The following is a 115343-nucleotide window of genomic DNA, read 5'->3' as shown; positions in this document are numbered from 1 at the left end:
GCATCGTACATGGCGGACATGCGGATATGGCGGCCGTGCCGGGCGGCGTAGCCAATGCCCGCAAAGGTAATCAGAATGATCAGAATCCGGTTGATTTCACCGGAGAAAAACAGGCCCTCGCTGAACACGAAACGGGCAATAACATTGGCGCAGGTGTTTACCGCCATCAGAATCACGCCAGCGGCGAGCATGACGGCTTCGATTTTTGAAATCCAGACGTCAATCGTGCCCAGAAAGCCAGGCAAGCCGGACTCATAGTGACCGGTATCGTCTTCGATCTCCGGGGAATTCTCGGACATGGATTCTGCTCCAGAACATGTCGCTCCCGGCGGGAAGAATCCCCGGCGGGGCGGGGTTAAAGCTGGGTTGCCACCCGCCGGAGCGGGGGCAACCGTTTGGCGAGGTTCAGTCGTTCTGAACTTCTTTCAGATCTTCCTTGAACTGCTCCAGCAGCTCTTTACCACGCTCACCGGTCATTTCGATGAACTTCTCTTCCACCTGTGGCGCGCGGGCCTTGAAGGCTTCAATCTGTTCGTCAGTCAGACGGGTCACGGTAACTTCGTCGCTGTTGGACTGGATCTTTTCCAGGGCCTCGTCCGCCAGACCATCAATGTGCACGATGATTTCCTCGAAGGCGTAATCAGCGGCATCCTGAACCAGCTTCTTGTCCTCATCAGACAGGCCTTCGTAGAAGTTCTGGTTCGCCATCATGGCGGTGGTGAACCAGCCGTGGCCGGTGAATACCAGGTTCGGGGAAACCTCATACAGACCACCTGACTCAATCCAGAAAATCGGGTTCTCCTGACCCTGGATCATGTTGGTCTGCAACGCACCGTATACTTCACCCCATGGCAGCGGGGTTGGGGTAGCACCAAACGCAGAGTAGGTCTCGGACAGAAGCGGGTTGGTCATTACCCGGATCTTCTTGTTGTTGAAGTCTTCCGGAGAGGTCACCGGCTCATCAACGGTCACTACCATTTCCCCTTCCGGGTACATCTTCAGCAGCTCAAGACCTTTTTCAGAATACAGCTCCGGGAAGTCCTCATTGATGGCCTCGCTCTCGCGGAAGAACTCGATCACGGTATCCATGTCGGTGGGCATGAGGTACGGGATAAAGAAGATCTGCGCTTCCGGGATCAGAGAGCCGGTAAAGCCAGGAGACTGGTTTACAAAGTTCAGGATACCGGCCTGGGTTTGTTCCATGATGTCGTCAGACTCACCCAGCTCACCGAACCGGTAAATCTGCAGGGTGTGGTCGGAATTCTCTTCAATGTATTCCTTGAACTTGTACGCGAATACGTCCTGAACGTCGCCTTCGTATTCTTCATGGGCGTAGCGCCAGTTGGCGGCATTCACGGCATTTGCCGCGGTCAGGCCGGCAAATGCCAGCGCTGAAATACCAGCCAGTTTCCTGAATTTACTTGTGCTGCTCATCGGGTTGTCTCCGCTCGTTATTTTACGTTAATCCATTGTTACATTATTAAAGACTGGCAAATCAAAGCGGTTTTCGCAAGGAAACGGGGGAAATAAGCTGCACGCAAATAGCCGATTAAGCCAAATTGCAAGTGCATGAATTCAGGATGGATTCGGGTTTTCAACACACAGGAACAGGAACCTTCTGAACTCCTCTGCCACCCGCTGGACACTGTTTTCCAGCCGATGTCCGTCGGGTAGGACCAGGGCTTCAATCTGCTGCCTCCGGGCCAGCTCCAGAACCGGCATTACCGGTACCACATCGTCGTTCCAGCCGTGGATAATGCGAGCGTGGTGGGCGCCAATCACCGGGTTGGACTCCGGATAATCCGGTAGCGCCAGTGCCGGTGCCAGCATAAAGCAGCCCCTGACCGGAGCCTGTTCGCTGGTCCGGGCGCAGACCCAGCCGCCCATGCTCGAGCCTGCCAGGATGGTCTGTTCGGGCCTTGCACCGGCAGCTGCCATGGCGTGGCGCATCTGCTCCAGGCGTTCGGCAGGGTCTTTAGTGCTGCGATGATCCACCGCCTCGGCATAAACGCCTGAAAACGTTTCAGCCACCGTTTTCAGGGCCTGGATCTTGGTACTGCCGGGGCCACTTTCCAGACCGTGGGAGAGAAAAACATGGAATGCCGGTTGAGCCATGATCAGGTTCTGCCTAGTTGATGGTTGCGTCGGAGTCGGTTTGCGGGGAACGGGTTTCGGCCAGGATATCCAGGGCCTGTCGGCGTTTGTCCGGGTCGTGGATATCAATGGTGAACATCAGTTCGTCCACCTGAATGTCGGTCAGCAGGTCGTCGAGTTGCCGGCGCAGGTCTTCACTGTTGCCCATGATCTGCAGTTTCAGGAAGTCCCGCACACCGGCCTCCTCGGCCGGATTCCAGAGTCCGTCCATGGATTCTACCGGCGGTCGCATCCACAGGGGCTGCCCGCGAAACAGGGCCAGAATGCGCTGGTAGCTGGTGGTGGCCAGATGCCGCGCTTCGTCCTTTGAGGCCGCCGGGATAGCGGGAATGGCCAGCATGGCATAGGGCTGTCGCAGCTGTTCTGAGGGCTCGAAGTTCTCGCGATAGACCTTCAGGGCTTCCCGGTAGAGACGCGGTGCGAAGTGGCCGGCGAAGGCATAAGGAAGGCCCCGCATCGCCGCCAGTTGCGCGCTGTAAAGGCTGGAGCCCAGCAGCCAGATGGGAACATTGGTGCCAGCACCGGGAATGGCTTTCACCGGCTGGCCCGGTTGCAGCGGCCCCAGCAGGTTCTGCAGACGGGCTACGTCTTCCGGGAATTGCTCGGCGCCCAGACCATCCCGTCGCAGTGCCCGGGCGGTGACCGGATCGGTACCCGGTGCGCGGCCAAGGCCGAGATCGATTCGGCCCGGATAGAGACATTCCAGGGTACCGAATTGCTCGGCAATCACCAGCGGTGGATGGTTCGGCAGCATGACACCGCCGGAGCCCACCCGGATACTCCCGGTTTTACCAGCGATGTGCCCCACCAATACCGAGGTGGCGGAACTGGAAATCCCTTCCATATTGTGGTGCTCGGCCAGCCAGAAACGCTTGAAGCCAAGTGCCTCCGCATGCTGGGCATAACGCACGCTGTTGGCCAGTGTCGTCGCCACGGAGTCGCCCTCGCGCACAGAGGCCAGTTCGAGCAGGGAGTAATCGGGTGTTCTGGACATGGGGTTCCGGTACCTGTGAAGAAACAACGGTGTTCAGCGTTTCACAATGACGCCAGCGGACGGTTTCTTCAAGGGTAATGACAGGAGGGGCAGGAGCATCCGTTAGTGCCGGATGCTCCTGCAAGCACTCTTTACGGTGCTGGCGTGTACATCTGAGTGGAGTACTCGCCCTGGACGGGCTTGCTGAGGGTGACCTCTTCCTTGACGTAATCGACGAAGGATTGGGCATAGTCCAGAAAGGTATCCGTGGCTCGGCCATCCTCGCTGACGGTTCCGAAGGTCAGGTAGCCGTCACGGCCAGCCGCGGTGAAGCTGTTGGTGACGACGTTCAGGGTTTCACCGTCGGTCAGAGCGCGCCAGGTGGTTTCACTCCGGGGCCGAACTTCGATGTCGTAAAGGCGTTCGCCAGCAGGCCTGGTCATGTCGACGGTCCAGCGCAGACCGGCGGCATAGGGGTAGGCACCCGTGGAGCCGCCTTCAACGTGGGCGAAATCCACTGCTTCATTCAGCACCTGTCTGATTTCTGCTCCGGTCATGGTCAGATCGGTAAGGGTATTGGCAAACGGCAGCAGGTTGTAGGCATCACCAATGGTGATATCGCCGGCCAGAATGTCGGTGCGAACGCCGCCGGCGTTCTGGATCGAAACATCGGCATTCTTGCTCTGGAACAGGAAGGCCTGAGCCACCAGGTTCGGGATATCCCCCCCCCGGTTCGGGTCTTCGTTGGCGCAGGTGTCATCGCCGTATGGCCGGCCGGGAATTCGGGCCAGGCACAGGTCCTCGGATGCCGTACCGATGACCTGATTGCGGAAGCTGTCCAACTGGTTGGCGTACGTGGCCAGGGTTTGAGCGCCGGTCGGGTCGTCCGTCACAAGGCTGAGTTGCGGGTCCGCCTCGATGGCTGCCCGAATGGCGGCCAGTTCCTCGCCTTGGGGTTGGTAGCCATCGTCGGTGCCGTCATCACGGATGATGGGGTTGCCCAGGAGCAGGTGTGGCGTTCCGGAGCAGGAGGAAACAGTGCCATTGTTCTCCCAGGTCACGCTGAGTTCACCCAGCACACGCGAATACTGCCAGGCCTGGGCCACGCACACTTTGTCGCCGTCGGCATTGGTCACTTCGGTGGGGTAGGGACCTGAGGCGCTCAGGCCGTAGGCGTCAAAGGTGCCAAGCAGGGTGTGGGAATCTCCGCCGATAATGACATCCACTCCAGACAGGCGCTCGGCCAGCGCCAGATCGTTGGCATACTGGTAGTGGGTCAGCAGGATGATCTTGTCGATGCCCTGGTCGTTCAGCTCATCAATCATGGCCTGGGCGGTTTCGGTTTCGTCCAGAAACTCAGTGCTTGCCATTGGGCTTGAGCTGTTGCGGGTTTTGTTGGCGATGTCGATGCCGATGATGGCCAACTGCTGGCCATCAATGTTCTTGATGGTGTATGGCTGAATGTAATCGTCCTGGGCCACCGGTGCCAATGGGGTGCCGATGGCCGGTTTGACGTTGGCCGCGAGAACCGCCGTGTTACAGCTGCCTGCCGCCAGGTAGTCGAGGAATTTCACCAGCCCTTCGTCACCACGATCAAACTCGTGATTGCCCAGTGCAAAGGCATCAAAACAAACCTGGTTCATCAGCTCGGCATCGGCCTCACCTTCGAAGGAGGTGAAGTACAGGGTGCCGGTCATGGCATCTCCGGCATGCAGTTTCAGCACGTTGTCCAGTTCGGCGGTTCGTTCGTTGATCTTGGCGATCACCCGGGGGAAGCCGCCGGCGCTGAATTCGGTTTCTTCACCAGCGATATCCAGGGACTGTGAGCCCGCTTCCAGATGGGAGTGGTGGTCGTTGATATGCAAGATGTTAACGGTAAAGCGCTCGGTTTCCGTGGCGGGCGCGTCGTCGTTATCACTGTTACAGCCGGTCAGGGCAATCAGCGGGATTGCCAGCCAGAGTCCTTGTCGAATCATTACTCTATCTCCGTTGTGGGGGTTAGCGGCTGGTCAGCACGCGAATCAGGGCGATCAGGTCGTAATGGTTAATGCGCCCGTCACCGTCAATGTCGTAAGCCGGAGCTGTGGCTTTGCCGAACAGCATCGCCAGCACCAGGCGGGACAGGTCCCGGCCGTTAACGCGGCCATCGCCGTTCAGGTCGGCGCGGTCTGCGGGGGTTCTGGTATCGAGATTCAGGGCAACGATCACAGGGTCATGGTCAGAGGCCCGGTAAGCGTCCGGTGCGTAGAAGCTGGCCTGCTGCTCCGGGGTCTTGAACTCGGTGTTGTAGTCCAGGGCGCGGGGCTCGTCGGCATTGATCGGCCAGACGGTGGTGTCGGCAATTTTGCCGGCCAGGGCGGTATTGGCCAGAGCGTGGTCCAGATAGCCGGCCTGGCCATAGAACACGTAGGAATACGCCTGCTCGCCAACGTAGGTCGCCAGCAGATCGGTATAGCCGGCACTGGCCAGAGCGCGAATGGGGTCTTCTTGCGCGTAGGCGTTGAGGTCACCGATGACTAACACATCTGGTTCGCCGGTTCCGGTGGCATCGCCTGCCAGCCAGGATGCCAGCGCCTGGGCGGCCTGGGTCCGTACCGGATTCCAGCAGCCCTGACCATCGTTCTGGTCAGCGTTGCTGCCTTCGGTACTGCCGCAGCCTTTGGACTTGAAGTGGTTGACGGCAATGGTGACGCCATCGTCTGAATCCTTCAGTCGAAAGGTCTGTGCCAGGGGCTGGCGGTTCAACTGATCGAAAGGAGCCGCGCTCAGAGTGGCGGCGGTGCCAACGATCTCGACACGGTCGGCGCGGTACAGCAGGCCAACGGCAATGTCATCATTACCCAGTTGTGCCAGGCCGGGATCGACCCACTGCCATTCGGAACCCAGGGCCCCGGCAAGTTCGGCAATGGCACTGGTCTGGCCGTAGCCGTCATTCTCGATTTCCATCAGGCCGATGATGTCGGCATCAAGGGCGACCAGGGCACTGACCAGCTTCTCGGTCTGGCGGGCCAGTTCTTCCGGGTTGTCTGCGCCCCGCGCCGTCGGGAATCCGCCACCCATGCCGTCACCGTTGAAGAAGTTCAGCACGTTGAAAGAAGCCACCACCAGGTTACCGCGATCCTCAAGGCCGGGCTCGGTTACACGTGCATTTGCCTGGCTGAAGGACGGGCTCGCGGTCGGCTGCAGACGCCATTCCGAAAAACGGTAGTCGAGAACGCCGGCAAGATCCTGAACGGTGTCGCCAGCGCGCACGGTCTGGCTGGCGCTCAGTTGCGGTGTCGGGTAGGGCACGATGGCCGGGTTCTGGCGGTTACTGGCGTCGTCCAGGATAATCCGGTCCAGCGCATTCAGATCAGCCACCAGTGCGGCATCCGCTCCGGGCTCAGCGATACTGGTGGGGATAAAGTGGCGACCGCTCCCGAGGGTCAGGCTGCCGTAACGGCCCAGGTCGTAGTTGTCGTTCACCACAAGAGGCGCGCTGAATTGTACCCGCATGGCTTCAAAGGCTTCCGGAGCAGTGGCATCGGCCCAGGGCAGGGAGATCTGCGCCGCCGGTGGAAGCTCCGCATTACCACAGTTTTTGGTACCGCTCAGGTTGGTCAATTCGGTCAGGCCGTCGTATTCGGTCACTTCACCGGCAAGCCGCAGGCGCTGGCCGGGCTCGGCGTTCAGAGTTGGCGCATAGACAAACAGGCCTTCGGAGGTGGCAGGGTTGTCGTCGCGGTCTGAGGCTTCTTCCTCCACAAAGACGCCGCCAAGGCCATCGTTGGTGTTGAAGGCGGCCGTAACTACGGCTTCGATCACCACGTGCTGGCCGGCAACCGGGCTGATATCGCCTTCGCCCTGAATGTCCGAAATGCGGGTGGCGGGAGCACCACAGGTCAGATCCGGCGCAGTCGGTGGCAGGTCCGGGTTATCGTCATCGTTGCCGGCGACGCCGAGATCGTCGAAGCTGTTCTGGGGAAAGCCGTCAAAGACTGTGGCCGGGTCGTAATCATCGTAGGCATCGGTATCGGCCAGGGTGCCTGCACGGCGGCGCAGAGTGCGATCCTGAGTGCGGGTATCCCCGGACCCCCAGTAGCTGCCGGGGTCTGTGCCGACCTGGCCGATACTGTCGGCAACCGTGCCGCCATTCAGGAGCAGGACAGCGTCATCACCGTTGAACAGCCCGGCTCCGGTGGTTTGATCCGCCACAGCGAGAATGGCCGGGTCAGCAGCGCTATGCGCGAAAACGAAGTTGCTGCCCGGAGCAATCGAACCTTCCAGGTTGAAGGTTTGCCCGGGGGTGGCGCTGCCGTTGAAGAAAACCTGCAGCTCCCAGGGGGCAAGATCCACCACGGCGTCGCCGGTGTTGAGCAGTTCAATGGCTTTGTTGTTGCTGGAGCCTTCGACATACTCGCTGATGACCAGCGATGCCTGTGTTGTCGATGCCAGAAGGCCGCCGATGGCGGCTGCCAGCAGCGTTGGTTTCATCGTCATGGCACTGTCCTTGTTTCGGTTATGTTGTGTGTTTTGACACCACAATCTGACCGTCCTGTGTGACGATGACATGAGAGTTTTGTGAAGGATGCTTTGCCGGTTTGTGTCAATGTGGACAACGCTCCTGAGCAGTTTGGTAATCCAGTGCGTATACAGGGGATGTATCGACAGGAGGGCCGATGATGCGTTGGACAGTCTTGAAGTGTGTGAGTGTGCTTTTACTGTTAGGGTTGACGGTGCCTGCCGTTGCCCGGGATTGCCCGGATTTCCTGAACCACGAGCAGCGCAAGCTGCACTCCCGGGATTCGGTGAATCTGTGCGAGGTGGCTGCTGGCAAGCCGATGCTGGTGGTGAACACAGCCAGCCGTTGTGGTTATACCGGTCAGTTTGAAGGCCTGGAGGCCCTGCACCAGCGGTACAAGGATCGGGGGCTGATGGTCGTGGGATTTGCCAGTGATGACTTCCGGCAAGAGGCGGATTCCGAAGAAGAGGCCGCGAAGGTCTGTTTTGTGAACTTTGGCGTGAGTTTTACCATGATCGCGCCGAGCGCAGTGACCGGTGAGCAGGCCAATCCGGTGTTTCAGGAAATCAATCGCCAGAGCCAGCCGCCACGCTGGAACTTCACCAAGTATGTGATCGATGGTGACGGTAAGGTGACGGCCCGTTTCCCGAGCCAGGTGCGCCCCGAGGATGCCCGGTTGATTCAGGCCCTGGAATCGGTTCTGTAATCCCCGGCCGGTTTGCGGATAGCAGTCTATTCTGAAGGCAAAGGTTGTTCACCGCTCCGGGTGTAGTATGCAGTGTTTGGAAAAGGATGCCCTATGGCAGAAGCCCTGTTTGAATCCGTACGAAGCCAGATAGCACAGAATCTCTCGGCTACCCTGGACGCTCTCGCGGGCGGACAGACCGATTGGGTGGCCCTGGCCGGGCATGTTCTCAGTCAACTGCTGATTTCGGTGATCTACCTCGGCATTCTGTTGCTGGTCTATGGCATTCTGATCAGCCTGATACGCCTTGTCGTTGGCAGTCGACGCAGCTCGAAGCCCTGGTTTAGTCAGTTGCGCACTGGCATCCGTTATCTGTTCGGGCTGGGCGGATTGCTGGTGATTATGGCGCAATTCGAGGCCTCGCCGGAGCTGTTGAAGGGCATGGCCAGGGCGGGCCTGATGGCGTTGGGCTTTTTTGTGGGCTGGCTGGCGATTGGTCGTCTGCTGCGGGAGACGATGAATCGCTACCGTCTGGAACCCTCCATCCGCCAATTGGTCGAGAATCTGTTCTCGGTGCTCACCGTTACCTTCGCGGCCGTTACGGTGCTGTCCCAGTTCGGTTTCGATGTGGTCTCCATCGTCGCGGGTCTGGGGATCGTAGGGATTGCCGTCGGGTTTGCGGCGCAGTCCACGCTGTCGAACTTTATTGCGGGTATTACGTTGCTGATTGAGCGCCCCTTCCGGATTGGCGATTGGGTCACCATCAACGGCCAGGATGGTAAGGTGGTGAAGATCGCCCTGCGGACCACCTGGCTGCGTACCCGGGACAATATCTTTACCATGATCCCGAACGATAACGTGGCGTCCTCGGAGATCATCAATTACAGCGCCGAAGGGGCGACGCGCCTGAACATTCCGGTTGGCATTGCCTATAAGGAGTCTGCCAAGGCAGCCCGGGACGTGATTATGCCGGTGCTGCTGGCGCACTCTGAAGTCTTGCAGGGGCCGGGTATGGAGCCGCGAGTGGTGGTCAAGACCCTGGGCAACTCTTCAGTCGATCTGGAGGTCAAGATCTGGATTACACCGGACAATCTGGAGGTTCAGCCCAGAATTATGGCTGATGTGCTTGAGAAGATTAAAGAGGCCCTGGACGAAGCGGACATTGAAATACCTTTCCCGCACCTGCAACTGTTCATAGATGATGCCAAAGGGCTTGCGCCGTTGGTACAACCGTTTTACCCAAGGTCGACGGAACAAGGGAAAGGCCTGTCGGCGCCAGGAGACAATCATGAATGAGCCGTCCGGCTACTACGAAAGCAACACCACCTTGGCCCAGTATCTGGAGTTTCACTTCGGTGAAAGCTGGCATGGTGAAGCCAACTTCGCGAAAGAACTGGCCGATGCCGCGCTTGGAGCGCTGGATGGCCGCGCCACCTGCCGGGCGTTGGATATCGGTTGTGCGGTAGGACGTACCTCGCTGGAGCTGGCCTGCCAGTTTGACCATGTCGATGGGGTCGATTATTCCGAAACCTTTATCGGCAAATGCCGTGAGGTGGTGCGGGAGGGGGTTGCGCGGTATGCGCGGCCCGAAGAGGGCGAGCTGGTCAGCTACCAGGAGCGGTCACTGGCAGCCCTGGGTCTGACTGAGGCTGCCCGCCGCGTGGCGTTCCATCAGGGCGATGCCTGCAATCTCGGCGCTGATTACCGGGACTACGATCTGGTGCTGGCCGGCAACCTGATTGACCGTCTCTACAACCCATGCCTGTTTCTGGAACAGATCCATGAGCGTATCAATGCGCTGGGGCTGCTGGTGATTGCTTCACCCTATACCTGGCTGGAGGAGTACACGCCCAGGCAGGACTGGCTCGGTGGTTTCCTGAAAGACGGTGAGCCATTCACCACCCTGGATGGGCTCAAGGCGCCGTTATCCCCCCGTTTCCGCTTGCTGGCAGAGCCCCGGAGCCTGCCCTTCGTGATCCGGGAGACCCGCAACAAGTTCCAGCACAGTTTTTCGGAGCTCACAATCTGGGAGAAGTTGCCGGATTAGCGTGCCCTGTCACACAAGCGTCATCTCTTCCGGTTAGTGTGAAGGCTCATCAGGACGACATGCATTGTGTTGATGCATCGTGTGATTGCTTATGCCGGGGCTTGCCCCGGCTTTTTTATGGAGCCCGGTGTTCGCCGCTCCCTTCCCTTCTCAACGCCCGTTCACGCCGTCGCGCGGTTTCGCTGCGTTCCGATATGGTTTGCTGCACAAACTGTATGTGTTCCCCGGCGATGGCCCTGGCGTCTTCTTCCCGGCCTTCAACGATGGCGTTATACAGCTTCTGGTGCTGGTCCATCAGGCCCTGGCGGGTCTGAACCTCGCGGGAGTACATGCCACCGATGTTGGTGACAATGTTGTTCTTGAGCATGCTGAACAGGTTGCGCATGGTGTGCAGTAGCACCACGTTGTGACTGGCTTCAGCAATAGCCATGTGGAAGCGGGCATCGGCAGCCCCTTCTTCTTCCAGATTGTGGGCAGTGGAATTCTGGTAGCAGGCGTGGAGCTCTTCCCAGGCTTTGCCCAGCCGTGTCAGATCCACTTCCGTGGCGCGCAGGGCCGCGTAATAGGCACAGTCGCCCTCCAGTGTGCGACGGAACTCGAGCAAATCCCGGTGTGCTTCCGGGTGCTTTTCCAGCAGCGGGATGAGTGGGTCGCTGAAGCTGCTTCCCAGATTCTCCGCCACATAATTGCCCCCGCCCTGGCGGCTTTTCAGCAGGCCTTTGGCCGCCAGGCGTTGCACGGCCTCTCTGAGAGACGGGCGGGATACGCCGAATTGCTCCGCCAGCACCCGTTCCGGCGGCAGGCGCTGTCCCGGTTCCAGGGTTCCTTCCAGAATCATGGTCTCCAGTTGCTCGACAATGGTGTCGGCCAGCCGTCTGGGAGCAATCTGATTGATGGGCATGCTGTCTCGCTTGTATGTTTAAAAATTGGTCTTACCAATAAATCTTACCCCTGTCCATGCTTGTTTTTACAACAAAACTTCAACGCAATACTACCAATGTATGAGTGGGCGGTTTTGACACCATAAGGCCAGCTCAAATAACGTACTCGGCACAGGTTTGTAAATTGGTAATACCAATTATCCAAGAATAGAATCCAACAACAAGACCCTGGAGAACATGATGTCGTCCGGATTGCTCGCCCTGTTGGCGTTTACGCCCATTCTTCTTGCCGGAGTGCTGCTGATTGGCATGCGTTGGCCCGCCCGTCGTGCCATGCCCGTGGTATTTCTGGTTACCGCGCTGATTGGCTATAGCGCCTGGGATATGACCCTGAACCGTATCCTCGCCTCAACCCTGCAAGGGCTGGTAATCACCATCGGCCTGCTGTGGATTATCTTTGGCGCGATATTGCTGCTGAACACGCTGAAGCACTCCGGAGCCATCACCACGATTCGGGCCGGCTTTACCAACATCACCCCGGATCGCCGCATTCAGGCCATCATCATTGTCTGGCTGTTCGGCAGCTTTATCGAAGGTGCCTCTGGCTTTGGTACACCGGCCGCCATCGCCGCGCCCCTGCTGGTTGCGGTCGGTTTTCCGGCCATGGCTGCCGTCATGCTGGGCATGATGGTACAGAGCACGCCGGTATCCTTTGGTGCTGTAGGTACGCCGATTGTGGTGGGAGTGACAACGGGTCTGGATCGGGCCAGCATTACCGAGCGACTGGAAGCCCTGGGCTCCAACTGGGATACCTACCTGCAGCTGATCACCTCGGAAGTGGCCATCACCCACGCCATTGTCGGTGTCGTTATGCCGGTACTGATGGTGACGATGATGACCCGCTTCTTCGGCAAGAATAAAAGCTGGAAAGAGGGGCTGGAGGTCCTGCCATTTGCGTTGTTTGCCGGCATCGCGTTTGTCGTGCCCTACGCCCTGACCGGGGTGATTCTGGGGCCGGAGTTCCCGTCTCTGCTGGGTGGCCTGATTGGTCTGGCGATTGTGACCACTGCCGCCAAAAAAGGCTTCCTGATTCCGAAGCGGACCTGGGATTTTGCCGACAGCAAAGACTGGCCCAGTGAGTGGCTGGGCAGCATTGAGATGAAACTGGAAGACATCGCCGCCAAACCGATGAGCGGTTTCCGGGCGTGGGTACCCTACGTGCTGGTCGGCGTGGTACTGGTGCTCAGCCGCACCGTTGAGCCGATCAAGCAAGCCTTCACCAGCGTTGGTGTGTCGTTCTCCAACATCCTGGGAGAAGCAGGTATTAATGCAGGGATCCAGCCACTTTACCTGCCGGGCGGTATTCTGGTGATGGTAGTGCTGGCAACTTTCTTCATCCACCGGATGAACCTGAAAGCGCTGAATTCGGCGGTGAAAGAATCCGGTGGCGTGCTGCTGAGTGCCGGTTTCGTGCTGCTGTTCACCGTGCCTATGGTGCGGATACTGATCAACTCCGGCGTTAACCTGTCGGACCTGCCGAGCATGCCGCTGGCCATGGCCACCTGGGCTGCCGATGCGGTTGGCGGCATTTACCCGTTGCTGGCCCCCACGGTGGGTGCGCTCGGTGCGTTCCTGGCCGGTTCCAATACGGTCTCCAACATGATGTTCAGCCAGTTCCAGTTTGGCGTTGCCGAGAGCCTTGGTTTGTCCACCGCACTGATGGTGGCGGTGCAGGCCGTGGGTGCTGCGGCAGGCAATATGGTGGCCATCCATAACGTGGTGGCAGCATCTGCTACGGTCGGGTTGCTGGGCCGTGAAGGTCAGACACTGCGCAAGACGGTGTGGCCGACCCTATACTACCTGGTGATGACCGGTTCGATTGCGCTGCTGGCCGCCTACGGCCTGGGGCTGACGGACCCGTTACTGAACTGAAAACACTGGGATAACCACAACGGGTGGCCGGCTGCTGGCCGGACCGCCCGGAGGCAATGACTGATGAGTGAGCTGTTTTACGACGCCGCCCCCAATGCCACCCGCGTGGCTCCTGAGCGCCCCAGGCCACGAACGTATCCGGCCAAGCCGGCCGAGGTCACTTTGTTCGGCACCTGCGTGGTGGATTTGTTCTTTCCCGAGGCCGGGCTGGATGCTATCCGCCTGCTAGAACGGGAAGGCATTCGCGTGCATTTTCCAGACGAACAATCCTGCTGCGGTCAGCCGGCCTGGACCTCCGGCTACGTGAACGAGGCCCGGGAGGTGGCGCGGGCACAGCTCAATTTACTCGACAACGGCTTGCCGGTGGTGGTGCCGTCCGGATCCTGTGCCGGTATGTTCCGACAGCATTACCGGGAAGTCTTTGCAGAAGAACCAGATACCCTTAAACGTGTGGAAGATCTGGCTGAACGAACGTTCGAGCTGACCGAGTTTCTGCTGCATGTATGCAAGGTGGACTGGCAGGATCTCGGCCAGCCCACACAGATTGCCTTGCACACCTCCTGTTCCGCCCGCAGGGAAATGAACACCCACCTGTACGCGCGGGAGTTGCTGGGCAAGCTGGCGAATGTCGAGCGGCTGGACCACGATCATGAAAGCGAATGCTGCGGCTTTGGTGGCACCTTCTCTGTGCGCATGCCCGAAGTGTCCGGGGCCATGGTGCTCGACAAAACCCGTTCGTTGCGGGAATCCGGTGCAGCGGAAATGGTAACCGCTGATGGCGGCTGCCTGCTCAACATCAACGGCTCCCTGGAAAAACAGAAACAGACGTTCCGGGGCCGGCATCTGGCCAGCTTTCTTTGGGAGCGGGTGAGTGGAGAGGTGAAATCATGAGCCAGCGTATACCGGTAAAAGAACTCACCGACAGCTTCCGTGGCCGCGCGGTGGGCGCCCTGGCCGACGACCAGCTGCGCACCAACTTCCGCGTCGCCATGGATTCGCTGATGAAGAAGCGGGCCGATGCCTTTCCGGACGAGGAAGAGCGTGAGGGCCTGCGGGAACTCGGCAACCACATCAAGGCCCGGGCGCTGTCCCGGTTGCCGGATTTGCTTGAACAACTGGAAACCAGGCTGACCGCAAACGGTGTCAAGGTCCACTGGGCGGAGACTACCGAAGAGGCCAACCGGATTGTGCACTCCATCATTGAGGCGAAGCAGGGTTCTCAGGTGGTGAAGGGTAAATCCATGGTCAGCGAAGAAATGGAAATGAACGACTACCTGGCCGAACGCCACATCGAGTGCCTGGAGTCGGACATGGGCGAGTATATCGTCCAACTGGATGGTGAAAAGCCCTCCCACATCATCATGCCCGCGATTCACAAGAACCGCTTTCAGGTCTCCAGACTGTTCCACGACAAACTGGGCGTGGATGAGACCGAGAATGTGAACGAACTGATCCAGATTGGTCGCCGCACCCTGCGCCAGAAATTCCTTGAAGCGGATGTCGGGGTCTCCGGCGTGAACTTCGCCATTGCCGAAACCGGTACCTTGCTGCTGGTGGAAAACGAAGGCAATGGCCGCATGAGTACCACGGCGCCACCGGTGCACATTGCTGTTACCGGTATTGAAAAAGTGGTGGAGAACCTGAGGGACGTGGTGCCTCTGTTGTCGCTGCTCACCCGCTCCGCATTGGGCCAGCCGATCACCACTTACGTGAACATGATTTCCGGCCCGCGCAAGGCGGATGAGCTGGATGGTCCGGAAGAAGTGCATCTGGTGCTGCTGGACAATGGCCGCAGCGGTGCTTTCGCCGATGCCCAGCTGCGCCAGACGTTGAACTGTATCCGCTGCGGTGCGTGCATGAACCACTGCCCGGTCTATACCCGTGTGGGTGGCCACACCTATGGTGAAGTGTATCCGGGGCCGATCGGCAAGATTATTACGCCGCATATGGTTGGCCTGCACAAGGTACCGGATCATCCCAGCGCGTCCTCATTGTGTGGCGCCTGTGGCGAAGTGTGTCCGGTGAAGATTCCGATCCCGGAAATGCTGCAGCGCTTGCGTCAGGAAAACGTGAAAAGCCCCGCCGAACAGCCGAAAGTGAAAGATGGCGGCGCCAAGTATTCCCGCAAGGAGCGGGCAATCTGGCGCTTCTGGGCCAGCCTGAATACGTCGCCGTTGTTTTACCGCCTGTTCCTGTGGGGCGCGACCCGTTTTGGCAAACTGGCACCGAAAAACGTCGGTCCCTGGACCGAGAACCACTCGGCGCCGGTACCGGCCCGGCGGTCTTTGCATGATCTGGCCAAAGCCCATTTGAATCAGGGAGACCGGTGATGAGTGCCCGCAGCAATATTCTCAACAAGCTCCGTGCCGGTCTGGCCGGCACTACGCCCCGGCCGGACGATTTCGATGAGGCTCTGGTGACCCGCCCCTGGCAGTATGCGCCGGAGGACCGGATTACCCGACTGCGCTCCCTGATGGAAGCGGTGCACACCGAAATCCACCAGTTGACGACCGAGCAATGGCCCTCAAAGGTTCAGGAATTGCTGGAGAGCCGCGGCCTGAAGAATGTGCTTTATGCCCCGGGTACCGAGCACGGCAAGCAGCTGGCGGAGCACTGGCAGCGTGCGGAGCCCAGACCGGAGCTGTTGGTCTATGACCGCCCCATTGAGGAATGGAAAGAGGAACTGTTCTGGCAGGTGGATGCCAGCGTGACGGGCACAGTGGGCGGGATTGCTGCCACCGGTTCACTGGTACTGTGGCCGGATCGTCACGAACCGCGGCTGATGAGTCTTCTGCCGCCGTTGCATATCGCGTTGCTCAAGGCGAGTGAGGTGGAAGACAACCTGTATGGGATGATGCAGAAGCACGACTGGTCCGCGGGTCTGCCCACGAACCTGTTGCTGGTCTCTGGTCCGTCCAAGACGGCGGACATCGAGCAGGTGCTTGCCTATGGGGCCCATGGCCCCAAGGAGCTGGTGGTCCTCATCCTTGAGGACGGCTGATCAGAGTTCCTTGATCGCGCTGGTGGTGGCTTGCAGGACTTCCTTGGCGTCGCCCTTCACCATCAGGCTGTTGTCGCGAATGAACAGACCGTTGGGAATGCCGGCGAAGCCAGCGGACAGGCTGCGCTTGACCACCACCACCGTTTTCGCCTTGTGCACGTCCAGTATGGGCATGCCGAAGATGGGCGAGTTCGGGTCTTCGGCGGCGGCCGGGTTCACCACGTCATTGGCGCCGAGCACGATGGCCACATCCGCCTGCGGCAGTTCCGGGTTGATGGCGTCCATGTCTTTCAACTGGTCATAAGGGATTTCAGCTTCGGCCAGCAGCACGTTCATGTGCCCTGGCATCCGGCCTGCCACCGGGTGAATCGCGTAACTGACCTTGGCACCACGGCCCTCAAGCTGGTTGGCGAGTTCTTTCACCGCATGCTGTGCCTGAGCCACCGCCAGGCCGTATCCGGGCACCATGACCACTTTACGGGCACCATCGAGCAGCAGAGCCAGGTCGTCAGGGGTGGCGTATTTCACCTTGCCATCGTAAAACTCCCCTTCATCCTGCTGGCTCGCCTGACTATCCGAGCCGCCCAGTACGCCGCCAAACAGAACGTTAGGCAGTGACCGGTTCATGGCCTTGCACATGATGGCGGTCAGAATCAGCCCGGAAGCACCCACCAGGGAACCGGTAATGATCAACCCCTGGTTGCCCAGCACGAATCCGGTGGCCGCGCCCGCCAGGCCGGAATAGGCGTTAAGCAGGGCGACGACGACCGGCATGTCGGCACCACCGATAGGCTGGACCAGACCAATGCCAAGCAGCAGGCAGAGCCCTACGAGGGCCGCGAGGGCCAGCGGGCTGGTGCTGCCGCTGGTGGCAAACAGAACGGCCCCGGCCACGGCGGCAATCAGAGTAACCAGCGTGACACTGTGCCACAGGCGATTGTTCCGGCTGTCGCCAATATTCCCCTTGAGTTTCAGAACGGCTACCACCGACCCGGTCAGGGTGACCGAGCCGATGACGATGGAGGCCAGAATCGCGGCGGTCCAGCCGGAACTGCCGGCACCGGTGGCATTTACCGCGTGCATCCAGGTGCTGGCGGCCACCGCAACGGAGGCGCCCCCGCCTATGCCGTTCAGGCTCGCCACCAGTTCCGGCATTTCCGTCGTTGCGGTCCGTTTTGCGAGCCAGACGCCGATCGCGCCGCCCAGCAGCATGCCGGCGATGATGGCCGCGTAGCTGATGATTTCCTGGTGCAACAGGGCGGCGACTACCGCAATCAGCATCCCGATGGCGGCCAGCTGGTTGCCACGTACGGCCGTTTTCGGGCGGGTCATGCCCTTGATGCCGAGAATGAAGCAGACGGCAGCTGCAAGGTAAGACAGATTGATCAATGCAAACATGGTTATCCCTTCCGCTTGAACATATTCAGCATGCGATCCGTCACCAGAAAACCGGCCACGATATTGATGCTGGCCAGGGTGACAGCGATAAAGCCCAGCACGCCGGCGACATTAGGCGACAGCTCTGTGCTACCCGCGCTGATGATGGCGCCGACAATCACGATGCCGGAGATGGCATTGGTGCCGCTCATCAACGGGGTATGAAGCGTGGGCGGAACCTTGTTGATCAGTTCCACCCCGACGAACAGCGCCAGAATGAAAATGGTGAAGCTGAGTGCAAACAGTTCCATCAGTCCGTGTCCTTCTGGGTTGAGGTTTCCGGGTTTTCTCGTGTCTCGGTGTTGTGCCGGACACTGCCGTGCTGGACCACCAAGGTTGCCGCAACAATCTCGTCGTCCAGCTTGGGTACCACACGACCGTCTTCGGTCATGTTGAGCAGAAAGGCGGTAATGTTGCGAGTGAGCAGTTGGGAGGCATGCACCGGTACGCGGGAGGGGTGGTTGGCATGGCCCACCAGGGTAACGCCGTCTACGTCCACCTTCTGGTTCAGAACGGTGCCGTCCACGTTACCGCCTTTGTCCGCCGCCAGATCCACGATCACCGAGCCGCTCTTCATGCGGTGGATCATTTCCTGGTCAATCAGTTTGGGAGCCGGTTTTCCGGGCACCGCCGCCGTGGTGATCACCAGGTCGGCGCGGGCGACGCAGTCTGCCAGTTGCTGTCGTTGGGCGGTGTAGAACGCCTCGCTCTGCGCCTTGGCATAACCGCTGTCTCCGGTGGTATCGGATTCAGGCACTTCGATTTCAATGAAATCGGCACCCAGGCTCTCCACCTGCTCTTTCACCTCAGGGCGAAGGTCGTAGGCCTCGACCACTGCGCCCAGGCGGCGGGCGGTGGCAATGGCCATCAGACCTGCAACACCGGCGCCAATGACCAGTACCCGGGCCGGGTGAATGGTGCCGGCGGCGGTCATCAGCATGGGGAAGTAACGGGGCAGGGCCATGGCGCCGCTGAGGACGGCGCGGTACCCGCTGATGCCCGCCATGGCACTCAACACGTCCATGGACTGGGCGCGGGTGGTTCTGGGCACCAGGTCCAGGGCAAATGCCTGCACGTTTTGCCCGGCCAGCTGTTCCAGCAGCGGCTGGTTGAACCAGGGATCGAGCAGGCAGATCAGGGTGGCGTCTTGCTGAATCAGTCGCGCTTCCTCTGATGAGGGAGCCCGAACTTTGAGGATGACTGTGGCCTGACGATACAGGGCGTCGGCATCGTCGGCGATGATGGCCCCGGCGTGGCGATAGTCGTCATCGGTGAAATGGGCGGCACTGCCAGCGCCACTCTCGACCACCACCTCGTAGCCGGCCTCCAGCAGGGTGGAAACTCCGGATGGGATAATGGCCACACGGTTTTCACCGTCTTGTCGTTCTCTGGGAATCCCTATCATCATGCGTACAGGCTCCGTTCAGTTTGAGTTTGTTCTGCCCCGGTGTTCAGTCCCAGGGTGTTAAGGGTGTAGCGGCGGACATCGGCCAGCAGTTGGCGGTTGGCCTGAAGCGATTGACCGTAGCTCGGAATCAGCGATTGCAGGGTTTGCAGCGGTTGGCCCTGAATCAGCTCCGGGAAACAACGTTCTATAACCTCCAGCATTGCGGAGACGCAGGTGGAGGCGCCCGGTGAAGCGCCCAGCAGGGCTGCCAGGGATCGGTCCTCAGTGCTCAAAACCTCGGTGCCGAATTCCAGACTGCCCCGGCCCGAGGCCGTTGGCTTGACAACCTGCACACGCTGCCCGGCCTGCACCAGTTGCCACTGAACCGGGTCCGGGTCCGCAATAAAGCGCGCCAGTTCGCCGAGGCGGGCCGATTTGGGGCTGAGGGCTTCTTTGATCAGATATCGGGTCAGCGGCCAGTTGTGCATACCAACGTCGATCAGCGGCCGCAGGTTGTGGCTGCGAACTGAGCGGATCAGGTCCGAGCGATCGCCGCTTTTGAGGAAGCGGGTGGTAAAGCCGGCGAAGGGACCAAAGAGCAGGGCCGCCTTGCCATTGATAAATCGGGTGTCCAGGTGGGGCACCGACATGGGTGGGGCGCCAACCGGTGCCTGGCTATAGACCTTGGCGTTGTGTGACAGGGCCATGTCTTCGTTATCGCAGGCCAGCCACAGGCCGGATACCGGGAACCCCCCGTAGCCGCGAATTTCCGGAATACCGGTCTTCTGCAACAATGACAGGGCCGCTCCGCCCGCGCCAATGAACAGAAAACGGCTGGTAATGCTGCGTTTCTCGCCGCTGCCCAGGTGATGCAGGCTCACGCGCCAGCCGCCGGCTTCGCGCTTGATATCGGTTACCTGGCACTGGAGCTGAATATCACAGGCTTTGTGCTGGGCCAGGGAGCGCCCCAGCAGGCGCGTCAGTGCGCCAAAATTGACGTCACTGCCGTGGGCGACGCGGGTAGCTGCGACCGGCTCAAAGGCTTGCCGGGTACCGTGGATCAGCGGGAGCCAGCGAGCGAGGGTGTCTGGCTGATCGCTGAACTCCATCTCCTGAAACAGAGGTTGGCCCTCGAGGGCTCTGTGGCGGGTTTTCAGAAATTCACAGGCCCTGGCACCCTGAACCCAGCTCAGATGTGGCACCCGGCGAATGAAGTTGGCCGGTGCGGGCAGGAGCCCCTTCTCAACCAGGCTGCTCCAGTACTGAAGTGAGAGCTCGAAGCGCTCGTTGATGGCGAGCGCCCGCTCTACGGAAACGCTGCCATCGGGGTTGGCGGGGGTGTAGTTGAGTTCGCAATAACCGGCGTGACCGGTGCCGGCGTTGTTCCAGGCGTCCGAGCTTTCGCCGGCCAGCTGTTGTCCCTGTTCGACCAGGGTGATCGACCGGGAGCTGTCCAGTTGCTGAATCAGAGAGGCCAGCGTGACGCTCATAACGCCGCCGCCAATCAGAAGAATATCGGTATCAAAGCCCGCCATGGGTATGCCCCTTTCAGTAGCAAACGAACAAAGGGGGCATACTTTAGTCTAAGGCGGTTGCCGCAAGAATCGTATTTACTGAGGCAAATGCATCGAAAAAATCGATCTATTTGGTACCGAAACCGCGACCGTTGAGGAATGGTTTTATGTGCGGGCGCAGTTTTGAGGTAAACAGCGGCTTCAGCTGTTCGGACCAGGTAGTGTCCTTATTGCTGCTGCTTCTGGCCTGGTAATACTGATTCATGGTCTGGTCGAAACGGGTCACCAGTGCGGTGTCATCGGCATCAGTGTAGGCGTCTTCTTTCAGAATCGCGGAAAGTGGCAGCCGGGGCTTAACTTCCGGGTTCTGATCGGGGTAGCCGAGGCACATGCCAAATACCGGGTAGACATGTTCCGGCAGTTTCAGAATCTCGCTCACGTCCTGCGGGTTGTTACGAATACCTCCGATGTAACACAGTCCCAGCCCCTCGGATTCCGCGGCAATGGCGACATTCTGTGCCATCAGGGCGGTGTCGATGGTGGCAACCAGCAGTTGCTCGGTCATACCTCGTATCACCTCGGCACCGGCCCGCTCTGCGGCTTCGGTCGCCCGTTTCATATCGGCACAGAACACCAGGAAGTCGGAACTGTTGGCGACATAGGGTTGGCCGCCGGCCAGTTCGGCGATCTTACGGCGGTTCTCCGGGTTGACCACATGGATGATGGAATAGGCCTGAACGTGATTGGAGGTGGCGGCACTCTGGCCGGCACGAATCAGCTCTTCGAACAGTTCCCGTGGGATCTGCTGGTCCTTGAACTTGCGGATAGAGCGGTGGGATTTCAGAAGTTCAATGGTCGGATTCATAGCCTCTAGCCTGTCTTTAAGAAAGAAAACAGACGATAGCTTGCTCATCAGCAACCGCACAAGCGGACAAAGGTGGGTAGTTGTCCGGATAGTATGACCAACCTCAACAAAAAAGGCGCGCCGGGAAAGCGCGCCTTCGAGGGTGAATGCAGAGCCCGTGACTTACGGGATCATGTCCACCGGCTTGGGCGTATTGGCGGTGCTTGGTGGCAGTACCGGATAGGTTACTTCCGGAACATTGCCGGTCAGCGTCTTGAGGAAGGCGACGATGGATTTCACTTCATCGTCGTTCAGCTCGGTGCCCAGCTGGGCCGTACCCATCACCGCAACGGCTTCTTCCAGGCTCCAGACGGCGCCAGAGTGGAAATAGGGCGCGGTCAGCTCGATGTTACGCAGCGGAGAGGCGCGGAACACATACTCGTCAGACGCGGTTTCGGTGACAGAGAAGCGGCCTTTATCGCCCTCTGGCAGGATCTCTGCACCCGGCTTGGCAACCAGCCCGAATGGATGGTAGCTCTGACCGCCGAGGTTCACACCGCTGTGGCAGGCGGTACAGCCGCGGTCCATGAACAGCGCCAGACCTTCTTTCTCACTCTCGTTCAGCGCGGAGGTGTCGCCGCGCAGATATTTGTCGAAAGGTGCTTCCGGGGTGATCAGTGTTGCTTCATAGGCTTCAATGGCAACAGCCATATTGTCGAAGGTGACTGGATTTTCCTGGCCCGGGAATGCGTCCTCAAAGCGCTCGATGTACTCCGGCATACTCTTCAGGGTAGCCACCACCCGGTCCGGCGTACTGCTCATCTCGACACCCGCCTGTACAGGCCCTTTGGCCTGTTCGGCCAGGTCGGCGGCACGGCCATCCCAGAACTGGGCTGCGTTAAATACGGCGTTGAACACAGTCGGCGAGTTCCGTGGACCCTTCTGCCAGCCATGGCCGATAGAGGTAGGCAGCTCGTCATCACCGCCCAGCCCGACGTTGTGGCAGGTGTTGCAGCTGATCAGATGGCTGGAAGACAGGCGCGGTTCAAAGAACAGCATCTTGCCCAGTTCAACCTTGGCCTGAGTGAGTTCATTGCCATCAATCACCGGTGGGTATTTGGGAATGGGCTCGAACATGCTGTTGGCCCGCTCCATCAGGTTGTCCGCCATGGCGGAGCCTGCTGCCACGCCCAGACTGAGGGTGAGTGCTTTTGCCAGTGGATGCTTGATCATGTCGCTTTCTCCTTTGAGAACAACTTGGTATCCATCTGGTTCCAACGTAACAGAGTGGCAGCGTGGTTCATCGCAAAAATGCGAGAGTTGGTTCTGAACTTGACGTTCATCAAGTTTGATTCCGGTCTGCAATTTCTGGATCTTTCCGCGGCATTTCGTCGCGCAGAAAAACCGTGTTCTCCCGTTTTCATTTAGGTTATAAAGTTATACTCAGAAGAAATTTAAAAGTAGGCAGGAGTACGCGTTATGAAACCGATTGTTGTGTCTGTGCTTTTCTTTTTGACGGTTGCCATGTCAGCCCAAGCGGAAGAGGCACTGTCTGTGACTCCGGAGCAGACCTGGGACGCGGTTCAGGAGCAAGGTGACCATCTGCTGTTCATTGATGTCCGGGATCCGGTGGAAATCATGTTCATCGGCTTTACCGATGCGGTGGACCGAAACATTCCGTTCCAGCTGGTGGATCGTACCCGCTGGAACGATGAGAAAGGTGTCTTCGCCATGGATATCAACGAGGATTTTGTTGCCCAGGTTGATGCCGCGCTGAAGGAAAAGGGACTGACGCGGGATTCCCTGATCATCACCATGTGCCGCTCCGGTTCCGCCCGCGGCAAGCCCAGTGCTGATTACCTCCTGGAACGTGGCTTTACCAACGTGAAGTACATCGACAACGGCTTCCAGGGCAGTACTGTGAAGGAAGGCGAAAAGAAAGGATTCCGTGTGCAAAACGGCTGGCAGAATTCCGGCCTGCCCTGGTCGACCAAGGCCAACCCCGAGAAAATCTATCGCCCGTGATGGCAATGACGCCTGCCTGTGTCGGGCGGGCGTCACTGTCTGGTTTCACTCCTCTATACAGATTTCCCACCGTTGCACCGCAACTGCGGTTCTGATCACCAGCCCGGTAATCAGCAGGCAAAGCACGACCAGCAAGATCAGCCCCAACCATTTCAGGAAGACCAGCCCCAGGCTTTGATGCATTAGCAGCGTGGCAATGGTGATTGCCGCCATGGGGAATGAATATGCCCACCAGGACAGGGCGAACGGTACCTTGATGAAGCGGGACGCCTGGGTAAACAGCATCAGGGTAAGGAACAGTGCGCTGTAGTAGAGAATTCGCGCAAAGGCGTCCACCTCTTCTCCGTTCAGCTGTAACCAGGACACCATTCCGACGCCGGGTGGTGCTATCAGGATAAACAGCGTAGGCAGCAGCTTTCCCGGTAGCGGTTGATGGAAGAACATTCGGTTAAAAATGATGGTCAGCAGCACCAGCCAGAACACCAGCCCGATGCTGAAAAAGAACCAGGAGATTTCCACCGACGCGTGATGCACTCCGGCGATGGGCACCAGGATGTTGCCCACAATCGGGATGAACCAGGCCGGGTTCATATGGTTGATCTCGAAATGGGTGTGATGGATCCAGATCGACAGTACATACAGCGTGAAGCCGAAATGCAGCACAGTGCCGGCGGTCCAGACAATCTGTGACAAGCCCGGATAATGAGGCAGAAGGGCAATGCTGATCAGTATCAGGCCGATCGAAATGGTCGGAAAAAAGTTGAGTTTGACCGGATGGCTCAGTTCAGCTTTGACACTGGCGGGGTGTCTGGCCAGTTTTAACAGGTAGAGGCCCGCGAGCGTGGCGAACACGGCCACGGTCAATGCCAGAAGTGCAGGGCTTGGGTGAATGCTCCACCCGAGTATCGCCTCTGCCCGGTGCAGGGCAATGGTCAAACCGGCAAGCCCCATGACTGTGGCAAACCAGGAAACCGGGAAGTTCTGTAGCCGTGAAACGTCGCTATGCGCCATCGGATACCTCGTTGTTTGCTTGTAACCAAAAGCGCCAGCCCGATAGAGGCTGGCGCATGAAAAACACCGGAACTATGTCCGGCCTCAGAAAGTGAAGGTGCGCATCTTGCGATCCAGCATCTGGCCGGCCATGGCCGGCGGGGTCGCAACGCCGACACCGTCAAGCAGATCGTCTTTGCTGTACTCGCTGTTGGGTAGATACAGCGCACAAACATTCACCGCACCACCGGCTTTCATAAGCCCGCGCAACATCTGCCCCGGAGTGACGTTTTTCGGCGCCAGGGGCTCGGCTTTATAGGCTTTCAGAGCCAGGTCGCCGGCTTCGTCGCAAAGCAGCACATTCACCTTGGCACCCTTCTGGGCCATAGTGTTGGACAGCACCATCGCCATACCCTGGGTTTGCAGGGAGTCGCTGGAGAGAATCACCAGAACCTCTTCCACGGTGTTTCCTCTATTGCCGTCTTTCGCTTTTTGATTCTCCGCCATTGCAGTCAGTGGGGCCGCGAACAACAGCGCCAGTGCAAAGGTCTTGATGGCATTCGTCATGGGGTAACTCCTGAGTTTTGATGGTTTACATGCCAATCGTAGAACCAGGGCTATTGAGGCTTCAGTGACAATGTCACTGTTCTGCACGCCACAGAGCGATAGGTTGATTTTGCTCAATGCTTTTACACGTCGCCGGGAAATCCCGCTCTGTGTAACTAGACTCAATTCAGATGCTCATCTGAGTGGATGGTGCCGATATGAACAACAAGAGAGCCCTGCGAATGCTTTTTTCGCTCAAATGGTTGGTGCTCGTTGCCAGCCTGGTATTTGCCGCGAATGGGTCCGCCTCGATAGCGCCTGTAAACGGGAAATCGACCACCACGGCAGATCACAGCAAGTTCAAGGCATTGCAGGGCCCCTTTGACCGCGCGGAAGACGTGACGGCGGCCTGCCTGACCTGCCATACCGAGGCCGGTGAACAGATTCGCCAGACTACTCACTGGACCTGGCTCTACGAGCATGACGAAACCGGGCAGACCCTGGGCAAAAGCAAGGTCATCAACAGCTTTTGCGGGATGACCATTACCAACGAGCCCCGGTGTACGTCGTGCCATGTGGGTTACGGCTGGAACGATATGCGTGAGCCACCGCCGCAGGCCGAGAATGCGGTTGATTGCCTGGTGTGCCACGACACCACAGGCGAGTATTGGAAATTCCCGACGCTGGCGGGCCACCCCACCTATATTCCCCGGGAATGGCCCAAGGGCAGCGGCAAAATGGTCCAGCCGCCGGACCTGGAGCGCATTGCCCGGAATGTGGGCGCCAGTGGCCGGGCCAATTGCGGTAGCTGCCACTTCCATGGAGGCGGCGCCGACGGCGTGAAGCACGGTGATCTGGATACGTCTCTGATTAATCCACCAAAATCACTGGATGTGCACATGTCGCCGGAGGGCCTGAATTTCGGCTGTTCTGACTGCCACACCACCATGGGGCATGCGGTATCCGGCAGCCGGTACCAGGCCAATGCCCGGGATACCCTGGGCATTGATGTGCCGGGCCATACGGATTTCTCCCGGGCCAGTTGCGAGTCCTGCCATGGCCTTGCGCCCCACGACAAGCCAAAACTGAACGACCACGTAGACAAACTCGCCTGCCAGACCTGCCACATCCCGGCTTTTGCCCGGGGCGGGGTGCCCACCAAGACCTGGTGGGACTGGTCCACCGCCGGTCGGCTGGATGAAAACGGACAGCCAATAAAACAGCTGGACGACCATGGCCACCCGAGCTACCTCAGTGAAAAAGGGGATTTCCGCCATGGCGAGAATGTGGTGCCGGAGTACGCCTGGTTTGATGGCACAGTGAAATATACCCTGGCCGGGGATCCGCTGGATATCGAGAATCCGCCGGTGGCCATTAACCGGGTGGAAGGCAGCCCTGATAATGGTGAATCCCGCATCTGGCCGTTCAAGGTGATGCGTGGAAAGCAGCCGTTTGATACCGAGAGACAGACCTTGCTGGCCACCCATGTGTTCGGTGCCGATGATACCTCTTTGTGGAGCAATTTCAGTTGGGAGAAAGCCCTGCAAGCCGCCAGTGATCTGTCTGGCATGCCCTACAGTGGTGAGTTCAGCTTTATCGAAACCACCATGCACTGGCCGATCACCCACATGGTGGCACCCGCTGAACAGGCGGTGAAGTGCGGCAGTTGCCACAAGGCTGAAAGCCGTCTGGCGGGGCTGGGTGGTATTTATATGCCAGGCCACAACGGTAGTGTCTGGCTGGACCGGATTGGCTGGTTGCTGGTGGCAGCCACCCTGTTTGGTGTTCTGGTGCACGCCATGGCAAGGGTCGTGTTCAGTGGGAGGAAAGACCAATGAGCCGGGTACTGATGTTCAAACGTTTTGAGCGCTTCTGGCACTGGACTCAGGCGCTGCTGATTTTTGTCTTGCTGTTCACCGGCTTTGCCATTCATGGTAGCTACGACGTCATGCGCTTCAGTACGGCCGTGCAGGTGCATGCGCTGGCCGCCTGGGCACTGATTGTGCTGTGGATATTTGCCATTTTCTGGCATTTCACCACCGGCGAGTGGCGCCAGTATATTCCCACCCGGGATGGCCTGTTTGCGGTTATGCATTATTATCTGGTGGGTACTTTTACCGGCGCCGCCCATCCCTACAAAAAGACCTCAAGGGCCAAGCACAACCCGCTGCAGCGTCTGGCCTACCTGTTCTTCAAACTGATAATTTCACCGATTATCTGGGCTTCTGGTCTGTTGTATCTGTTCTATAACGACTGGCCCGCAACGCTGGCCGGCGCGCTGCAGCTGGAAACGGTCGCGCTGGTTCACACCGGTGCCGCGTTCGCCATGCTGGTGTTTGTGATTGCCCACGTTTATATGGCCACCATGGGTAAAACCCTGACCAGTTATATCAAACCGATGATTACCGGTTATGAGGATCTGGACAGTCACTGAGCCGCAGTCAGGTAAACGCCTCTCGTTTGCCTGACCGCCCCCGTCCCGACAGCCATCCCGGCCGTGTAAAGGCCACTCCCACCGCTCTATATTCCCGCCTTGTGCGCTATGAACCGCGAAGGACCTTGTGCATCGCTATATTTCATATCGATATAACGATATATCCTAAACGGTGTTAGGATTTGATATACATCAAGATGAAATGCCGTGCGAACAAACACAAGAGGGTAGAGGCATGAACAGCAGAACAGAACCGGCGGGGGCAGACAGGCACCACACCATTGTTATCGTTGGTGGCGGCGCTGCCGGTATCTCGGTGGCGTCCAGCCTGCACAAACGGGACCGCCGTCTGGATATCGCGATCCTGGAACCATCCGCGACCCATCACTATCAACCAGGCTGGACCATGGTCGGTGGCGGCGTTTTTCAGCCGGAGGTTACCTCCCGCCCCATGTCACAGGTGATGCCGGGTTTTGTCTCCTGGTATCAGCAGGCGGTTGCGGGCGTAATGCCGGAGCAGAATCAGGTAAGGCTGGCGGACGGTTCGAGCATCTCCTATCAGGCACTGGTGCTGGCGCCGGGGCTGGAGCTGAACTGGTCTGCGATTGATGGTCTGGAATCCGCGCTTGGGGACAATGGTGTGACGTCCAACTACCGTCAGGGTATGGCGCAATACACCTGGCAAACGGTACAGGCCCTGAAAAAGGGAAGGGCCCTGTTCAGCCAGCCACCCATGCCTATCAAATGTGCCGGGGCGCCGCAGAAAGCGATGTATCTGTCTTCCGACCATTGGCGCAGAAACGGAGTTCTTGGCCAACTCGATATTCAGTTTCATAATGCCGGAGCGGTTCTGTTCGGTGTGCCGGCTTATGTCCCGGCACTTCAGGAATACATTGATAAATACGGTATTCAGGTCAACTTTCAGAGCAATCTGGTAGCTGTAAACGGCCCCGCCCGGAAAGCCACGTTCCGGCTTACGGACGCTGAAGGTAACAGCCAGGATCGGGAACTGGATTTCGATATGTTGCACGCGGTGCCGCCCCAACGGGCGCCCGGTTTCATCCGCGAGTCCGTTCTGGCCAATGACGGTGGCTGGTTGAATCTGGCGGACGATACGCTCCAACACAAAACCTTTGCCAATATATTCGGACTTGGCGACGTGAGCGGCACCGGTAATGCCAAAACCGCCGCAGCCGTTCGAAAGCAGGCGCCGGTCGTGGCGGAAAACCTCATTGCAAGTTTACGGAATCAGCCCCTGCCTGCGGCTTACCTCGGGTACGGTTCCTGCCCGTTGACGGTAGAGAACGGCCGCATCGTGCTGGCCGAATTTGGCTATAACGGTGTGCTTCAGCCCAGTTTCCCGCAGTGGGTAAACGATGGCACCAAAGCCACCCGCGCTGCCTGGTGGCTCAAGGCCAAGCAACTGCCCACCTTATACTGGCACGGTATGCTCAAAGGTCGGGAATGGCTGGCCAGCCCTGCCGTCCGCGAGCACCACTGAGACAACGTTCAGAAAAACGGCGCCCGGACAGGGCGCCCCCTCCTGCGATTCAGTCCTCCGCCCTTCATCCATAGCGAATTAATTAAAGCTTTTGATATGTGATTTACAGGAGCTATCGCCTATATCAAAGTTAATATGCGTTATGGGTATATGGTTATATCTAAAAGTATGGTCTACTGACGGTGTGAGTTAACGATACCCATGCCCGAGGAGGACACGACGATGCAAACGTCATCAGTCACTCACTTCTTCGACGAAGCGACCAACACCTTCAGCTACGTCGTTCAGGATCCCGACAGCCAGGCCTGTGCCATCATCGACTCGGTACTGGATTTTGATTACGCCGCCGGCAGGATCGACGTGCGTTCCGCCGATCAGATCATCTCGTTTATTCGGGACAACAATCTTCAGGTGGAGTGGATTCTCGAAACCCACGTGCATGCCGACCACCTCTCCGCTGCGCCCTACCTGCACGACCACCTGGGTGGCAAGACCGGCATAGGCGCGAAGATTGTGGATGTTCAGGAAATCTTCGGAAAAGCCTTCAACGCCGGCACCGAATTTGCCCGGGACGGTAGCCAGTTTGACCAGTTGTTTGAGGAGGGCGACACCTTCCGGGTTGGCAATCTGGAGGGACAGGTCCTTCACACGCCTGGTCACACGCCGGCATGCCTGACCTACGTTATCGGCGATGCGGCCTTTGTTGGCGACACCCTGTTCGCGCCGGATTCCGGTACCGCCCGCTGCGATTTCCCCGGCGGTGACGCCCAGACCCTGTACCAGTCTGTGCAGAAGGTACTGGCTCTGCCCGGCGAGACGCGGATCTTCCTGTGCCATGACTACAAGGCGCCGGGGCGGGATGAATACCAGCATGAAACCACGGTAGCCGAACAGCGCGAACGTAACATCCATGTTCGCGAGGGCATGAACGAATCCGAGTTTGTGCGGATGCGAACCGAGCGCGATGCCACGCTCGCCATGCCGAGGCTAATTGTACCGTCGGTGCAGGTGAACATGCGTGCCGGGGCCATGCCGCCGGCGGAAGACAACGGACAGGTTTACCTGAAAGTCCCGGTAAACGGCTTCTGAGCTGGAGATTAACGATGAAGATTCATTTTCTGGAACCAGGATTCGCCGTGGCAGATGCGGTCGCTCCTGAGGACTTTGAGGACATTCGCCGCCAGGGCTTCCGAACCGTGATCTGTAATCGCCGCGCGGGCGAGGACGGCTACGAGGGTGAAGAAGCTTTCCGGGAAGCAGCCGCCAGCCAGGGCCTGCAGTGGTTCTGCGTGCCGGTCGCCTCCGGTGAATACACCGAACAGGATGTGGATGCCTTTGCACAGGCACTTGATGCGGCCCCTGCGCCCATTCTCGGATTCTGCCGCACAGGCCGGCGGGCGGTGCACATGTGGGCCCAGTCCCGGGCCCGGAACCCGCAATGCAATATCCCGATGTTGCTCAAAGCGGCCCATGACGCAGGCCATGAAACCCAACCCATTGAAGCTTTGTTAACCAATGCCACAAACGTGGAAACCCCGACAGGAGAAATGAAATGACGATTCGTCTTGGACAAATTGCCCCTGATTTCAACGTAGACACCACCAAAGGCCCCATGAGCTTTCACGAGTGGGCCGGCGATTCCTGGGTGTTCTTCTTCAGCCATCCGGCTGACTTCACCCCGGTATGCACCACAGAAATGGGCCGCACGGCACAGCTGGCGCAGGAGTTTGCTGCCCGCAATGTGAAGCCTCTCGGTTTGTCGACTGACTCAGTCGAAGAACATCTGAAGTGGATTGATGATGTAAACGACACTCAGAGCTGTGATCTGCAGTTCCCGATCGTTGCCGATGAGGACCACAAGATCGCTGAGCTGTATGAAATGATCCATCCGGGTGAGAGCGAAACCGCCGCTGTGCGCAGTGTGTTCATTATCGATCCGGACAAGAAAGTACGTCTGACCATGACCTACCCGATGGCGGTGGGCCGTAACTTCGACGAGATCCTGCGTGCCATCGATGCGCTGCAGACGGCCGATGCCAATAGCTGTGCATTGCCGGCGGACTGGAAAAAAGGTGGCGAGGTGATCATTCCGCCGTCCATCTCCAACGAGAAGGCCAAGGACATGTTCCCGCAGGGCTGGAACGAATTGCGTCCTTACCTGCGCCTGACCAGAATCTGATTTCTGGTACTGACAAAAGCGCCCCGACAGGGGCGCTTCCTCATAACACCCAGCTAAAAGACAGCGTACCAAAGCTGAAGTTATCCTGGTTACGCTGTTCTTCCCCCGTCGTGGCCCGCAAAATCAGCGCCGCTTGCAGGTTGTCCCACTGCCAGGTGCCGCCCAGGCCTATCTGGCCGAGCAGGGGGCCTTCACTGAACCGGTAGGGCCCGGAATTGTCCTCCAGATAGGAATAGGCAATGTATTCCGCCCCCAGGCCTATGAATACTGACCAGGCGCTTTTCGCGCCACTGAAAGATCCGGGTAGCGCGATGGCAGAGGAGCTGCCGGCGTAATCCGGTATAAAATTGGCCGGAAGGTTTCTGCCCATCCGCCAGATCACGCCAACGGTCGCGGAGGTTCGAAAACTGGACAGCAGGCCGGAGCCTACCGCTGAAAACTGTTGTTCAAGGTCGCCGCGTTGCCCCGCTTGCAACAGTTTGCGCCCGTGGGCCGCCTGAAATCCGCCAACCACGTCGGTCCCTAGCTGGTTGTCCCATCCTTTGGGGCGTTCGCTCCCGGTGATTTTGTGTACCCATTTCTGGCTGGCTTCGGCGCCGCTTTCAGGACCAACCACGCCAATGTGAGCGCCGTACCCCGTAATACTGTCAGCACTCCAGCTCCAGAGGGTGCTGCTCAGGGAGAGATGACCGGCGTAGGGGATATCATTGAATTGAGGCTCTTCCTGGCTAATGTCTGCCGGTGTCACCATGAGTTGACGCAGACTGACACTCATTGCATGGTTGTTGTCGGCGTCGCCGACGCCGGGCAGAAATGACAGACCATCTCTGCCCGCCCTTGCAAGTCGGGCTGAGCCTCCGCCGGAGTCTTCGGCTGTATTGGTAAGGTAAGACAGGCGCACGCCATTGGTGTAGCCCCGGTCGCTGCCAGTGAATAGATCGTTGTCCCAGGCAAGGTTGAACTGTTCCGCATTGGCGGAAGCGGGGGCTAGCACGAGTAAGAGGCTAATGCGGGCAAAAAGAGCTCGGATGGGCACTGGGAATGGACTCCGTGAGGGTAGGATGCAAAGTATCTTAGCAGAATCCTGCTACGGTTTTATGGCGCAAACAGATCCATACCCGCGCTAATCAGGAGTCAATATGCACGTTAAAACCAATACCACGGGCTATGCCGATGCGCTGATCTGCGAAGCTGAGGGTCTGGAATCTCTTCGGGACGGGTTGCAGCAGGCAGGAGTTGAGGCACTCCGTATTCCGGAAGTTATGGGGGTGAACCAGCACCGACTTACCCTCAGGCGGATTGACTCAGCACCGCCCGACGACAAGTGCCTCACTGCGTTGGGGGAGGGGCTGGCGCAGTTGCACCTGCTGGCTCGGGATCAATATGGCTGGCGCCGCGACAACTTCATTGGTCTGGCACCTCAACCCAATACGCTGACAGATTCCTGGGGCCGGTTTTTCCTGGAGCAGCGGCTGAAGTATCAGGTCAGCCGGATCTCAGATGCCGGGATGCGAGCCAGGTTTGAGCGCACTCTGGAAGCCTGTGGTGCCAGCCTGGCCAACTGGCTGGATCGGCATTGCGAACATCCGAGCCTGTTGCATGGCGACCTGTGGAACGGCAACGTGATGTTTGACCGTAATGGCCCCTGGCTGATTGACCCGGCGGTGTATCAGGGCGACCGGGAGGCGGACCTTGCCATGACCGAGATGTTTGGCGGTTTCGGCGCGGCGTTCTATCGTGCCTACGATCGCGTATACCCGCGCACTGAGATCTACGCCACCAAGCGAGAAATCTATAACCTGTACCACTACCTCAACCACTACAACCTGTTCGGTGGTGGCTATCTGGGTGGTTGCGAGCGTGGCCTGTCGGCCTTGGTGGCGCTACCAGCCTCGTAAGCAGAAGCTGGTAACGCCGGCATCACACTCAGCTCCTGGCGGGTTTGCGTTCCCACACGGTCACTTCAGACAGCGTGTGCTGGAACTTGTGCTCGGTCTCGCGGATCACGAAGGGCACTTTCCGGGGCTCGCCCACCATCCTGAAGTGCTCTCCCAGGCACTCTCGAATGCCGTCTAGCGTTCGGTGATTTTCGCCATCCTTCTTGAAACCGCCAAGCCATTCCTCTTTCGGGGTGTGTTCTTCAAGCCAGGTATACGGGGAGGCAATAATCAGCAGCCCGCCTTCGTTAATGCGATCGTGGATGCACTCCAGGAAACGACGTGGCCGGTACAGGCGGTCGATCAGATTGGCGGCCAATACCAAGTCATAACCGGAATACTGAGGCTTCAGGTTGCAGGCATCGCCCTGATAGAACGCCACCTTGGCGGCGGTATCTTCGAGATCCAGTTCTTTCAGGGTGCGGGTATGGTAGCTGACCAGTTCGCCTTCTTCGGTCAGTGAATACCGGATGGCGCCCTGCTCGGCCATCTCCACCCCCAGACGTATGAAGTTGGCAGAGAAATCGACACCTTCAACCTCGTCAAACTGGCGCGCCAGCTCAAAACTTGCCCGGCCACAGGCACAGCCCAGATCCAGCGCTTTCCCGGTCTTTTTGCCGGCCATAGCGTCCAGGGCCAGTTCCGCCATGGTTTTCGGGAAATTGGCGACGCCAAACCAACGGTCGCCGTAATGGAACTCGGCGTATTCAGTGAGTAGCCGGTCGCTCTCGTAGTAGGCGTTGGGTTGAACAGCCTGGGCCTCGGAGGTGATGTAGCGGAAGCCTGCATGCTGGAAGAAATGCCGACGGAAGGCATAACGGGAGGCCAGCCTTGCTTCGTTGCCACAGGAAATCCAGGAGCCGCCTTTGATCAGATTGTGCTGGCCGTCGAACGTGGGTGTGGTGAAGTCGTCGTACAGTGGATGCACCTTGAAGTTGTCGAACGGATAGGTGGGCGTTTCGGTCCACTGCCAGACGTTGCCAACCACATCGAACCACTGGCCGTGGCGAAAGCGCGTTACCGGACACGACGAGGCACCATGGTCCAGGTGGAGGTTGGCGTTGGCCGGGGATTCACCCACTTCCCGGACGCCGGATTCGTCACAGAGGCGATACCACTCGTCTTCCGTGGGCAGGCGGATGGGTTTGCCGGTTTGCTCACGTTTCCACTCACAGAACGCCTTGGCCTCGTGATAGTTGACCTCGACCGGCCAGTCCCAGGGCATCTCCACCTCTTCAGTCATCAGGCGCAGCTGCCAGCCATTTTGCCAGCGCCAGAACGTGGGGTGTTTGGCTTCGGCAAAGGTTCGCCAGGCCAGGCCCTCCTCGCTCCAGTATTCGTCCTGCTGATAGCCGCCGGCCTCGACAAATTCCAGAAATTCCTGGTTGCTCACCAGGTACTGGCTGGCCTTGAACTCGGCGACGTCGGCCTGGTGCTCGCCGTACTCATTGTCCCAGCCGTAAAAGGCATCGTCGTAGGGCTTACCGATGTGTACTTTGCCAGCGGGAACGGTGAGCAACTCGTTTTCCGGTGCCTCGCCGGTTTCCCGGATGGGCGCCCATTCCGGTTGCGGTTGAACGCGTTCCAACGCGTGCTGGCGGATGAGCACCGAGGACGTCTCAAGGTGAATTCGCTCATGTTCGATGCCCATCACGATGGGCCACCAGTCACTGTCCCAGTCAATCGGCAGCGACAGCGGCATGGTTTCGATCAACTCCAGCACGGTCTGGCGCACCTGTGCCCGGTAGTCCAGTACTTCCTGGACAGCGGGCCAGTCGTAGTGATCGTCGTTCAGGTCGTCCCAGCTCATTTCATCCACACCCACCGCGAAGATGGATTCCATGTTGGGGTTGATGCGTTCTTTCAGGATCTTGGCCAGTACCAGTTTGTTCACAAAGAAGGTGGCGGTGTGGCCAAGGTAGAAAATGAGCGGATGCCGGAGCGGGATGGACTTCTGGTAATAGCCGGAGTCATCAGCCAGGCAATCGAACAGGCGTGTGTAGGTGTCGAAGGTGTCCGTGAAATAACGCGCGATTTCCTGGCGCTTGGTGTCCGGGGTTCCCTCGGCCAGATTGGGCGTGCGGGTTAAACCGATGGCATGTTGGCGTTCGAGAGTTGCAGTCGGGTTGGAGAACTCCATGGCTGAACCGATCCTTCCAGTGAATGATGTCCTACAGGATTACGTTCAACCATAGGTAACCGGTTCAGCGACTGGCAAGTAAAGGCCGGAATTAATCCGGGGGACTCAGGCGCGGTTCAGCTCATAAACCGCCATATTGACCGCGGAGGCCAGGTTCAGCGACTCGATAGCGGCCGCACCGGGGATGGTGTAGGCGTGGGCACTAAGTTCAGTCAGGGCTTGCTTTGGCACGCCGCGGGCCTCATTGCCAAACAGGTAGCAGTCCTGGGCCTGGAATTCGGGCTTGGTGATAGAATCGCCGCCGATGTCCAGGCAGGCGATGCGGGCGTATCGCTGCCCCAGCGTGTCCAGGGCAACCTCGGTCTCCAGCGGTACATGGAATATGGCGCCCATGCTGGCGCGCACCACTTTCGGATTGAACGGATCCACGCTGCCGGGGCTAAGGAGGCACCGGAAGCCACCGAACCAGGCCAGCGTGCGCAGGATGGTGCCCAGATTGCCGGGATCCTGCACCTCGTGAAGGTAAAGCGCTTTTTCCCGGGAGGCGTTTTCTCCGCGGGCAGCCGGTGGCAGTGGCACCAACGCCAGGATGCCCTGAGGCGTTCTGGTATCGGAAAGCTGGGCCATCTGCCGGTCACTGATGACGTGCTTGGGCCAGAGGCTGGGCCAGTGCTCGTAGGCGCCGGTCACATACAGTTGGGCGTTGCGCCAGTGGGGCACCTGCTTCGCCGCTTTTTCCAGCTCCAGTACCAGATGCTCGCCTTCCACCAGAAACTGTCCGAACGACTGGCGGTATTTCTTTTGATGCAGCTTTTTGATGTCGTCCAGTTTCACGGTCTGCTTTCCATGGTGCCTGGCACGGCCGGGGCCGGGCGATGACGGTTTGAATGAGGCATGTGATCAGGCGCTATTGTACGGGGGCTTGGCTGGCTTGTCAGGAAGTGGCTGGTTTTTGCGGCGTCACTGACGCCGGCGTACAATGCCGGTTTTCCCGCAGTGAACAGAAGGCAGGCGATGGCACGCTCGAAAAGCAGTAACCGGTGGCTCGAAGAGCACGTAAACGACCCCTTTGTAAAACAGGCGCAACAGGATGGCTATCGTTCCCGTGCCAGTTACAAACTGCTGGAAATCAATAACAAGGATCGGCTGATCAAGCCCACGGACCTGGTCGTCGACCTGGGCTCGGCCCCGGGCGGCTGGTCTCAGGTGGCGGCGAAACTGGTGGGCCACAAGGGCCGTGTGGTGGCGTCTGACATTTTGCCGATGGATCCGATTGCCGGCGTCGAATTCATCCAGGGCGACTTCACCGAACAGGAGGTCTTCGACCAGATCATGGCGATACTGGACGGGGCCCGTGCCGACGTCGTGATCTCGGATATGGCCCCCAACATCAGTGGCGTAAACGCCGCAGACCAGGCAGCCTCCATGTATCTGGTGGAACTGGCCCTGGATATGGCCTGCCAGGTGCTCAAACCCAAAGGCAGTTTTGTTGCCAAGGTGTTCCATGGTGAAGGCTATGATGAGTATGTGAAAACCGTGCGCGAGTCCTTCGATAAGGTGGTGATTCGCAAGCCGGATTCGTCCCGGGCCAGGTCCCGGGAGGTGTATCTGGTGGCCAAGGGTTTCCGCGTAGCCTGATTTTAGGGTCGAGCTGCGACGCTCTGCGGCCAAACTGCTTTTTTTGGTGCGAGTGGCTACATATTTTTTACTGCTGTCGAGCAGAATTTCCGAAATCGTCTATTCTTTAACCTGTGAGGAAAGGGACTGTTCTCGCAGGCTGCCTGATATTGCCACCTCCCTGAATATCCTTTTCTTTGAAACCACACCACGATCAAAAGGTATGGAGAGCCTGAGAGAGGCCTCTGGATTTGCTTGTTAGTCTGAATCACAAAAAAATTCTTTCTTATTTGTGATTTGGCGTTAACGCTCAACGCCCTCTGGGGCTTGTGGCTGTTCGTTACAAAACAAACTGGTACTGGGCAACGGGACAGCGATAATCGCCGCCCCACCGACAACAACCGGCCAGGCTGAAAAGGACGAACCTCGTGCGAAAGAATCTACCCATAACCGGGAACGAAAGAACGTTTCCGGAATCGCAAAAACTGATTTCCTCAACGGATCTGCGGGGAAAGATCTTGCACTGTAACGACGCTTTCGTGGCGGTCAGCGGTTTTTCCCGGGATGAGTTGATTGGTCAACCGCACAATATCGTTCGTCATCCGGATATGCCTCCGAAAGCCTATGAGAACATGTGGTCTCACCTCAAGGCCGGCCGACCGTGGATGGGCCTGGTGAAAAACCGCTGCAAGAACGGCGACTTCTATTGGGTCAGCGCCTACGTCACACCGGTGACCGCAAATGGCGAGGTTGTCGGTTATGAATCCGTTCGCTCTTGCCCGGGTCGGGAGGATGTGGCCAGGGCTGAGAAACTCTACAAGTCGATTCGGGAAGGGAAAACCGGGATTCCGTTCTGGCAGCGGGTGGCGCCGAGCACTTGGTGCCTTTTGGGATTGTTGATGGCAGCCGGAGGATTATTCCTCTCAGGCCAACAAGTGTTGTCGGAGCTTTTGCTGTCGGTGGGTGTGCTCGCCTATGCGATCTGGATGAATATAGCGAGGCACCGGTTAATTCAGTCGGTTACCGATATGATGGGTAATACCTTTACTGACAACCTGGCAGCGCGAAGCTACACCGATGATGACCTGCAGTTGGGGCGCATCAAAGTGGCGGTCAGAGCGCAACAAGCCCACCTTGACGCCGTGTTGACCCGGATTGAAGATTCTGCCGCCGGCGTAAAGACTGCCGCAGTCAGAGGTCTGGAATACTCCTCTCAGGCCCAGGACACCATGCGGAAACAGCAGGCCGAGACCGAGCAGGTGGCCGCGGCAGTTCATGAAATGTCGCAGACCATCGGCGAAGTCTCCGAAAACGTGCAGCGAACCGCCGACAAAGCCGATGGGGCCAGGGTATTGGCGGAACAGGGCAGCCAGGTTGTCGCCTCGACCAGGCAGTCTATTGAAGAACTGAAAACCACCGTTCATGGCATCAGTCGCTCCGTCGGTGAGTTGGCGACGGAGAGTGAAAAGATTGCAGACGTGGCGAAGATCATTGAAGACATCGCCGAGCAGACCAACCTGCTGGCTCTGAACGCCGCGATTGAAGCTGCCAGAGCCGGGGAACACGGGCGTGGCTTCGCGGTGGTGGCGGATGAGGTCCGGAACCTGGCCCAGCGTACCCAGGATTCCACTCGGGAGATTCACGGGATCATCGACAAGCTTCTCTCAAGGTCGTCCGAATCGGTGAGGGTCGCCGAACAGGGTAATCTGGCTTCAGACAGTGGGCTGGACCGTATGCTGGATGCGGAAAAGACCCTGAACCAGATTGCAGACTCAGTGAATACCATTGCAGAAATGGCGATTCAGATGGCCACCGCTGTGGAGGAACAGGCGCAGGTTTCCGACCAGATTAACGAGCAGGTCGAGAGCATTTCCTCGCTCGCGTCGGTGAACTTTGAGAAAGGGGCGCAGTCGGCCGCCAGTGTCGAGAAGATGGAGAAAATTGCGGCTGAGTTGCATGAGCTGGTGGTGCGGTTCAAATAAGCCAGATTCGCCGCTTTTGAAAACGCTCGAAACACTTTGGGCAAAGACAAACAAAAAAGGCCTGCGTTCTCACGCAAGCCTTTGGAAATAATGGCGCGCCGATGGGATTTGAATCTGTGGCCCTCTTCCAAAGAGCAATCTTGCACCCCCCTTTTTAGTACTGAGTCTTATGCGCGTAACGTAATGCTTGGGCACAGTGATACCCGGTTTAGCGGGGGCAACTACAGCACCGTAATTCCTTACTTCGTCCAGTGGTTAGACAGGGCTTCCGCCTGCTCCATGATCAGTTCAATCGCTGCCGGCGCCTTATCCGGCGGATACTTGTAGCGCTGCAACGTCCGCCGCACCAGAATCCGCAACTTCGCCCGCACGCTCTCCCGCACCTGCCAGTCCACGGTGGTGGATTTGCGCAGCTTGTCGGTGATCTCCACGGCGATTTTCTTCAGGGTCTCGTCGCCCAGCTCCCGCACCGCGCTTTCGTTGCTGGCCAGGGCATCGTAGAAGGCTACTTCGTCCGGATTTAGACCGATGGCGGCATCCCGCTCTATTTCGGCCTGGAACTGCTTGGCCATGGCGATTAGTTCTTCGATCACCTGCGCCGTCTCGATGCCCCGGTTGTTGTACTTGCGCAGCGTCTCCTGCAGGCGGTCGGCGTATTTCTTTTCCTGCACCACGTTGTTGCGGGTCTTGGCCTTGATGTCGTCCTTGAGCAGTTTCTCCAGCAGCTCCACGGCGAAGTTCTTGTAGGGCATCTGCCGAACGTCTTCCAGGAACTCGTCTGAGAGCAGGCCGATGTTGGGCTTGTCCAGACCGCATAGTGCAAACACATCGGTTACCCCTTCGGCCACCAGCGCGTTGTCCAGGATCTGCTTCAGGGCGGTGTTCTTCTCTTCCTCGGTCAGTTTTTTGTCCACGCTGGTGAACTTGGTGATGGCGGTCTTCACCTGTGACAGGAACGCTACTTCTTTCTGCAGCGCCTGGGCTTCGTCCAGGGTGGCGCATAGTGAGAAGGCCTTGTTCATGGCCAGCACGGTATCCAGGAAGCGCTTCTTGCCGTCTTCCAGGCTGAGCACATAGTTGGCGGTGGGCACCAGAAACTTGTGGGGCTCGGTTTCAAAACCGCTATAGCTGAAGCCCTTGCCTTTAGGGCCGGGGGCAAACATGCCGTGGATGATGTCCAGCTTCTCCAGCAGGATGGCATAGGCTTCTTCCGCGCTGTGGGTGGGGGAGCCCTTGCCCTTGGCGTCGGTGTAGGTTTTCAGGGCCTGTTTAAGCTCGTTGGCGATGCCGATGTAATCCACCACCAGCCCGCCGGGCTTGTCCTTGAACACGCGGTTTACCCGGGCAATGGCCTGCATCAGGTTGTGGCCCTTCATGGGCTTGTCCACATACATGGTGTGGCAGCAGGGCGCATCGAAGCCGGTCAGCCACATATCCCTCACGATCACCAGCTTGAGCGGGTCGTTGATGTCCTTGAAGCGCTTCTCGAACCGCTTCTTGGTCTGCTTGTTGTGAATGTGCGGTTGCAGCAGCGCACGGTCAGAGGCGGAGCCCGTCATCACCACCTTAATGGCGCCTTTCTCCGGGTCGTCGTCGTGCCATCCCGGGCGCAGGGCGACAATCTCGTTATACAGGTGAACCGCAATCTCCCGGCTCATGGCCACAATCATAGCCTTGCCGGTGATGTTGCTGGAGCGGGTTTCAAAGTGGTTTACCAGATCTTCCGCCACCTGCTTCAGGCGCGGGCCAGCACCGACCAGCTTCTCCAGTCGGCTCCATTCGCCCTTGGTTTTCTCGCGGCTGCCCACGTCTTCGTCGTCTTCAACCACTTCCTCCACCTGCTCAGACAGCTCCTCGATCTGCTCGCGGTTGATGTCCAGCTTGGCCAGGCGGGATTCGTAGAAGATGGGCACGGTCGCGCCGTCGTCCACGGCATCCTGGATGTCGTAGATGGACACGTAATCACCGAACACGGCGCGGGTGTCTTTGTCTTCGCTCTCGATGGGAGTGCCGGTAAAGCCGATGAACGAGGCATTGGGCAGGGCATCGCGCATGTGGCGGGCGTAGCCGAACTTGTAGGTGCCGTCTTTCTTGAGAGTGGCTTTCAGGCCGTACTGGCTGCGGTGGGCTTCATCCGAGATCACCACAATGTTGTGGCGGTCGTTTAGAATCGGGTGGCCGGATTCGTCGTTCAGCAGGGCGAACTTCTGCACCGTGGTGAAGATAATGCCGCCGGATTCCCGCTCCGAGAGCAGTTGGCGCAGGGTGTCCCGGTCGTCGGCTTGCACCGGTTCCTGCTTCAGTAATTCCCGGGCAGCGCTGAAAGTGGCGAACAGCTGGCCGTCCAGATCGTTGCGGTCGGTGACCACAATCAGGGTCGGGTTGTTCATCTCCGGCTGTTGCAGCAGCTTGCCGGCGTAGCAGCACATGGAAATGCTCTTGCCGGAACCCTGCGTATGCCACACCACCCCGGCTTTCTTGCTGCCGGGTAGAACCTCGTCGCCGTAGGTGGCGCGCTTCTCGCTGATACCGGGGCCGCTTATATCCTGCGCGGCAATCACAGTGGCCTTCACCGCCTCACGCACCGCATGGAACTGGTGATAACCGGCAATCTTCTTGATCAGCTTGTCGGAATCCGTCTCGAAGATCACAAAGTAACGGAGGTAATCTAGAAATAGCTCCCGGTCGAAGAAGCCCCGCACCATAGTTTCCAGCTGCCACTCTAACAGCGGCTTGTCGTCCTCATGTTTGAGGGTGCGCCAGGGCATGTAGCGCTCTTGGTTCGCAGTCAACGAACCAACACGGGCGTTGTAACCATCGCTGATGACAGATGCCTCGTTGTAGACGAACAAGTCCGAGACTTCACTCTTGTAGGTCTGGATCTGGTTGTAGGCATCCCAGATATCCACATTCTCGGCATTGGGGCTCTTAAGCTCCAATACGGCCAGCGGAAGACCGTTGATGAAACAGATAATGTCCGGGCGACGCAGCTGTTTACTGCCGGAAAGTGTGAATTGATTGATTGCCCGAAAGCGGTTCGCCTCCAGCGATCCAAAATCGACCAACAGTGCTTTGTCGTGGAAGATCCGGTCATCTTTTTTGTATTCAACCGGCACCCCTTCGATCAACAAGCGATGAAGCGCCCGGTTGCTTAATACCACATCCAGACTGTTGGGTTTTCTCACAATACCTACCGCCTGCTGCACGGCGCTCTCCGGTAAGTGCGGGTTCAATCGGCGAATCGCTACCTCCAGATCGCCCAGTAGGAGTGGTTCGCGATAGTCTGCCCGTTCCGGGGTATCTCCCTCCGGGGCAAGGTCCGGACCATGGGCAATCTCCCAGCCGCCCTCAGCAAACCATTGAAGACAGAGCACCTCCAGCTCGTCTTCATTCATCATCAGAGGCATCATCCCCCCTTAAGTAGGCTTGTTTGGGATGGTTGGGTTTGGTTGGGTATTGCAGTCGTAATTTTCGGCTCTTAACCATCGGAATCAGATAGCGTTTACGAAGAAACTCTGCAGACCGGTTGAGCAATGCTTCCAACTCTTCGAGGCGAAGCGGCGTCACTTCGCACAGAGCAAGGATGGCCGCCTCGACGTCTCCCTTCGGTGCCTTGCTCCGTTCGGCAATGGGTTCCGCAATGGCTTTTAAATCCGCCAAAGGTCCGGAGCTCTCCGTCAAAGGTCCGGAGCTAAGGTCCGGACCTTTGCGATCCTCAGACTCGCCATCCCGGCTTTCAGTCAGTAAGTCCACCGCTCGCGCTCCGGGCAGGAAATACACCGTGCCACGGCCGGAGCCATCACGCTCAAGCAAGCCCTTATCCACCAGTCCGGACAACAGCTGTGAGAGATCCCGGGGGTGGATATCCAGCATGGACATCATGCGGCTGTGGTCCACGGTGGTTTCAATCTTGGATGTCACCAGCACCAGCCGCTCGTTATCCGTCAGCTGGGCAAACACCTTGTCCCCCAAAGTTTCCTTCAGGCTGTGAAGCACTTTCTCCGGCACCAGGCTGAGCATGTGTAGCTCCAGCAAGGTCTGGTCGCTGGGCTCACCACGCTCGCGCAGAACGGGCTGCCGCCAATGCTGCCTCGCCCAGCCCTGGAAGATTTTCGGCAGGCCCGAGCCGGCATTCTCACCCAGCCCAATGTAGCGGAACATGTCCTGCAACAGCCGGTTGCGGCAATCGCTGCTTCCTCCTTGCAGAGCCATATCCACGGGCACACGCATCAAGCCGGGGTTTCGGAATCCGAACATGTCAGGGCGCTTGACCACCAGAATGGAGGCTCGCCCGGAATAATCGGCATGAACCAGTGTATTGACGAGGGCCTCACGCAGGGCCTTGTGGACTGAGGTGTCGTCCTGGCGCTGATCGCCTTCAAGGACAAAGGGGATTTTCAGGTCGGTGGTTAACTTGCGGATTACCCGCCGGTAAAAATCGAACACATTGCCGGACCAGGAACCGTCCAGCGTCAGTCGATCCACCCATCGTAGCTCTGCCTTGGGCTCAGGCCGTTCCTGATAATCCAGCATGAAATGGGGGAACGCTTCCTTGATGGCGGTCAGGTGCCCAAACATCAGCAGTCCGGCACGGGTCAGCCCCGCTCGCCCTGTCTCCCGGTCTTTGCGCCAACCGCCAATCCGATACAAAAACTCCTGGGCATCCAGCTGATTCCAGGGGTGGTCAGGCTGGCGGTTAATGTACATCTGCCGGTACTGGTTGAAACTGTCAATCTCCAGGTCGCCCAGCCCATAGCCAGCCAGGATTTCGCCATCGCGGGTATCTTCCACCTGCTCGGCCAGCATCCGGCGGACCGTTTCTTCGCCCTGGCGCAGGTCAGCACTGTTGAAGCGCGCGTAGGTGCCCGTCAGCGGATTGCCATTCAGGTAAACCGGGCGCTGTTTACGGGTGGCCTGTGGTACATGGATATGAACAATCGACTGCCCGTCTATCGAGACAACCCGGACCCAACGCTCACGCAGTACACAGTGGCTGGCCTTTTGCGGGTTGTTCACACCGGTCCAGAGTTCATCGATGATCTTCTGTGGGTCTGCTATACCTGCAAGTTCAAACTGTCCCTCGGCACGCTCACGGATACCCAGAAAAACATCACCGCCATGGGTATTGGCAAAAGCGCTGTAGGTTTCCCAGAAATCTTTGGGCAACTTGCCTTTGCCATCCCGGCCCTGCGCCAGCTTGCATTCCACATCGACGCTTTCTTTCAGCGCGGCGATATCTTCCAGACTGCTTATTTCATACATGGGCGCCCCACATCCCTGTCTCCATTCCGTTAACGACCGGCCATCGAAACCGCGCCAAAGTCATCGCGGCGCACCTGATTGCGAACCACTTTCAACGGCTCGCCCAAGGCCTTTTCCAACTTGATCATATGTTCCACCAGCCAGGCAACCATCTCTGGCCAGTGATCCTTGTTATAGCCATCCACCGCTTTGGCATACTGGATACGGCAGGCTTTCTTGTTCGGCAGTGGCAGCCAGGCAAGAGTGTCACCGAATGCGGCCTCAATCTCGCTTTTCTTTGCCTGCAACCGCTCAAAGACAAAGGAGTTTCTTTCAGGCTCCCGGTGCTGCATGGAGAACTCGACCCGGATTTCATTCTTGCCGAAAATCAGGTTGTACGGCATGGCACTCAGTCCAGAACCCGCACTTAACCAATGGTCCTTGCCAGGGCTGATGTTGTTATAGAGTGTACAGTCGCTCTGGTTCATGGCCTCCAGAGCCTGCTCCCAGAACGCCATGCGCAGGGTGTGGCGGTGCTTGAGCTCGGTGTCGGCGTTTTTCTCTTCAGCCTCCTTGGCCATCATGCCAATCATAAAGTCCGAGGCTTCCGGGGTGGGGATGATCTGCTCCACGTTCAGGAACAGTTCGGCACCGGCCTGGTAGGGCGTGACCTTGAAGCACTGGCAGTTGACGCCAAACTGGCTCAGCCACAGCACGGTGTTGGTGACTTCCTTGCGGTAGTGGGCTGCCACCAGAATCAGGCGTTGGCTTTTCAGGGTATTGAGCTGCACGGATTGCAGATCGTCAGCCTGCAGGAACTCCAGCAACACGTTCTCCGCATCGGTGGGTGCGGTGCCTTCGTTCTGGGCCTTCTGGTTCAGGTAGCGCTGGAAGATCTCCACCACTTGCTGCTTTTTCAGGTTGGCGCAGTAGCTGGCGTATTTGAGCGCCTGCCACACCACATCCCGTCCGCTGTCATCGAGCTTGTTTTCGATGATGACGAGATTACCGTCCTTGTCGATGGCCAGCAGGTCCAACCGCTCACGAGTATCGTCGAAGCCGTCGAACTCCTTCTGGATGATCAGCAGTTCGTCACCGTCGCCCTGGGTCAAGGCCTGGGGGTAGTTCTCCAGCCATTCCTGCAGGTGTTTGCGCTCGGTGAAGCCCAGGTCGCTGAAGCGTTTTGTTTCCAGTGGGTTGATGCGGTTGGCCGTGGGATCGATTTTAAACATTGGCTGGTTCCGCCGCTTCAGCTAGTTGATCTTCCGCAGTTGAAACTGAGAGTTCGCCGGAGAGAAGTTTGGGTAAAAGCGTGTCTCGAAGAGTGCTTAAGAGTTCGTTTTGATCAATGTTTTGGACAACTTGCTCAAAGAGTGAGCTTGAGAGGCTTTCGAACTTGTTGAGCACCGTACTTCCCGGATTTATCACCGAAATGGAGTGGACAAAGTTGCGGTTCAGGCTGGGAACGGCAGAGCCAGAATTCAAAGTCTTCAGGTCGAGAGTCTTGAGCAAATGGTAAGCGTAGTATGGCCCGCATGACCTAAACTGGCGAACGTATAGCGTTGTATTTAGAGGCCAATATTTCTTGAGGCTCAGATAAACATTGCCAATTACGCCACTTCTGCCGGTAATGATTCCTGGAGGTTCCATTTTGTATTGGCTATGAGTTCCATGAAGGCCTCCCGCAGCGTAGACCTCGTAGGGGCCTTCTTCACGGCTTTTTTGTGGGAGATCAAATCCACGATGTAACTCGAATAGTTCGGATAAGGGCGCGGGCTCCCACCCCTCCGGAATCTCCCCCAACTCACTATCCCGCATAGTCGACGGAAACAGCTCGGCGGTGGCGCGGAGCTCGGCGTATTGCTCGGGCTGTTCGGCCTGGAGGCGGGTTAGTTCCGCTTCGCCTTTTCCGGAAATGGCCTGCATGGCTGCGAGCAGGGCGTCTTCCTCGCTGCCGCCGGCTTCCAGTGCGGCGATCTTGGCTTTGACCGGCTCGAAATCGACAAACCAGCTTTTGAAGATGGCTTGCGCCATTTGTTCGAGGGTTCGGTTAGTTTTAGTGTTTGATTTGATCTTTTCATTGACGCTAAAGAGTGTATTGCCAATGATAGCCTGCTCATCAAGAGGAGGAGCGAGAACCATCAGTTTTAAGACTTCCGTTTGGCGCAACCCTGGCACAGAGGAGCCTGTCGCCCTACTACGTATCTCCTGCTGAAACGCTTCAGAAGTCATATACGCATAAAGGTATCGTGGATTCAGAATTTCCGGGTTTGCTCGGATGCAAAAAATTCTTTGTCCGAGGACAACTGGATAGTCCTCATCCCAGTACAAACATTCTCCTAGGGTCGCGCCTTCTGATACCAATAAACAGTCGCCTTTGCGAACATCCTCCTTCATCCATTTTTTATAGATATCGTGCGATACGAACCGAATGGACTCTTTGGCGACAAGTTTTCCGCCACTTACATTTTTGGCTGATATCGTAGGTACACCACTATCGACCCAATTGGAACCAAGTTTTCGGGGCGTCTTTCCCCTATGGTCGATAATGAGATCAATGCACTCACCCAGTGGCCTCAAGGTCCAATTCGAAGCAGAGTCAAAGCTCATATCCTATCCTCCTAAGATTCCGCTTGATCTCAGCTTCCAACCGATCACTCTCTGCAAACTGTTCCCGCAGCTGTCCGGTCAACCGCGCCATCTTCTCGGCAAACGGCTCTCCGTCGTCTTCCTGCTCCTGAGCCCCCACATAACGCCCCGGCGTCAGTACAAAGTCATGCTTCTTGATTTCATCCAGGCTGGCGGATTTGCAGAAACCTGCGATGTCTTCGTAGCCTTCGCCTTTTTGCCAAGCGTGGAAGGTGTCAGTGATTTTGGCGATGTCGTCGTTGGTGAAATCCCTCAGCACTCGGTCGCGCATATATCCCAGATTACGAGCATCGATGAACAGGAACTCTTCCCGGCGGTCGAGCTTCTTCTCGTTGCGCACCATGCCGTTCGCTTTGTCTTTGGTCAGGAACCAGATACAGGCCGGGATCTGGGTGTTGGTAAACAGCTGGCCGGGCAGGGCGACCATGCATTCCACCAGGTCTTCTTCCACCAGGCGCTTGCGGATTTCGCCTTCGTTGTTGGTGTTGGAACTCATGGAGCCGTTGGCCAGCAGCAGGGCCATGCTGCCGGTGGGTGCCAGGTGGTGGAGCATGTGCTGCATCCAGCCGAAGTTGGCGTTGCCCTTGGGCGGAGTGCCGTACTTCCAGCGCACGTCGTCGGCCAGGGATTCACTCCACCAGTCTTTGATGTTGAACGGCGGGTTGGCCATTACGAAGTCGGCGCGTAAGTCCGGGTGCTGGTCGTCCAGGAAGGTGTCGGCGTTTTTCTTGCCGAAGTTGAAGTCGATGCCCCGGATGGCCATGTTCATGGCGGCCAGCTTCCAGGTGGTGGGGTTGGACTCCTGGCCGTACACGGAGATGTGCTTCTTTTGTTCTGAGGCGTCGTAGTGCTGCTCGCTGGCGTGTTCTTCGATGAACTTGTCGCTGGAGACAAAAAAACCGCCGGAGCCCATGGCCGGGTCGTATACGCGGCCGGAGTAGGGCTGCAGCATTTCGACAATCAGGGTGACTATGCTTTTGGGGGTGTAATACTGGCCGCCCTGCTTGCCTTCGGCGAGGGCGAACTGGCCCAGGAAGTATTCGTACACATGGCCGAGGATGTCTTTGCTGTGCAGGCTCAGCTTCTCGCCCTCGAACACCGGCTTGGTGAAGGAGCTGTCGGAGAAGGTGTTGATCAGGCCCAGCAGCTTGTCGTTGTCCAACTGGTACTGGCTGATGCGGTTGAGGATGCCCTTGAGCTTGGCGTTACTTTTCTCGATTTCTTCCAGGGCGTTGTCGATCAGCCAGGACACGGAGCGCAGCTTAACGTCGTTACCGGCGTCGTCCTGCCAGAGTACGGTGCCCACGGGCAGCACGGCTTTTTCTTTCAGGGTGCTCCAGCGGGCCGGTTTGGGCACCCAGAACACGTTGGCTTCGCGGTAGTAATCCAGTATTTCCAGCTCTTCCAGCAGGGCTTGCTGGTAGTCCTCGTCGCCGTCGTAGTCTTCCGGCGGCAGGTAGTAGATGTCGTCGTTCTCATCCTTGAACCGCTCCAGCAATTCTTCCTGGCGCTCCTCGAAGGCATCGGAGACGTATTTCAGGAAGATCAGGCCCAGCACCACGTGCTTGTAGTTGGCGGCATCCAGGTTGGCGCGGAGCTTGTCGGCGGCTTTCCAGAGTTTGTCGTCCAGGGCTTTGAGGAATTGCTGTTCCGTGTTGTTCATTGCTTGGTTGTTTCCTATGAGAAGTTACTGCTATCTGTCTCTGATAAAGCGTAAAGGCACCGAGCGACAGGTTGTGTCGGTTCGTGCCTTTGATTGTTCCGGGGAGTGACGGGCAATACCGGGGTGTATTGCTTGCTAACCACTCGATATAGGGTTGTTTTACGTTAGTTGGTGGGGTTAGGCAAGGCTGCGGGAGGCTGTGCCCAAACCCGCTATGTGGGGAAGCAGGGCAACGGTCAGAATGGCAGGAGGCTATTCTTGTGCCTTGAAATCCAAGGCACACTCAGGGCACCATTTGGGCACAGCCAAATAAAAAAGGCCTGCGTTCTCACGCAAGCCTTTGGAAATAATGGCGCGCCCGATAGGATTCGAACCTATGACCTTTGCCTCCGGAGGGCAACGCTCTATCCAGCTGAGCTACGGGCGCATTCGAAATAACGAGTGCTCGTCAATTTCGAGTGCGCAATCTTACGTGTGCCGGCGGCTTCTGTCCAGCCCCGGCCATCAAGCGTTTCGTTCAAATTCGAGGTAGCCGCTGGTCTGGCGTCAGGTTGACCAGATTTTGCTCGTTGCTGATGGTCACTTCGCCATCCTGGATGCTTACCTGCAAGGTCATGGACCGTTCTGCCAGGGCCGCCAGTGCGGCTGTTCCTTCTGCCGGAAGGTCGACAATAGTAAGGTTGCTAAATCTTTCCAGCTTGTTATGGTGCTTGTCCCACCACACCGGCACCGCACGCCCGCCGTAGGTATAGAGAATGACCTGGTTGGCCTTGTTGCAGGCCTTGCGCAGGCGGTCTTCCTCGGGCAGGCCCAGTTCCACCCAGAGTTCGATGTCTCCGGTCAGGGATTTTTGCCAGAGTTCCGGCTCGTCGTCGGTGCTCAGGCCTTTGGTAAATTCCAGGTTATCGTTGGCGTTGAGGGCGAAGGCCAGCAGCCGGATCATCATCCGCTCGTCGGTTTCAGAGGGATGGCGGGCAACGGTCAGATGGTGGTCGGCGTAGTAGTGCCGGTCCATATCGGCGATATGGAGGGTGGCTTTGAAGATGGTGGCTTTCAGTGCCATTGAATGAATAGTCCTATGGTCTTTGGGCGGATCAGGGCGTTAGTGTAGAGCATATTGAGCGTGGCGGGGCATAGCAGCATGGTGTTGTTGCGGGGTTTTCTGGTTCTGGTGGTGTTTTTTCTGCTGGGTGAGGCACTGCGGGTGCTGGTCGGCCTGCCCATCAGTGGTGGCGTGCTGGGGATGGTGATGGTCACGGCCACTCTGATGCTGCGGGGGCGGGTCAGTGATCAGTTGGCGGAAGCCAGTCGCGGGCTGATCTCGGTGCTGGTACTGCTGATTTCACCGGGCGTTGTCGGGGTGTTCTTTATTGCCGACCGCTTTGCCGGCCATTGGCTTTCCGTCGCGGTGGCGCTGGTTGCGGGTACCTTGCTGAGTTCCGTGACCACGCTGTGGCTGATGAAGAAAACGGCGGCAGATCACACCCGGGGGCACAGTCATGACTGAGTTCAACGGACGAATGCAGGAATTGCTGCTGGTCTGGACCACAGGCCCGATGCTTTCCATTGCCCTGACGCTGGCGGCATTTATGGCGGCAAACTGGTTGTTCGCGAAGGTGGGACGCCCCCTGTGGATGCCGCCGGTATTGATGGCGGCGGTGATTCTGGCGGCGGCGGTGGCCGCCAGTGGTATTGGCTATGAAACCTATCAGCAGGGCGCGCGCTGGTTAACGGTATTGTTGGGGCCGGCGACGGTGGCCCTGGGTGTGCCTTTGTATCAGCAGATGCACCATATTCGCGCGCTCTGGCGGCCAATTCTGTGCACTTTGCCACTGGCGGCCAGTCTGGCAGCTGTCTATGCGGTGGGTATTGCCTGGCTGATGGACGCTCCGCTTTCCATACTGGCGTCGCTGGCGCCGAAGTCGGTTACCGCGCCCATTGCCATGGGTATTGCGGAACAGCTGGGTGGCTCGGTTGCACTCACCCTCGGCGGTCTGCTGATTACCGGCGTACTGGCCTCGGTATTTGTGGACTGGGGTGCCAAATGGATGAAGATTTCCGATGACCGGATGGTGGGTTTTGCCCTGGGGCTTAATGGTCATGCCATTGGCACTGCCCGGGCGTTTGAGATCAGCCCCACGGCGGGCGCTTTTGCCTCCCTGGGGATGGGATTGACGGGTGTGTTTACGGCGCTGTTTTTGCCCTTTGTCTTTCCGTTCTGAGGCTGCTGCTTTTTGGGTCATTCACCATACGAATAGGTCCATGTTGCAATTTCGATTGCCGTAAGGGTTTTCCGAGACTAGCTTGTTTGCCAGGCAATCGGTGCCGTCCTGCACCGATGTTCCGTGAAAATTCCTAAAACAGCGACGGAAAACGCGATGAAAAAAATACTGGCAGCTTTTGTTGGCTCCATGGCCCTGGCGTCTGCGCCTCTGGCCCTGGCAGCCGATGCGACCAAAGAACTGAAAATGGCGTACGACGCCGATCCCGTTACCCTCGATATTCATGAGCAGTTGTCTGGCGGCATTCTGCAGTTGTCTCACATGACCTTTGATCCGCTGTTGCGCTGGACCAAAGATCTGGGTTTCGAGCCGCGCCTGGCAGAAAGCTGGGAGCGTGTGGACGACAAGACCATGCGTTTCAAGCTGCGCGAGGGTGTGAAGTTCCATTCTGGTAACGAACTGACCACGGCCGACGTGAAGTTCACCTTTGAGCGACTGAAGGAAAGCCAGGACTTCAAGGCGATTTTCAAACCCTTCAGCGCCATCAATGTGATCGACGATTACACCTTCGAGCTGGTCACCAGCGAGCCTTACCCTCTGCTGCTGAACACCGCCACCTACATTTTCCCGCTGGACAGTGAGTTCTATTCCGGCCAGACCGAAGATGGCAAAGACAAGGACGCCATCCTCAAGCACGGTAACTCCTTCGCTTCCGAGAACCTGTCCGGCACCGGTCCTTACACGGTAACCGAGCGTAAACAGGGCGTGCGTGTCGAGTTCGAGCGTTTCGATGATTACTGGGATACTGAGTCTCCGGGCAACGTGGGCAAGATCGTGCTGACTCCCATCAAGGAAAACGCTACCCGGGTATCCGCCCTGCTGTCTGGCGGTGTCGACTTCATTGCTCCGGTTCCACCCAATGATCTGGACCGCATCAAGCGCGACCGCAACAGCGAACTGGTGACTATGAGCGGCACCCGTATCATCCTGTTCCATATGAATCAGGAGCGGGTTGAAGCCTTCAAGAACCCGAAAGTTCGCCAGGCCATCGCCTACGCCATCAACCAGGAAGGTATTGCTGCCAAGATCATGAAAGGCTTTGCCACGCCGGCAGCACAGATGTCGCCAGCGGGTTACCAGGGCCATAACGAAAACCTGAAGCCTCGCTTCGATGTTGAGAAAGCCAAGCAGCTGATGAAAGAAGCCGGCTATGAGGACGGCTTTACCATCACCATGATGGCCCCCAACAACCGCTACGTGAACGACGACAAGATCGCGCAGGCAGCGGCGGCCATGCTGGCGCGCATCAACATCAAGGTGGACCTGAAAACCCTGCCGAAAGCCCAGTACTGGCCGGAGTATGACAACCGTGCCGCCGATATGATGCTGATTGGCTGGCACGCAGACACCGAGGATTCCGCCAACTTTTACGAATTCCTCACCTTCTGCCCGGATGCTGACAGCGGTGATGGCCAGTACAACGCCGGCAACTACTGCAACCCGGAAATCGATGCCCTGGTGGAAAAAGCCAACGTGGAGACCGACCTGGACAAGCGTGCGGCCATGCTGCAGGAAGTGGAACAGCGTCTGTACGACGACGCAGCCTTCGTACCGCTGCACTGGCAGGACCTGGCCTGGGCCTCCCGCAAGGGCGTGAACATCGAGCCGGTGCTCAATGTCATGAACTTCCCCTACCTGGGCGATCTGGTTATCGAATAAGGGGAGCGTGCTCCCTGAGACCCAACCTCTCTCCCGGTGCGGGAGAGAGGCTTTCACGTATTCATCAACGGTAAATCCTTCATGCTAGCGTTTTTGGTTCAGCGGATATCCCAGGCGCTGCTGGTCATGTTTGTGATCAGCATCATCGCCTTTGCCATTCAGGATGGCCTCGGGGACCCGCTTCAGGAAATGGTGGGCATGTCCGTCTCTGCCGAAGAGCGGGAAGCCATTCGTGAGGAGCTGGGGCTGAACGACCCCTTCCTGGTCCAGTACCTGCGGTTTGCGGGTAATGCCATACAGGGCGACCTGGGCAATTCCTATTTTTACAGCAAGCCGGCGCTGGAAGTGATTGCCGAACATCTGCCAGCCACCCTGGAACTGGTGATCGGCGCCAGTCTGATCATCATCTTCCTGTCGGTCCCCATTGGCGTGTACGCCGCCATCCGGCCCCAGGCCTGGCTGTCCAAATTCTTCATGGGCGTGAGTACGGTCGGTATTTCCATACCGGTGTTTCTCACGGCCATTGTTCTGATTCAGTTGTTCTCCATTGGTGTGACGGTCAACTGGTTTCCGGCCGATACCGGTTGGGGCCAGTGGCTCAACGATTTCTTTACCACCGAAGGTGGGCTGCCGTCCTATGGCCGTGGTGATGACCTGGTGCACCTGTTCGGCACCTGGGAATCCGGCCTGTTTACCAGCGAAGGCCTGGCCCATCTGGTGCTGCCCTGCGTGTCGCTGGCGTCCATTATGCTGCCTCTGTTTATCCGCCTGATCCGGGCAGAGATGATGGAGGTTCTGCAAAGCGATTACATCCGCTATGCCCGGGCCAAGGGTTTGAGCGCGGGCCGTATCAATTTCCTGCATGCCCTGAAGAACACGATGCTGCCGGTGATTACCGTGGGCGGCGTACAGATCGGCATCATGGTGGCCTACACCATCCTGACCGAGACGGTGTTTCAGTGGCCGGGTCTGGGCCTGATGTTCCTGGAGGCCATCACCCGCAGCGATATTCCCCTGATTGTGGCTTACCTGATGGTAGTGGGCCTGATCTTCGTGGTGACCAACACACTGGTGGACCTGATCTACGGACTGGTCAATCCCACCGTCAAACTGACAGGTAAGAAAGCATGACAACGGCAACGGTTTCCCGCTGGGACCGCTTCCGCGAGTCCTTTTTCTGGTACAGCTTCAAACGCGACAAGGTAGCGATTGCGAGCTTTCTGGTGCTACTGGCCATGGTGCTGGCGGCGGTGTTTGCGCCCTGGCTGGCGCCCGCCGATCCCTATGATCTGGCGCAGATCAACATCATGAACTCCGAGCTTCCACCGGTGGGCCTGGACGGCGCTGATCCCGCGTTCCCGCTGGGCACGGATGCCCAGGGCCGGGATCTGCTCTCCACCATACTTTACGGCACCCGGGTGTCGCTGATGATTGGCTTTGGTGCCGTGGTGTTGCAGGCGGCGCTGGGTATCCTGTTTGGCCTGCTGGCCGGCTATCTGGGCGGTAAGGTTGATGCCATCCTGATGCGCATTGCCGACGTGCAGCTGTCGTTCTCTACCCTGATGGTGGCGATCATTGTCGGCGCGGTGTTCAAGGCCAGTTTTGGCAACCTGATGTTCGGTGAGATTGCCATCTACATGCTGATCTTCATCATCGGCGTGGCGGAATGGCCGCAGATTGCCCGTACCGTGCGGGCCTCGGTGCTGGCGGAGAAGAAAAAGGAGTATGTGGACGCGGCCAAGGTGATGGGGTTCGGTACGCCACGCATCATGTTCCGGCACATCCTGCCCAATACCCTGTCGCCCATTTTTGTGATTGCCACGGTACAGATTGCCAATGCCATTATCTCCGAAGCGGCGCTGTCGTTCCTCGGCCTTGGCATGCCGGAAACCCAGCCGTCACTGGGTTCGTTGATCAAATCCGGTTTTGACTACATCCAGAGCGGTTCCTGGTGGATCACCCTGATCCCCGGCCTGGTGCTGGTGGTGCTCGTGCTGGTCATCAATCTGTTGGGTGACTGGTTGCGGGATGTGATGAACCCACGGCTGTATAAGGGGTAACACCATGGCACTGTTGGAAGTGAAAAACCTGGATGTACGTTTCGCGGTGCGCGGTGGCGATCTGACCGCCCTGCGTCGTATCAGTTTCAGCCTGGACAAGGGCGAGCGGCTGGGCCTGGTGGGTGAATCCGGTGCCGGCAAATCAGTGGCGGCCTTCTCTATCCTGAACCTGATTGCCAAGCCCGGTTATATCGCCGGTGGCCAGATTCTGTTTGAAGGCAAAGACCTGGCCGCCATGAGCGAGCGGGAGCTGCGCAAAATTCGTGGCAACCGCATCGCCATGATTTTCCAGGATCCGATGATGACCCTGAACCCGGTGCTCACCATCGGCACCCAGATGGTGGAGGCGATCCTGGCACACCGGAAGATCAGCAAGAAAGAGGCGAGGGCCATTGCCCTGGATCGCCTGCAGAAAGTGCAGATTCCCTCGCCGGAAAAGCGGCTGGACCAGTATCCCCATGAATTGTCAGGGGGCATGCGCCAGCGGGTGATCATTGCCATCGCCCTGCTGTTGGACCCGGAAATCATTATTGCCGATGAACCCACGACCGCCCTGGATGTGACCATCCAGGCCGAGATCATGGACCTGCTGCTGAACCTGTGTGAGCAGGAAAACGTGGCGCTGATGCTGATCACCCACGATCTCGGGGTGGTCTCGCAGGTGACCCAGCGCATGCTGGTCATGTACTCCGGCCGGATCATCGAACAGGGCCCGACCCGGGAAATCATCAACGATGCCCAGCATCCCTACACCCAGGGGCTGATCAACGCGCTGCCCCAGATGGGTGAACCGGGTGCGCGGCTGTTCCAGATACCTGGCTCCATGCCATCCCTGAAGAATGTGCCTTCGGGTTGTCCGTTCCATCCCCGCTGTAACTTCGCCACCGACCAGTGCAAGCGCGCCATGCCGGAATATGTGCGCTCCGGCAACGTTGACGTCGCCTGTTACGAAGTTGCCAACCTGATTGAGCAGGAGAAACGCATGCAGGAGGCCGAATCATGACCTCCCCTCTGGTAAGTATCCGCGGTCTGGAAAAACGTTTTGATCTGTCCGGCAGCTTCCTTGAGCAGCTCCGGTTTGAAGGTGGGCGTTTGCGCCGTAAACAGGAAGCGGTGCACGCCATCAACGGTGTGAACCTGGAGGTGCAGAAGGGCGAGGCCCTGTGTGTGGTCGGTGAGTCCGGTTGTGGCAAATCCACCGTCGCCCGCACCGTGATGGGGTTGCTCTCGCCGAGCGCTGGAGAGATCCACTATGGCGGCCAGCGGATTGATAATCTGGAAGGCAAGGCTGCGCTGCCCTACCGCCGCAAGATGCAGATGATCTTCCAGAATCCCTATGCTTCCCTGAATCCGCGAATGACGATTCAGCAGACCCTGGAAGAGCCGATCCGTTTCCACCATCCGGACTGGTCCCCGGTTCAGGTGCGGGACAAGATTCACGAAGTGATGCATTCGGTGGGTATCGACCCGGACTGGGGCAGTCGCTTTGGCCACGAGTTTTCCGGTGGTCAGCGCCAGCGGATTGCCATTGCCCGCGCCCTGGCGGTGGACCCGGAATTTATCGTTGCCGATGAGCCCATCTCGGCCCTGGATGTGTCTATCCAGGCCCAGGTGCTGAATCTGTTGATGGATGCCCAGGAAAGCCGTAGTCTGACCTACCTGTTCATTACCCACGATCTCGCGGTGGTAGAACACTTCGGTACCCGGGTGGCCGTCATGTACCTGGGCCGGGTGTGTGAGCTGGCAGACACCAAAACCCTGTTCGCCATGCCCCGGCATCCCTATACCCAGGCGTTGCTGTCGGCCATCCCGAAACTCGAGGATGACCGGCCCAATCACATTCGCCTTCAGGGCGAGGTGCCCACGCCGGTGAATCTGCCCTCGGGGTGCGTGTTCCACGGCCGCTGCCCCTATGCCAATGAGCGTTGCCGGCAGGAAGTTCCACAGCTGATCGCCACCGACGGCGGGGCGCAGGTGGCCTGTCACGCCGTTGAGGAAGGGCGTTTGTAACGGCCGGGCGCGCATAGGCTATCATGCCTGCAGCAACGTACCGGTTGTGATCATTGCCAAACCTCAGGGGTTCCCATGGAAATACGCTGGCTGGAAGACTTTCTGGCGCTTGCCCGCACGCGCCACTTCTCACGGGCTGCCGAACAGCAGCACGTGAGCCAGCCTACGTTCAGCCGGCGCATCAAGCTGCTGGAGGAATCCATGGGCACCACCCTGATCAATCGCCAGACTCTGCCATTGTCCCTGACCCCGGCCGGAGAAGTGTTTCAGGAACTGTGTGAACGCATCACCCGGGAGGTCCGGGACACCCGGGACCGGATAGCCGCTCTGGATGCGGAAGCGTCTGCCCGCATCAGCGTTGGTTCTACTCAGGGGCTGTTTTCACATTTCTATCAGGGTTGGGCGACGGAGATGGGCATTGCCGAGCGCCTTCAGCTGAACCTGACCGCCACCAACTGGGTGGGGGAGCAGTTTCTGGATGCCCTGGAAAGCGGCGAATGTGACCTGGTGTTGTGTTACTGGCACCCGGATTTGCCCTGGGGAGATCGCCTGGCCAGTGACAAGTTTCAGTGGCAGACGATTGGCAGGGAAGCACTGGTGCCGGTCAGTATCGCCAATGAGCAGGGCGAGCCCCGTTACCGGTTGCCAGGCACTGATGAACAGCCTGTGCCCCTGATTGCCTACCACAGCCGTGGGTTTTTGCAGTCGGCTATCGACGGGCATCTGCAACGCGGCAAGCTGCCGGCGAATCTTTTGCCACTGAACGAGAATACCCAGTCCGCGAGCATCAAGGCCCTGGTCAAACAGGGCTTCGGCATGGGCTGGCTGCCCAAGCGGATGACGGAAAAAAGCGAACAGTTTGGGCGCCTGGTACGGGCTGGCGATGAGCGCTGGGACGTGCCGCTGGAAATACGTTTGATCCGCCTGAGTGACGCCCGCTCAGACGACATACTGAATCTCTGGAAACAACTGGAAACCTGATATGCCAAATCAAGATATCCTCGACCTGCAGCCTGCCCACATCCGTGAGCTGCAGAACCGGTACGAACGGGCCATGGCTGACCACGGTTATGACAGCCTGCTGATTGCCTCGGGCGCGGCGCCCTACCGGTATCGGGATGATCAGGCCTATGTATTCCAGGGCTTCGGCCCGTTTCTGCACTGGACCGGGCTGGCTGGCCAGGAGCACAGCTGGCTGTTGGTTCGGCCCGGCCAGAAACCGGTGCTCTGGCTATACCAGCCGGTGGACTTCTGGCACGCCAACCCGGTGATGGCTGAAGAGCCTTGGCTGGAGGTTGTAGACGTTCGCAGCCGGCAGCAGGCTGGCGCCCCGGAGCTAGATAGCCCGGGGAGGCTGGCGATAATCGGTGATCCGCTGGTGCTGGAAGGCGTGCCGGGAGATCATAACCCGGCGGCACTGGTGGCAGCCGTGGAAGAAACCCGCGTGCACAAAACTCCGTACGAAATTGAATGCCTGGCACACGCTAACCGGATTGCCCTGGCCGGTCACAGGGCGGCCAGAGAGGCGTTTCTGGCCGGCGACAGCGAATTCGGTATCAGTCTCGCCTACCAGCAGGCCACCGGCCAGCGGGAAGTGGAGGCACCCTATCACAGCATCATCGGTTTGAACGAACATGCCGGCACACTGCACTACCAGTACTACGACCTGCAGCCACCCCGCCGGCCCCGCAGTCTGCTGATTGATGCCGGGGTGCGCTACCGTGGCTACTGTTCAGATATAACCCGCACCACCGCCGGGCCGGATGAGCCGAGATTCACCGCGCTGGTTCACGGGCTGGAGAAACTGCAGCTGCGGCTGTGCGAGATGGTTTCGCCCGGCGTGGACTACGTGGACATTCATCGCAAGGCTCACCTGGGCATTGCGGCCCTGCTATCAGCTTCGGGGCTGGTGTCCGGTTTAGCGGATGAAGCCATGGTGGAGCAGGGCATCACCCGGGCGTTCTTTCCCCATGGCATGGGGCATTTTCTGGGCATTCAGGTGCACGATGTCGCCGGCAAACCGACGCCGTCCCCGGAAGATGCGCCGTTCCTGCGCCTGACCCGCACCCTGGAGGCCGGCATGGTGGTCACCATCGAGCCGGGGCTCTATTTTATTCCATCGCTGCTGGACCCTTTGCTGAACGGGCCTGAAGCCCAGTATCTGAACCGGGCGCTGATTGATGAACTGAAGAGCTGTGGTGGAATCCGGATTGAAGATAATGTGGTGGTGACAGCGGCCGGGGCCCGGAACTTAACGCGAGAATGCGAATAGTCACTTTTTACTACAAAAACTGAGTGCAAAAGGGTTGCAATCCTGTTTGTTAATAACAATAATTATCACTAACTTTAGTGCTGTTAGTGAGAGCGCCCTATGTACGTTTGCCTGTGTTACGGGGTAACAGACAGAGAAATCCGCGAAGCCGCTGAAAGCGGTGTCAGTTCCATGCGCCAGCTCGGCAAGGAACTTGGCGTCGGTCGTCAGTGTGGTCGTTGCGCCTGCACTGCCCGGGAAATTCTGAAAGAGTCCCGGTCACCGGATTATATGGCGCTCGCCAACATGCTGGCGCAACCCGCCTGACCAGGCGGGCCTGTCCACATATTGCAATTGCACCTCTTTCACATCCGTGATTTTTTATTGCCGTTAAACCGACTATCCTTGTGAATTAACGCTTTCGCGACACAAGGAATCCGGTTATGAAAGGCGACAAAAAAGTCATCCAGCATCTGAACAAGGTCCTCGCCAACGAGCTGACGGCCATTAACCAGTACTTCCTGCATTCGAGAATGTACAAAGACTGGGGTATCACCAAGCTCGCGGCGAAAGAATACGAAGAATCCATCGATGAAATGAAACACGCCGATCAACTGATCGAGCGGATTCTCTTCCTTGAGGGCCTGCCAAATCTGCAGGATCTGAACAAATTGCTGATTGGCGAGAATGTTCAGGAAATGATCGAGTGCGATCTCAAGCTCGAGCACACCGCGCACACAGACCTGAAAGAAGCCATCATCTACTGCGAGCAGGTCCAGGATTTTACCAGCCGTGAACTGTTCCGGAGCATCCTCGACAGCGAGGAAGAACACATCGACTGGCTCGAAACCCAGCTGGAAATGATTTCCCAGATGGGCATCCAGAACTATATCCAGCTGCAGTCCGCGGCTGCTGAGTAAACTCCCCGGCTTTCCGGCCACCGGCGCACTCTGCGGGCCGGTGGCACGCTCTCTCCACTCTGTTCCCCCTGCCTTTTTCCGGGCGCTTCCCCGATTGCCTGTCGAAACAGGTAGAATAGTCGCGCAGATCGGCCAGATATGCTGGCCCAACGCGGTTAATAAACCACTCCGGAGACTGAAATGGACCTGTCCTGCTTCAAAGCCTACGACCTGCGTGGCCGAGTACCTGACCAGCTAAACCCAATCCTGGCTGAGAAAATCGGCCGCGCCTACGTTGAAATCACCGGCGCCAAAAAAGTCATCGTCGGTTACGACATCCGGCTGTCCAGCCCCGAAATAGCAGAAGCGTTGAGCTCCGGCCTGATGGCGGCCGGCGCCGATGTGTTTGATATTGGCCTGTGCGGCACCGAACAGGTGTACTTTGCCACCAGTCACTACCAGATGGACGGCGGTATCATGGTGACGGCCAGCCACAACCCCAAAGACCACAACGGCATGAAAATGGTGGGCCCGGAATCCCGGCCGATCAGTTCGGACAACGGCCTGAACGACATCCGGGACCGGGTGCTGGAGCCGTTCTTTGACGCCGCAGAGCAGGGCAAATACGAAACCCTGGAAGTAATGAGCGCGTACGTTGACCATCTGCTGGGCTACATTGATGCAGGCTCACTGAAGCCCATGACCATCGTCTGTAATGCCGGCAACGGTGGTGCTGGCCTGGTGATCGACGAACTGGAACAGCATCTGCCGTTCGACTTCATCAAGGTTCATCACGAAGCCGATGGTCACTTCCCGAATGGTGTGCCCAACCCGATCCTGCCGGAAAACCGGTCCGCGACTGCCGATGCCGTGCTCCAGAATGGCGCCGCCATGGGCATTGCCTGGGACGGCGACTACGACCGCTGCTTCTTCTTCGACGAAACCGGCCGCTTTATCGAAGGCTACTACATCGTCGGTCTGCTGGCGGACCAGTTCCTGCGCAAGACCGGTGGCGGCAAAGTCATTCACGATCCCCGCCTGACCTGGAACACGCTGGATCTGGTTGAAGCTGCTGGCGGCGAAGCCATCGAAAGCAAGACTGGCCACGCCTTCATCAAACAGAGAATGCGCGACGAAGACGCCGTCTATGGGGGCGAAATGAGCGCCCACCACTACTTCCGCGACTTCGCCTACTGCGACAGCGGCATGATCCCCTGGCTGCTCGTGGCCGAGCGCCTGTGCCAGAGCGGCCAGACCCTGTCATCCCTGATCGACGCCCGCATCGAAGCCTACCCGGCCAGCGGTGAAATCAACCGCACCATCAGCGACCCCCCGAAAGTCATCGCCGCCATCGAAGCCAAATACGGCGTGGGTGCGAAATCCGTCAGCCATGTCGACGGCCTGAGCGTGGAATTCGACAACTGGCGCTTCAACCTGCGCATGTCCAACACCGAACCGGTGGTTCGCCTGAATGTTGAGGCCCGTGGCGATAAAGCGTTGATGGAAGCGAAAACTGAAGAACTGCTGGAAGAAATGAAAAGGCTGAACGTTTAAAAGGCTGGAAGTGTTAGAAGGCCCCTGAGGTTTGTGGGGCCAGGGTGGCGGTACCCCCTTCTGGAACTGTGCGGAGCCAGGGATGGCGGAGCTCAAGCGTCACAAGGATGTGCCGAAGGAGCGTGTTTCAGAAGGGGGTACCGCCATCCTGGTCTTGCACCAGCGCCTAGAGCCAGTCATTCAGCATAATGCCAAACCCGACCCGCTCAATTCGCTCGTTATAGTCAATCAGGCTCTCCCCATACCCGTTGTAATACTGGAAGAACCCCTTCAACGTATCCCCCATGGGAAAACTGTACCCGAACTCCACCGACGTCCGGTTATCCGACCTCAGATTGTTCAACAGCTTCAAAGAAAACGTCCGATCTTCCGTCAGCTTGTAAACCGCGTGATAACTGGCGTGACCCAGATAGCTCTCTATGTCTTCGTTGTCGTCGCTGCTGCTGTTTTCCGGCAAGCGATACCAGGGCTGAACCATAAACAGCCAGCGATCCACACTATAGGCAACGGAGCCCATAATCCGGTTCCAGCTCCGGGACCGTGGGTCAGACTGTCCGTTTGACTGGTGATTAAAGCCCACCGACACCGCACTGAGCGTGCCGGGACCGAGATCCCAGTTCAGGGCGTGCCGGAAAAACAGCTCCGGCTCATAGTTGGTCTCCCGGAAAGGCGCCGATTCATCCTGGTTGTAGACCTGCCAGAAGGATTTCTGGGTGTAGCCAAACCAGAAGGTTGTGCGGTCGTCGAAAATGCCCGTCAGCAACGGAACCTTGAAGCTGATCTGGTACTTGGCTTCCTCGTTTTCCAGGTTGTAGTCATAATCGATAGCTCCCAGTCGCGGGCTTGAGGGCAAGGCATTGGGGTCGTCCACCCAAGTGATCGGCAGAATGTAATTGGGCTGATGAGTCACGAAACTGCCGGTAAACGAGAAGATCGCCCGCTCGGCAGAAAGATAGTTGTCCACCAGCGCGGCCATCACCCCGTCATCAGGATCGTCTTCCAGCGCATTGCCCACGATCTTCTCCCGGGTTTTCTTGTCGGCCACCAGTTCCTCTGCGTCCGCCTCGGCTTCTTCCAGCTGTTCCTCGCTGGCCTGGTCACGCTCGGCCTGAGGGTTGTACTTGGCGTCATAGCAGGCCAGCCGTTGCACACCTTCCTTGATCAGCGCGCAGTTAACATCGGGTTCCTCTGGCCGATCCTGGGCAACAACCAGATTGGCCGTGCCCAACAGAATCAGGGGTAGCAGCTTGAGGCTGGGGGTCATGGGAGCTCCTTATTGGGCGATACTCAGGCTTATCCAGGTATTGGCAATGCCGTAAATCCAGACCCCAAGCAGGGTGAGGGTCAGCAGGGCGAAGATCGCGCGATGGCGGGGGCGGCGCTGGTCGTTCGCCGAGGCGACCCAGCGTAGATACATCAACCCGATAAAACTCAGAAAAACGCCCAGGCTGGCAAGCGCCGGAATCAGCAGCCAGCCGGCAGAAAGCGGGGTGCCATCGCTTGACTGGTTGCTGAACCAGGCCATCGAGATCAGCAGTACCGCCAGGCTGGAAAACTCCAGGATCAGTAAGGTTTTTCGGCGCTTGTCCGGGGTCGTCTGTTGCTGTTGGTTCATACGGCGACTCTGGGTTTGAGTGAATGAACGCTATGGTAACCGGAATCCATGGCAAAGGAGCTACAACCTACGAAACTGTCATTAAAATGGTTGAAATCAAATTCTGATTTTGCTCTCTGGTTTTTTTGCGGGGGCTCAATCGCTATAATGCGGCGACCGAAAGATTATAACGCTCAAATGCGAGGTGCATTGTGAAGATGAAGAGAGTCCTGGCTGTTGTTCTGCTTGGTTTTGGCCTGGCCGCCGGCGCCGCAGTGGCAAGTGTTGAAGACGAAATCCGCGAGCGCATCAAGCCGGTGGGTGAAGTGTGTCTGCAGGGTGAAGAGTGTGGCGAGGCTGCTGCACCTGCTGAGACAGCCAGCTCCGGCCCGCGTTCTGGCAGTGAAGTCTACGACGCCGTGTGCATGGCGTGTCATACCACCGGCGCAGCCGGCGCTCCGGTCATTGGCGATGCCGCTGCCTGGGCTCCGCGCATTGAGAAGGGTATCGATACCCTGATTGATCACGCCATCAATGGCTTCAATGCCATGCCGGCCAAAGGTGGCTGTGCCAACTGCCCGGATGAGGAAATCACCGCTGCCGTTGAGCATATGGTTGAGCAGAGCAAGTAAGCAATCTGTAACGACCTGACAAACCCCGCCCCGAGCGGGGTTTGTTGTTTCTACAGGCCCAGATCGCCAATCAGGGCGCTGAGAGTCGCCTTGCCCTTTTTCTGGTTCGCTTCTTTGTCCTGGTCGCCCAGTCCTTCCCATTTCACATCCTCTTCCGGCAACTCATCCAGAAAGCGGCTGGGAATGGTCTCCAGTTTTTCCCCGTATTGTTTTCGGGAAGCCGCGTAAGTCAGCGCCAGGGTTTCCCTGGCCCGGGTAATGCCCACGTACATCAGGCGGCGCTCTTCTTCAATGTTGCCTTCCTCGATGCTGCTGCGGTGCGGCAGAATCTCTTCCTCCAGGCCCATAATGAACACATGGGGAAACTCCAGCCCCTTGGAAGCGTGCAGAGTCAGCAACTGAACCTTGTCGCTGTCGTCTTCCTCTTCCCGCTGCTCCATCATGTCCCGCAGTACCAGCTTGGCGATGGCGTCCTCAATGCCGATTTCGTCGGCGGTGCCCTTGCCGTCGTCCAGCATGCGCTGGATCGACTCCACCAGGTACCAGATGTTCTCCATCCGGCGTTCGGCCTGTTTCGGGCTACCGGAATGCTGGTGCAGCCACTCTTCGTACTCGATGTCTGTGAATAACTGTTTGATGACCGGGATCGGGTCTTCCGAGAACAGGCGTTCGCAGATTTTGTCGACCCAGTGGGCGAACCGTCTCAGTCGGTCCAGACCTTTCTCGGTGACGTGGGTTTCCGCCCCCATATCCCCCAGGGCCTTGAACAGACTGACATTGCGTGACCGGGCATAGTGACTTAACTGTTCCAGGGTGCGCGGGCCAATCTCCCGGCGCGGCACGTTCACCACCCGCAGGAAGGCCGCATCGTCGTCCGGGTTGATCATCAGCCGCAGGTACGACATCGCATCCTTGATCTCGTTCTTGGAGAAAAACGACTGACCGCCAGAGATTCGGTAGGGTATCTGGTAGGCCTGCAGTTTCATTTCCAGCAGCCGTGCCTGATGGTTGCCTCGGTAAAGGACTGCGAAATCCCTGAAGTCGAGGCCGTTTTTCAGCTTCTGATCGAGGATCTCGGTGGCCACCCGCTCGGTTTCGGCATCTTCGTTGCGGCAGCGGATGATGCGGATTTCCTCGCCAATGGTGTGGTCACTCCACAGCGCCTTCTCGAACACGTGGGGGTTGTTGGCGATCACCGTGTTGGCGCAGCGCAGGATCCGGCTGGTGGAGCGGTAGTTCTGCTCCAGTTTGACGATCTTCAGGCTCGGGAAGTCATCTTTCAACTGGGCCAGGTTCTCCGGCCGGGCGCCGCGCCAGGCGTAGATGGACTGGTCGTCATCGCCCACCACGGTAAACGCCGCCCGCTCGGCCACCAGCTGTTTTACGAGCTCGTACTGGCACACGTTGGTGTCCTGGTACTCATCCACCAGCATGTAGCGGATTTTCCGGCGCCACTTGGCAAGCACTTCCGGGTTGTCCCGGAACAGCTGCACCGGCAGCAGAATCAGGTCGTCGAAATCCACCGCGTTGTAGGCTTTCAGGTATTCGTTGTAGTGTTTGTAAACGATGGCAATGCGCTGCTCACGCTCGTCTGCCGCTTTGCTGTAGGCCTCCGCAGGGCTGCGCATGGCGTTTTTCCAGGACGAGATGGTCATCTGCACATCGTTCAGCTCGTCGCCGGCCTCGGCGCTGGCTTCGCGCATCATCAGATCCTGCAGCAGCGCCTTGGCATCTTCGGCGTCGAAAATGGAGAAGCCTGGGTGGTAGCCCAGGTGGGTGTGCTCCTCCCGGATCATGTTCAGGCCAAGATTGTGAAATGTTGATACGATCAGGCCCCGGGTTTTGCCCCGGTCGACAATGCGGCCCACACGCTCTTTCATCTCCCGGGCGGCTTTGTTGGTAAAGGTGACGGCGGCAATGTGTCGCCCCGGGATGCCCAGTTCCTCAATCAGATAGGCAATCTTGCGGGTAATCACGCTGGTTTTGCCGCTGCCGGCACCGGCCAGCACCAGCAGGGGGCCGTCGGCGTAGCGTACCGCTTCATGTTGTCTGGGATTGAGCTTGTTCACAGTGTTGGTGCCAAAGGGGAACGGGGCATGGGTTTTTAGCGTCTGGCTATTCTACACCAGGCCGGCATGCTGTACCTTGCCGATCTATCAGCTATTCTTTATGTAATGGACTACGCTGTTCTGTACCGATATATGGATCTCGCCAGATGACACTGCCCACCGACACCAGGCCTGATTGTTTGCGCCTTCTGGTGCTGACACCGGAATACGCCGACTATCTCTGGTTCAGCGCCATGCTCGCGGATGATTCCGAAATCTGCAGTGACGCCACCTGGTGCCCGGATCTGGTGGACTGTGATGATCTTATTTCCAACGCCAGCTTCGATGTGATCGTGTGGGACTGCGTGTTCCATGGCGGCTCGGAAGCGTCGTTTCTGCAATATCTGTCGGTATCCAGTGAGGACAAACCCATTCTGGCCATGAGCGCCGAATCCTGCGGAGAAAAAGCCCGGTACCTGGTTGAAAATGGTGCATCGGACTATCTGAGCCGCCGTGAGTTAGATCCCTGGAATTTCCGGCGCTCCATTAAATGCCTGTGGTACCGCTCCCAGCTCACGCAGTCGGCAAATGGCCAGCTTGGCCGTGAAGTGGCCACCGGCTTCATCAACCGGGACCTGTTCTTCGATCGGTTGCAGCAGGCGGTGCTGAGGGCTGAGCGGGCGAATCATCGCCTGGCTCTGTTGCACCTGAATATCGATGATTTCCGTAATATCAACGAATCCTTTGGTTACCAGAAGAGTGATCAGCTCATGCTTCGGCTGGCAGAGCGGCTCCGGCAGACGTTGCGACGGGTGGACTCGTTGATGCGCATCGGTGGTGACGAACTGGCCATCATCGTCGAGAAAGTGGAAGACTCGCTGGATATCACCCAGATCATTCGCAAGGTGGTCTCGGCGCTGGATGAGCCGGTGATGGTGGATGGCCAGAATGTGGTGGTCAGCGCCAGCCTGGGCGTGGCCACCTATCCGGAGGCCGGTGACAGCCCGGAAGAACTGCTCCGGCGGGCTAACCGTGCGATGTTCGAAGCCAAACGCGATCCGGGTACCAGTTACCGGTTTTACGACCGGCAGCTGCACATTTCCGCAGGCTATCAGCTCCGGCTCGAAGCTGATCTTCGTAATGCCCTGCGGGGCAAGGAGCTGGAACTGTATTATCAGCCACGGATTGACCTCGCGACTGAGGAGGTACGCGGGGTCGAGTGCCTGTTACGCTGGAATCACCCGGAGCGCGGCCTGGTGGGCCCCGATGAGTTTATCCCGGTGGCCGAGCGCAGTGGCCTGATTGTGCCCATCGGCTACTGGGTTATCGAGCAGGCCTGCAAGCGTTTGCAGGAATCCACCGAGCTGGGCTTTCCCGGACTGGTGTTCGCGGTCAACCTGTCGTTCCGGCAGTTCCACGATCGCAAGATGACCGAAACCATCTTTCGTATCATCTTCAATGCCAACGTCGATACCAGCCTGCTGGAACTGGAGCTGACCGAAAGCGCCATGATGCACGACCCGGAATACGCCCAGCGCTGCCTGCGGGAGCTCAATCAGTTGGGCATCAGTTTTGCGCTGGACGATTTCGGTACCGGCTTTTCCTCCCTGAGCAATCTTCAGCACCTGCCGATCTCGCTGGTGAAGATCGACAAGTCCTTCGTCCAGGAACTGGGCCAGTCTGCCGATGCCGAGCATATTATCCGTGCCATTATCAGTCTGGCTCACAGCCTGCAGATCAGCGTGGTGGCCGAAGGGGTGGAAACCGAAGGCCAGCTGGAATTCCTGCGCCAGCAACACTGCGACGAAATCCAGGGCTACTATTACGCCCGCCCGATGCCCTGGAACGATCTGGTGCAATTCATGAACCGCCAGAACCAGTCCGCTTGCCTGCAGAAGTAAGCCGCTGTACCTTTGCGCATTAATTCCGAATGCGATACCAGATCGAGGCAGCATGAACAGTATTTCCCGGCGCATTGCCGAAGAGCTCGGCGTACGTGAACAGCAGGTTAATGCCACCGTTACCCTTCTTGATGAAGGCGCTACCGTTCCCTTTATTGCACGCTACCGAAAAGAAGTAACGGGTTCCCTGGACGACAGCCAGCTGCGGACTCTGGAAGAGCGGTTGCGCTATCTGCGTGAGCTGGAAGACCGCCGGGGCACCATCCTCAACAGCATTGAGGAACAGGGCAAGCTGACCGACGAGCTGCGGGCCTCCATCGAAGCTGCCGACACCAAGAACCGCCTGGAAGACCTTTACCTGCCCTACAAACCCAAGCGCCGCACCAAGGCGCAGATTGCCCGGGAAGCAGGCCTGGAGCCGCTGGCCGATACCCTCTACGACGATCCCACCCAGGATCCGGAAACCGTCGCTGCCGGTTACCTCAATCCGGAAGCCGGCGTTGAGGATGTCAAAGCCGCTCTGGACGGTGCCCGCTACATTCTGATGGAGCGTTTTGCCGAAGATGCCGAGCTGCTTGGCGCCCTGCGCGATTTCGTCTGGCAGGAAGGCCAGCTGAAAGTCACTGTGGTGGAAGGCAAGGAAAACGAAGGCGCCAAGTTCCGGGATTACTTCGACCACGTTGAACCGCTGAGAAAAGTTCCGTCGCACCGGGCGCTGGCCATTCTTCGGGGCCGCAATGAGGGCATTCTGGCCTATTCGATTGTTATGGGCGATGCTGAGGAGGATCGCCGTCAGCCCCATCCCGCCGAGCAGCGAATTGCCGCCCACTGGCGCATTCGGGATAACGGCCGGGCCGCCGACAAATGGTTGTCGGATGCGGTGCGCTGGACCTGGCGCGTGAAGTTGTCGACACAGATTGAAACCGATCTGATCGCCCAGGTGCGTGAAGCGGCTGAAACCGAAGCCATCAACGTTTTTGCTGCCAACCTGAAAGATCTGCTCCTGCTCGCTCCGGCAGGTCCGCGGCCAACGCTGGGGCTCGATCCCGGCCTGCGTACCGGGGTCAAGGTGGCGGTAATCGACGGCACCGGCCAGGTAGTGGATCACGGCGCCATTTTTCCCCATGCGCCCCAGAACAAATGGGAGCAGTCCATTGCCCAGATGGCAGCCTGGTGTCAGAAGTACAAAATTGAACTGGTGGCTATCGGCAACGGTACCGCCTCCCGGGAAACCGAGAAACTGGTGGGCGACCTCTGCAAACGTTACCCCGAACTGAAGCTGGCCCGCATTGTGGTGAATGAGTCCGGGGCATCAATCTATTCCGCCTCGGAATTTGCCTCCCGGGAACTGCCGGATCTGGATGTCACCATCCGTGGTGCGGTGTCCATTGCCCGCCGTTTGCAGGATCCGCTGGCCGAGCTGGTGAAAATCGAGCCCAAGTCTATCGGCGTGGGGCAGTACCAGCACGATGTGTCCCAGGTACAGCTGTCCCGTAGCCTGGATGCGGTCGTTGAGGACTGTGTAAACGGCGTGGGCGTGGATCTGAATACCGCGTCGGTACCGCTGCTCACCCGGGTGTCTGGCCTGAATCCGAGCATTGCCCAGAACATCGTGGATTTCCGGAACCAGAACGGCAAGTTCACCAGTCGCAAACAGCTGCTGAAGGTGTCTCGATTGGGTGATCGCACCTTTGAACAGGCTGCGGGCTTCCTGCGTATCGCCGGGGGCGAAAACCCTCTGGACCGGTCATCCGTGCATCCGGAAGCCTACGGTGTGGTTGAGGCCATTGCTGAGCGAAATGGCAAGAGGGTGGAGGATATCCTTGGCGATTCCGCGTTCCTGCGCAGTCTTAACCCACAGGACTACGTAACCGAGCAGTTCGGCCTGCCGACCATCAAGGACATTATCTCCGAGCTGGAAAAACCGGGCCGGGACCCGCGACCGGAATTCCGCTTTGCCCATTTCGAGGAAGGGGTGGAAACCCTCAACGACCTCAAACCCGGTATGGTGCTGGAGGGCTCGGTAACCAACGTCACCAACTTCGGTGCCTTTGTGGATATCGGCGTTCACCAGGATGGCCTGGTGCACATCTCGGCCTTGTCCCATACTTTCGTGAAAGATCCGAGAGAAGTGGTCAAGGCCGGTGACATCGTCAAGGTCAAAGTGATGGAAGTGGACATTCCCCGTAAGCGGATTGGCCTGTCCATGCGTATGGATGACCAGCCGGGGGCGGACAACAAGCCAGCCCGGGGCGCAGACCGGAACTCTGGCCGCAGTGCAGGGCGCAAACCTCAGGCCGGCCAGGGCGCACCTCAAGGTGCCATGGCTGGCGCTCTGGCCCAGGCTATGGCCTCTGCCCGTAAGAACGGCCGTTAACCCCTTCCACTGATTCACAGCCGTTACGTCTCACAAGGGCGTAACGGCTGCAACAGGAGCTCAACATGGCACAATCCCGCCACTCCCTGTTCCAACAGTTTGCCGCCAGTGACTGGGACGGTTTCCTCAAAGGGGTCGAAAAGGAAGGCCTGCGCGTCGATGCCAATGGCTTCATTGCCCAGACACCACATCCGGAAGCCCTGGGCTCCGCACTGACCCACCCCCGTATCACGACCGACTACTCGGAAGCCCTGCTGGAACTGATCACGCCGGTCTTCGACAATACTGAAGCTATGCTGGCCTCGTTGCGGGATATACATCGGTTCGTCCAGCAGAACCTGGATAACGAAGTGTTCTGGGCCGCGAGCATGCCCTGCGAGATTGACGGCGATGCCAGCATTCCCATTGCCGAGTACGGCAGCTCCAACACTGGCCGGCTCAAGCATGTGTATCGTCAGGGTCTGGCGGTGCGTTATGGCCGGATTATGCAGAGTATTGCCGGCGCCCATTACAATCTTTCCCTGCCGGACAGTTTCTGGCGCAAATGGCAGGAACTGGTGGGCAACAAGGATAGCCTCAGGGATTTCAAATCAGACCAGTACTTCTGGCTGATCCGGAATTTCCGCCGCCGCAGCTGGTTGCTGATGCTGCTGTTTGGCGCCTCGCCGGCACTGGATGCCAGTTTTGTGGCCGGCGTCCGGCACGACCTGGCACGGTTCGATGATCGCACCTGGTTTGGCCAGCACGCCACGTCTTTGCGCATGGGGGATCTGGGTTACCACAACAATGCCCAGGCCTCGCTGAATATCTGCTTCAATGAGCTGAGCACTTATACCCGGACACTGGATCGCGCCATCCACACCAACTGGCCAGCGTATGAAGCCATTGGCACCCGGCGCAATGGCGAGTTTGTCCAGATCAATACCAATGTGCTTCAGATTGAGAACGAGTACTACAGCGCGGTACGTCCCAAGCGCACCACCGAGCGGGGTGAAAAGCCGATCCAGGCTCTGGATGCCCGGGGTGTGGAATACATTGAGGTGCGTTGTCTGGACCTGGATCCGTTCTCGCCGGTGGGCGTGAACCGCGAGCAGATCGATTTCCTCGACCTGTTCCTGCTGGATTGCCTGCTCACCGATTCTCCCCGTATTGAAGACGATGAGTGCGAACGGCTTGATGACAATTACAAGGACGTCGTCGCCAGCGGTCGCCTGCATTCACTCAGTCTGTGCCGGGGTGGACAGCGTGTGCCTGTGGGCGAGGCCGCCGTTGAATGGCTGGAGCGCTTGCAGCCCCTGGCAGAGCTGCTGGATGGCTGGAATCATAGCGATACCTACAGGTCGGCGCTGGCGGCTCAACGGTCGAAACTCGAGGGCAATGATTGGGCGGTGCCTTCCGCTCGAGTGCTTGAGGCCATGGGGCAGTCAGGCCTGGGCCATCGCGACTGGGTACAGGCGATATCCCGTGAACACCAGCAAACCCTGAATTCGGAGCCACTGGCACCGGAGGTGCTGGCGGACTTCCGTGCCATGAGTGCGCAGTCCCTGGTCGAGCAGAAAGAGCAGGAAGCTGCGGACAGCCAGTCATTTCCGGAGTTTCTGGAAGCCTACCTGAAATCCTGACGCCGCTTGCGTCACGTCCGGAAAGGGACGTGACGCACAGAACCGGTTGTCCGGTTTGCTGGATCTGTTACCTGCTGTTACTTTCTATTACATCAGGTAAGGAGGTGGCCCATGGCAACGGATATCAAGCTCGGCTGGGATGTAGAAGCATTGAACAAGGCCTACCGGCAGGGATACATGGCTGGCGAGATGGGCATGGACAAAACCCGCTGCCCTTACCGCGGTGAGGTCATTATTGCCGCCTGGGAAGCCGGTTGGGACGATGCCGGTCAGGTCCGGAAACAGCGCCCGCAACAGGATGACGATCTGTTCTCACGCATCGCCTGATCCCCTGCCACCGCCCGGTGAGCGCCGCAACTAGCGCTGAACTACAAACTCGGTAAACAGCACTCCGGTAATGGTTTCTCCGGTTTGCTGCTCCTCCAGCACTCCGTTTATCCGTTTGGTTGCTTCTTCCCGCAGCGCCTGCTGGCCGTCCATGGAAGACAATTGGTCAAGATCCGTCTGCTCACCAAACAGCATCACCAGTTCGTGCCGTAACCTGGGCATGTGCGCTTCTACCGCCGGCCGGGTGGTTTCGCGGGAGGCCCGAATGGTTACGGAGGCTTTGAGATAGGCCACTTTCGCATCCGGTTTGCCGACATGGGTGACGAATGCCGGTTCCATGGCGATATAGTCGGTTACCCCCTTCACTTCGGTTTCTTCATCAGCTTCCTCGGCCATGGTGGGCAGGGAAGGCATCAGTGCGCACAGGGTCAGTAACAGGGCCGGCGTCAGTTTTCTGAGAATGGTCATAGGCTTGGCGTTAGTCATGGGTTAGGATTGGTTCAGTGTTTCATGGCACGCTGGTTTTTCTCTGAGAATATCAGGCCATGGAAGCTTGTGCAGTCCACATCATGATTCCGGGGTAGCGTTTTGACAAGCAGATGGATATTCGGGTTGGTATTTCTGGTGTGCGCCGGGTTGCTGGCGGTGGCCTTTTACATGGAGCACGTGATGGGTCTGGAGCCCTGCCCGTTGTGCTGGTTGCAGCGTTTCGGATTTATGGGTGCGGGGCTGGTCAGTCTGTTGGCGTTTCTGCACGGACCCCGCGGGTTCGGCAACCGGGTCTACGGGCTGTTGCTTGTTGTTGCCGCTGGCGCTGGTCTGGCGGTGGCGGGGCGTCAGCTATGGTTGCAGAGTCTGCCGGCGGACCAGGTGCCTGCCTGTGGTCCTTCGGTGGATTACATGCTCGAGGTGCTGCCCTGGTTTGAGGTGCTGCAAACCGCGCTGAAAGGCACCGGTGATTGTGCCGAAGTGGTCTGGCGTTTTCTCGGTTTGAGCATTCCCGGATGGACGGCAGTCTTTTTCAGTCTGTTGATTGTGCTGGGGCTGTTCGTGATGCTGCGTCGCTATTCACCCAGGGACTGGTTGCAGAGCTGAAACAGTTGCGGCTGACCATGACCATGGGGTAACTTGAATGCCACATAATAATTATCAAGACTAGATCGAAAGAACTGGCGGATTGACCGAGGGGAGACAGGCGTCATGTTGGAAAATTGCCGGAATGCCAGGGAACGTTGGGGTGGTGTCAGCGAGCTGATTGATCGCTGGCTGAAAGAGCGCCAGGAGCTTCTGGTTCAGTATTGCGAGTTGTCCGGAGAGAGTGATTTTTCCCAGACTGACGCCCTCCGCGAAAAATTCGTCCGCCTGTGCGAAGTGCTGGTGGACTATGTTTCTGCCGGTCACTTTGAGGTCTACGAACAGCTGATTCAGGAGGCCCGAGAGTTCAACGACGGCGGTCTCGAGTTGGCTGCAAAGCTCTATCCCCGGATCGAGCAGACCACAGAAGTGGCATTGAACTTTAATGATCGCCTGGATGGCCGGGAGCTGTCCGAGGTCGAAATCCGGGAACTGTTCAACGAGCTGTCACGGCTCGGGGAAGTGCTGGAGTCACGCTTCGAGATGGAAGATTTCCTGATTGAGAATCTGCATAACGCCCATGCGGGCAAGGTGGCTTCGGCCTGATTGCCTCCACCCGAAACCGCATTACCCGCAATAAAAAACCGGCCCCAGAAATGGTGCCGGTTTTTTATTGCCTGCCGGAGTGCTGGCCAGAGCTTATTCGTCTGAACCGGCGTCGTCCTGCCCCGGATTCACGGCGATCAGCTCGACATCAAATACCAGGGTCTCGTTAGGGCCAATAGCCTGGTTTCCGCCCGGGCCGTAGGCCAGGTCAGACGGGATATAAAGCTTGTACCGAGCACCTTCGCTCATCAGCTGCAGACCTTCTGTCCACCCAGGAATCACCTGGTTCAGGCCAAAGGTCACGGTTTGCCCGCGCTCACGGGAGCTGTCGAACACCTCACCGTTGATCAGTTCGCCGGTGTAGTGGACTTCCACCTGATCCTCGGCGGTTGGGCGCTCACCGTTACCTTCTTCAATCACTTCGTACTGGAGACCGGACTCTGTGGTCTCAACGCCTTCACGCTCGGCGTTTTCAGCCAGGAAAGCCTCGCCGGCATCCTTGTTCTTCTGAGCCAGTTCTTCCAGTTGCTGCTCCTGCTTTTGCTGGAGCTCCTGCTGGTAGGCCATCAGCGCTTCCTGGATCTGCTCGCGGGTCAGTCGCTTGCTGTCTTCATCACCGGCATGGCCATGCTGGATGCCCTGAAGGAACTGGTCCATCTGGAGATCCGGCAAGTCGTTGCTCATGCGCTCACCCAGCACCAATCCCATGCCATAGCTGACTTTCTCGGGCGTGGTTTCAAGGGCCGGGTCGTTTGCCGGCTCCTGGGCTGTTGAGCAACCGGCAATCAGGCCGGTAACGGCGATAGCCAAAAGCGTTTTCTTCATCATTTCATCCTTTTCACGTGTTTCTGGGCTCTCTGACCCTGGATTCTGAAAGTGAACAAGGTAACGGGTTCAGCAGCGGGATGCCACTGAACATGTGTTAATCAGAGACTCATTTCGCGGCAATGCGCAACCCGCGTCAGGAACCGCTGGCGGGTGAGCCATTGAGCGAATAGGGGGCCTGGTAGGGGGACTGCCAGTCATCTTCCGGGCTGATGGTCTGCGGCTTCCGGGGCACGGGGTCTGGGCGCTCAATGGCCAGGGCATTCCAGGGGCCCTGGGCCGGGGGCTGATCGGCATAGTGCCAGTTGCCATCGGTGTCCTGCCACTTGAAAACGATATCCGGGCCTTCGGTGGGAATCGGCGATGGCAGCAACCCCTCAAAGGAGGGAATCGTCGTCGCCTGCTCGGTTTTCACCGGTTCCGAGACCTGGTCGGGATCGCCGAGGCCGAAGAAAATCAGCAGCAGCAGAAGGCCGAGCGCCGGAAACGAAAGCCGGATCAGCCATTTCATGAACATGATGGGCCGCCTCTGGTGGTCTGGCCTGCAAGCCGGCTGGCCAGAAGTTCAAGATGAGGTTTTACCCGCGTGGGTATGTTGTCGGACGGCGCGGCAGCGACAAGATTCTGCCCGATGATGGTGCCTGATTCCTGCATGATTCCGCGCTCCGCTTCGGATTCTTTCAACGTTTGCCAGGCCAGAGCCAGCTCCAGCTGTTCGGCCAGCAGTTCTGCCCTCGCCAGAGTATCCCGCAACTCCACGCCATGATCATTGGCTCGGGGAACAGACTTGCGGGCGGAGCGAAGGCAACCGGTTACACGGCTTCGCCACTCTGTTACCTTAGCGTCCTCAACGCCAGAGAACGACTGACCGTGCGTGGCCAGCCAGCCGGCACAGAGGATGCGGCTTACGCTCCATCCCTCGGATTGCAGCTCAAGACAGGCCTCAGCCACCTGTGGATCCTGCCATTGGGCGAGGGCATAACGCCATAACGGATTGTCTGGTTCCATGTGTTCTGGAAGTTCCAGCGGGTCCGCTTGTTGAACGGTCATGTTGGCGCTTCCCTGGCAGTAATCCATGGATAGATTAAATCTATGTTAACGATAACCGATCTCAGTTTACAACGGGGCGGCGTCTGGTTGCTAGAAAACGTGAACCTGACCGTGCAACCGGGGCAGCGCGTTGCCATTGTTGGTGCTAACGGTGCCGGCAAATCCAGTCTTTTCCAGCTTTTGCTGGGGCAGCTTGCTCCCGAGCAAGGCAGCGTGGGGTTGCCCGGTGGCTGCCGGATTGCCCATATGGCTCAGGAAGTCGCGGCTTCGTCCAGGTCCGCCCGGGATTTTGTGCTGGATGGCGACACCGAGTTGCGGCGAATGGAGCGGGCGCTGGCCGAAGCGGAAGCGGGTGGTGACGACCATGCCATTGCCCGCCTGCACGGGGAGCTGGATATTCACGAAGCCTGGTCCGCACCGCGTCGGGCCGAGACTCTGCTCAGGGGCCTGGGCTTCGCCGACAGCGATGCCGAGCGCCCGGTTTCGGCATTTTCCGGTGGCTGGCGTATTCGACTGAATCTGGCCCAGGCACTGATGCGTCCCTCCGATCTGCTGTTGCTGGATGAGCCCACCAACCACCTGGATCTGGATGCCTGTCTGTGGCTGGAGAACTGGCTCAGAAAGTATCCTGGTACCTTGCTGTTTATTTCTCACGACCGTGACTTCATGGACCGTGTGGCTACGCATCTGGTGCATTTTGATCAGAAGCAGTTGGTGCTTTATACGGGAAATTACTCAGCCTTCGAGCGTCAGCGCTCCGAGCGCCTGGCCCAGCAGCAGGCCAGTTTCGAGCGTCAGCAAGCGAGAATTGCGGAGATCCAGCGTTTTATTGATCGCTTTAAGGCCAAGGCCACCAAAGCCCGGCAGGCCCAGAGCCGCGTCAAGGCACTGGAACGGATGGAAAAGATTGCGCCGGCGCACGTGGACTCACCCTTCAGTTTCGAGTTCCCGGTCGCGGACAAGGTCTCCAATCCATTGCTGTCCATTCGCCACGGGGTCGCGGGCCATGGGGATGTGCCCATTCTGAAGAACATCAATGTCACCCTGTTGCCCGGCACCCGGGTTGGTTTGCTGGGGCCGAACGGGGCCGGTAAGTCCACCTTTATGGATGCCCTTCGCGGCACCGGAACCCTGCTCAGTGGTGAGCGCACCTGTGGCGAACATCTGGCCATCGGCTATTTCGCCCAGCATCAGCTGGAGTCCCTGGATCTCGACGCCAGCCCGTTCCTGCATCTGCAGCGTCTGGCGCCAACCGCATCGGAGCAGAAAGTCCGGGACTTCCTGGGCGGCTTCGATTTTCACGGCGACGAAGCACTTGCGCCCATTCGCTCGTTTTCGGGCGGTGAGAAGGCCCGGGTTGCGCTTGCCGTTATCGCCTGGCAGAAACCCAATCTGCTGCTGCTGGATGAGCCCACGAACCATCTGGACCTGGAAATGCGACAGGCCCTGACCATGGCGCTCCAGAACTTCGATGGCGCCATCGTGGTGGTATCCCACGACCGCCACTTGCTGCGCAACACGGTGGATGAATTCTGGTTGGTATGCGACGGCGCTGTTGGCGAGTACGAGGGCGACCTGGAGGATTACGAACGCTGGCTGGCGGAACGTCGGAAAGATGAGGAATCGCCACCCCGGCGTGAAGTGGTCGGGGGGCAGGAAAAGTCGGTTAATACCGCCGGACCCGCGACCCTGACGGCGGACGAACGCAAGGCCCGCAAGCGCCAGGAAGCTGAACTGCGACAGAAACTCAGCCCGTGGCGAAAAAAACAGGGAACGCTTGAGATCCGTATGGAGCAGTTGCAGCAAAAGCTCGCCACGGTGGAGCAAAACCTGGCCGACCCAGGGCTTTACGATGACCAGCAAAAGGTTCGACTCAAGGAACTGCTGGCGGAGCAGGCCGAACTGAAGCGAGAGCTGGAAGACGTTGAAGCTGAGTGGCTGGAGGTGAGCGAAACGGTGGAGAGCCTGGAGGCGGAACTGGCTGGCTGAGGCCAGCCAGTGTTACCGGCCCGAGATCTCCAGGGTAAAGTCCTGGCGTGCCAGGTAGTCTCGTTCGTTCTCCAGGTCTGCGAGGGTCAGCGGGCGGTTGTCCAGCCAGCCCTCGGGGAACTCGATTACCAGGCGGTTATCGTGGCCGTGAAGGGTGAAGGCAGGGGGTTCTTCCAGGTTGCGTGGGTGTTGGATCAGCACCGCCAGCCGCACCAGCACGCAAAGGTAGGTCAGGCGGGGTTTGTCCTCGGGCTCGATACCCTCGAAAACTGCCGCCGAGAACTTCCGGCGATGGCCCCGAACCAGAGTGGCCAGATCCTTCTGGAACGGTTGACTGAAGCCGGGTAAATCGGAATAGCGCAACAGGTAGGCGCCGTGCTTGTGGTACTGGCTGTGGGAAATAGTCAGGCCGATCTCGTGCAGCCGGCAGGCCCAGCGCAGCACGTCTTCATCGGCGGCGGTGCGCAGGCCCCATTGCCCTGCCACCTGTTCCCAAGCGGCAATCGCGGTTTTCTCGACCGCTGCGCCGTGAGCCTGGTCTACGTGGTAACGCTCCTGCAGCGCCGCAATCGTACGTTCACGAACGTCCTCGTGCTGGATGCGTCCGACAATGTCGTACAGCAGGCCTTCACGCAGGGCGCCGTCGGCAAAAGTCATGGTCTGGATGTCGAGTGAACGGAACGCCGCCATCAGAATGGCAAAGCCGGCCGGGAAAATGCTCTGGCGATCTTCCCTTACCCCCAGTTCGGCCAGTTTCTCCACCTTGCCCATGCTCACCAGGCGCTTGCGCAGCTCTTCCATGCCGTCGCGGTTAATGGAGCCGTCGGTAATCTTAAGGGTTGCCAGCACGTTGGCAATCGCCTTGATCGAGCCGGAAGAGCCCACCGCGCTCTGCCAGCCCACCGAGCGATAGTGCTGCCGGATATTCAACAGTTCCTGCTCGGCATGAGTAATGGCCTTGTCCATCTGGCGCCGGGTAATCTTGCCATCGGGAAAGTAGCGGTTGCGGAACGACACGCACCCCATGTGCAGGCTTTCCAGCTCCTGGGGTTCGAAACGCTGCCCGATGATGAATTCCGTGCTGCCGCCGCCAATATCAATCACCAGCCGCCGACCGGAATCGTCCGACAGGGTATGGGAGACACCGAGATAGATTAACCGCGCTTCCTCACGCCCGGCGATGATTTCTACCGGATAGCCCAGCACTTCCTCGGCACGGGCAATGAAATCGTGAGCATTGCGGGCGACCCGGAGCGCGTTGGTGCCGACGATCTGGACTGCTTCCCGGGGCATGCCCTGAAGGCGCTGAGCAAACCGGCTCAGACATTCGAGGGCCCGCTGCTGGGTTTCTTCGGTCAGCCGATTGTACTGATCCAGCCCCGCGCCAAGCTGGACTTTCTCGCCCATCTTCTCAACCGTGCGGATTTCGCCATGCACCAGACGGGCGACGACCATATGAAAACTGTTGGAGCCCATATCGATGGCTGCCAGCATGTCCGGGGAGGTTTCAGGCTTCTCGGCAGGGGATGCGGCCGTCACGTTGATAGGCGTCCTGTGTGATATGAACTTGGCCGTACTATAAGTGAAACTTCCCGGCCGTGTCAGTAATTGGCTGCGGACATTACTGACACGGATCAACCCGGGGGTGGATACAACCGGCTTCACATCAGGGCGGGCAATCGCGTAAAGTAATAGTCTGTCTTAATCCGGGTGGGCGGCCGGTCCGTAAAGAGAACACCGTCCACTACAGTCAACAGCGACTCCCGAAGGGCCGGAATCCAAGCCCCGGAGCGCCTGAATCAGGAAAAGGTAATGAGCGGAAATATCGTTAATGTCACCGACGCTTCCTTCGAGCAGGATGTACTGAAGTCCGACGTTCCGGTACTGGTAGACTACTGGGCCGAGTGGTGTGGCCCGTGCAAAATGATTGCTCCGGTTCTGGAAGAAATCGCTGACGAATACGAAGGCAAGCTTAAGGTCTGCAAACTCAACATCGACGAAAACGAACAGACCCCGCCCAAGTTCAACATCCGTGGTATCCCGACCCTGATGCTGTTCAAGAACGGCAACGTGGATGCCACCAAAGTAGGCGCGCTGTCCAAATCGCAGCTGGCTGCCTTCCTCGACAGCAACCTCTGATCCGCCGTTGAAGGAAACCGCCCCTGAACAACGCTTCACGGGCGGTTTTTTTATGCCATGACCCGACCCGACAGAATCATCGGCCTGCTCCTGGCAGGCGGCAAAGGCACCCGCATGGGCGGCCAGGACAAAGGCCTCGTACCCTGGCAAGGCAGAGCCATGGCCGAATGGGTGCTGCAGGCCCTTGGGACCATCACCCCGGCCGTCTTCATCAGCGCCAACCGCTCGCTGCCGGACTACGAACGCCTGGCGCCCGGCCGCATCCTTGAGGATCCTCCTGAACTACGCGACCAGGGCCCTCTGGCGGGCCTGCTCACGGGCCTGAAAGCCGCGGAAACTCAGGGTGCCGAAGCTGTGCTGGTCTGCCCCTGTGATACCCCGGGAATCACCCCGGGAACCCTCAGCGCCCTGGTCACCGCCTGGCAAACCCAACCCGACCGCCCGGCTATTGCCGAACATAACGGCCGCCTGCACCCGTTGCACGGTGTGTATCCGGTAAATGTAATGGTGGAGCTGGACCGCTGGCTGGCGTCGGACAACCGCCGGGTGATGGGATTTGCCGAATCGGTGGGGGCGGTTGCGGTTAATTGTCCTGAAACCGACGAAGTGTTCAGGAATCGCAATGATTTTAGGGAGTTGGAACGCTAATTTGATCTCGGCTGGATCAGCTGACTGCATATGTAGGGTGCTGGTCTGGTGGGATCTCCGAAAATGCTCGGAGCCATGGATGGCGGAGAGCAAGCGTACAGGGACGTATTCACAGCGGTTTTCGGAGATCCCACCAGGCCAGCGGCCGGGCGGTAAACTCCAATAAGCGTCTCACTCCCAGTTCCGACTCCGGGCAACATCAGCCTCTTTCTGCTCCACCCAATGCTCACCCTCACGGGTAATCTCCTTCTTCCAGAACGGCGCCGACGTCTTCAAAGCATCCATAATGAACTCGCAGGCCGCAAACGCATCGCCCCGGTGGGCACTGCACACCCCCACAAACACAATCTGGTCCGCCAGCGCCAACTGCCCGACCCGGTGAATCACCCGGGCCCGCTGCACATCCCAGCGCCGACCCGCCTCATCAATCAGCCCCTGAATCACCTGCTCGGTCATCCCCGGATAATGCTCGAGAAACAGCCCCGTCACCCCGGACAGATCCCCGGAATCCCTCACCAGACCCGAGAAGGTCACAATGGCCCCGGTGCCCGGTCCGGTCCCGCGAAGCGCCTCATATTCCGCACCCGCATCGAAATCGTCGGTCTGGATTGAAATCATCTCAACCTCCGGTGACCGGTGGGAAAAAGGCTACCTCATCCCCTGGCTGTACCGGGCTGGACGGCTTTGCCATGGACTGATTGATGGCCACCATCACCGGTTGGCCACCGGTCAGCTGGGCCCAGGCACCGCCCCGGCTGGCCAGGTGGGTAAGCAGGTCCGCGACCGTCTGGTGCTCTGATGCCGGCAGGGTCAGGCTTTCGGTACCCAGCTCTTCTCTTAGTCGGGCGAAAAAACGCACGGTCAGTGTTGGTTCTGTCATCGTTAACTCAGTAATTCGGTGAACGGATAGTATGTAATCAAATCGCCGGCGCGGATGGCCGTGTGTTCCGGCACCACAGCCAGGCCGTCGCCCCAGCAGGCGGAACTCAGGACGCCGGAGCTCTGGTTGGGGTAGGCGACAACCTCCAGACCCGCTGCTGAACCCTGCTTCCGGGCCCGTACAAACTCGCGGCGGACAGATGTGGAGGTTACGTCAAACCCAGCGGGCAGAGATTCGCCCACGGGAAGGAGGTCCTGCCGGCCCTGGCGTTTGCGAATGTAAGGCATCGCCACCACCAGAAAAGTGACCAGGACCGCTGCCGGATTGCCCGGCAAACCGAGTACCGGTATGCCTGCCACTTCGCCAAACGCCAGTGGTTTGCCGGGCTTGATTGCCATGCGCCAAAGTGACAGATTGCCGGATTTCTCCAGTACCGCGCGAACGTGGTCCTCCTCACCGACCGATACGCCGCCGCTGGTGATGATCAGGTCGGCCTTGGCAGCAGCAGACTCGAGCGTGCTGCGGGTGGCTTCCCGGGTATCTTCAAGGGTTTCGCACAGAACCAGCTCGCAGCCAGCCTCGGCCAACAGGCCCATGAGGGTAAATCGGTTGGTGTTGTATATCTGGCCAGAATCAAGTGGCTGGCCCGGCTCCACCAGTTCATCACCGGTGGTCAATACCGCGACTCTTAGCCGGCCCATGACCGGAACCTGGCTGATTCCCATGGAGGCCAGCAGGCCCATTTCCTGGGGGCGAATGCGCTTGCCCTTCGCCAGCGCCAGATCGCCCCGGGCAAGATCCTGGCCCTGCCTGCGAATGTTCTGGCCCTCTGAAACCTCGGCCTGGATCAGAATCATGTCGTCGGTGCGTTCCACCCGTTCCTGCATCACGACCGCATCGGCCCCTTCGGGAATCTCGGAGCCGGTAAAAATCCGTGCCGCTGTGCCGGGTGCCAGTGTTCCGGGGGCAACGCCGGCCGGGATTCTGGCGGATACGGACATCGGTTTGCCGGCGGCGACATCGGCCAGACATACCGCATAGCCGTCCACGGCGCTGTTATCCGCTGGCGGCACATCCGCGGGAACATACTGGTTCTTCGCCAGAACCCGGCCGAGGCTGTCCGTTAAGGCAACGGCTTCGGTCCGGGTGATGGCCGGCGCCCGGTCAAGAATATGTTGCAGTGCATCGTCAACCGATGTCAGATCGTTAGCCACCATGTGTCCTCCTGTTTATCGCTCGGCACGCTGGCCAATCACTTCCTGAACCCGCTGGTAGGGGCGGTCCGGCTTGCGCAGGGCCAGAGCAGAGAAGTTACAGGGGCCATGGCGACTGTCCAGTTGGGTTGCCAGAATGCCGTTCCAGCCGGTTCGGCAAGCCCCGGTTGAGCCGGGCAGGCAGAAAATAACCGTATGGTTGGCCAGGCCGCCAAAGGCCCGGGACTGGATGGTGGAGGTGCCGATTTCAGACGCGGACAGTCGCCGGAACTCCTCACCAAATCCGTCGATGGTTTTATCCAGCAGGGGCGCTACCGCCTCCGGCGTACTGTCACGTTCGTGGAAGCCGGTGCCGCCGGTAATAATGACGGCGTGAATCTCCGGATCAGCAATCCATTGTGACATCAGGGCCCGGACCAGGTAGATGTCATCCGGCAGGATGCGGCGGGCCACCAGCCGGTGACCGGCCTCGACAACACTGTCCTCAAGAAACTGGCCAGACGTGTCTTCATCCGGGCCTCGGGTGTCCGAGACGGTCAGAAGGGCGATGTTCAGGGGCTTCAGTTCGCTGGTGCGATCACTGCTCATGGGGTAGGCTCCGGAAGTCTGTCATCAATCATAGGCTCAGTATCCTGATCTGCTGCGTGGTTGGGAAGGGAGTAACCCATCAGAGGGAGCCCCAGAACGAGTGAACCCCATGCCAAAAACCGGCTTAATTTTGTTCAGGGGCTTGACATTCGCGCTAAAGGTGGCCGATGATGCCGTTGCCCGGCGAACAGTTGTTCCCACTCTCTGGCTTCGGCATTTAATATCCGGCTTCCATCTACACCGGTTGCTCCATCTGCCAGCACCTTTGTTTCATTTTTGATTCGATCAACACGTTCAGGGGCGCCCCTGTCATTCCAACAGTCGTTTACTTCCATTCCTGAAAATCCAACAAACTATGAATCTTACTGAACTCAAGCAGAAATCCGTGCCCGAATTGCTCGATATCGCGCAAGAAATGGGCCTCGACAACCTGGCTCGTTCGCGCAAACAGGATGTGATCTTCACCATCCTGAAAAAACACGCCAAAAGCGGCGAAGACATATACGGTGACGGTGTACTGGAGATTCTGCAGGATGGTTTCGGCTTCCTCCGCTCCGCCGATGCCTCATACCTGGCCGGGCCGGACGATATTTACGTTTCCCCCAGCCAGATCCGCCGGTTCAACCTGCGCACCGGTGACACCATCTCGGGCAAGATCCGGCCCCCGAAAGACGGTGAGCGTTACTTTGCCCTGCTGAAAGTCAACGAGATCAACTTTGACAAGCCGGATAACGCCCGCAACAAGATTCTGTTCGAGAACCTGACGCCGCTGTTCCCGGATGAGCGTCTGACGCTTGAAGCTGGTAACGGCAGCACTGAGGATCTCTCCTCACGGGTTCTGGACCTGGTGGCGCCCATTGGTAAGGGGCAGCGAGGCCTGATCGTATCCCCGCCCAAGGCCGGTAAGACGCTGCTGATGCAGAGCATTGCCCAGTCCATCACCCGTAACAATCCAGAGTGCCATGTAATGGTTCTGCTGATTGACGAGCGGCCAGAGGAAGTGACCGAGATGCAGCGCACTGTGCGCGGCGAAGTCATCGCCTCCACTTTTGACGAGCCGCCGGCCCGTCACGTGCAGGTGGCCGAGATGGTGATCGAAAAGGCCAAGCGCCTGGTCGAGCACAAGAAAGATGTGGTTATTCTGCTGGACTCCATAACCCGTCTGGCCCGTGCCTACAATACGGTCATTCCTTCCTCCGGTAAGGTGTTGACCGGTGGTGTTGATGCCCACGCCCTGGAAAAGCCCAAGCGTTTCTTCGGTGCTGCCCGTAATGTGGAAGAAGGTGGCAGCCTGACCATTCTTGCGACCGCGCTGGTGAATACCGGTTCCAAGATGGACGAGGTGATCTACGAGGAGTTCAAGGGCACCGGCAACATGGAGATCCATCTGGATCGCAAGATTGCCGAAAAACGGACATACCCGGCCATCAACATCCGCAGCTCCGGCACTCGCCGCGAAGACCTGTTGATGTCCGAAGCCGACATCCAGCGTGTGTGGATTCTGCGCAAACTACTGCACTCCATGGACGACGATACCGCCGCCATCGAGTTCCTGCTGGATAAACTCAGGGACACCAAGACCAACGACGAGTTCTTCCAGTCCATGAAGCGTCGGTGATACTGACTCCGATTTCCGACCGGCGGGCATTCTTATGGAATGTCCGGCTGGTCGGGGCGGATTCCCTCCCCAGCATTCAAGCTGCTCAGGCCAATACCTGAACTCAGGTCTGAATCCAGACCAGAAAAAACTCCGTAGTACCGTAGACCAGAAACGGAGCACACCATGAAATACAACGACCTTCGGGACTTTGTCAGCCAGCTGGAAAAGCTGGGTGAGCTCAAGCGCATTACTGCCGAAGTTGACCCCCACCTGGAAATGACCGAAATCTGCGACCGCACCCTGCGTGCCGGTGGTCCGGCGTTGTTGTTCGAGAATCCGAAAGGCTACGATATGCCGGTGTTGGCCAACCTGTTCGGAACACCGAAACGGGTGGCACTGGGCATGGGGCAGGACGATGTGGCAGCGTTGCGGGAGATTGGCAAGCTGCTGGCGTTTCTGAAAGAGCCGGATCCCCCCAAGGGCTTCAAGGACGCCATTGAAAAACTGCCATTATTCCGGCAGGTCATGCGCATGAGCCCCAAGGTGTTGCGCTCGGCACCCTGCCAGGATGTAGTGATTGAAAAAGACAAGGTGGATCTGTACCAGATACCGGTCCAGCACTGCTGGCCGGGTGACGCCGGTCCTCTGGTGACCTGGCCGCTGGTGATTACCCGTGGCCCCAACAAGGAACGTCAGAACCTGGGTATCTACCGGCAGCAGGTGATTGGTCGTAACCGTCTGATTATGCGCTGGCTCAGCCATCGGGGGGGCGCCCTGGATTACCAGGAGTTCCGTAAGGCCAACCCGGACAAGCCCTATCCGGTTGCGGTCGCACTGGGTGCTGATCCGGCCACCATTCTGGGTGCCGTTACCCCGGTGCCGGATACGCTGTCTGAATATGCTTTTGCAGGATTGCTGCGAGGTAGTCGAACGGAACTGGTGAATGCGGGCCTGAGCGATCTTCAGGTACCGGCCAGTGCCGAGATTGTACTGGAAGGCTTTATCTACCCGGACGATATGGCGCCGGAAGGGCCGTTTGGTGATCACACCGGGTATTACAACGAAGTGGATCAGTTCCCGGTGTTTACCGTGGAACGCATTACCCACCGCCGGGATCCGATCTATCACAGCACCTATACTGGCCGGCCACCGGACGAGCCGGCGATTCTCGGAGTGGCGCTGAACGAGGTGTTCATTCCAATCCTGCAGAAGCAGTTTCCGGAAATTGTCGATTTCTATCTGCCGCCGGAAGGCTGTTCCTACCGGCTTGCCGTCGTCACCATGAAGAAGCAGTATCCCGGCCATGCCAAGCGGGTGATGATGGGGGTATGGTCATTTCTGCGGCAATTCATGTACACCAAGTTTGTGATTGTCACCGATGACGACGTCAATGCCCGTAACTGGGAAGACGTGATCTGGGCCATTACTACGCGGATGGATCCGGCCCGGGACACCACCTTGGTGGAAAACACCCCGATTGACTATCTGGACTTTGCCTCGCCGGTGTCTGGGCTCGGCTCGAAGATGGGGATGGACGCCACCAACAAGTGGCCCGGAGAGACCGACCGGGAGTGGGGCACTGCCATCGCCATGACCGATGAGGTTAAACAGCGGGTGGATGACATCTGGGACAGCCTGGGGATTGAAATTCCCGGTGCCCGCCCCGACTGACAAGGGGCAGAGAGTGTTTCGGATACGCCTGCAGCCATCGGGGCTTGGTTATGGTGCGGATCAGGCTGAAGACCTGTTGTCTGCAGCGACCGCAGCCGGAATACGGGTGCCGGCAGCCTGCCGAAACGGCGTGTGCGAAATCTGTGAGGCCCGGTTGCTGAAAGGTCGGGCGCTGAATACCCGAAATCAACATTCTATCGCGGTTGGCGAGCCACTGATGATGTGTCGGACACGGCCGCTCGCCGACCTTGAACTGGAGATACCCGCCGTTATGGCATCAGGAAATTACCAGCCCCGCCAGTACCAGGCGAAGGTAATCGACGTACGTTCCATCAGTCACGATGTGTACCGGGTGGCCTTGCAGCTTCCCCGGCGGAGGGATGTGGCTTTCCATGCCGGGCAGTATCTGTCGGTGATTCTGCCCGGAGCTGACCCCTGCTATTTCTCGATTGCCAGCAGCCCCTCAGCAGAGCAGATCGAACTGCACATCCAGGCGTCGCCCGACTGGATCTCGGCCCAGAAAGTCATCGATGCGCTGACTTCCGGCCAGGATGTGACGGTGGAACTGCCCCATGGCAAGGCCTGCCTGGCCAGTATGCCGGACAAACCCCTGCTGCTGGTGGCGGCAGGTACCGGTTTTGCCCAGATGAAAAGCCTGGTGGATTACCTGCGGGAAACCCGTTACCAGAAGCCAGTCAAACTGTTCTGGGGCGTGCGCAAGCACGAGGACATGTACCTGCGTTCTCTCGCGCAGCAGTGGCAGGAGGAGTGGGCGCCGTTCAGCTTTTTGCCGGTGGTGGGAGACGATGAAGACAATGACTGGGGCGGTCACCACGACCAACTGGTCAGGGCTGTGCTGGCTTCAGGGTTCGATTGGCAGGACGTGGAAGTTCATGCCAGTGGCTCGCCCACCATGGTGTATACCCTGATGGATGCGCTGGTGGAGGCTGGCCTTCCGGAGCAGGCCTTTTTCTCGGATGTTCTGGAGTATGCTCCCCGCAGCTGACAGTTTCAGTGGGCGCTATCAACAAGGGCCGGCAATTTGCCGGCCCTTGTTGATTGTCTGAATCAAAGACTGCGAAGTCTCAGGCCCGGGGCATGGGCAGGTCGGGCAGGCCATGGTCGGTTTCCAGCCCCTGCATCAGCAGCTTGATGCTGGCTTCTTCCTCGCCCATATGGGCATTCAGCCGGCTCAGCTCCGCGAGGGTTTCACGATTACGGCGTAATTTCAGACTGGTTTCAAAGTACTCCCGTGCTTTTCCCCACAGCTCATTACGCAGGCTGAGCCGGCCCAGTGCCAGCAACAGCTCGGGGTTGTTGGTGCGATGTTTCAGCCACTGTTCGGCAATCAATAGCTGTTCCTCCGGATCCTGACCCTGAATCCGGCCATACAGGTTGATCAGCTCGTCGCTCCAGTGGTTACGCAGTACCTTTCTCAGCAGCGTTTCTGCCTGGGCCTCATCACCCAGTCCCGCCAGCAGTCGGGCGTAGTCGCGGATGGTGTACTCATCCCGGCGCACAAAGCCCGGCAGTTCGTCCCACAGGCGAGTCAGCGGTTCCAGGCTGGCTTCGGGGTTTTCCTTGCGGCTGCGTTGGCATTCCTCGGCGGCCTGTTCCAGCAGGTTTTGCCAGACCTGACGTTCCAGTTCGTTCAGTTCGCTCTCTGGCACCACACTGCGCTTGCGCAGTTCCGGAATAAGACGGGACAGCTCGCGCCAGTCCTCCAGACGCAGATAGGCGTTCTTCAGCAGCTTGAGGACAAACGGGTGATGTGGAGATTCCTTGCGTAGGCGCAGCAGGGTCGCCAAAGCCTGCTCGGGCCGGTTGCCGGCCAGTTGCAGCTGGGCCTGGGTCAACCCCACCGCCATGCTGGAGCCAGGTGTGCTTTCAAAGGCCTTGCGCAGCAGTTCATCGACCGCTTCATGGTCGCCGGACTCGAACGCGGCCTGGGCCGCCGCGAGATAGTTGATCAGGGGGGTGTCGGCATGGCTGGCAGAGCTGGACAGTAGCTTACGGGCGCGGGGCCAGTTGCCTTCGGCCAGAGCCAGGAGGCCTCGTGTGGTCCGGCGCCGGGCCCGGCGCTCATTACCGCGGGCAATCCAACCCGCCATCACACCGGTGCCCTGGCGGAAGCGGCGCACCGTGTTGATGAGGGTGACGGTCAGCAGGATGATCACCAGAATCAGCCCCAACCCGACCCAGAAATTGGTTTCAATCAGGTAGTTGCCCAGGCTGATGCGGATATAGCCCAGGTCGTAGGTCAACCCCAGGGAAAGCCCGGTGCCCACCAGAAGGGCAAGCAGCAGGATCAGCAATACGCGGATCATGACTCATCGCCCCCGTTGGCCGCCTTGCTGTCGGCATCGTTGTCGCCTGTGGCCAGGCGCCCCGCCAACCGCTCCTTCAGCAGGCTCAGGGACTGGCTGATATCCGGCAGTTCGGGGTCTACGTTGCGCTCGGCCAGTTCTTTCAGGGTCTCGTTGAGCCCGCGAATGGCCGGGTTGGTGCCGTCATACCAGTCGTTGATGGTGGTGATGGCCTTGTTCAGAGCGCGTTCATACAGTGGCTGATTGCCCCGCAAGACCGCCATTTCAGCTTCTTCCAGCATCAGTTGCAGGTTGAGACGGGCCCAGGCGCTCTGGTCCGGAGACAACAGGGGTTTTACCGGTTCGTCCATCCGGCGGATCACAACGACTTCCTTGAGGGTGCCCAGGAACCGGTTCCAGCCTCTGGTGAACATGTTGCTGCCGTCAGACGGCGCATTCTGGTCTTCGACCATGTCGAATCCCGGCGCCTGATCACTGATCAGGGCCTGGTCGGTGAGATCGTTGACGCTGGCGATGGCAGCCTCCAGTCTCAGGTATAGCCCGGTGCGGTCGACACCCTGAATGCCTCTCAAGGACTGGATTTCCCGTGCCAGTTGCTGGCGTACCGGATAAACCCCGATATCGTCGGATTCCCGCAACACCTCGTCGGCCGATTCCAAGGCGGACAGTGAACCGCGGATGTCTTTTTCAATCAGCAGGCGCTGGTTGGCAATACGCAGCAGATATTCGGCTTCCGCCAGCAGCCAGTCGGTGCGGGTGCGGTTGCCGGCTTCCAGCAATTCGCGGGCGGTGTGATCGATCTGGCGTTGCTGGGTGGCAATCAGCTCCCGCTGTTCCGCCACGCGGTTTTCCAGTGCCTGAAGCCGCTCGCTCTGTTCGCTGCCGCGGTTGCCGTAAAGGCTTTCCAGCTGGTTGGTATCCTGCCGGAGGTCCTGAACCACCTGCAGGGTGGCCTGGTGCTTCTGCCACTGTTGCCAGTTCCAGAGCCCAAGGGCAATCGCCAGAATCAGCGCGAGAACCGCCACAATCCACACTGGCCACAAGCGTGGGCGTTCTGGCCTGGCGGGTTGTACGGGAGCGGGGAGTTGTTTTGTTGTTTCAGTCACGGGCATCCTTACTTGGTTATCCGTTGTCACCGGCCTCCTGCGACAGGCAGGAAGCAACACTGATGACCAGGTCGTCATCGTTCAGGCTACCGGGCACCAGTGGCTTGCGGAAGCCCAGCGCGCGCGCCTGTTCCGCTACACGCTCCGCAGGTACTACGATTATGTCGGGCGTCAGAGCCAATTGGTATCTGTGGCCCAGCTCCACCAGATTGTTCAGGGTTTCGCCGGAAAGCGCAATCACCACCTCGGGGTGGAAGTCGGCAACCAGAGCCTTCACCTGTTTTGCAGAATAGTACGGCAGCACGCGCCGGTACAGGGGCAGGGTGGTAATCCGTGCGCCCCGTTGCGCCAGGGTCTCACGAATCAGTTCCCGGCCATGCTCGCCCCGAGCCAGCAGAACTTTCTCTCCGTCAACGCGCTGCAGTGATGGCAGCGCCAGCAACGCTTCGCTGGTCCAGCCTTCGGCGGGCATTCTCGGTTTCAGGCCATGTTCGCGAAAGACCGCGGCGGTGCCGGCGCCCACTCCGTACCATTGCAGGCCGGCGGGAAGTTGAGGCCACCAGTGGTCGATTTCCTCCATCAGCCGGCGGGCGGCATAGGGGCTGACCGCGATGATGTGGGAAAAGTTGTCCAGCTGCTGCAGGATGCCGCGCTGCTCCGGGGTTTCCGGTAAAGGCTCGCGCGCCATCATCGGCATCACCCGGGCATCGGCACCGGCCTTACGAAAGGCCTCGGCGAGGCGGCTGGCTTCGGGCTCGGGCCGGCAGATCAATACACGCCGGCCCTGGAGTTCAGACGGTTGCTGAAACTCAGCGTGGGGTGTGGCCATAGATTTCAGCCAGCACCTTGTCGGCCCCCATGGACAGCAGCTGTTCTGCCAGTTCACGGCCCAGGCGTTCACCTTCGGCGCGCGGGGCACGGCCTTCCACCCGGAAAATCTGGGTGCCATCGACTGCGCCAACCAGGCCCCGCAGCCACAGGGTGTTATCGTCTTCCAGCAGGGCATAGGCGGCAATGGGTACCTGGCAACCGCCTTCAAGGCGACGGTTCAGCGCCCGCTCAGCGCTGACGCGGTCCCAGGTGTCGGTGTGATTGAGCGGGGCAATCAGCTCCAGAAGTTCCGTGTCACCGACCCGGCATTCGATGCCCAAAGCACCCTGGCCAACGGCTGGCAGGGAAAACGTGTCTGGCAGACAGTAACGGATACGGTCGTGGAAGCCGAGACGCTTCAGGCCGGAGCTGGCCAGCACAATGGCGTCGTATTCACCGGCATCCAGTTTCGCCAACCGGGTATTCACGTTGCCACGCAGTACCTTGATCTGAAGATCCGGGCGGTTGGCCCGCAGCTGGGCTTCCCGACGCAGGCTGGCGGTGCCTACTACCGCGCCCTCAGGCAGCTGGTCGATGTGTTCATACTGGTTGCTGACGAAGGCATCGGTGGGGTCTTCGCGCTCGCAAATGGCGACCAGCCCCAGGCCCTCGGGGAATTCCATGGGCACGTCTTTCATGGAATGCACGGCCAGATCGGCACGGCCGTCCAGCATGGCTTCTTCGAGTTCCTTCACGAACAGGCCCTTGCCGCCGATCTTGGCCAGGGGGACGTCCAGGATCTTGTCGCCCTGGGTCTTTATCTTGATCAGTTCAACGTCAACGTTGTCATGCAGCCTTTCCAGCTCGGCCTTGATGAATTCCGCCTGCCACAGCGCCAGTGCGCTGCTGCGGGTTGCAATGCGAAGGGTACGTTTGGACATGTCACTCACTGTCGTTCGGGAAAATGTGCCCCAAGGTTACCTTGTGGCAGAAAAAAAGTCCCGCGGTGAACCCCCGCCTACCCCCTCAGGGGGAGGGTTGGTGTTCGTGTAACCATTGGCGGACCGTACTGGCATGGCGGCGGCTGACCGGCAGCAGGGTGGCATTGCCTTTCAGTGCCAGCTGATTCTGACCATCGGACGACCGCCGCAGCCCCTGGATAAAGCGCACGCCAACCAGTGTGTGTCGGTGGATGCGCAGAAGGTGATCCGGGTAAGCCTGCTCCAGTTCTTTCAGGGTGTAGTCGCACACTGTCTCGCCGTGGCTGTGGTGCAGGGTCACGTACTTCTGGTCGGCCTCACAGTAGTACAGATCTGCCAGGTCGATCAGTTCGGTACCTCGGTGCGTGCGCACCGCCAGTTGGTCGTTACCGGCATCGGTACTTTGCGCCAGGGCATGTCTCTGTACCCGGTTCAGCTTGCCGGCCCGGGCCAGAGCATCGGCCAGCGCCTCACGCCGGACCGGTTTGAGCAGATAGGCGACGGCGCGAACCTCGAACGCCTGGATGGCATAGTGGTCATAGGCGGTACAAAAAATCACTGCGGGCGGATTCTGGAGCTTGCTGAGTTGGTCGGCTGCCTCCATGCCATCCATGCCGGGCATGCGGATGTCCAGCAGCAGGATATCCGGTTCCAGTTCGGCTACTTTGCGCAGGGTGTCGTTGCCATCCACCGCTTCGCCACAAACCCGGTAATCCGGCAGGGCTTCCAGCAGGCGCTGGATGCGCTGGCGCGCGAGGGGTTCGTCATCGGCAATCAGTACGCGTTTGCTGTCTTCGGTATTCATGGCCTGTTTCATGACTGACGGTTGCTGGTATTGATGCTGCGCCGGGGCAGGCGAAGGGTGACGGTGTAGGTATTGCCCTGGCGACTGTGTTTGAGCACGGCCGGTTCGCCAAACAGTGCCTGTAGTCTGGCCTGAGTGTTACTCAGCGCGACCCGGTTGCCCTGATGCTGGCGTTCCGTGGATTCCGGTGCGGGATTCTGCACCAGAAGGTAGACAAAGTGATCCTTGGCCGATACTTCTACCCGGACGATACCGCCTTCAGGCCGTGGCTGAATGCCGTGATAAATGGCATTTTCTACCAGCGGCTGAAGGGTCAGGGGCGGAATCACCTGTTGCTCGAGCCCGGGCTGAATATCCCATTCCAGCCGCAGGCGTTCCCCCAGTCTCAGGGACTCGATGGCCAGGTAGCGCTGGCACAGTTCCAGCTCACGGTTAAGGGGGATGAGCTGGTCGTCGGTGCGCAGGCTGGCCCGGAACAGTTCCGACAGATCCAGTACCGCCTCTTCCGCCTGGTCGGGATTGGTGGCAATCAGGCTGGCAATGGTGTTCATGCTGTTAAACAGAAAGTGTGGCTGAATCCGGGCCTGCAAGGAGGTCAGCCGGGCCTGCATTTCCGCCTCCCGCTGTTGCTGCCACTGGTGCTGAAGGTAAAAATAACGCAGCACCATCAGGACAATCAGCAGCGCCAGTAACAGCTTCTTGGCAATTCCCTGCCAGAGCGCCACGCCCGGCTGCGGGTGCAATACACTGTCGGCAAACAGGCTGAACGCCAGTACATCCAGTAATACAATGGCCACGATGGTCAGCGTGGCGCGGGTGTTGCTCATGCGGGCCAGGCGGGGGCGCAACAGGCAGATCAGCGCGGCGCTGGTGAGGGTGGTCCACTGCACGAACAGGGACAGCAGGCCGAAGTAGTTCCAGTCTATCCAGCTGTGCTGTGCCTGCACGATGGCCAGCACCAGAACCAGCAGTTCGCTGGTGATCAGCAGCATGAACACGGCCCGCACGCGACACAGATCGGGCACGTAGAAACTGCCGGTGTCCTTGTGGTTCATGCCTTTGTCGGGTTTCAGGGGAGTCTCCTTAACCGGGGCCAGAATGCTATACTGCCGCAACTTTTCACTTATCCATTGCCGGCATGATGATGCCGGGCTGTCAGCAGGAAAGATAGACCATGACGGATCAGAAAAAGTCTGACCAGACCACATCCTCCGAAAAACCCTGGGGTGGCCGCTTCAGCGAGCCTACCGATGCCTTTGTTGAACGCTTCACCGCCTCGGTGGGCTTCGACCAGCGCCTGTATCATCATGATATTACCGGCTCCATCGCCCATGCCACCATGTTGGCGAAGGTGGGTGTGCTGACGGAGGCCGAGCGCGACCAGATCATCGACGGCCTGAAAGGCGTGAAGGAAGACATCGAAGCCGGCCGCTTCGAATGGTCCGTCAGCCTGGAAGATGTGCACATGAACATCGAAGCCCGGCTCACCGATCGCATCGGCATCACTGGCAAGAAACTGCATACCGGCCGCAGCCGGAATGATCAGGTCGCCACCGATATCCGGCTGTACCTGCGCGATGAAATCGACGTGATTGCCGAGGAACTGGCCCGCCTGCAGGCTGGCTTGCTGGACCTGGCCGAGCGCGAGGCAGGCACCATTATGCCCGGCTTTACCCACCTGCAGACCGCCCAGCCGGTTACCTTTGGCCACCATTTGCTGGCCTGGTACGAAATGCTGGTGCGCGATGCCGATCGTCTGCAGGATTGCCGCAAGCGGGTGAACGTGATGCCTCTGGGGGCCGCTGCCTTGGCCGGCACCACTTACCCGATTGACCGCAATCTGACCGCCGAACTGCTGGGCTTTGACCGGCCCACTGAAAACAGCCTGGATTCGGTCTCCGACCGGGATTTCGCCATTGAATTCTGCAGTTTCGCCGCGCTGCTGATGACCCACCTGTCCCGGTTCAGTGAAGAGCTTGTGCTCTGGACCTCCGCCCAGTTCGATTTCATCGACCTGCCGGACCGGTTCTGCACCGGTTCCTCGATCATGCCCCAGAAGAAAAACCCGGATGTACCCGAGCTGGTGCGTGGCAAGACCGGCCGGGTAAACGGCCATCTGATCAGCCTGCTGACCCTGATGAAGAGCCAGCCGCTGGCCTACAACAAGGACAATCAGGAAGACAAAGAGCCGCTGTTCGACACGGTCGATACCATCAAGGGCTGCCTGAAGGCCTACGCCGACATGATCCCGGCCATCAGGGCCAAGGCCGACAACATGCGGGTAGCCGCCAAGCGGGGCTTCTCCACCGCCACGGATCTGGCTGATTACCTGGTCAAGAAAGGCGTGCCGTTCCGTGATGCCCATGAGATTGTCGGCAAGTCAGTTGCTTTCGGTGTCGCCGAAGGTCGTGACCTGTCAGACATGACGCTGGAGGAACTTCAACAGTTCTCCGATGTGATCGGCGAAGATGTGTTCGACGTGCTGACCTTGGAAGGTTCCGTGCAGGCCCGTGATCATCTGGGTGGCACTGCGCCAAACCAGGTACGTGCAGCTGTGGCCCGCGCTCGGAAAACTCTGGCATAGTCGATTGGCTGTCATGGGCGTGGCAGTTTAGAAAAAAAGTTTATGACAAAACCGTAAAGTGCGGTTTTGTCATAAATACACAATATCGGCTAGGATTGTCCGACTAACTTTACCTGCTTGCTACCGTCAACAAGGACGCTGACGATGAGCTTTGTGAAACTGGTCAGGCCTTCAGAATTGAAGGTCCTCGACATTCTCTTTGTTGAAACTCCTTTTTTTGCTGCCGACAGGGCCCGCCTCCTGGTTGAGCAGGACAACCATCTTCGTTCAAGCATGCAATCGCTGTTCAGGTATGGCTCTGGTGACCGACGGAACCTAGCGGAAACTGTCCATCGGGCGGTCAGAGACGGCGAGTTGATGTTGGTCTGTTCGGAGTGGAATAAGCCTTTCTCGCCGATGGTGACCTGGCGGCCAGACAACAGTCTGCCTGCCGGTGGCCAGTGGCGGATAGAGGGCAGTTGGCTGAACGTTCCATCTGAGATTGAGTGTGCAGTAGCAGAGCTGAACAACTGTGGCATCACCTGCGAGCAGTTGCGCCAATCCGAATCCTGGGGTGTCGGGTCGCTGGAAGTGAACATGTTCTCAATGAACTACCGGCAGCGTCAGCGCCGGGAGCGGGCGGCTCAAGGTAGCGTGGATGACCATCGGCTGAGCCTGCCCTTAGGGGCTTCCGCACTGGTGGCTCCCGTGTTGATGTCTGCAGCATCCGCAACCGAAGACGCTAAGGCAGACTCCTCTCAGGCACCCGCCCCAAAGATACACCTGGAAGTAGGCCTGTTTACCGATGGCACCATGAACAACGCCGCCAATACCCGGGCCTTCGTTGAGCAGCTGGAGCAGGAGTGCCTGATTCCCTACGAAAATAACACCATCGGCCGGGAAGAGTGTGAGCGGCGGATGGGTCTGATGTTGGGCGACAGTTACGCCAATGCGGCCAGCAATGTGGCGAAGCTGTGGGATTTGTACGTCGAAGACGAAAAAGAGGAGGAGGGTACCAGCACCTACCGGCGTAAAATTTATGCTCCTGGGGCTGGCACCAAGACTGGCGAGGATGATGTGATGTATAGCGCAGCCACCGGCATGGGGGAGGCCGGCGTTATCGCACAGGTGGACTATGCTTTCTCGCAACTGGCCTTGCGGGTGAAAGAAGTCTTGCAGAACCTGCCCGCCGACCGTCTGGACAAACCCATCGACAAACTTACGTTGGACCTGTTCGGCTTCAGCCGGGGCGCGGCGGCTGGCCGCCATACTGCACACGAGATAAATCAGGGGGAGAATGGTCTGCTGGCCCAGATGCTGGCTGACAGCGGTATCCTCTGGCCGAAGACGGTAGAAATTCGCTTCGTGGGGCTGTTCGACTCCGTGGCCGCCATCGTTAACCTCGCTGCTGGTGATGCGTTGGCCCATAACAACCGCAACCACCCGGTGGAGTTGTACCTGGATCCAGGCAAGGTGGGCCAGGCGGTGCACCTGACCGCGGCCCATGAGCACCGCAGGAACTTTGCCCTGAACAGTCTGCGAAGCCGCGACGGCAGCTTGCCGGCCAACTTCCGGGAAATTTCCCTGCCGGGCGTTCATTCCGATATTGGCGGTGGCTACGGCGACAGCCAGCGAGAGGACGTGCTGTTAAGCCTCAGGTTACAGGTGCCTCGCGACCGGCTGAGCAGGCCGGACCAAACCCTCCAATGGGATAACCTGGAGGCCAAGCGGCAACAGATAGAGGCGGCAGGCTGGATTGGCCCATATAATCTGCCGGTACGGCAATCCGAGCAATTGCAGGCATGGCCGAAAGACCAGGGCCCGGAAGGGCCAGCCCGGCTGGACATTGTCACCCTGCGCCACGAGCACCCGGCCCAGGATGGCCGGGTAGAACTGGTGTTGCGGATGCTGCGCCAGGTGCGGGGGGAGTATTCACGGGTGCCTCTTCGGTTGATGCACCGATTGGCGGTAGAACAGGAAGTGCCACTGAGAGAAGTTGATCCCACCGATGAGACCGTGTTGATACAGGGTGAACTTGAACCCATCCTTCAACAAATTCTGGAACAGGTTGTACAAGGGAATGACGCCCCCTCACTGACCACGGAACATGAGAACTTGTTGCTCCAGCGCTATATCCATTACTCGGCGCACTACAACGCTATTGAGACCATGGTGGCGGGCTTGCCTGCGAAGTTGCAGGGGTTTCATCCCAATGCACCAGCACCTTCAGGCGAGCGCCTGGTGTATCCACAGACAGAGGGCGACTAATGATTCAGAAAATACTGGCCATGGGAGTCATGGCCATCGCCCTGTTGGGCAGCGGGTGTTCGGCGTGGTCGAAGGCGGACGACACTCTTTGGATGGTCAGGATAGCGGCGCCACAGCACTACGAAGTGTGGGTGACTGATATGTTCCTGGAGAAGTCGGGTGAGCGGAGCTGGCGCCAGCCGATAGGCACGGTGGGGTGCTGCTGGAAGGGGGCCCGTGGCCCAACCGGGCCTGGGGGCAGAGCTGACCCCTTTCCGGAACTGATTCTGGTCAACTGGTTTTCCTACGCGGAGCAGAAATATTACACCAAGATCATTCAGGTGCCGGAAGACCTGCTGGACCGAATGCGGGAGCCGGCAACCTATGTTACGCAGGTTGATGTGCGCTCAGGCCCCCGGAACCTCCTGACCATTGGCCTGGCGCCCGGCGGTACCGTGGTGGTCTGGATTTCGAACCAGATTGGCAACGAGATCGAGGTGATGCGCATGCAGGCCACGGAGTTGCCGGGTGACCCTTCCCGGTTCACGGAACGCACAAAAGGCTATCTCGAAAGGAACGGCGATTACCTCAGGGAACACGGAATCCCGACGGAGGGCTGGTAAGCGGCCGCGGAAGCGGTTCTGAAGTGACCCAGTGTGAGGTCGGGGTAGAACGAAGCCTGCCCTCAACATAACTTAGCCGCCGATCCAGCCCGTACTCAGCTCAACCCCCACCGGCTTCAGCTCCGCCAGCGGTCGGGGTCTTGATAACCGGTAACCCTGGCCAAAATGGATGCCCAGGGTACGGACCTTTCTCAGGGTCTCGTCGCTCTCGATAAAGGTGGCAACGGTCTCCTTGCCTGCGGCTTCTGCAATACGATGCAGGGCATCCACCATCACTTGCTGAACCGGGTCATCTTCCAGATGATCCATCACCCGTCTGTCCAGTTTGATGATATCCACCGGCAGGTGGGCGGCCAGACTGTAGCTTTCCACCGAGGCGCCAGCGCCCTCCAGGGCCACCCGGCAACCGATTCGATGCAGTGCATCGCAGAGCACGGCCACTTCGTCCGGATACTGGGTGGCATGGGCTTCCCGGATCTCCAGGCAGAAGCACTCCGCCCGGAACGGTGAGGGTGCCAGTAGCTGTTCCATGAAATCGGCAAAGGTGTCATCCAGTACCGAGGCCAGAGACAGGTTGAAGCCGCAGTATTTCAGCCTTGGTTCCATCAGTCGGTGCTGCCCCAGCCAGTCCAGGGTCTGACGAATGACCTGACGGTCCAGCCGTTTGGCCAGGTCAAAGCGCTCGGCCAGGGGCAGGAACTGTCCGGGCAGGAGTGTGGTGTCGTCCGGTCCCTGACCGGGAATGCGACACAGTATTTCAATATGGTCGCCCCAGGTCACACTCGCCACCGGCTTCAGAGCCTGGAACTCAAGGATCAGTTGATGGTGGTCCAGGGCTTGGCGGAGCTGTTCCAGCTGCTTGTCTGTACCAGTATCGCCGGCGGCATCCGGCAGTGCATGGGCGGTGTGGATCCGGTTCCGGCCTGAAGTCTTGGCGGTATGGCACAGGTCCGCAGCCTGGGTGAGCAGCGTGTCGGCCCGCTCCGGCAACTCACTGTCCAGAATCAGCAGACCACCGCTGGTGCTGGTCTGCAGCGTTTGCCCCTGCCATTCAAACTTGAACTGGGCAATCTGTTCGCGGATTTCCTCGGCGATCTTTCTCGCTCTGGGTTCCGGGCAATTCTCGATGAACAGCGCAAAGGTATCGCCGGCCAGTCGTGCCAGGGCATCACGCTGTCGTACGCGCAGCCCGAGCATGGCGGCCAGTTCCCGCAGGTAGCGGTCGCAGGTGCCGCTGCCAGCGTCCTCGTTGAACTGTTCGAAGTTGTCCAGGTCCAGAAACAGCAGGCCGTCGGTGCTCTGGCGTTTGTGGCGATGGCCCATGGCCCGTTCCAGGTGTTCGATGAAGGAACGGCGATTCATCAGCCCGGTGACCGGATCGTGTCGCATGCGGTAATCGCTGTTGCTGGTGTGCTGGATCCGGTTGCTGATATCCCGTGCAACATGAACGGCCCCGGTGACCTCACCCCGGTCTCCGCGGATGCTCTGGAAGTGAAACTCGTAAATCGGCAGTCCCTCTCCCTGGCGGTTCAGGGGCATTTCTGCCACAAAATGCTCACGGTCGAAGGCCCGTTGCCATAGCCGTTCGATCAGTCTCCGCTCATTGGGGAAGTCCTTCAGAAGGCTGCGCAGGTTGTCTCCGGTCTTTGGCGTCAGGTCAAAGGCGTGTTGAAACTGCTGGCACCAGGGGGTGTTGAAATGCAGCAGCCTGAACTCGGTGTCGATGGCCACCACAAGATCAGAGGATGCGGCGGTCGTGGCTTGAAGAATCTGCTGAGCCTGTTGTTTTTCCAGATCGTGGACCATCGCCTCGCTGTGGTTGACCATCACGCCGCCGAGTTTTTGCACCCGGCCGCCGTTCTTCAGAGCACGGCCCGCCAGAGTAACCCGTTGTGGCCGTTGCCGGCTGGTGAGAATGGTCAGGTCCATGCTGAACGGCTGGCCGGTGCGGATGCAGCGCCTGAACATTGCTCGTACCCGGTTCTGGCCTGTCTGGCAGTAAAACAGCGCCTGTTCAGGCGTCAGTTCGCTGCCGGGTTTGAGCTCCAACAGGCGATACATGCCCTCGGACCAGCTGATTTCGTTGCTGGGCATGTCCAGTTCCCAGAGACCAAAGCCGGCATTCTGCTCCGCCAGTCGTTGAATCCGGCTATCCATGGCATCGCTGTCCCTGAGGGTAATCGAGGCGGTAGCGGCCTGGTCTGAATCCCGGATCTCCATTCGCAGCCCGAGCAGGGCAGTAAAGAAAAAGCCATCCTTGTGGCGGAACGTCACCAGCACGGTCTGGCCATTGTCTAGCCGGTGTCGGTGGGCGGGGGCGAAGGGATCGTCCTGGCGGGAAGCCAGAATATGCTGGACTTTCTGCCCGGTCAGATCGCTGATGTCGTAGCCAAACATGGTTTCTGCATGGCGATCAGCCTGGATGATCCGGCCGTCGTCATCCACCCGAAGCAGGGTGGGCCGGATAACGGGGCCCGTCGGATCGGGCCGGTAGCGTTGAATCAGAAACTCTTTCACAGCTCGGGTGCCTCGCTCGGGCTGGCAGCGTGTTCACTGCCTGTGCTTTTATTTTTTTACAGGTTTTGCCACGATTCATTCATCATACTGACTATCTTGCCGAAAATAACCTCTTGCCGGAGCTCTCTTGACCGTTCACGCCGCGCCCATAGTTCTCGATTTCGAGGATGGAATCGACCGAAAGACGCTCAGGCGCCTGCGGGACCGGTTTCTGCTGGTTAACCAGCAGCGCTGGCAGCGGGCGTGCTCGGCACTGACCTACCGGCAGCAGATGGTGCTGGAGTTGTTGCCGCTGGTTTTTCACCGTAACCATCCGGCCTTGCCTGGCTATCTGGATGGTAACTGCCCGGACGGCTTCAGTGGTTACACGCCCGGCCAGGAAGTGCTGGACGCCGCCCGCCGTTACGCCCGTAGCTTTCACTATCGTGACAAGGGCACTCGAAAGCCTGATCTGGACAGTCTGTTCCTAATGGGAAGCCCTGGCACCCTCGGCCACTCGGTGGCCAGTGATCTGGATGTCTGGCTCTGCCACCGTCAGGATTTGCCGGCGTCGGGCATTCGGTGCCTGGAGCGAAAAGCCGAAAAACTGTCGGAATGGGCCGGTGGCCTGGGGGTGGAGCTGCACGTGTTTGTGTTCTCTGCCGCCGATTGGCGGGCCGGGCGACAGCGCGTGGAAGTCACCGGGGAAAACTGCGGCAGCGCCCAGCATTTTCTGTTGCTGGATGAGTTCTACCGCACCAGCATTCACCTCGCCGGCCAATATCCGTTGTGGTGGCTGATCCCGGTAGACCGGGAGGCCGATTACGACCACTGCCGGCGACAGCTGGTGGAGTGTCGGTTTATCCAGGCCAGGGATTACATCGACTTTGGCGCGGTGCCGGACATTCCTCCCGCAGAACTGCCTGGCGCTGGCATCTGGCAGCTCTACAAAGGAATCGATGCGCCCTGGAAAGCCATCCTCAAGCTGCTGTTGATTGAATGTTACGCCACCGACCGGGAGCGGCCACTGCTCTCGGCCAGCTTCAAGCAGGCGGTTCACAATGGTGTGATCAGCGCCGATGCCCTGGACCCCTACGTGCTTTTGTACCAGAGACTGGAGCAGTGGTTGCTGGCCCGTGACGGCGCAGATCGGCTGGAGCTGGTGCGCCGAAGCCTGTACCTGAAATCCGGCTTGCCGCTCAGCCGGGCGGGTATGGTAGGTGACCCCTGGCGGGTCGAGTTGTTGCGCAGCCTGGTTGAAGGCTGGGGCTGGTCATCGGAGGATCTGGGCAGGCTGGACGATCGTCAGCGTTGGTGTGCCGAGGAAGTGATGGGGTTACGCCGGCGGGTGGTTGCCGAGCTTACCCACAGTTACCGCTTGCTGGCCAGATTGGCCCGGGAACAGGATGCACAGGCGTCGATCAGCGCCAATGACATCAACCTGCTGGGCCGCAAGCTCTATGCCGCCTTCCAGCGCAAGGCCGGTAAGGTCGAGCTGATCAATCCTGGGCTGGTGCCCTCGCTGGCAGAAGAGAATCTGTCGTTTCACCATCGCAGTGAACAGGGGGCAGCCGGAGACGGCTGGTTGTTGTACCGGGATCTTGAAGATCCGTCCGACGCCTTCTGGCAGCCGGTTATTCGCCGCGCCGGCAACCTGGCTGAGTTGCTTGTCTGGTGTTACTGCAACGGGCTGCTCAGTCGCAGTACACGGTTGAATGTGCGAGCGGGCCAGAGCGTGGCGTCGGTCAGCGAGTTGAAGGAAATACTGGATGTGCTGGCTGGTTTCCTGCCGGTGCCTATGCCCCCGGCGCCCCGGCAGGCACTGTCCCGTGCAGTACGGCCGTTACGCAACCTGTTGTTGCTGAATGTGGCGGTGGACCCACAGGCTCATCTGACCGAGCGGGGGCTGCATAAACTCAGCGCCCGCAACGACTCGCTCGGGTTCAGTGGGGCCCGGGACAACCTGGTGGTGACCATCGACCAGATTACCCTGAACAGCTGGCACGAAGTCAGTCTGCAGCATTACGCGGCTGGGGATACCCTGATCCAGTGTTTGAAGAATGTGCTCGCTCAGGTGGCGATCAACCCTGCGGAATTGCCGGATATCCGAGTGATGGCGCCCAGCCGGGGGCACGGACAGGCCATTGCCCGGCGTGTGAGTGAGTTGTTTGCCGATGTGCTCCGACAGTTTTTTGCAGGCGGCACCGGCCCCCATCCCTTGCGTTATATCATCGAGATGGATCAGCGTTATTTTCTGCTCCAGTTCAATGGCCAGGAGCCGGGGTTTGTTGCCCTGGATAGCCGCGCGGCATTGATGGATGCCTTGTTCCAGCCCCAGGACAGTTTTCTGCCGGTGGTGCCGGATCGCTATGCTTTGCAGGATGCTCCCCTATTGAAAGCGGTATGTGAAGCCTCCGAAGCCGGTAACATCCAGGTATTCTGGCAGCTGCAGGGAGACCAGGGCCAGCTCTGGGTGGTGGATGAGTATGGCAGTCTGTGGCATCGCCAGCTGAAGGCCCAGCAACGCCGTCATCTACTGGCACCGTTATTGCGATTTCTGGACAGTGTTATTGAGCGCCGGCAGTTGCGCCAGGCAGATAATCTGGAGCCGGTCGCCGGTATCCGGTGTTACGAACTGGTACGCAGGGATGGCCGATGGCTGGCCGATCCGCGGCCAGAACTGGTCGCCGGACTGCCCTTGTCCGGCCTCGAAGTGCAGGCGGTGGGCGTGCAACAGGGTGACAGCATTCTGCGCTTTGATCTGTATTGCAACGATCAGGAGTTTACCGTGCAGGAATATGGCGACCGGTTGATTCCGGCGGTGGCCCATTACATCCGCTCCCTGCGGCAGAGTCCGGACCCCTATCCGGTGTATCTGACTGACCTGCATCTGCCCCACGATCTCGATCCACAGCTGTATCAGCGCGATATCCAGACCAGCCAGTACCTGTTCTACCGGGCGCAGTTGGAAGATGCCCTAAACCAGCACCTGTCCTGAACATGTGAATCCTCGCGGTGCGGCCCGGGTGTCGGGTATACTTCGGCCATTATTCACTCAGGGGATTGGGTATGCAGCTTGGGCTTGTGCGCCGCCTGGCCGTCGCGCTCTCGGTGTTTGTGGTTTTGATGGTATCCGGTTGTGGCCAGAAAGGGCCGCTGTACCGGAACGCGCCGGTGCCCGACGCCGTACCATCGCAGACTGGTGACACCGAGGCAGCTGCGGAGGCGGGCGAGAATGCCGATGAGGACAATGAACAGCCCTGAGCCAGACCACCCGACCTTAAGCTTTCAGGAACAGCATGGATCACTTCAATTACCGTAACGGCGAACTCTACGCCGAAGACGTTGCCGTTGCCGATATCGCCGAGCGCTTTGGTACGCCAGCCTACATCTATTCCCGGGCGACGTTGGAGCGCCATTACCGTGCTTACGATGAGGCCCTGAAGAACCGCCCTCATCTGGTGTGTTATGCGGTCAAGGCAAACAGCAATCTGGCCGTGCTCAATGTGCTGGCTCGTCTGGGGGCCGGTTTTGACATAGTCTCGGCCGGAGAGCTTGAACGTGTGCTTCGTGCCGGCGGGGATGCCGGTAAAGTCGTATTCTCCGGCGTTGGCAAGCAGGAGTGGGAAATGAAGCGGGCCCTGGAGGCCGGCGTTCGCTGTTTCAATGTCGAATCCGACACCGAACTTGATCGCCTGAACAAGGTGGCTGGCGAACTGGGAGTGAAAGCGCCCATTTCCCTGCGAGTGAATCCGGACGTGGATGCGGGCACTCATCCTTATATCTCGACCGGCCTGAAGGAAAACAAGTTCGGCATCGATATCGCCGAGGCGCCGGCAGTCTATGCCCGGGCGGCCAGCCTGCCCAACCTGGATATCCACGGGGTGGACTGCCACATCGGCTCACAGCTGACGTCCGTTTCGCCGTTCCTGGATGCCCTGGACCGGGTGCTTTCCCTGATCGACACTCTGGCAGAGCAGGGTATCCGTATCCGCCATCTGGATATGGGGGGCGGTCTGGGTGTGACCTACAATCAGGAAACCCCGCCGCAACCGGCAGATTATGTGAAAGCCCTTAATGAACGCCTGGGTGATCGGGAGCTGGAACTGGTGCTCGAGCCGGGCCGCTCCATTGCCGCGAATGCGGGTATTCTGGTGACCCGGGTAGAATTCCTGAAGTGCACCGAGCACCGGAATTTTGCCATCATCGATGCGGCCATGAATGATCTGATCCGACCCGCGCTCTACAGTGCCTGGCAGGCCATTATTCCGGTTCAGCCCCATCAGGACAGTGAGGAAAGACCCTGGGACCTGGTGGGCCCGGTGTGCGAAACCGGCGATTTCCTCGGCAAGGATCGCTCTCTGCGCCTGAAAGCTGGCGATTTGCTGGCGGTACGCTCGGCCGGGGCATACGGCTTTGTTATGGCCTCCAACTACAACACCCGCAACCGGCCCCCGGAGTTGATGGTGGACGGAGATCAGGTGCATGTGGTTCGGCGCCGGGAGACTCTGGACGACCAGCTGGCGCCGGAAAGTTGCCTGCCGGAATGAGCGGGGGGAACGAGATGTCTCAGCAACGACGTGGCCAGGGTCCGGTCCTGCGCTTTACCAAGATGCACGGGCTGGGTAACGACTTTATGGTGGTCGACGCCATCAGCCAGCCATTCCGGCTGGCCCCGGACACGATCCGGGAGCTGGCGGATCGCAATTTCGGGATCGGTTTTGATCAGCTGCTGGTGGTGGAGCCGCCGGGGCTGCCGGATGTGGATTTTCGCTACCGTATTTTCAATGCCGATGGCTCGGAGGTGGAACAGTGCGGCAACGGCGCCCGCTGCTTCGCCCGCTTTGTGCGCGATCAGCGCCTGACCAACAAGCGTGTTATCCGGGTCCAGACTGCCAAGGGTGTGATTGAGCTCAAAGTGGGTCGGGATGGCCTGGTAGCGGTCAACATGGGGGTGCCGGAGCTCAACCCCCCCGCGATCCCCTTTGCAGCGGATCAGCGCAAGGATGTGTATACCGTCGACGTGAATGGTCAGACGGTCGAGCTGTCAGCCATCTCCATGGGTAATCCCCACGGAGTGCTGGTGGTGGACAATGTCGATACGGCGCCGGTGGAAAGCCTTGGCCCGCAGTTGGAAAAGCATCCCCGGTTTCCGGCCCGGGCCAACATTGGCTTTCTGCAGGTGATTGATCGCCGCCATGCCCGGTTGCGTGTGTTTGAACGGGGCTCCGGCGAAACACTCGCCTGCGGCAGCGGTGCCTGTGCAGCGGTGGTGGCCGGTTGTCTCCGCGGCTTGCTGGACAGCCGGGTCGAAGTCGAGTTGCGTGGCGGCAGGCTGGTCATTGAATGGCAGGGGGAGGGTACCCCTGTTATGATGGAAGGTCCTGCAACCACGGTATTTGAAGGCCAGTTGCGGCTGCCTGGCGAACCCCAGCCCCGGCGCCGCAGGAGTGCCCGCCCGAACACCCGACCTCATAAAAACGGGGCCTGAACCGATCAGGAGAACACGATGACAGAACAAACGGCCCGCCAGAAGGCCGGCGAACTCACCAGGGAACAGGTCGCAGAATATCTGAGGGCCAATCCGGACTTTTTTATCGGCCAGGACGAGCTCCTGCGCAGTTTGACTCTGCCCCATGACAGCGGCCGGGCGATTTCCCTGGTGGAGCGCCAGGTGCACCTGTTCCGGGAACAGCGGGACACGTTACGCCGGGAGCTGGTGGAACTGGTGTCCATCGCCCGCCACAACGACCGGTTGTTCGAGAAAAGCAAACGCCTGCTGATGCAGGTGATTGAAGCCCGTAATCTGCAGGATATGGCGGCTGCCATTGATGACAGTATCCGGGGCGATTTTGGCCTGGATGCCGCGTCGGTACTTCTGTTCAGTGAAACCGGTCAGCTTCAGTCACAGGGTGCCTTGCATATGGTGGATGCGGCCGCGGCACGTGAGCGGTTGGGAAGCCTGCTGGAGGGGGAACGGGCCGTTTGTGGCCAGTTCCGTGAGAATGAGCGTGAATTCCTGTTCCCGGACCGTGACGAGCCCATCGCCTCCGTCGCCCTTGTACCCCTGCGCCATGAAGGCTTGGTGGGTGTGTTTGCCGTCGGCAGTTGTGAACCTGGTTACTTTGATCAGAGCATGGGCTCACTGTTCCTGAGCTACATCAGCGACACCCTGAGCCGGCTTTTGCCTCCCATGCTCAAGCGCCATGGTACCGGCGCTCCGGTGACGGACCTGACCGCGGAGACCGGCCAGGGGTGAGCGCGGCGGCGAGTGACCACAAAGGATCAGCGAGCCAATTGGCGGCGCTGACCGGCTTCATTGGTCATCTGCAATCCGAGAAACGGCATTCACCCCGTACCTGCGAACACTATCAGCGCGACCTTCAGCGGCTGATCTCCTGGCTTGCGGATAATAGCCTCAACGACTGGTCAGAGCTGTCTGCCCACGATGTTCGGCGCTACGTAGCCCGACTCAGCCGGGATGGACTGAGCGGGCGCAGCATTGCCCGGCACCTGTCGTCGATTCGGCGCTTCTACCAGTACCTGCTTCGCGAAGGGCTTGCGAGCGATAATCCAGCTCTGGACATCAGGGCGCCGAAAAGTGGTCGGCGTTTGCCCCGCGTTGCGGATGTCGATCAGATTGGCCAGTTACTGGATGCCACCCCCGAAGACCCCCTCGACATCCGCGATCTGGCCATGTTTGAACTGATGTATTCCTCCGGCCTTCGGCTGGCCGAGCTGGCCGGGGCCGATGTGTCGGCTCTGGATCTGAAGGGCGCAGAAATCCGCGTTCTCGGCAAGGGTAACAAGGAGCGCGTGTTGCCGGTCGGCCGCAAGGCCGTGGCGGCGTTGCAACATTGGTTGTCCTGCCGCCGGGCACTGGTCACCGAGGGTGAGAAGGCACTGTTTGTCAGCCAGCGGGGCACCCGCCTGAGCCGGCGCAGTATCCAGAGTCGCCTGTCTCGCTGGGGTATTCTGCACGGCGCGGACCAGCGTTTGCACCCCCACCTGCTCAGGCATTCCTTTGCCAGTCACATGCTGGAATCCAGTGGCGACCTGCGCGCGGTTCAGGAATTGCTGGGTCATGCGGACATTGCCACCACCCAGGTCTATACTCATCTTGACTTTCAACATCTTGCCCGGGTTTATGATCAGAGCCATCCCCGGGCGCGCCGCCGAACGACCGATCGCACAGGGTGTGAAGAGGAAGACCATCGTGCCGGCCAGTAAGGGAGTAGTTCATGGCATCTGAAGATTCCTGGAAAGAGAAATATCTCAGGGAACTGGAAGAGGCAGAGCATCGGGAAAAACAGTGGGAATCCGAACGTAATCTGCTGGAAAGAATGCTGGTACGAACCAGTCTGGCCTCTGAAGGGCAGCGACCGGAGCTGGACGAATTGTTGGGTCGGTTGCGGGAGGATATCCGTAAGAAGCAGATCAACCTGCAGCATTGGCGGGAACTGCAGGACCAGATTGACCGGCAGATTACCCTGCTGGACGAGCAGGCCGGGCCTCAGGCTGTGTCGCCCACACCGGAACCGCAAGCCCCGGCAGAAGGTGTGGATCTGGCGGATACAACCCAGCGACTGAGAATTGCACGCCGCATCGGCCAGTTACTGGGGCAACTGTTGCAACAGGCTTCCCTGGAGCCGGCCGCAGAAGCAGAAGCCCGGGAATTACAGCAGACCTTGCTGACCAGCAACGACTGGGAAGTGCTCCGGGAGGGGCTGAACCGGGTCGCCGATCTGGTGATTGCCGCCATTACCCGCAGCCAGCGCGAATTCGAGGCCTTCCTGAAACGTCTGGATGAACGCTTGCAGGCGTTGCGGGAGCATTTTGCCCAGCAGAGTGACGCCCAGACTGGCCGGCAGGACGCCACAGCGACGCTGGACCGGGAAATCCGTGCCGAGCTGGACAAGGTGGGGGATGACATCCGCGCCAGCGAGGATATTCAAGCTTTGAAGCAGTCGGTCAGTCAACGCCTGGAATTTATTGGCAGTGCGCTGGAGCGGTTCCGGACGTCGGAAAGCGAGCGTGAAAAACTGCTGGCGAACCAACTGGAAGCCATGCAGGAGAAAGTCGCGGCCATGGAGGCCCATTCGGAACAGATGCAGGCCCAGGTGCGTGAAGAGCGTCAGCGAGCCCTGACCGATCTGCTCACCCAGCTGCCCAACCGTGAAGCCTGGCAGGAACGGCTGTCGTTTGAATACAATCGCTGGTTGCGCTACCGGCACCCGCTCACGGTGGCTGTGCTGGACGTGGATCTGTTCAAGCGCATCAACGATTCCTATGGCCACAAGGCAGGGGATCGCGTGCTGCAGTTGGTGGCCCGGGAGATGAGCACTCGCCTGCGGTCGACGGATTTTATCGCCCGGTTCGGTGGCGAGGAGTTTGTGGTGCTTCTGCCGGAAACGCCCACAGATGAAGCCCGCAAGGTATTGGATTCCCTGCGCGAACATGTATCCGGCCTGCCGTTCCATTTCAGCGGCGAGCCGGTAAGCATTACCTTTTCAGCGGGGCTGACCGGTTTTCAGGACGACGACACCGAAGAGTCGGTGTTTGACCGGGCTGATCGGGCCCTCTATCAGGCCAAGGATGAGGGCCGAAATCGGGTGTCGGTGCTCTGACGCAGCCAATCAGTGCCTTAGCAGGGCATCCAGTTCATCAATCACCTCCGCCCAGTCGCTGTCATCTTCCAGCCCTTCCTCCAGAAAATGGGATTGGCTCTCTGACCAGAAGGGCGCATCCTGGATAGCGACTTCACTGGGTAATGGTGAATGTCGGGCGATGAAATGCTCGACTTCCGATTGACCGGAGGGCAGACCCAGTTGTTCGAACAGGGTGCTCAGGCTGTGTTTGCTGGTGTCCATGGTTACGTACCTCCATCAGCTCATTGGCAAAATGCAATCCTGCCCGTTTGCAGGTATGGTTTTCCTGAAATGTAGTGGACCCGCCGAGGATATCCAGTGAAGTCTCGTTCACAGTTCATGTTTTGCCTCCTGTTGCTGCTTTTTCAAGGGGCCGTGTTGGCGGATCCACCCCAGAATTCGCCGGCGCCCGTACTGGGCGTTGAAGATCTGCGTTGGCTTGCAGAACAGGATGGCTTCAATGTGGGGGTCAGGCATACCCAGGTGCCGCTGGTGTTCGATACCGGGGAGGGGCGCATGGCGGGCATCTGGGTGGACTACCTCAACCGCCTGTCCTCCAAGCTGGGATTGCCCATTGAGCCCTTTCTGATGAACCAGATGCTGGGCACTGAGCGGCCAGAGCCGGACCTGATCCTGACCACCCGACTGCCCGGCGCCCCGGTTATTCCCGGCGTGCGACACACAGCGCCCTTGATGTCACTCACCTACGGGGTGTTTGTGAATGCCGGCGACCCGGCAATCCGGACTCTGTCTGATCTGGAGGCAGCGAAGGTTGTCATTGTCGGCGACGACCCCAATCAGTTTCCGCTGCTGGACCCGGTGGAAAGCTTTACGCCGGTACCGGTTTCCAGCCTGGGTGAGGCGGTCAGCCGGGTTATGTCGGGCGAGGCAGATGCTTTTCTCGGGCCGGTTCCGGTGGTGTCTGACTACCTCGAATCGGCGATGATCAATGGTGTCGGGCTGGCGGTGTTGCTGGATCGGCGACCTGTGGATGTGGTGCTGCAGGTTCCCATTGAGCAGGAGCGCATGTTTCGGGTGTTTGATCGCACGGTATCGTCACTGACCCATCAGGAACATCGCAATATTCGCCAGTCCTGGTTGGCGGGGGAGCTGCCCGAAGTCGAGACCCGAAACGTGGCCCTGACCGCCGGTGAACTGGAATGGCTGGCCAGTAACTCGGAGATTACCGTCGGACTGAGGCCGGACTGGCCGCCGTTCGAGTTTGAACAGGATGGCCGGCCCACGGGGCTGGTCGCCGACTTGCTCAGCCGGCTGGAGAAGGATCTGGGGATTCGCTTCCAGCGAGTGACGGTAGACAGTCGGGCCGGCGCCGAGGAAAAACTGAAATCCGGTGAGCTGGACGTGCTTCCCGGCATGTCCCGCACGCCTCGTACCGAGCAGGAATTCCTGTTCACCCGGGCCTATGTCAACGTGCCCATTGCGCTGGCGATCCGCGACACCGGTCGCTTTATCGGAGACCTGCGTGAACTTCGGGATGAGCGGGTCGGCGTGGTAAACCGCCAGGCCAGTCATGACTATCTGCTGATTAATCATCCGAATCTCGATCTCTATCCCCAGCAGACCGTGGAAGACGGGCTGCTTGCGCTTTCCAACGGCGATCTGGATGTGATGGTGACGCATATCCCGGCGGTAAGCTACACGGTGGCACGGCTCGGTCTGTCGAACCTGAGGATTACCAGTATTACCCCTTACCAGTACGATCTGAGACTGGCGGTCAGCCCGGCCCAGCCTGAGCTCCACCGCATTCTGAACAAGGCGCTGGGCAGTCTGCCGACGTCCGAAACCGAAGCCATCTATAATCGCTGGATTCACCTGGATATCGAACAGGAAGCCGATTACACCGTGGTTCGGCGGATCATTCTGATAGCCATCGTGGTGGTGCTGATCTTCCTGTACTGGAACCGCAAACTTTCACTGGAAGTGGATGAGCGAATCCGGTCCGAGAACGCGCTGCGCCGGAGTGAGGATGAACTCCGTGCCGCCAAGCTTGAGGCGGAGCGGCTGGCTCGGGAAGCGGAGGCTGCGAGCCGTGCCAAGAGCGAATTCCTGGCCAACATGTCCCACGAAATCCGAACGCCTATGAACGCGGTGATCGGCTACAGCGATCTGCTCTACAATTCGGTGACAGATCCCCAGCAGCGCAATTACCTCAATGCCATCCGGGCGGGCAGTCGAAGCTTGCTGATGCTGATCAATGACATTCTGGATCTGTCGCGGATCGAGGCCGGCAAGATGCGCCTGGATTTCGGCCCTGTTTCCGTACGCCGGCTGCTCAGTGATGTCCGCCACATCTTTGACCTGCGGGCGACGGAGCAGGGCATTACCCTGGAAGTGAGCGTGGGATCGGGTATGCCCTCGGCGATGATGCTGGACGAAACCCGCTTGCGACAGGTGCTGTTTAATCTGGTGGGCAATGCCATCAAATTCACCCACGAGGGCGGGGTTACCGTGCGAGCGGTGGCCAAGCCGCTGGGTGAGCCGGCGGATGCCGATTCCGAGGTTTGTTACTACCGGCTGGTGGTGACCGTAGCTGACACCGGTATCGGCATTGCACCGGACCAGCAGGAGCGCATTTTTGAAGCCTTCGAGCAGCAGGAAGGCCAGAGTTCCCGGCGTTATGGCGGTACCGGGCTGGGGCTTGCGATCAGTCGTAAACTGGTGGAAATGATGGGCGGCAGACTGACCGTGAAAAGTGAAGCCAATGTGGGCTCGACGTTCAAGGTGGTACTGCCCAGAGTAGAAGCGACGGTGGAGCAGGCTGATGACGATGGCGCGCCGGAGGAATCCGAGCGCTTGCTGGCCCAGACCATGAGTATGCATGAGCGGGGCTGGCTGCGGGAAAAACTGGCTGAAGACTTCGGTAATGAATGGCAGGAAGTGCGCGAGAGCGGCGACCCGGAACAGATGAAGGATTTCGCGGTCCGCATTATCGAATGGGGGCAGCGGCATCGCTCATCGTCGGTCACGCGCTACGGTGAGAAGCTGTTGGCGGATGTGGAGGCCTTTAATCTGGACGCGGTGAATACCGCCCTGGATGCATTCCCCCGCATACTGGGACAGGAATAGCCCGGGCTACAGGCTAGAGGCAGTCAAACTGGGACTGGCGGTCAAAGGCCACGGCCACCATGTCGTAGCCGGAATCCGACAGCGAGCGGATCAGTTCACGATCTTTCAGCAGGGTCATGCACACTTTGTGTACGCTGGCCTGGAGTTGTTCGGCGGCCGGCTGCTGGTTCGGAAAGCGGAAATCCACAATCAGGTATTTCCGGTCTACGCTGGCCCGGGCGGGAATGTCCTCGCGCTCGATGCTTTCATAGCCTATGTAGGTGGCTTCGTTGGCCTGAAAAACCTGGCTCATCAATACATCCAGGTTTTCGGCGGATACCTGCGCCGATGACAAGCCGAGCACCAGACCAGAGAGAAGGGCGGTAATGTTGGTGCGCATGTGAGGCTCCCGGAACGTAATCTGCGATTCTTGTTAGTGTAACCAAGTGTAAAGTTTGGTTACAGTTGATTGTTGCAGAGTGTGGCTTACTTTTCCTCCTGTGGACGCTGGATTTTTCAATTGTTTGCAATGCTGAAATGATTTCCGGATGGTAAGGCCCGGCGTTGGTTAATGCCTGTTGTGGCCTGTGATTTCAGCTATCATTGACCAACAGTTGTTGTAAAAGCAGAGGGATAGCCATGTACCAACTCGTGTTCAAAGGAGAGTGCACACCAGGCACCGATCTGGAAACCGCTCGCAACAATGCCCGGGCCCTGTTCAAGGCCAGCGTCGAGCAGCTGGACCGCATGTTCAGTGGGCAACCGGTCGTCATTCGTAACAAGCTTGAGCAGGTTCAGGCCGAGAAGTATCTGGCGGTGCTGAAAAAACACGGAATGGTGGCGTATGCACAGCCGATGCCCGGAGCCGAGCCGGCCAGACCAGCACCGGCGCCCTCTGCTCAGACTCCGGCCTCACAGCCGGTCCCGCCACAGTCTCCGGCACCAAAGCCAGCGCAACCGGAAGCAAAATCCGGTAACACTCCAGCCGTTGAACCGGGCGATCGCCTGCCAGTGGCCGGCGAAAAGGTGGATGATATTCTGGCCGGTTCCGGCCTGAGCCTGGACCCGGTCGGGGTGACTCTGGTTGAGCATCAGGAGGCTGAGGCACCGATGTTTGAGCATCTTGATGACTGGACACTGGCTCCGGCCGGCAGTGATCTGGGTATAAAACGGGATCTCCCCCCACCGGTTGTGCCGGATACCTCCCATCTGTCACTGGCCGACGATGACAAAAAACAGACCTCGTGACGGGATCGTGAGTACTCGCTCGCCGTACTGGTTGCTGTGCATTCTGCTTGTCCTGCCCGGGTTCCCTCATGCTTTGGCCGATGCTGATGCGAGTAATGCTCGACCAACCATAGGTCTGGTGCTCAGTGGCGGTGGTGCCAAAGGCATGGCCCATGTCGGGGTACTGCGGGTACTGGAAGAAATGCAGGTGCCGGTTGATGTAGTGGTCGGTACCAGTGCCGGATCGGCCGTTGCCGCCCTGTACGCTACCGGGATGCCGGTGGAAGAAATCGAACAGCGATTTATCGGGCTGGACTGGCTGTCCAGTTTTCGCGATGACCCGGGCCGGGCCTACAAGCCGGTGCGCCGAAAGCAGGACGATTGGCGCCTGCCTCTGGTGCCGGGTATTGGCGTAGGTTCCGAGGGCGTTCGGTTTGGTGGCGGACTGGTTACCGGCCAGAATCTCGGCTTTATTCTCAACGAGCTGACCCGTAACGCCGCCCTGGTGGATGACTTTGATCAGCTACCCATCCCGTTTCGGGCTGTGGCGACCGATCTGGAAACCGGCGTTGAAGTGGTGATTGGCGACGGTAACCTGGCTGATGCGATTCGTGCCAGCATGAGCATTCCCGGCGTATACGCGCCGGTGGAAAGGAGCGGGCGATTACTGGTGGACGGTGGTGTGGCCAACAATCTACCGGTCAGCGTGGCCCGGGACATGGGCGCTGATGTGGTCATTGCCGTGGATATCACCGATCCGCTCATGACCACAGAGGACATGCGCGAGGCCTTTTCAGTGGTCGGGCAACTCACCACGCTGATGACCCGGCGCAACACAGAATTCCAGCTGGGCTTGCTAACCGATCGCGACATTCTGATCCAGCCGGATCTGCAAGGACACACCTCTGCCGATTTCTACGACGCGCCGGTGCTGTTTGAGCTGGGGGCCAGTGGGGCCCGGGATCATGCCGTGGCGCTGAACCAGTTGGCGGTGTCTGACTCGGAGTGGCGGGATTACCGTGCCCGGCTCCGGGCCGAGGAACTGGCACCGGGGCCGGTCGTCCGGATCGAATTCCGTAAGGGCGACCGCCTGGCCAGTGATTTTCTGCGCGAGCGGATCCGGCAGAAAGAGGGTGAGCCGCTTGATGTCGAGCAACTGGAAGCCGACCTAAAGCGCATCTATGGCCTGGGCTACTATGAGACGGTGTCCTGGTCCATGCGGCCTTCCGAGGCCGGCCCGGTGCTGATCATTCAAGCCAGGGAGAAGAGCTGGGGGCCCAACTATCTGTCGTTTGGCCTGAATTATGAGGACAACTTCGACGGCGATACACGATTCAATCTGGCCACCGGGTTACGGATGACCGAACTCAATCGCCTTGGCGCGGAATGGCAGACCGGGCTCCAATTAGGCACTCAGCCCTGGGTGCGTAGCCAATGGTACCAGCCTCTGGATTACGGTTATGACCGGTTTGCGGTGGTTGGGGTGGAATATCGCCGTGATGATTACAGTGTCTACGACAACGGCGACCGTATTTCCGAGATTGATGTGACCTTTCGGGAAGTGGATCTGGCCCTTGGCATGGAACTGGGTGGCGATGGCGAGATCCGATTGGGTTATGTCCGTGGCTATGCCACCGTGGATGACGAAGTGGGCGTTCCGGTTGCACCTTCCGGTAAGGTGCATCAGGGCTACGGCAGCCTGCAACTGGTGCATGATTCCCTGAGTGATGCCTTCTATCCGAAATCCGGTGCGTTTGCCGGTATCCGGGCCAGAGTAGAGCGGGAAGAGCTCGGCAGTGACCGGGAGTTCGATGCCCTCACCGGCATGTTGCTGGGAACCGGCACCTGGCAACGTTTCAATCTCACCGGCTTGCTGTATACCCGGCAGGTCATCAGCGGAGAACCGGGCGTTGAGAACGCAGCGCGTCTTGGCGGTTTTCGGCAGTTGTCAGCCTACGCCCCGGGCGAGATCACGGGAAATGATGCCGTTTTACTGGCGGCCTGGGCCAGGCGCGAATTCGGCGGGCCGGTGCTGCCCTGGTTCACCGGCCTGGGATTTGAGACCGGCAATGCCTGGGAGCAGATGGATGATGCCACCTGGTCCGGGCTGGTGCGATCCTGGAGTGTTTTCGCCGGGGTGGATACCTTCCTGGGGCCGGTACAGCTCTCGGCCGCCTATAACAACGAAGACGAATGGACCGCATACCTCAATATCGGCTTCTCATTCACCCAGCTGTTCTACTGAGTTTTCGCGGTATCAGTTGTTCAGAGCGGATAGCACCTGCTCACACTGCTGCACGGCATAGCGGTGCAGGATATCGGCCAGGGCCTGTTCGTCCCGTTCCCGTATTATCCGGATGGATTCTTCCATGTGCACCAGGTTGTCTTCCAGAACCTGTTTGCCGCCATGGCGCAGGGCGACAAAGGCGCAACGCTTGGCAGAGGGCCAGAGATCCTCGATGGCCGAGACAATAAAGTAATTGTCGGCGTACACCAGTGAGGCTTTGGTGTATTCAATACCCAGCTCCAGAAACGCCATCAGATCGTTGTTCTGAAAACGGTCACGCATCTGCTCGTACAGGGATTCCAGCCGCTGCATGTCATTCGGTTGCCACTGACGCACCAGCTTCAGTCCGGTGTGAGTCAGGTACAGTTCCAGAGTCTCATAGAGACTGCGGACAAAGT

Annotated in this window: 101 protein-coding genes and 1 tRNA gene (2 of these 102 only partly in view); 55 read left to right on the top strand and 47 right to left on the bottom strand. The window is 58.9% G+C overall.

Features of this window, described 5'->3' with window-relative positions; translation table 11 throughout:
• The 6 genes from ACAM27_RS01035 to ACAM27_RS01010 form a co-directional block, all read right to left on the bottom strand.
• Window positions 1-299 carry the 5' portion of a TRAP transporter small permease gene (locus ACAM27_RS01035; RefSeq protein ID WP_011783906.1) on the bottom strand. It extends 295 nt beyond the left edge of the window, so the window shows 299 of its 594 coding nt (coding positions 1-299); it begins with the start codon at window positions 297-299; its stop codon lies beyond the left edge, outside the window.
• Between the two features lie 106 nt (window positions 300-405).
• Complete coding sequence (gene dctP / locus ACAM27_RS01030; RefSeq protein ID WP_014420276.1) at window positions 406-1434, bottom strand: TRAP transporter substrate-binding protein DctP; 1029 nt, start codon at window positions 1432-1434, stop codon at window positions 406-408.
• Between the two features lie 141 nt (window positions 1435-1575).
• A complete protein-coding gene (locus tag ACAM27_RS01025; protein ID WP_141066805.1) occupies window positions 1576-2115 on the bottom strand; it encodes a YqiA/YcfP family alpha/beta fold hydrolase in 540 nt (179 codons plus the stop codon).
• 13 nt (window positions 2116-2128) lie between these two features.
• The gene (locus tag ACAM27_RS01020; protein WP_286895979.1) at window positions 2129-3148 is read right to left on the bottom strand and encodes an LLM class flavin-dependent oxidoreductase; all 1020 of its coding nucleotides are present in this window, start codon (window positions 3146-3148) and stop codon (window positions 2129-2131) included.
• Between the two features lie 131 nt (window positions 3149-3279).
• On the bottom strand, window positions 3280-5103 hold the full coding sequence (gene nadN, locus ACAM27_RS01015) for an NAD nucleotidase (RefSeq protein WP_222197693.1): 1824 nt from the start codon (window positions 5101-5103) through the stop codon (window positions 3280-3282).
• Window positions 5104-5125: 22 nt separating this feature from the next.
• On the bottom strand, window positions 5126-7600 hold the full coding sequence (locus tag ACAM27_RS01010; protein ID WP_369612857.1) for an ExeM/NucH family extracellular endonuclease: 2475 nt from the start codon (window positions 7598-7600) through the stop codon (window positions 5126-5128).
• Between the two features lie 185 nt (window positions 7601-7785).
• On the opposite strand from ACAM27_RS01010, the gene ACAM27_RS01005 reads away from it, so the two are divergent.
• The 3 genes from ACAM27_RS01005 to ACAM27_RS00995 all read left to right on the top strand — a co-directional run bounded on the left by ACAM27_RS01005 (window position 7786) and on the right by ACAM27_RS00995 (window position 10360).
• The gene (locus ACAM27_RS01005) at window positions 7786-8334 is read left to right on the top strand and encodes a glutathione peroxidase (RefSeq protein ID WP_369612430.1); all 549 of its coding nucleotides are present in this window, start codon (window positions 7786-7788) and stop codon (window positions 8332-8334) included.
• Between the two features lie 93 nt (window positions 8335-8427).
• On the top strand, window positions 8428-9609 hold the full coding sequence (locus ACAM27_RS01000) for a mechanosensitive ion channel family protein (protein WP_369612429.1): 1182 nt from the start codon (window positions 8428-8430) through the stop codon (window positions 9607-9609).
• Entirely contained in the window at window positions 9602-10360 is a 759-nt protein-coding gene (locus ACAM27_RS00995) for a putative 4-mercaptohistidine N1-methyltransferase (RefSeq protein WP_369612428.1), read from the top strand. The genes ACAM27_RS01000 and ACAM27_RS00995 overlap by 8 nt, the downstream gene beginning before the upstream one ends.
• Window positions 10361-10475: 115 nt before the next feature.
• On the opposite strand, the gene ACAM27_RS00990 is transcribed toward ACAM27_RS00995, so the two are convergent.
• On the bottom strand, window positions 10476-11261 hold the full coding sequence (locus tag ACAM27_RS00990; protein ID WP_022993342.1) for an FCD domain-containing protein: 786 nt from the start codon (window positions 11259-11261) through the stop codon (window positions 10476-10478).
• A 220-nt stretch (window positions 11262-11481) separates the two neighbouring features.
• Here ACAM27_RS00990 and ACAM27_RS00985 point away from each other — a divergent pair, with 220 nt between their 5' ends.
• The 4 genes from ACAM27_RS00985 (at window position 11482) to ACAM27_RS00970 (ending at window position 16174) form a co-directional block, all read left to right on the top strand.
• Entirely contained in the window at window positions 11482-13173 is a 1692-nt protein-coding gene (locus tag ACAM27_RS00985) for an L-lactate permease (RefSeq protein ID WP_041654479.1), read from the top strand.
• A 63-nt stretch (window positions 13174-13236) separates the two neighbouring features.
• Entirely contained in the window at window positions 13237-14064 is an 828-nt protein-coding gene (locus tag ACAM27_RS00980; protein WP_369612427.1) for a (Fe-S)-binding protein, read from the top strand.
• Window positions 14061-15503 carry a LutB/LldF family L-lactate oxidation iron-sulfur protein gene (locus tag ACAM27_RS00975; RefSeq protein ID WP_369612426.1) on the top strand — a complete coding sequence of 481 codons (1443 nt, stop codon included), beginning with the start codon at window positions 14061-14063 and terminating at the stop codon, window positions 15501-15503. Before ACAM27_RS00980 ends, ACAM27_RS00975 begins: the two co-directional genes overlap by 4 nt.
• Window positions 15503-16174 carry a lactate utilization protein C gene (locus ACAM27_RS00970; RefSeq protein WP_369612425.1) on the top strand — a complete coding sequence of 224 codons (672 nt, stop codon included), beginning with the start codon at window positions 15503-15505 and terminating at the stop codon, window positions 16172-16174. The genes ACAM27_RS00975 and ACAM27_RS00970 overlap by 1 nt, the downstream gene beginning before the upstream one ends.
• Here ACAM27_RS00970 and ACAM27_RS00965 read toward each other — a convergent pair whose 3' ends face one another.
• The 6 genes from ACAM27_RS00965 to ACAM27_RS00940 form a co-directional block, all read right to left on the bottom strand.
• Window positions 16175-17572, bottom strand: coding sequence for an NAD(P)(+) transhydrogenase (Re/Si-specific) subunit beta (locus tag ACAM27_RS00965; RefSeq protein ID WP_222197689.1), 1398 nt, complete (start codon window positions 17570-17572; stop codon window positions 16175-16177).
• A 2-nt stretch (window positions 17573-17574) separates the two neighbouring features.
• Window positions 17575-17862, bottom strand: coding sequence for an NAD(P) transhydrogenase subunit alpha (locus ACAM27_RS00960; protein ID WP_011783921.1), 288 nt, complete (start codon window positions 17860-17862; stop codon window positions 17575-17577).
• The gene (locus tag ACAM27_RS00955; RefSeq protein WP_023010721.1) at window positions 17862-19019 is read right to left on the bottom strand and encodes a Re/Si-specific NAD(P)(+) transhydrogenase subunit alpha; all 1158 of its coding nucleotides are present in this window, start codon (window positions 19017-19019) and stop codon (window positions 17862-17864) included. Before ACAM27_RS00955 ends, ACAM27_RS00960 begins: the two co-directional genes overlap by 1 nt.
• Window positions 19016-20533 (bottom strand): malate dehydrogenase (quinone), encoded by a 1518-nt coding sequence (gene mqo / locus ACAM27_RS00950; protein ID WP_369612424.1) that lies wholly within the window; start codon window positions 20531-20533, stop codon window positions 19016-19018. The genes ACAM27_RS00955 and mqo overlap by 4 nt, the downstream gene beginning before the upstream one ends.
• 106 nt (window positions 20534-20639) lie before the next feature.
• Window positions 20640-21377, bottom strand: a complete 738-nt coding sequence (gene nfsA, locus ACAM27_RS00945) for an oxygen-insensitive NADPH nitroreductase (protein ID WP_226610084.1) — start codon at window positions 21375-21377, stop codon at window positions 20640-20642.
• A 162-nt stretch (window positions 21378-21539) separates the two neighbouring features.
• Window positions 21540-22589 (bottom strand): cytochrome-c peroxidase, encoded by a 1050-nt coding sequence (locus tag ACAM27_RS00940; RefSeq protein WP_011783925.1) that lies wholly within the window; start codon window positions 22587-22589, stop codon window positions 21540-21542.
• Between the two features lie 246 nt (window positions 22590-22835).
• Here ACAM27_RS00940 and ACAM27_RS00935 point away from each other — a divergent pair, with 246 nt between their 5' ends.
• Window positions 22836-23381: a rhodanese-like domain-containing protein gene (locus ACAM27_RS00935; RefSeq protein WP_226610082.1), complete on the top strand. Its 546-nt coding sequence runs from the start codon at window positions 22836-22838 to the stop codon at window positions 23379-23381.
• Between the two features lie 45 nt (window positions 23382-23426).
• Here ACAM27_RS00935 and ACAM27_RS00930 read toward each other — a convergent pair whose 3' ends face one another.
• A complete protein-coding gene (locus tag ACAM27_RS00930) occupies window positions 23427-24392 on the bottom strand; it encodes an SLAC1 anion channel family protein (protein ID WP_369612423.1) in 966 nt (321 codons plus the stop codon).
• An 84-nt stretch (window positions 24393-24476) separates the two neighbouring features.
• Entirely contained in the window at window positions 24477-24938 is a 462-nt protein-coding gene (locus tag ACAM27_RS00925; protein ID WP_141066818.1) for a DsrE family protein, read from the bottom strand.
• Window positions 24939-25135: 197 nt separating this feature from the next.
• On the opposite strand from ACAM27_RS00925, the gene ACAM27_RS00920 reads away from it, so the two are divergent.
• The 6 genes from ACAM27_RS00920 to ACAM27_RS00895 all read left to right on the top strand — a co-directional run bounded on the left by ACAM27_RS00920 (window position 25136) and on the right by ACAM27_RS00895 (window position 31031).
• Complete coding sequence (locus ACAM27_RS00920) at window positions 25136-26755, top strand: tetrathionate reductase family octaheme c-type cytochrome (RefSeq protein ID WP_183580020.1); 1620 nt, start codon at window positions 25136-25138, stop codon at window positions 26753-26755.
• The gene (locus tag ACAM27_RS00915; RefSeq protein WP_369612422.1) at window positions 26752-27351 is read left to right on the top strand and encodes a cytochrome b/b6 domain-containing protein; all 600 of its coding nucleotides are present in this window, start codon (window positions 26752-26754) and stop codon (window positions 27349-27351) included. The genes ACAM27_RS00920 and ACAM27_RS00915 overlap by 4 nt, the downstream gene beginning before the upstream one ends.
• Before the next feature lie 235 nt (window positions 27352-27586).
• Window positions 27587-28852 (top strand): FAD-dependent oxidoreductase, encoded by a 1266-nt coding sequence (locus ACAM27_RS00910; RefSeq protein WP_369612421.1) that lies wholly within the window; start codon window positions 27587-27589, stop codon window positions 28850-28852.
• A 222-nt stretch (window positions 28853-29074) separates the two neighbouring features.
• Complete coding sequence (locus ACAM27_RS00905) at window positions 29075-29941, top strand: MBL fold metallo-hydrolase (protein WP_141066822.1); 867 nt, start codon at window positions 29075-29077, stop codon at window positions 29939-29941.
• Between the two features lie 14 nt (window positions 29942-29955).
• The gene (locus ACAM27_RS00900) at window positions 29956-30408 is read left to right on the top strand and encodes a TIGR01244 family sulfur transferase (protein ID WP_022993326.1); all 453 of its coding nucleotides are present in this window, start codon (window positions 29956-29958) and stop codon (window positions 30406-30408) included.
• On the top strand, window positions 30405-31031 hold the full coding sequence (locus ACAM27_RS00895; RefSeq protein ID WP_011783934.1) for a peroxiredoxin: 627 nt from the start codon (window positions 30405-30407) through the stop codon (window positions 31029-31031). Before ACAM27_RS00900 ends, ACAM27_RS00895 begins: the two co-directional genes overlap by 4 nt.
• A gap of 40 nt (window positions 31032-31071) precedes the next feature.
• Here ACAM27_RS00895 and ACAM27_RS00890 read toward each other — a convergent pair whose 3' ends face one another.
• Window positions 31072-32067, bottom strand: a complete 996-nt coding sequence (locus ACAM27_RS00890) for a lipid A deacylase LpxR family protein (RefSeq protein ID WP_023008769.1) — start codon at window positions 32065-32067, stop codon at window positions 31072-31074.
• A gap of 103 nt (window positions 32068-32170) precedes the next feature.
• On the opposite strand from ACAM27_RS00890, the gene ACAM27_RS00885 reads away from it, so the two are divergent.
• On the top strand, window positions 32171-32929 hold the full coding sequence (locus ACAM27_RS00885) for a fructosamine kinase family protein (protein WP_369612420.1): 759 nt from the start codon (window positions 32171-32173) through the stop codon (window positions 32927-32929).
• Window positions 32930-32957: 28 nt separating this feature from the next.
• On the opposite strand, the gene ovoA is transcribed toward ACAM27_RS00885, so the two are convergent.
• Together ovoA and ACAM27_RS00875 are read right to left on the bottom strand one after the other, a co-directional pair.
• Window positions 32958-35108, bottom strand: a complete 2151-nt coding sequence (gene ovoA, locus ACAM27_RS00880) for a 5-histidylcysteine sulfoxide synthase (protein WP_369612419.1) — start codon at window positions 35106-35108, stop codon at window positions 32958-32960.
• Between the two features lie 105 nt (window positions 35109-35213).
• Window positions 35214-35942 carry an RNA methyltransferase gene (locus ACAM27_RS00875; protein WP_022993322.1) on the bottom strand — a complete coding sequence of 243 codons (729 nt, stop codon included), beginning with the start codon at window positions 35940-35942 and terminating at the stop codon, window positions 35214-35216.
• Window positions 35943-36122: 180 nt separating this feature from the next.
• On the opposite strand from ACAM27_RS00875, the gene rlmE reads away from it, so the two are divergent.
• Together rlmE and ACAM27_RS00865 are read left to right on the top strand one after the other, a co-directional pair.
• Window positions 36123-36746 carry a 23S rRNA (uridine(2552)-2'-O)-methyltransferase RlmE gene (rlmE, locus tag ACAM27_RS00870; RefSeq protein ID WP_011783941.1) on the top strand — a complete coding sequence of 208 codons (624 nt, stop codon included), beginning with the start codon at window positions 36123-36125 and terminating at the stop codon, window positions 36744-36746.
• 497 nt (window positions 36747-37243) lie between these two features.
• Entirely contained in the window at window positions 37244-38707 is a 1464-nt protein-coding gene (locus ACAM27_RS00865) for a PAS domain-containing methyl-accepting chemotaxis protein (protein ID WP_236072857.1), read from the top strand.
• Window positions 38708-38946: 239 nt separating this feature from the next.
• Here the strand turns inward: ACAM27_RS00865 and ACAM27_RS00860 are convergent, their stop codons facing one another.
• From ACAM27_RS00860 to ACAM27_RS00830, 7 genes are all read right to left on the bottom strand, one after another.
• Window positions 38947-42102, bottom strand: a complete 3156-nt coding sequence (locus ACAM27_RS00860; RefSeq protein ID WP_222197756.1) for a type I restriction endonuclease subunit R — start codon at window positions 42100-42102, stop codon at window positions 38947-38949.
• The gene (locus ACAM27_RS00855; protein ID WP_369612418.1) at window positions 42095-43969 is read right to left on the bottom strand and encodes an ATP-binding protein; all 1875 of its coding nucleotides are present in this window, start codon (window positions 43967-43969) and stop codon (window positions 42095-42097) included. Before ACAM27_RS00855 ends, ACAM27_RS00860 begins: the two co-directional genes overlap by 8 nt.
• 29 nt (window positions 43970-43998) lie before the next feature.
• Window positions 43999-45180 carry a DUF4268 domain-containing protein gene (locus ACAM27_RS00850; protein ID WP_369612417.1) on the bottom strand — a complete coding sequence of 394 codons (1182 nt, stop codon included), beginning with the start codon at window positions 45178-45180 and terminating at the stop codon, window positions 43999-44001.
• Window positions 45173-46558: a restriction endonuclease subunit S gene (locus ACAM27_RS00845; RefSeq protein ID WP_369612416.1), complete on the bottom strand. Its 1386-nt coding sequence runs from the start codon at window positions 46556-46558 to the stop codon at window positions 45173-45175. Before ACAM27_RS00845 ends, ACAM27_RS00850 begins: the two co-directional genes overlap by 8 nt.
• Window positions 46548-48260, bottom strand: a complete 1713-nt coding sequence (locus ACAM27_RS00840; RefSeq protein WP_369612415.1) for a type I restriction-modification system subunit M — start codon at window positions 48258-48260, stop codon at window positions 46548-46550. The genes ACAM27_RS00845 and ACAM27_RS00840 overlap by 11 nt, the downstream gene beginning before the upstream one ends.
• Before the next feature lie 350 nt (window positions 48261-48610).
• A tRNA-Arg gene (locus ACAM27_RS00835) sits at window positions 48611-48687 on the bottom strand.
• Window positions 48688-48777: 90 nt separating this feature from the next.
• Window positions 48778-49323, bottom strand: a complete 546-nt coding sequence (locus ACAM27_RS00830) for a YaeQ family protein (protein ID WP_011783991.1) — start codon at window positions 49321-49323, stop codon at window positions 48778-48780.
• A 78-nt stretch (window positions 49324-49401) separates the two neighbouring features.
• Between ACAM27_RS00830 and ACAM27_RS00825 the strand changes: the two genes are divergently transcribed.
• The 12 genes from ACAM27_RS00825 to ACAM27_RS00770 all read left to right on the top strand — a co-directional run bounded on the left by ACAM27_RS00825 (window position 49402) and on the right by ACAM27_RS00770 (window position 60975).
• Complete coding sequence (locus ACAM27_RS00825) at window positions 49402-49767, top strand: CidA/LrgA family protein (RefSeq protein ID WP_222197755.1); 366 nt, start codon at window positions 49402-49404, stop codon at window positions 49765-49767.
• Entirely contained in the window at window positions 49760-50482 is a 723-nt protein-coding gene (locus tag ACAM27_RS00820) for an LrgB family protein (RefSeq protein ID WP_014420317.1), read from the top strand. Before ACAM27_RS00825 ends, ACAM27_RS00820 begins: the two co-directional genes overlap by 8 nt.
• Before the next feature lie 156 nt (window positions 50483-50638).
• Window positions 50639-52201, top strand: a complete 1563-nt coding sequence (locus ACAM27_RS00815) for an ABC transporter substrate-binding protein (RefSeq protein ID WP_011783994.1) — start codon at window positions 50639-50641, stop codon at window positions 52199-52201.
• Between the two features lie 81 nt (window positions 52202-52282).
• Complete coding sequence (locus ACAM27_RS00810) at window positions 52283-53332, top strand: ABC transporter permease (protein ID WP_011783995.1); 1050 nt, start codon at window positions 52283-52285, stop codon at window positions 53330-53332.
• A complete protein-coding gene (locus tag ACAM27_RS00805) occupies window positions 53329-54261 on the top strand; it encodes an ABC transporter permease (protein ID WP_011783996.1) in 933 nt (310 codons plus the stop codon). The genes ACAM27_RS00810 and ACAM27_RS00805 overlap by 4 nt, the downstream gene beginning before the upstream one ends.
• A gap of 4 nt (window positions 54262-54265) precedes the next feature.
• The gene (locus tag ACAM27_RS00800) at window positions 54266-55264 is read left to right on the top strand and encodes an ABC transporter ATP-binding protein (protein WP_023008397.1); all 999 of its coding nucleotides are present in this window, start codon (window positions 54266-54268) and stop codon (window positions 55262-55264) included.
• Complete coding sequence (locus ACAM27_RS00795; protein ID WP_369612414.1) at window positions 55261-56271, top strand: ABC transporter ATP-binding protein; 1011 nt, start codon at window positions 55261-55263, stop codon at window positions 56269-56271. The genes ACAM27_RS00800 and ACAM27_RS00795 overlap by 4 nt, the downstream gene beginning before the upstream one ends.
• 75 nt (window positions 56272-56346) lie before the next feature.
• Entirely contained in the window at window positions 56347-57252 is a 906-nt protein-coding gene (locus ACAM27_RS00790) for a LysR family transcriptional regulator (RefSeq protein WP_014420322.1), read from the top strand.
• A gap of 1 nt (window position 57253) precedes the next feature.
• Window positions 57254-58543: a Xaa-Pro dipeptidase gene (pepQ, locus tag ACAM27_RS00785; protein ID WP_222197670.1), complete on the top strand. Its 1290-nt coding sequence runs from the start codon at window positions 57254-57256 to the stop codon at window positions 58541-58543.
• A gap of 99 nt (window positions 58544-58642) precedes the next feature.
• Window positions 58643-58849, top strand: a complete 207-nt coding sequence (locus ACAM27_RS00780) for a bacterioferritin-associated ferredoxin (RefSeq protein WP_011784001.1) — start codon at window positions 58643-58645, stop codon at window positions 58847-58849.
• Window positions 58850-58965: 116 nt separating this feature from the next.
• Complete coding sequence (gene bfr, locus ACAM27_RS00775) at window positions 58966-59442, top strand: bacterioferritin (RefSeq protein WP_014420324.1); 477 nt, start codon at window positions 58966-58968, stop codon at window positions 59440-59442.
• A 180-nt stretch (window positions 59443-59622) separates the two neighbouring features.
• On the top strand, window positions 59623-60975 hold the full coding sequence (locus ACAM27_RS00770; protein WP_369612413.1) for a phosphomannomutase: 1353 nt from the start codon (window positions 59623-59625) through the stop codon (window positions 60973-60975).
• 166 nt (window positions 60976-61141) lie between these two features.
• On the opposite strand, the gene ACAM27_RS00765 is transcribed toward ACAM27_RS00770, so the two are convergent.
• Together ACAM27_RS00765 and ACAM27_RS00760 are read right to left on the bottom strand one after the other, a co-directional pair.
• On the bottom strand, window positions 61142-62239 hold the full coding sequence (locus tag ACAM27_RS00765; RefSeq protein WP_014420326.1) for a phospholipase A: 1098 nt from the start codon (window positions 62237-62239) through the stop codon (window positions 61142-61144).
• 9 nt (window positions 62240-62248) lie between these two features.
• Window positions 62249-62590, bottom strand: coding sequence for a hypothetical protein (locus ACAM27_RS00760; RefSeq protein ID WP_222197668.1), 342 nt, complete (start codon window positions 62588-62590; stop codon window positions 62249-62251).
• A 197-nt stretch (window positions 62591-62787) separates the two neighbouring features.
• Between ACAM27_RS00760 and ACAM27_RS00755 the strand changes: the two genes are divergently transcribed.
• A complete protein-coding gene (locus ACAM27_RS00755) occupies window positions 62788-63201 on the top strand; it encodes a cytochrome c5 family protein (RefSeq protein WP_041654495.1) in 414 nt (137 codons plus the stop codon).
• Between the two features lie 50 nt (window positions 63202-63251).
• Here the strand turns inward: ACAM27_RS00755 and rep are convergent, their stop codons facing one another.
• A complete protein-coding gene (gene rep, locus ACAM27_RS00750; protein WP_023008392.1) occupies window positions 63252-65270 on the bottom strand; it encodes a DNA helicase Rep in 2019 nt (672 codons plus the stop codon).
• A gap of 146 nt (window positions 65271-65416) precedes the next feature.
• Here rep and ACAM27_RS00745 point away from each other — a divergent pair, with 146 nt between their 5' ends.
• The 4 genes from ACAM27_RS00745 to rmf all read left to right on the top strand — a co-directional run bounded on the left by ACAM27_RS00745 (window position 65417) and on the right by rmf (window position 71476).
• A complete protein-coding gene (locus ACAM27_RS00745) occupies window positions 65417-67150 on the top strand; it encodes an EAL domain-containing protein (protein ID WP_113879515.1) in 1734 nt (577 codons plus the stop codon).
• 52 nt (window positions 67151-67202) lie between these two features.
• Window positions 67203-69527 (top strand): Tex family protein, encoded by a 2325-nt coding sequence (locus tag ACAM27_RS00740; protein ID WP_222197667.1) that lies wholly within the window; start codon window positions 67203-67205, stop codon window positions 69525-69527.
• Between the two features lie 65 nt (window positions 69528-69592).
• The gene (gene gshA, locus ACAM27_RS00735) at window positions 69593-71149 is read left to right on the top strand and encodes a glutamate--cysteine ligase (RefSeq protein WP_222197666.1); all 1557 of its coding nucleotides are present in this window, start codon (window positions 69593-69595) and stop codon (window positions 71147-71149) included.
• Between the two features lie 111 nt (window positions 71150-71260).
• Entirely contained in the window at window positions 71261-71476 is a 216-nt protein-coding gene (rmf, locus tag ACAM27_RS00730) for a ribosome modulation factor (RefSeq protein ID WP_222197665.1), read from the top strand.
• Window positions 71477-71506: 30 nt separating this feature from the next.
• Here the strand turns inward: rmf and fliL are convergent, their stop codons facing one another.
• Entirely contained in the window at window positions 71507-71962 is a 456-nt protein-coding gene (gene fliL, locus ACAM27_RS00725; protein WP_011784012.1) for a flagellar basal body-associated protein FliL, read from the bottom strand.
• A gap of 102 nt (window positions 71963-72064) precedes the next feature.
• On the opposite strand from fliL, the gene ACAM27_RS00720 reads away from it, so the two are divergent.
• Window positions 72065-72571: a disulfide bond formation protein B gene (locus ACAM27_RS00720; RefSeq protein ID WP_153740818.1), complete on the top strand. Its 507-nt coding sequence runs from the start codon at window positions 72065-72067 to the stop codon at window positions 72569-72571.
• A gap of 105 nt (window positions 72572-72676) precedes the next feature.
• On the top strand, window positions 72677-73156 hold the full coding sequence (gene rsd, locus ACAM27_RS00715) for a sigma D regulator (RefSeq protein ID WP_369612412.1): 480 nt from the start codon (window positions 72677-72679) through the stop codon (window positions 73154-73156).
• 93 nt (window positions 73157-73249) lie between these two features.
• Here the strand turns inward: rsd and ACAM27_RS00710 are convergent, their stop codons facing one another.
• From ACAM27_RS00710 to ACAM27_RS00700, 3 genes are all read right to left on the bottom strand, one after another.
• Window positions 73250-73981: an FKBP-type peptidyl-prolyl cis-trans isomerase gene (locus tag ACAM27_RS00710; protein WP_022992112.1), complete on the bottom strand. Its 732-nt coding sequence runs from the start codon at window positions 73979-73981 to the stop codon at window positions 73250-73252.
• A gap of 136 nt (window positions 73982-74117) precedes the next feature.
• Complete coding sequence (locus tag ACAM27_RS00705; RefSeq protein ID WP_023011771.1) at window positions 74118-74498, bottom strand: DUF4124 domain-containing protein; 381 nt, start codon at window positions 74496-74498, stop codon at window positions 74118-74120.
• Window positions 74489-75031, bottom strand: a complete 543-nt coding sequence (locus ACAM27_RS00700; RefSeq protein WP_226538050.1) for a DUF2390 domain-containing protein — start codon at window positions 75029-75031, stop codon at window positions 74489-74491. Before ACAM27_RS00700 ends, ACAM27_RS00705 begins: the two co-directional genes overlap by 10 nt.
• Before the next feature lie 42 nt (window positions 75032-75073).
• Here ACAM27_RS00700 and ACAM27_RS00695 point away from each other — a divergent pair, with 42 nt between their 5' ends.
• A complete protein-coding gene (locus ACAM27_RS00695; protein WP_369612411.1) occupies window positions 75074-77020 on the top strand; it encodes an ATP-binding cassette domain-containing protein in 1947 nt (648 codons plus the stop codon).
• A gap of 12 nt (window positions 77021-77032) precedes the next feature.
• Here the strand turns inward: ACAM27_RS00695 and ppx are convergent, their stop codons facing one another.
• The gene (gene ppx, locus ACAM27_RS00690; RefSeq protein ID WP_113879603.1) at window positions 77033-78514 is read right to left on the bottom strand and encodes an exopolyphosphatase; all 1482 of its coding nucleotides are present in this window, start codon (window positions 78512-78514) and stop codon (window positions 77033-77035) included.
• Window positions 78515-78832: 318 nt separating this feature from the next.
• Here ppx and trxA point away from each other — a divergent pair, with 318 nt between their 5' ends.
• Window positions 78833-79159: a thioredoxin TrxA gene (gene trxA / locus ACAM27_RS00685; protein WP_014420340.1), complete on the top strand. Its 327-nt coding sequence runs from the start codon at window positions 78833-78835 to the stop codon at window positions 79157-79159.
• Between the two features lie 57 nt (window positions 79160-79216).
• A complete protein-coding gene (mobA, locus tag ACAM27_RS00680) occupies window positions 79217-79807 on the top strand; it encodes a molybdenum cofactor guanylyltransferase MobA (RefSeq protein WP_369612410.1) in 591 nt (196 codons plus the stop codon).
• A gap of 171 nt (window positions 79808-79978) precedes the next feature.
• Here mobA and ACAM27_RS00675 read toward each other — a convergent pair whose 3' ends face one another.
• The 4 genes from ACAM27_RS00675 to moaB are packed head-to-tail and all read right to left on the bottom strand — an operon-like array spanning window position 79979 to window position 82489.
• Complete coding sequence (locus ACAM27_RS00675; RefSeq protein ID WP_022992118.1) at window positions 79979-80425, bottom strand: molybdenum cofactor biosynthesis protein MoaE; 447 nt, start codon at window positions 80423-80425, stop codon at window positions 79979-79981.
• A 1-nt stretch (window position 80426) separates the two neighbouring features.
• Entirely contained in the window at window positions 80427-80687 is a 261-nt protein-coding gene (gene moaD, locus ACAM27_RS00670; RefSeq protein WP_022992119.1) for a molybdopterin converting factor subunit 1, read from the bottom strand.
• Between the two features lie 2 nt (window positions 80688-80689).
• Window positions 80690-81904, bottom strand: a complete 1215-nt coding sequence (gene glp, locus ACAM27_RS00665) for a gephyrin-like molybdotransferase Glp (protein WP_222197662.1) — start codon at window positions 81902-81904, stop codon at window positions 80690-80692.
• A 12-nt stretch (window positions 81905-81916) separates the two neighbouring features.
• A complete protein-coding gene (moaB, locus tag ACAM27_RS00660) occupies window positions 81917-82489 on the bottom strand; it encodes a molybdenum cofactor biosynthesis protein B (RefSeq protein ID WP_014420345.1) in 573 nt (190 codons plus the stop codon).
• 355 nt (window positions 82490-82844) lie between these two features.
• On the opposite strand from moaB, the gene rho reads away from it, so the two are divergent.
• The 3 genes from rho to ACAM27_RS00645 all read left to right on the top strand — a co-directional run bounded on the left by rho (window position 82845) and on the right by ACAM27_RS00645 (window position 86766).
• Window positions 82845-84107 (top strand): transcription termination factor Rho, encoded by a 1263-nt coding sequence (rho, locus tag ACAM27_RS00655; RefSeq protein WP_023011768.1) that lies wholly within the window; start codon window positions 82845-82847, stop codon window positions 84105-84107.
• 165 nt (window positions 84108-84272) lie between these two features.
• Window positions 84273-85760, top strand: a complete 1488-nt coding sequence (gene ubiD, locus ACAM27_RS00650; protein ID WP_011784027.1) for a 4-hydroxy-3-polyprenylbenzoate decarboxylase — start codon at window positions 84273-84275, stop codon at window positions 85758-85760.
• Window positions 85761-85773: 13 nt separating this feature from the next.
• Window positions 85774-86766 carry a CDP-6-deoxy-delta-3,4-glucoseen reductase gene (locus tag ACAM27_RS00645; protein ID WP_183580081.1) on the top strand — a complete coding sequence of 331 codons (993 nt, stop codon included), beginning with the start codon at window positions 85774-85776 and terminating at the stop codon, window positions 86764-86766.
• A gap of 79 nt (window positions 86767-86845) precedes the next feature.
• On the opposite strand, the gene ACAM27_RS00640 is transcribed toward ACAM27_RS00645, so the two are convergent.
• The 6 genes from ACAM27_RS00640 to ACAM27_RS00615 form a co-directional block, all read right to left on the bottom strand.
• Entirely contained in the window at window positions 86846-88087 is a 1242-nt protein-coding gene (locus tag ACAM27_RS00640; RefSeq protein ID WP_022992123.1) for a heme biosynthesis HemY N-terminal domain-containing protein, read from the bottom strand.
• On the bottom strand, window positions 88084-89199 hold the full coding sequence (locus tag ACAM27_RS00635) for a uroporphyrinogen-III C-methyltransferase (protein WP_236072856.1): 1116 nt from the start codon (window positions 89197-89199) through the stop codon (window positions 88084-88086). The genes ACAM27_RS00640 and ACAM27_RS00635 overlap by 4 nt, the downstream gene beginning before the upstream one ends.
• Window positions 89200-89209: 10 nt before the next feature.
• Entirely contained in the window at window positions 89210-90022 is an 813-nt protein-coding gene (locus ACAM27_RS00630) for a uroporphyrinogen-III synthase (RefSeq protein ID WP_011784031.1), read from the bottom strand.
• A complete protein-coding gene (hemC, locus tag ACAM27_RS00625; RefSeq protein WP_022992125.1) occupies window positions 90003-90944 on the bottom strand; it encodes a hydroxymethylbilane synthase in 942 nt (313 codons plus the stop codon). The genes ACAM27_RS00630 and hemC overlap by 20 nt, the downstream gene beginning before the upstream one ends.
• An 85-nt stretch (window positions 90945-91029) precedes the next feature.
• Entirely contained in the window at window positions 91030-91788 is a 759-nt protein-coding gene (locus ACAM27_RS00620) for a LytR/AlgR family response regulator transcription factor (protein ID WP_369612856.1), read from the bottom strand.
• Window positions 91789-91796: 8 nt separating this feature from the next.
• The gene (locus ACAM27_RS00615; RefSeq protein ID WP_374730294.1) at window positions 91797-92903 is read right to left on the bottom strand and encodes a sensor histidine kinase; all 1107 of its coding nucleotides are present in this window, start codon (window positions 92901-92903) and stop codon (window positions 91797-91799) included.
• Between the two features lie 59 nt (window positions 92904-92962).
• Between ACAM27_RS00615 and argH the strand changes: the two genes are divergently transcribed.
• From argH to ACAM27_RS00600, 3 genes are all read left to right on the top strand, one after another.
• A complete protein-coding gene (argH, locus tag ACAM27_RS00610; protein WP_369612409.1) occupies window positions 92963-94372 on the top strand; it encodes an argininosuccinate lyase in 1410 nt (469 codons plus the stop codon).
• Window positions 94373-94516: 144 nt separating this feature from the next.
• Entirely contained in the window at window positions 94517-96619 is a 2103-nt protein-coding gene (locus ACAM27_RS00605; RefSeq protein ID WP_369612408.1) for a DUF2235 domain-containing protein, read from the top strand.
• Window positions 96619-97221 carry a DUF2931 family protein gene (locus ACAM27_RS00600; protein WP_014420357.1) on the top strand — a complete coding sequence of 201 codons (603 nt, stop codon included), beginning with the start codon at window positions 96619-96621 and terminating at the stop codon, window positions 97219-97221. The genes ACAM27_RS00605 and ACAM27_RS00600 overlap by 1 nt, the downstream gene beginning before the upstream one ends.
• A gap of 72 nt (window positions 97222-97293) precedes the next feature.
• Here ACAM27_RS00600 and ACAM27_RS00595 read toward each other — a convergent pair whose 3' ends face one another.
• A complete protein-coding gene (locus ACAM27_RS00595; RefSeq protein ID WP_369612407.1) occupies window positions 97294-99738 on the bottom strand; it encodes an EAL domain-containing protein in 2445 nt (814 codons plus the stop codon).
• A gap of 127 nt (window positions 99739-99865) precedes the next feature.
• Between ACAM27_RS00595 and ACAM27_RS00590 the strand changes: the two genes are divergently transcribed.
• The 7 genes from ACAM27_RS00590 to ACAM27_RS00560 all read left to right on the top strand — a co-directional run bounded on the left by ACAM27_RS00590 (window position 99866) and on the right by ACAM27_RS00560 (window position 108344).
• The gene (locus tag ACAM27_RS00590; RefSeq protein ID WP_369612406.1) at window positions 99866-102715 is read left to right on the top strand and encodes a class I adenylate cyclase; all 2850 of its coding nucleotides are present in this window, start codon (window positions 99866-99868) and stop codon (window positions 102713-102715) included.
• Window positions 102716-102786: 71 nt separating this feature from the next.
• Window positions 102787-102981 (top strand): lipoprotein, encoded by a 195-nt coding sequence (locus ACAM27_RS00585; RefSeq protein ID WP_022992130.1) that lies wholly within the window; start codon window positions 102787-102789, stop codon window positions 102979-102981.
• Window positions 102982-103016: 35 nt separating this feature from the next.
• Complete coding sequence (gene lysA, locus ACAM27_RS00580) at window positions 103017-104267, top strand: diaminopimelate decarboxylase (RefSeq protein WP_023008371.1); 1251 nt, start codon at window positions 103017-103019, stop codon at window positions 104265-104267.
• Window positions 104268-104281: 14 nt separating this feature from the next.
• A complete protein-coding gene (gene dapF, locus ACAM27_RS00575; protein ID WP_031211627.1) occupies window positions 104282-105208 on the top strand; it encodes a diaminopimelate epimerase in 927 nt (308 codons plus the stop codon).
• 18 nt (window positions 105209-105226) lie between these two features.
• Complete coding sequence (locus tag ACAM27_RS00570; RefSeq protein ID WP_011784041.1) at window positions 105227-105976, top strand: DUF484 family protein; 750 nt, start codon at window positions 105227-105229, stop codon at window positions 105974-105976.
• Window positions 105973-106947 (top strand): tyrosine recombinase XerC, encoded by a 975-nt coding sequence (gene xerC / locus ACAM27_RS00565; RefSeq protein WP_369612405.1) that lies wholly within the window; start codon window positions 105973-105975, stop codon window positions 106945-106947. Before ACAM27_RS00570 ends, xerC begins: the two co-directional genes overlap by 4 nt.
• An 11-nt stretch (window positions 106948-106958) precedes the next feature.
• Window positions 106959-108344, top strand: coding sequence for a GGDEF domain-containing protein (locus tag ACAM27_RS00560; RefSeq protein WP_014420365.1), 1386 nt, complete (start codon window positions 106959-106961; stop codon window positions 108342-108344).
• Between the two features lie 9 nt (window positions 108345-108353).
• On the opposite strand, the gene ACAM27_RS00555 is transcribed toward ACAM27_RS00560, so the two are convergent.
• Window positions 108354-108587: a DUF2789 domain-containing protein gene (locus ACAM27_RS00555; RefSeq protein WP_011784044.1), complete on the bottom strand. Its 234-nt coding sequence runs from the start codon at window positions 108585-108587 to the stop codon at window positions 108354-108356.
• Window positions 108588-108704: 117 nt separating this feature from the next.
• Between ACAM27_RS00555 and ACAM27_RS00550 the strand changes: the two genes are divergently transcribed.
• Window positions 108705-111452 carry an ATP-binding protein gene (locus ACAM27_RS00550; RefSeq protein WP_236040505.1) on the top strand — a complete coding sequence of 916 codons (2748 nt, stop codon included), beginning with the start codon at window positions 108705-108707 and terminating at the stop codon, window positions 111450-111452.
• Between the two features lie 13 nt (window positions 111453-111465).
• On the opposite strand, the gene ACAM27_RS00545 is transcribed toward ACAM27_RS00550, so the two are convergent.
• On the bottom strand, window positions 111466-111831 hold the full coding sequence (locus ACAM27_RS00545) for a hypothetical protein (RefSeq protein ID WP_011784046.1): 366 nt from the start codon (window positions 111829-111831) through the stop codon (window positions 111466-111468).
• Between the two features lie 239 nt (window positions 111832-112070).
• Between ACAM27_RS00545 and ACAM27_RS00540 the strand changes: the two genes are divergently transcribed.
• Both ACAM27_RS00540 and ACAM27_RS00535 read left to right on the top strand, forming a co-directional pair.
• Entirely contained in the window at window positions 112071-112679 is a 609-nt protein-coding gene (locus tag ACAM27_RS00540; protein ID WP_023011753.1) for a hypothetical protein, read from the top strand.
• Window positions 112657-114903, top strand: coding sequence for a patatin-like phospholipase family protein (locus ACAM27_RS00535; RefSeq protein ID WP_369612404.1), 2247 nt, complete (start codon window positions 112657-112659; stop codon window positions 114901-114903). Before ACAM27_RS00540 ends, ACAM27_RS00535 begins: the two co-directional genes overlap by 23 nt.
• A 12-nt stretch (window positions 114904-114915) precedes the next feature.
• On the opposite strand, the gene ACAM27_RS00530 is transcribed toward ACAM27_RS00535, so the two are convergent.
• Window positions 114916-115343, bottom strand: partial view of a GntR family transcriptional regulator gene (locus ACAM27_RS00530; RefSeq protein ID WP_011784049.1) — the 3' portion only. It continues 232 nt past the right edge of the window; only the last 428 of its 660 coding nucleotides appear in the window; the start codon falls outside the window, past its right edge; the stop codon is at window positions 114916-114918.

Source organism: Marinobacter sp. RI1 (assembly GCF_041155085.1).
Taxonomy (GTDB): domain Bacteria; phylum Pseudomonadota; class Gammaproteobacteria; order Pseudomonadales; family Oleiphilaceae; genus Marinobacter; species Marinobacter nauticus.
This window is presented reverse-complemented; position numbering and strand designations above follow the sequence as displayed.

Bases quoted from the DNA above. Each gene is read 5' to 3' on its own strand.
- ACAM27_RS00985 (WP_041654479.1), top strand. From the start codon at position 11,482: ATGTCGTCCGGATTGCTCGCCCTGTTGGCGTTTACGCCCATTCTTCTT.
- ACAM27_RS00930 (WP_369612423.1), bottom strand. From the start codon at position 24,392: ATGGCGCATAGCGACGTTTCACGGCTACAGAACTTCCCGGTTTCCTGG.
- ACAM27_RS00620 (WP_369612856.1), bottom strand. From the start codon at position 91,788: ATGAATACCGAAGACAGCAAACGCGTACTGATTGCCGATGACGAACCC.
- ACAM27_RS00995 (WP_369612428.1), top strand. From the start codon at position 9,602: ATGAATGAGCCGTCCGGCTACTACGAAAGCAACACCACCTTGGCCCAG.
- ACAM27_RS00640 (WP_022992123.1), bottom strand. From the start codon at position 88,087: ATGATCCGCGTATTGCTGATCCTGCTGCTTGCCCTTCTGGTGGGCACC.
- fliL (WP_011784012.1), bottom strand. From the start codon at position 71,962: ATGACTAACGCCAAGCCTATGACCATTCTCAGAAAACTGACGCCGGCC.
- nadN (WP_222197693.1), bottom strand. From the start codon at position 5,103: ATGATTCGACAAGGACTCTGGCTGGCAATCCCGCTGATTGCCCTGACC.
- ACAM27_RS01025 (WP_141066805.1), bottom strand. From the start codon at position 2,115: ATGGCTCAACCGGCATTCCATGTTTTTCTCTCCCACGGTCTGGAAAGT.
- glp (WP_222197662.1), bottom strand. From the start codon at position 81,904: ATGGTGGCTAACGATCTGACATCGGTTGACGATGCACTGCAACATATT.
- ACAM27_RS00605 (WP_369612408.1), top strand. From the start codon at position 94,517: ATGAGCTTTGTGAAACTGGTCAGGCCTTCAGAATTGAAGGTCCTCGAC.
- ACAM27_RS00635 (WP_236072856.1), bottom strand. From the start codon at position 89,199: ATGCCCGTGACTGAAACAACAAAACAACTCCCCGCTCCCGTACAACCC.
- rsd (WP_369612412.1), top strand. From the start codon at position 72,677: ATGTTGGAAAATTGCCGGAATGCCAGGGAACGTTGGGGTGGTGTCAGC.
- bfr (WP_014420324.1), top strand. From the start codon at position 58,966: ATGAAAGGCGACAAAAAAGTCATCCAGCATCTGAACAAGGTCCTCGCC.
- rho (WP_023011768.1), top strand. From the start codon at position 82,845: ATGAATCTTACTGAACTCAAGCAGAAATCCGTGCCCGAATTGCTCGAT.
- ACAM27_RS00975 (WP_369612426.1), top strand. From the start codon at position 14,061: ATGAGCCAGCGTATACCGGTAAAAGAACTCACCGACAGCTTCCGTGGC.
- ACAM27_RS00630 (WP_011784031.1), bottom strand. From the start codon at position 90,022: ATGGCCACACCCCACGCTGAGTTTCAGCAACCGTCTGAACTCCAGGGC.
- ACAM27_RS00910 (WP_369612421.1), top strand. From the start codon at position 27,587: ATGAACAGCAGAACAGAACCGGCGGGGGCAGACAGGCACCACACCATT.
- ACAM27_RS00960 (WP_011783921.1), bottom strand. From the start codon at position 17,862: ATGGAACTGTTTGCACTCAGCTTCACCATTTTCATTCTGGCGCTGTTC.
- ACAM27_RS00830 (WP_011783991.1), bottom strand. From the start codon at position 49,323: ATGGCACTGAAAGCCACCATCTTCAAAGCCACCCTCCATATCGCCGAT.
- ACAM27_RS01000 (WP_369612429.1), top strand. From the start codon at position 8,428: ATGGCAGAAGCCCTGTTTGAATCCGTACGAAGCCAGATAGCACAGAAT.
- hemC (WP_022992125.1), bottom strand. From the start codon at position 90,944: ATGTCCAAACGTACCCTTCGCATTGCAACCCGCAGCAGCGCACTGGCG.
- ACAM27_RS00740 (WP_222197667.1), top strand. From the start codon at position 67,203: ATGAACAGTATTTCCCGGCGCATTGCCGAAGAGCTCGGCGTACGTGAA.
- ACAM27_RS00560 (WP_014420365.1), top strand. From the start codon at position 106,959: ATGGCATCTGAAGATTCCTGGAAAGAGAAATATCTCAGGGAACTGGAA.
- ppx (WP_113879603.1), bottom strand. From the start codon at position 78,514: ATGCTGGCAGCCATCGATATGGGCTCCAACAGTTTTCATATGGTCGTC.
- ACAM27_RS00675 (WP_022992118.1), bottom strand. From the start codon at position 80,425: ATGATTTCAATCCAGACCGACGATTTCGATGCGGGTGCGGAATATGAG.
- ACAM27_RS00705 (WP_023011771.1), bottom strand. From the start codon at position 74,498: ATGTTCATGAAATGGCTGATCCGGCTTTCGTTTCCGGCGCTCGGCCTT.
- ACAM27_RS00935 (WP_226610082.1), top strand. From the start codon at position 22,836: ATGAAACCGATTGTTGTGTCTGTGCTTTTCTTTTTGACGGTTGCCATG.
- ACAM27_RS00760 (WP_222197668.1), bottom strand. From the start codon at position 62,590: ATGAACCAACAGCAACAGACGACCCCGGACAAGCGCCGAAAAACCTTA.
- ACAM27_RS00755 (WP_041654495.1), top strand. From the start codon at position 62,788: ATGAAGAGAGTCCTGGCTGTTGTTCTGCTTGGTTTTGGCCTGGCCGCC.
- ACAM27_RS00810 (WP_011783995.1), top strand. From the start codon at position 52,283: ATGCTAGCGTTTTTGGTTCAGCGGATATCCCAGGCGCTGCTGGTCATG.
- ACAM27_RS00535 (WP_369612404.1), top strand. From the start codon at position 112,657: ATGACAAAAAACAGACCTCGTGACGGGATCGTGAGTACTCGCTCGCCG.
- trxA (WP_014420340.1), top strand. From the start codon at position 78,833: ATGAGCGGAAATATCGTTAATGTCACCGACGCTTCCTTCGAGCAGGAT.
- ACAM27_RS01010 (WP_369612857.1), bottom strand. From the start codon at position 7,600: ATGAAACCAACGCTGCTGGCAGCCGCCATCGGCGGCCTTCTGGCATCG.
- gshA (WP_222197666.1), top strand. From the start codon at position 69,593: ATGGCACAATCCCGCCACTCCCTGTTCCAACAGTTTGCCGCCAGTGAC.
- ACAM27_RS00815 (WP_011783994.1), top strand. From the start codon at position 50,639: ATGAAAAAAATACTGGCAGCTTTTGTTGGCTCCATGGCCCTGGCGTCT.
- ACAM27_RS00970 (WP_369612425.1), top strand. From the start codon at position 15,503: ATGAGTGCCCGCAGCAATATTCTCAACAAGCTCCGTGCCGGTCTGGCC.
- ACAM27_RS00695 (WP_369612411.1), top strand. From the start codon at position 75,074: ATGTTAACGATAACCGATCTCAGTTTACAACGGGGCGGCGTCTGGTTG.
- mqo (WP_369612424.1), bottom strand. From the start codon at position 20,533: ATGGCGGGCTTTGATACCGATATTCTTCTGATTGGCGGCGGCGTTATG.
- ACAM27_RS00765 (WP_014420326.1), bottom strand. From the start codon at position 62,239: ATGACCCCCAGCCTCAAGCTGCTACCCCTGATTCTGTTGGGCACGGCC.
- ACAM27_RS00770 (WP_369612413.1), top strand. From the start codon at position 59,623: ATGGACCTGTCCTGCTTCAAAGCCTACGACCTGCGTGGCCGAGTACCT.
- rmf (WP_222197665.1), top strand. From the start codon at position 71,261: ATGGCAACGGATATCAAGCTCGGCTGGGATGTAGAAGCATTGAACAAG.
- ACAM27_RS00840 (WP_369612415.1), bottom strand. From the start codon at position 48,260: ATGAACAACACGGAACAGCAATTCCTCAAAGCCCTGGACGACAAACTC.
- ACAM27_RS00955 (WP_023010721.1), bottom strand. From the start codon at position 19,019: ATGATGATAGGGATTCCCAGAGAACGACAAGACGGTGAAAACCGTGTG.
- rlmE (WP_011783941.1), top strand. From the start codon at position 36,123: ATGGCACGCTCGAAAAGCAGTAACCGGTGGCTCGAAGAGCACGTAAAC.
- ovoA (WP_369612419.1), bottom strand. From the start codon at position 35,108: ATGGAGTTCTCCAACCCGACTGCAACTCTCGAACGCCAACATGCCATC.
- dapF (WP_031211627.1), top strand. From the start codon at position 104,282: ATGTCTCAGCAACGACGTGGCCAGGGTCCGGTCCTGCGCTTTACCAAG.
- ACAM27_RS00820 (WP_014420317.1), top strand. From the start codon at position 49,760: ATGACTGAGTTCAACGGACGAATGCAGGAATTGCTGCTGGTCTGGACC.
- ACAM27_RS00845 (WP_369612416.1), bottom strand. From the start codon at position 46,558: ATGAGCTTTGACTCTGCTTCGAATTGGACCTTGAGGCCACTGGGTGAG.
- ACAM27_RS00700 (WP_226538050.1), bottom strand. From the start codon at position 75,031: ATGACCGTTCAACAAGCGGACCCGCTGGAACTTCCAGAACACATGGAA.
- ACAM27_RS00745 (WP_113879515.1), top strand. From the start codon at position 65,417: ATGACACTGCCCACCGACACCAGGCCTGATTGTTTGCGCCTTCTGGTG.
- ACAM27_RS00925 (WP_141066818.1), bottom strand. From the start codon at position 24,938: ATGACGAATGCCATCAAGACCTTTGCACTGGCGCTGTTGTTCGCGGCC.
- ACAM27_RS00885 (WP_369612420.1), top strand. From the start codon at position 32,171: ATGCACGTTAAAACCAATACCACGGGCTATGCCGATGCGCTGATCTGC.
- ACAM27_RS00780 (WP_011784001.1), top strand. From the start codon at position 58,643: ATGTACGTTTGCCTGTGTTACGGGGTAACAGACAGAGAAATCCGCGAA.
- ACAM27_RS00600 (WP_014420357.1), top strand. From the start codon at position 96,619: ATGATTCAGAAAATACTGGCCATGGGAGTCATGGCCATCGCCCTGTTG.
- ACAM27_RS01005 (WP_369612430.1), top strand. From the start codon at position 7,786: ATGATGCGTTGGACAGTCTTGAAGTGTGTGAGTGTGCTTTTACTGTTA.
- ACAM27_RS00710 (WP_022992112.1), bottom strand. From the start codon at position 73,981: ATGAAGAAAACGCTTTTGGCTATCGCCGTTACCGGCCTGATTGCCGGT.
- ACAM27_RS00550 (WP_236040505.1), top strand. From the start codon at position 108,705: ATGTTTTGCCTCCTGTTGCTGCTTTTTCAAGGGGCCGTGTTGGCGGAT.
- ACAM27_RS00540 (WP_023011753.1), top strand. From the start codon at position 112,071: ATGTACCAACTCGTGTTCAAAGGAGAGTGCACACCAGGCACCGATCTG.
- ACAM27_RS00825 (WP_222197755.1), top strand. From the start codon at position 49,402: ATGGTGTTGTTGCGGGGTTTTCTGGTTCTGGTGGTGTTTTTTCTGCTG.
- ACAM27_RS00570 (WP_011784041.1), top strand. From the start codon at position 105,227: ATGACAGAACAAACGGCCCGCCAGAAGGCCGGCGAACTCACCAGGGAA.
- ACAM27_RS01020 (WP_286895979.1), bottom strand. From the start codon at position 3,148: ATGTCCAGAACACCCGATTACTCCCTGCTCGAACTGGCCTCTGTGCGC.
- pepQ (WP_222197670.1), top strand. From the start codon at position 57,254: ATGCCAAATCAAGATATCCTCGACCTGCAGCCTGCCCACATCCGTGAG.
- ACAM27_RS00940 (WP_011783925.1), bottom strand. From the start codon at position 22,589: ATGATCAAGCATCCACTGGCAAAAGCACTCACCCTCAGTCTGGGCGTG.
- ACAM27_RS00585 (WP_022992130.1), top strand. From the start codon at position 102,787: ATGCAGCTTGGGCTTGTGCGCCGCCTGGCCGTCGCGCTCTCGGTGTTT.
- ACAM27_RS00795 (WP_369612414.1), top strand. From the start codon at position 55,261: ATGACCTCCCCTCTGGTAAGTATCCGCGGTCTGGAAAAACGTTTTGAT.
- ACAM27_RS00905 (WP_141066822.1), top strand. From the start codon at position 29,075: ATGCAAACGTCATCAGTCACTCACTTCTTCGACGAAGCGACCAACACC.
- dctP (WP_014420276.1), bottom strand. From the start codon at position 1,434: ATGAGCAGCACAAGTAAATTCAGGAAACTGGCTGGTATTTCAGCGCTG.
- ACAM27_RS00895 (WP_011783934.1), top strand. From the start codon at position 30,405: ATGACGATTCGTCTTGGACAAATTGCCCCTGATTTCAACGTAGACACC.
- ACAM27_RS00855 (WP_369612418.1), bottom strand. From the start codon at position 43,969: ATGTATGAAATAAGCAGTCTGGAAGATATCGCCGCGCTGAAAGAAAGC.
- ACAM27_RS00850 (WP_369612417.1), bottom strand. From the start codon at position 45,180: ATGTTTAAAATCGATCCCACGGCCAACCGCATCAACCCACTGGAAACA.
- ubiD (WP_011784027.1), top strand. From the start codon at position 84,273: ATGAAATACAACGACCTTCGGGACTTTGTCAGCCAGCTGGAAAAGCTG.
- lysA (WP_023008371.1), top strand. From the start codon at position 103,017: ATGGATCACTTCAATTACCGTAACGGCGAACTCTACGCCGAAGACGTT.
- ACAM27_RS00860 (WP_222197756.1), bottom strand. From the start codon at position 42,102: ATGAATGAAGACGAGCTGGAGGTGCTCTGTCTTCAATGGTTTGCTGAG.
- ACAM27_RS00545 (WP_011784046.1), bottom strand. From the start codon at position 111,831: ATGCGCACCAACATTACCGCCCTTCTCTCTGGTCTGGTGCTCGGCTTG.
- argH (WP_369612409.1), top strand. From the start codon at position 92,963: ATGACGGATCAGAAAAAGTCTGACCAGACCACATCCTCCGAAAAACCC.
- ACAM27_RS00980 (WP_369612427.1), top strand. From the start codon at position 13,237: ATGAGTGAGCTGTTTTACGACGCCGCCCCCAATGCCACCCGCGTGGCT.
- nfsA (WP_226610084.1), bottom strand. From the start codon at position 21,377: ATGAATCCGACCATTGAACTTCTGAAATCCCACCGCTCTATCCGCAAG.
- ACAM27_RS00800 (WP_023008397.1), top strand. From the start codon at position 54,266: ATGGCACTGTTGGAAGTGAAAAACCTGGATGTACGTTTCGCGGTGCGC.
- ACAM27_RS00805 (WP_011783996.1), top strand. From the start codon at position 53,329: ATGACAACGGCAACGGTTTCCCGCTGGGACCGCTTCCGCGAGTCCTTT.
- mobA (WP_369612410.1), top strand. From the start codon at position 79,217: ATGACCCGACCCGACAGAATCATCGGCCTGCTCCTGGCAGGCGGCAAA.
- ACAM27_RS00965 (WP_222197689.1), bottom strand. From the start codon at position 17,572: ATGTTTGCATTGATCAATCTGTCTTACCTTGCAGCTGCCGTCTGCTTC.
- ACAM27_RS00790 (WP_014420322.1), top strand. From the start codon at position 56,347: ATGGAAATACGCTGGCTGGAAGACTTTCTGGCGCTTGCCCGCACGCGC.
- ACAM27_RS00990 (WP_022993342.1), bottom strand. From the start codon at position 11,261: ATGCCCATCAATCAGATTGCTCCCAGACGGCTGGCCGACACCATTGTC.
- ACAM27_RS00920 (WP_183580020.1), top strand. From the start codon at position 25,136: ATGAACAACAAGAGAGCCCTGCGAATGCTTTTTTCGCTCAAATGGTTG.
- ACAM27_RS00555 (WP_011784044.1), bottom strand. From the start codon at position 108,587: ATGGACACCAGCAAACACAGCCTGAGCACCCTGTTCGAACAACTGGGT.
- ACAM27_RS00900 (WP_022993326.1), top strand. From the start codon at position 29,956: ATGAAGATTCATTTTCTGGAACCAGGATTCGCCGTGGCAGATGCGGTC.
- moaD (WP_022992119.1), bottom strand. From the start codon at position 80,687: ATGACAGAACCAACACTGACCGTGCGTTTTTTCGCCCGACTAAGAGAA.
- ACAM27_RS00915 (WP_369612422.1), top strand. From the start codon at position 26,752: ATGAGCCGGGTACTGATGTTCAAACGTTTTGAGCGCTTCTGGCACTGG.
- moaB (WP_014420345.1), bottom strand. From the start codon at position 82,489: ATGAGCAGTGATCGCACCAGCGAACTGAAGCCCCTGAACATCGCCCTT.